Genomic DNA, 115,343 nt, shown 5'->3' with positions numbered 1-115,343 from the left:
GTTGACAGGCAGATGTTGTGAAAGCTGTTGAATAAGAAATTCTATGCGTAGCCAGGTACGCATTTTTTCGTTAAGCGGGTGCTCAAAAAGGATATGAGTCGACATTATGGTTTTTCCTGTGCAACGGCCTGCGCGGCGAAGGTCAGATACTGCGCGTGCAGACGAGCAACATCCGATGCAATGGCATCTGGTGCGCCGTTATTATCAATAACATCATCCGCAATGGCGAGGCGCGCTTCGCGCGTGGCCTGTGCGGCAAGAATTTGTTCAGCATGCTCGCGAGAAACATGGTCACGCGCCATGGTTCTCTGGATTTGCGTTTCGCGGGAAACGTCAATCACCAGCGTTCTGTCTGCTTTATTTTGAAGCTGATTTTCCACCAGTAACGGGACCACCCACAACACATAGGGCGAACTGGCTGCGGCAATCTGACGCTGAGTTTCCTGGTGGATAATGGGGTGGAGCAGGGCATTAAGCCAGGCTTTTTCCGCTGGATCGGAAAATATGCACTCACGCAGCTGCCGACGATTCAGGGTGCCGTCAGCCTGTATCACGGGGCGACCAAAATGCGCTTCGATGGCGTTTAAGGCGGGTGTATTGGGTTCTACCACCTGACGGGCAATGATATCGGCGTCTATAATCGTGATGCCGAGACGAGCAAACGCGTGCGCAACGGTGCTTTTACCACTACCGATGCCGCCGGTTAATGCGACGATATACCCCATTAAATCAGATCCTGGGAATTATTCAGTTTTAAAATCAGTTGCTTAAAATTCAAACTTACAACAGCCAATGTTTAGCTCTCTTTACCCGCTTTTTACCAGGTAAATTTATAGGATTGTAGCGTAAAAAAAGAGAATTTCGCAGTCTTGCGGAGCAGGTATTAGTGCGTATGATAGCGTCACTGGAGTTGTGCTTTTAATATATTTGCCTCTAACCCCAGGAATCCGCACATGCGTATCGAAGAAGATCTGAAGTTAGGTTTCAAAGACGTTCTTATCCGCCCTAAACGCTCTACACTGAAAAGTCGCTCAGACGTTGAACTCGAACGTCAATTCACCTTTAAGCATTCCGGTCAGACGTGGTCTGGCGTGCCGATTATCGCGGCCAACATGGATACCGTCGGGACCTTCGAGATGGCGACCGCACTGGCGCAATTCGACATCCTTACTGCGGTACACAAACACTACAGCGCTGAAGAGTGGGATGCGTTTGTCGCCTCCGCCTCGGCTGACGTGGTGAAGCATGTGATGGTCTCGACCGGTACCTCTGATGCAGATTTCGAGAAAACCAAACAGATCCTGAACGCCAATCCAGCGCTGAATTTTGTCTGCATTGACGTGGCAAATGGTTATTCCGAGCATTTCGTTCAGTTCGTCAGCAAGGCACGTGAGGCCTGGCCAACCAAAACCATCATCGCGGGCAACGTGGTGACCGGTGAAATGTGTGAAGAGCTGATCCTCTCCGGGGCCGACATTGTAAAAGTTGGCATTGGCCCGGGGTCCGTTTGCACCACGCGCGTGAAAACCGGTGTGGGTTATCCGCAGCTGTCTGCGGTAATTGAATGCGCTGACGCTGCACACGGTCTGGGCGGCCAAATCATCAGCGACGGTGGCTGCACTATGCCAGGTGATGTCGCGAAAGCCTTCGGCGGCGGCGCGGACTTCGTGATGCTCGGCGGCATGCTGGCAGGCCACGAAGAGAGCGGCGGTACCGTGGTGGAAGAGAACGGCGAGAAATTCATGCTGTTCTACGGAATGAGCTCTGAATCCGCGATGACCCGTCACGTGGGTGGTGTCGCAAAATACCGTGCGGCGGAAGGCAAAACCGTTAAGCTGCCACTGCGTGGTCCGGTCGAAAACACGGCGCGCGATATCCTCGGCGGTCTGCGTTCTGCCTGCACCTACGTTGGTGCTTCCCGCCTGAAAGAGCTGACGAAACGCACGACGTTTATCCGCGTTCAGGAGCAGGAAAACCGCGTATTCAATAGCCTCTGACGGCTACGGCTGGCGCGCCCGTGCGCCAGCATTACCTCGCGCTCATTGCATCCCCCAGATGGAAAATCGGCAGATACATTGCCACCACCAGCGTGCCGATAATCAGTCCCGTCACGACCAGTAGCAAAGGCTCAAGAAGCGCCGCCAGATTGTCTGCCTGCTGAAATGTCTGTTCCGTATGGTGGCGGGCCAGATTCATCAGCATGACATCCAGTGAACCCGACACTTCTCCGGTGCGAATGAGCTGAATACACAGTGGCGTAAAAACAGAGGCCTTCTGGAAGGAGGACCACACGGGCGTCCCCTGTTCGATATCGCTGCGTATCTCACGGATTTTCTCCTGCCAGTAGCCCCTCTCAACGGTCTCTTCCACACTCTCCAGTCCTTGTAAAAAGGCAATTCCGGCCTGCTGGGTTAATGACAGCACGGTAAAAATCTGCCCCAGTTTTTGCCCGCGCGTCAGCGTGCCCATCACCGGTACGTGTAACAAGACATACTGCCAGCGTGGATGCCGCCGCAGCTTACAGGCGATGACAACCATTGCCACGAGCAGGGTCAAAAGGGTGAGGATATGCGCCTGAACCAGGGCCGCCAGCCCCATGACTGCCTGCGTGAGCAAAGGGAGCGGGGTGTTGAACGTTTTGTAGATTGCAGCAAACTCAGGCAAAACCAGCGTGACCATCGCCAGCACCACGAAAACGGCCAGCGTCAGGATGATCAGCGGATAGCGCAGCGCTTTCTTCACCTTCGCACTGAGCTGCTGCTGGGATTTTTGTTGCTGCGCAAGCTGACGGCAGCAGGCTTCGAGCTTACCCGTCAGCTCACCCGTCTTCACCATTGAGACATAAAGAGGGCTAAACACCTCTGGCCATTTCTTCATGGCCTCTGACAGGGCGCAACCTTCGCTCAGGTCATCCGCAAGACTGTGCAGCAGCGCCTGCCAGTGCTGCAAAGGATGCTGTTCCGCCAGCATGTGCAGGCTTTGGGACAGCGTGAGTCCGGCCTGTAGCAGCGTGGCGAGCTGGCGAAAAATATCGTAGCAGTGCTGCACCTGCCATCGGTGGCGCTGCTGGCAGCGTTTCAGCGCCAGCGGGTGCAGCTGTTTAAGCACCAGAGCCGTGTAAGCTGCGTTACGGTCGATGGCCCAGAGGGTGCCGGTTTGCACCTCCCCCTCGGTGGTCAGGGCACGCCAGCGCCAGAGTGAATTAGCAGCCATCGGGCATTCCCAGAACGCGCAACAGCTCTTCGAGCGTGGTCAGCCCTTGCTCTACGGCCATGCAGCCATGCTCAAACAAAGAGGTCATTCCCGCCTGACGAGCGCTGGACCCAATCACCTCCGTGCTTGCTCCGCTGGCGATGGCCTGCCGCAGCGTGTCGTCGATGACGAGCACTTCAAAAATGGCTACGCGACCATAAAAACCGTGGTAGCAGCGATCGCAGCCGGTGGGTTGCCAGCGAGGAAGCGGCCGGGGCCACAGCGTGCGGGGTAATTCGGTGTGGCGGCTGGCTTCCTGTCGGCAGTACGGGCATAAACGGCGCACCAGCCGCTGGGCAATGACCATCGAGAGCGCCGATGAGATCATCCAGCGCGCGACGCCCATCTGTTGCAACCGCACCAGCGTTTCAGTCGTCGAGTTAGTATGGAGGGTGGACAGCACCAGATGCCCGGTTTGCGCCGCCTTAATGGCAATTTCTGCCGTTTCGCCGTCACGAATTTCACCCACCATAATGATGTCAGGATCCTGCCTGAGCAGGGCACGCAGCACGCTCTGGAAGGTCAGCCCCGCGCGCGGATTAATCTGCGTCTGGTTTAAGCCAGCAAGCGGGATTTCAACGGGATCTTCCACGCTGCAAATATTGACGTCAGGGGTATTTCGCGCCTGTAACGCGCTGTACAGCGTCACCGTTTTCCCGCTACCGGTCGGGCCGGTGACAAGAATCAACCCCTGAGGGCTGTTAAGCGCCCCGGCAAAACGGGCCTGCTGGTCTGCGCTCATCCCCAGCTGTTCAAGCTCCAGTGCCTGCTGTACCTGGTGAAGCAGACGAAGCACGATTTTTTCTCCACCGCTACAGGGAAGGGTTGCGATACGAAAAGAGACGGGGACGCTTGCCAGCTCCACCGTAAACTGGCCGTCCTGCGGCAGCCGGCGCTCCGCAATATCCAGTTGACCCAGCACCTTCAGGCGTGCGGCAAGCGTCGTCCCGAGGGTGGCAGAGATCGGCAGTTGCGGGTAGAGAACACCGTCGATTCGCAAACGGATTTGGTAGCCGTGCTCCGTCGGTTCAATATGGATGTCAGAAGCCCGCTGGTTTACTGCCTGCTGCAAGGTTGTACTGAGCACGTCAGCGGCTGAGTTTGGCGCTATGCCCGGCAGGTGTGATGATGAGAGGGACTGAAGCCGTTTTTCCATCCGTTCGGCCGTCCAGCACTCAATATCAATACGTTTCTGCGTGGCGAAGCGTAACGCTTCCATCAGCTCAGAGGCAGGATTACCCACTACCGCAATGCTGATCATGTCGGTGTCGCTTGCGAGTAGCAGTGCGTGATGGCGCTGACAGAGCGTCATAAGCTGTTCAGTATTCATTGTCCACTCCTGTCAGTTGTTATCGAAGCGGAAAACATCTTCACAGGCTTGTCTGAGCGCCGTGTCGGACGCAATTTTGCAGTCACGCGTCCAGCCCGTCATTCCGTTACCGTCGCTCCAGATCGGTGTCATGAGCACTTCAAGTCCGTTAAGGCTTTCCTGCCCTGTTAACGATACGACCCCCTTCGCCACGCTCATCGCTGAAACGTAACGTGTGGTTGTCGGGGAGGGGATGCCATTGGTGCCTGCGTCGCAGCGATCCACACCACCACGATCCAGGGCGCAAAGCTCAATGGCGGTGCGGTAGGGGATGAACGTTTGCAGCATATCGGTGAGCGCCGCTTTTCGCAGGTAGTTCTGATAGGCCGGAACGCCAATGGCGCTCAGGATGGCAATAATGCCAATGACCACCATTAGCTCAATCAGGGTAAATCCTTGTTGTCTGTTCATGTCTGCTCCTTACGTTAAGTGGCGCTACTGTGGCAGTGCCAGCATGCAGAAACGAGGGACAAAAGCGTAAACGTGAAGGGGCTTTCAGGGAAATGATTCAGTGTTGCAGAGAAGGACAGCGTAATTGCGAGCGGTTTCGTATTTCCCCTCTCCGGGCGGAGAGGGGAGGCTAATTTATTTGAAGCGCATCGAGAGGTCGAGGGCGCGGACGTGCTTGGTCAGGGCGCCAACGGAGATGTAATCGACGCCGGTTTCAGCAAATTCGCGGATGGTGTCGAACGTCACGTTGCCGGACACCTCAAGCTGCGCCTGGCCGTTTGTGCGTTTGACCGCTTCACGCATCTGCTCCGTGTCGAAGTTATCGAGCATGATGATGTCAGCCCCCGCTTTAATGGCCTCGTCCAGCTCCTCCAGCGTTTCCACTTCCACTTCGACCGGCACATCCGGATGTAGCCAGAAGGCTTTTTCCACGGCCTGACGCACCGAGCCAGAGGCAATAATGTGGTTCTCTTTGATCAGGAAGGCATCGGATAGCCCCAGACGATGGTTGGCGCCGCCACCGCAGAGTACCGCGTATTTCAGCGCGGTCCGCAGGCCCGGCAGGGTTTTACGGGTATCCAGCAGCTGCGTGCGGGTGCCTGCCAGCAGGTCAACGTAGCGGCGTACTTCACTGGCAACGCCAGAGAGCGTTTGCACAAAATTGAGCGCGGTGCGTTCACCGGTCAGCAAGACGCGGGACGGGCCGTCCAGCTCGAACAGTGGCTGATTCGCCGTGACCGCATCACCGTCTTCAACGTGCCATGTTACCTGCACCTCGTCGCCTGCCAGCTGGGTAAAGACCTCTTCAACCCAGCGTTTGCCGCAGAAAACCCCCGCTTCGCGGGTGATGATCACCGCATGCGAGCGTGTCTCTTTTGGCAACAATTGGGCGGTAATATCGTTATCGGCGCTGACGTCGCCGCCGAGATCTTCTTTCAGGGCATGGGCAACGCTTGCCGGGATATCACTATTAATACGTTCCAGAAGCGCGTCACGTCGGTGGTCGGGGTTATAGCGGCGAGGCGGCATGATAAAACTCCAAATTGGTAACGAATCATAATATTGAAACATGCTACTCTGAACCGAGTAACAGCACCATAGATAAGGAGTTCCAGCATGTTGTTAGAAAACGGATGGCTGGTGGACGCGCGGCATGTACCGTCGCCGCACCACGACTGCCGCCCGGAGGATGAAAAGCCCACACTGCTGGTGGTTCACAATATTAGTCTCCCGCCGGGTGAGTTTGGCGGTCCGTGGATCGATGCGTTATTCACTGGAACGATAGATCCCGATGTCCATCCCTTCTTTGCTGAGATTGCGCATCTGCGCGTATCGGCGCACTGTCTGATCCGTCGTGATGGCGAAGTGGTTCAGTATGTTCCTTTTGATAAGCGAGCCTGGCATGCCGGCGTGTCGATGTATCAGGGGCGCGAGCGGTGCAATGATTTCTCCATTGGAATTGAACTGGAAGGAACGGACACCACGCCTTACACCGATGCGCAATATGAGAAACTGGTTGCTGTAACGCAAACGTTAATCGGGCGCTATCCCGCCATTGCAGACAATATTACAGGGCACAGCGACATCGCCCCCGAAAGAAAAACCGACCCCGGCCCGGCGTTTGACTGGTCCCGGTTTCACGCCATGCTTACCACGTCGTCAGATAAGGAGATAACATGACGTTGTTTACCATGCTGCTGGTTATGATCGCTGAACGCCTGTTTAAGCTCGGCGAGCACTGGCATCTGGATCATCGGCTGGAGGTGTTATTCCGCCGCATCAGGCATTTTTCCATGCTGCGCACGCTGCTAATGGCGGCAGGCGTGATGGCGATTACGTTCCTGTTGCTGCGCTCGCTTTACGGCCTCTTTTTCAACGTGCCGCTGCTGGTGGTGTGGATCCTGCTCGGCGTGCTGTGTATTGGCGCGGGCAAGGTGCGTTTGCACTATCACGCGTATCTGAAAGCCGCTTCCCGGGATGATGCCCACGCGCGCGGCGCGATGGCGAGCGAGTTGACGATGATCCACGGCGTACCGCCGGATTGCGATGAACGCGAGTTTCTGCGGGAGCTGCAAAACGCGCTGCTGTGGATTAACTTCCGTTACTACCTGGCGCCGCTGTTCTGGTTCGTGGTGGGCGGACCCTGGGGGCCGGTACTGCTGATGGGTTATGCGTTCCTGCGCGCCTGGCAGACCTGGCTTGCCCGCTATCTTACGCCGCATGAACGTCTACAGTCCGGCATTGATGCCATCCTGCACGTGCTCGACTGGCTTCCGGTGCGTCTGGTAGGCGTGGTCTATGCCCTCATCGGTCACGGTGAAAAGGCGCTGCCCGCGTGGTTTGTCTCCCTTGCAGACCGCCATACCTCGCAGTATCAGGTTTTAACCCGACTGGCACAGTTCTCGCTGGCGCGTGAGCCGCACACGGACAAAGTCGCAACGCCAAAAGCTGCCGTCTCGATGGCGAAGAAAACATCCTTTGTGGTGGTGGTGATTGTGGCGCTGCTGACGATTTACGGCACGCTGGTCTGACCCAGCGCGCCGAAGCCGTTACGGCGTATCCGCGGGCGGGATGCCGAAGTCAGGCATCCCGTTTTCGTTCCAGCGGAGGAGTTTCAGGCGAGTATGGCGATTGGGATCGTAAAGCGGATCGCCTTCAATTTCAGTGTAGTTTCGCGCGTGGTAGACCAGCACATCTTCGCCTTCCGGCGTCTGCGTAAAGCTGTTATGGCCTGGCCCATACTGACGGTTTTCGTAGCTGGTGACAAACACCGGGCGCGGGGATTTATGCCAGTTAGCCGGGTTTTGCGGATCGGCATTCAGGTCTGCCCACAGTAATCCCATGCAGTAGTTCTCGTCGGTGGCGCTGGCGGAATAGCTGATAAACAGCTTATCGCCATGGAACAGCACCGCCGGGCCTTCGTTGACCCAGAACCCGCGGCACTCCCAGTCATATTCCGGTTTACTGAGCATCACCGGCTCGCCTTTCAGCGTCCACGGATTTTCCATTTCACACAGGTAAAGATTGGAATTACCGGAAATATCCGGGGCTTTTTGCGCCCACAGATACCAGCGTTTACCCTGATGAACAAAGGTGGTGGCATCCAGCGCGAAGGTGTCAAACGGGGTTTTGATTTGCCCTTTTTCCACCCACGTACCGGTAAGCGGATCGCGATCTGCGCATTCAATGGCAAACATGCGATGCTGGAACATCCCGAGCTGATCGAGCGCCTGGGTATGCGTGGCGGCAAAATAGATGTACCACCTGCCGTCGATATGATGCAGTTCCGGCGCCCAGATCAGCTGGCTCATCGGGCCGGTGTCGGGCTTGCGCCAGACAACCACCTCTTCGGCATCGCGTAAACCTTCCAGCGAGTCCGCGCGGCGGATCGCCAGCCGATCGTACTCCGGTACGGAGGCGATAAAGTAATATTGCCCATCGTGACGCAGGATATACGGGTCGGCGCGTTGTTCAATAAACGGGTTTTGCCAGGTTTGCATTCGGCTTTCCTTATTTAGTCTCAGCGGCTTTGAGTTCCTGATAATCGTTCAGCTCGCGATAGTTGGTGCGACGCTTTTCCAGATCGGACTGGATCTGCTTCATGGTCTCACGGTCCACTTTCAGCAGACGTACTACGCCCGCGGTAATTAAGTATCCAATGCCGGGAATGACGGTAAACAGCAGCACGATGCCGTTAATGGCGTCCGCGCTCTGCGCTTTTGCGCCCGCGTCGTAGCCGTACCAGGAGAGCAGGAAGCCGACCATTGCCCCGGCAATCGCCAGACCCAGTTTCAGGAAGAAGATGTTGCCGGAGAAGCTGATCCCGGTGATGCGTTTCCCGGTTTTCCATTCACCGTAGTCGTCCACGTCGGCCATCAGGGACCAGTGCAGCGGGGATGGGATCTGGTGCAGGATGTTCAGCAGGACGTAGAGCACGACAATGGTTGTCGTCGCTTTCGGGTCGAAGAAGTAGAAGGCGCAGGAGAAAATCGCCAGCACGATGTTGGTCCAGAAGAAGACCTTCAGCTTACACCAGCGGTCGGTCAGCACTTTCGCCAGCATACTGCCGAACATCATGCCGACCACGCCCAGGCTGATAAACAGCGTGGCGAAATGGGTGCTTTGCCCCATGACCCAGGTAACGTAATACATGGTGGCCGCCATGCGGATAAAGCCAGGGCAGACGTTGCACAGCGTTAACAGCAGGATCCGCACCCACTGGTCATTCTTCCACACGTCTTTCAGGTCGTTTTTCAGTTCGTCATGAGTTTGCACCGCCGGACGCACGCGCTCGCGCACGGTGGCGAAGCAGAACAGGAACATACAGGTTCCAATCAGCGCCAGCACGGTCATTGCCATCTGGTAGCCTTTGGCTTTGTTATCCCCACCGAACCAGTCGGCCATCGGCAGGAGCGTTAGCGACAGCAGCAGCGTGGCGATACCAACCATAACAAAACGGTAGGACTGGCAGGCAACGCGCTCCTTCGGGTCGTTGGTGATCACGCCGCCGAGCGAACAGTACGGAATGTTGATGGCGGTATAGGTCAGCGACAGCAGGAAGTAGGTGACAAAGGCATAGATAACTTTGCTGTTATAGCTCCAGTCAGGCGTGGTAAACATCAGGATGCTGAACAGCGCGTAGGGGAAGGCAATCCACAGCAGCCATGGACGAAACCGGCCATATTTGCTGCGGGTACGGTCGGCAATCGCGCCCATAATTGGGTCCGTGACGGCATCAATGACGCGTACGGACAGGAGTAAAACGCCAACCAGTGCAGGAGCCAGACCAAAAATATCCGTATAAAAGTAGTTAACAAATAACATGATGGCGCCAAAGATAATGTTGCATCCGGCGTCACCCATGCCATAGCCGATCTTTTCTTTTACTGACAGTTTGTTGTTATTCATCGACAGCTCTCCGGGTTTCGGTATGGAGAGAATTATTCGCTGGCAAACGAATATATGCGTTGCAATATAAAGGCGGTGATATGGAGGATTTTGCTGTGGGCGCGAATTTGTGAGGAAGGTAACAAGACGCTGTACCCGCAACCGCGAGTACAGCGAGAAAACACTTAGTGCGCTTTCACCGTTTTGGCATTTTTCTGTTTCACCATATAACCCACGCCGAGGATCGCAATCCAGACCGGGATCAGGTAGACGGAAATCGCCATGCCTGGGGTGATGAGCATGATGACCAGCACAGCTGCCATGAACAGCAGGCAAACCCAGTTCCCCAGCGGATAGAGCAGGGCAGGGAAGCGCGTGGTTACGCCCTGCTGGTGCTTGGCGCGGCGGAACTTGATGTGCGCGAGGCTAATCATCGCCCAGTTAATCACCAGCGCGGAAACCACCAGCGCCATCAGCAGACCGAAGGCAGATTCCGGTGCCAGGTAGTTAATCAGAACGCACAGCGCCGTCACGACCGCCGACACGATGATGGTATTAACCGGTACGCCACGCTTATCAACGGTAAGCAGCGCTTTCGGTGCGTTGCCCTGTTGCGCCAGGCCGAACAGCATACGGCTGTTGCAGTAAACGCAGCTGTTATAAACGGAGAGCGCGGCGGTCAGCACCACGACGTTGAGCGCGTTCGCCACGAAGGTGTCGCCCAGCTCGTGGAAGATGAGCACAAACGGGCTGGTATCCGCCGTCACGCGCGTCCATGGCAGCAGGGAGAGCAGGACCGCCAGGGAGCCCACATAGAAGATCAGAATACGGTAGATAACCTGGTTTGTGGCTTTCGGGATGCTCTGCTCCGGGTTGTCGGCTTCCGCGGCGGTGATGCCCACCAGCTCCAGACCGCCGAAGGAGAACATGATTATTGCCATCATCATCACCAGACCGGTCATGCCGTGCGGCAGGAACCCGCCTTGCTCCCAAAGGTTGCGCACGGTGGCCTGCGGACCGCCGTTGCCGCTGAACAGCAGCCAGCCGCCGAAGATGATCATCGCTACAACGGCAATCACTTTGATGATGGCAAACCAGAACTCCATCTCACCAAACACTTTTACGTTGGTCAGGTTAATGGCATTGATAATGACGAAGAAGGCCGCCGCAGACGCCCAGGTGGGGATCTCCGGGTACCAGAACTGAATGTATTTCCCAACGGCGGTCAGCTCGGCCATGGCAACCAGAACGTACAGAACCCAGTAGTTCCACCCCGAGGCGAAACCTGCGAAGCTGCCCCAGTATTTATAGGCGAAGTGGCTGAATGAGCCTGCGACCGGCTCCTCAACAACCATTTCACCTAACTGGCGCATAATCAGAAATGCAATAAAACCCGCAATCGCGTACCCCAGAATAATGCCCGGACCGGCCGACTGGATAACCGATGCACTGCCCAGAAACAGGCCAGTACCAATAGCACCGCCCAGGGCGATGAGCTGTATATGGCGGTTTTTAAGGCCGCGCTTTAGCTGATCGCCATGCTGTTGAGCTTCCATTTGAAACCTCGTGTGTGGTTGTTATGTTCACGCTGTGCGTGTGTAATTATGAAAGTCCATATTCTGTATTTATTTCTTTACGGTTAACGATACCGAAAAAAGCGGAGATGGCTTCCGTTAGCGCAAGAATAGTGGTAAGTGCCAGCGAATGCACCTGCTTTATGAAGGGATGAAGACGACTTGAATAAAAAGAAACCAATTGTAAATCGGTACGTTAACCCCTCATACCCCAACCTATAGAATAGAAATGCGTCAGAAGAGGGCGAATTTTCATTTTTTGCTTTGTTGAATCGCTTCAGATTGCAAAAACCCTCGTTTCATTATGGTTAAAACTGCCTCTTTGGTAGTAACCATTTCATTTGTGCAAAGTTACATTCCTGAAACGTTAGTTCTGTAAGGTTGTTAAAATGTGCCGGGTTTACTGATTTCAATCAAAACCAATATGGACAGAAGGTGAATACTTTGTTACTTTAGCGATACGAACATGAAATTGGTAAGACCAATTGACTCCGGGCAAAAAGGCGTAAGACAGGGAATATGGCCTACAGCAAAATTCGCCAACCAAAACTTTCCGATGTGATTGAGCAGCAGCTGGAGTTTTTGATTCTCGAAGGGACACTGCGCCCGGGCGAGAAACTCCCGCCAGAACGCGAGCTGGCAAAACAGTTCGACGTTTCACGCCCCTCTCTGCGTGAGGCGATTCAACGTCTCGAAGCAAAGGGCCTGTTGCTCCGTCGCCAGGGTGGCGGAACCTTTGTGCAAAACAGCCTGTGGCAGAGCTTCAGCGACCCGCTGGTAGAACTTCTCTCTGACCACCCAGAATCCCAGTTTGATCTGCTTGAGACCCGTCACGCGCTGGAAGGTATCGCGGCTTATTACGCCGCCCTTCGCAGCACTGATGAAGACCGCGTACGTATTCGCGAGCTGCATCAGGCCATTGAACGGGCACAGCAGTCCGGCGATTTAGACGCCGAGTCCAATGCCGTCGTCCAGTATCAAATTGCCGTCACCGAAGCGGCGCACAACGTGGTGCTCCTCCATCTGCTACGCTGCATGGAGCCGATGCTGGCCCAGAACGTTCGTCAGAATTTTGAATTGTTGTATGCCCGTCGGGAGATGCTCCCGCTGGTAAGCAACCATCGCACCCGAGTATTCGAGGCGATAATGGCCGGGGAACCGGAGCAGGCGCGCGAAGCGTCGCACCGCCATCTGGCTTTCATTGAGGAAATCTTGCTGGACCGCAGCCGTGAACAATCGCGTCGCGAACGTTCATTACGCCGCATACAGCAACGAAAGGATTAAGCGCCAGGTACTTTTAGAGCGCGGCAACTAAACGCAGAACCTGTCTTATTGTGTTTTCTGGCGAAAATACAATGGGACAGGTTCCAGACAAATCAACGTATTAGATAGATAAGGAATACCCCCATGTCAGAACGTCTCCAAAATGACGTGGATCCGATCGAAACTCGCGACTGGCTACAGGCGATCGAATCGGTCATCCGTGAAGAAGGTGTTGAGCGCGCTCAGTATCTGATTGATCAGCTGCTTTCAGAAGCACGCAAAGGCGGCGTGAAAGTGGCTTCAGGTGCAGGGGCTAGCAACTACGTAAACACGATTGCCGTCGAAGACGAACCGGAATACCCGGGCAATCTGGATCTGGAACGCCGTATCCGTTCTGCTATCCGCTGGAACGCCATCATGACCGTTCTGCGCGCATCCAAGAAGGACCTGGAACTGGGTGGCCACATGGCGTCCTTCCAGTCTTCTGCGACCATTTACGAAGTGTGCTTCAACCACTTCTTCCGTGCAGCTAACGAGAAAGATGGCGGCGATCTGGTGTACTTCCAGGGCCACATCTCTCCGGGCATCTATGCACGTGCCTTCCTGGAAGGTCGTCTGACTGAAGAGCAGATGAACAACTTCCGTCAGGAAGTTCACGGTAAGGGTCTGTCTTCTTACCCGCACCCTAAACTGATGCCTGAGTTCTGGCAGTTCCCGACCGTATCTATGGGTCTGGGTCCAATCGGTGCGATCTATCAGGCTAAATTCCTGAAGTACCTGGAACACCGTGGTCTGAAAGACACCTCTGAGCAGACCGTTTACGCCTTCCTGGGCGACGGTGAAATGGATGAGCCAGAATCTAAAGGCGCGATCACCATCGCGACCCGTGAGAAGCTGGACAACCTGTGCTTCATCATCAACTGTAACCTGCAACGTCTGGATGGTCCGGTAACCGGTAACGGCAAGATCATCAACGAACTGGAAGGCATCTTCGCAGGTGCTGGCTGGAACGTGATCAAAGTGATGTGGGGCGGTCGTTGGGATGAGCTGCTGCGTAAAGACACCAGCGGTAAACTGATCCAGCTGATGAACGAAACCGTTGACGGCGACTACCAGACCTTCAAATCCAAAGACGGTGCCTACGTTCGTGAGCACTTCTTCGGCAAATATCCTGAAACCGCAGCCCTGGTTGCAGACTGGACTGACGAGCAGATCTGGGCGCTGAACCGCGGTGGTCACGATCCGAAGAAAGTTTACGCTGCACTGAAAAAAGCGCGTGAAACCAAAGGTAAAGCGACTGTGATCCTGGCCCACACCATTAAAGGTTACGGCATGGGTGATACCGCAGAAGGTAAAAACATCGCTCACCAGGTTAAGAAAATGAACATGGACGGCGTGCGTTATATCCGCGATCGTTTCAACGTTCCAGTGACCGATGAGCAGGTAGAAAAACTGTCTTACATCACCTTCCCGGAAGGTTCTGAAGAGCACAAGTACCTGCACGAACGTCGTCAGGCGCTGAAAGGCTACCTGCCTGCTCGTCAGCCTAACTTCACCGAGAAGCTGGAACTGCCAGCGCTGGAAGATTTCTCTCAGCTGCTGGAAGAGCAGAACAAAGAGATCTCTACCACTATCGCTTTCGTTCGTGCCCTGAACGTGATGCTGAAGAACAAGTCGATCAAAGATCGTCTGGTTCCAATCATCGCCGACGAAGCGCGTACTTTCGGTATGGAAGGTCTGTTCCGTCAGATCGGTATCTACAGCCCGAACGGTCAGCAGTACACCCCGCAGGACCGTGAGCAGGTTGCATACTACAAAGAAGACGAGAAAGGTCAGATCCTTCAGGAAGGTATCAACGAACTGGGTGCAGGCGCATCCTGGCTGGCTGCTGCGACTTCTTACAGCACCAACAACCTGCCGATGATCCCGTTCTACATCTACTACTCCATGTTCGGGTTCCAGCGTATCGGTGACCTGTGCTGGCAGGCAGGCGACCAGCAGGCTCGCGGCTTCCTGATCGGTGGTACTTCTGGTCGTACGACCCTGAACGGTGAAGGTCTACAGCACGAAGATGGTCACAGCCACATTCAGTCTCTGACTATCCCTAACTGTATCTCTTACGACCCGTCTTACGCGTACGAAGTGGCAGTCATCATGCATGACGGCTTGCAGCGCATGTACGGTGAAGCGCAAGAGAATATTTACTACTACATCACCACCCTGAACGAAAACTACCACATGCCGGCAATGCCAGCAGGTGCCGAGGAAGGTATCCGTAAAGGTATCTACAAACTCGAAACCATCGAAGGTAGCAAAGGTAAAGTTCAGCTGCTGGGCTCCGGTTCTATCCTGCGTCACGTTCGTGAAGCAGCGCAGATCCTGGCGAAAGACTACGGTGTGGGTTCCGATGTGTACTCTGTTACCTCCTTCACTGAACTGGCGCGTGATGGCCAGGATTGTGAGCGCTGGAACATGCTGCACCCAATGGAAACCCCACGCGTTCCGTACATCGCTCAGGTGATGAACGACGCGCCAGCGGTGGCGTCTACTGACTATATGAAACTGTTCGCTGAGCAGGTTCGTACTTACGTTCCAGCTGATGATTATCGCGTACTGGGTACTGACGGCTTCGGTCGTTCTGACAGCCGCGAAAACCTGCGTCACCACTTCGAAGTTGATGCTTCCTACGTGGTAGTAGCAGCACTGGGCGAACTGGCTAAACGTGGCGAAATCGATAAGAAAGTGGTTGCAGACGCAATCACCAAATTCAACATCGATGCAGATAAAGTTAACCCGCGTCTGGCGTAAGAGGTAAAAGAATAATGGCTATCGAAATCAATGTACCGGACATCGGGGCTGATGAAGTTGAAATCACCGAGATCCTGGTCAAAGTGGGCGACAAAGTTGAAGCTGAACAGTCGCTGATCACCGTAGAAGGCGACAAAGCTTCTATGGAAGTCCCGTCTCCTCAGGCTGGCATCGTTAAAGAGATCAAAGTCTCTGTTGGCGATAAAACCGAGACCGGTAAACTGATCATGATTTTCGATTCCGCCGACGGTGCAGCAGCTGCTGCACCTGCGCAGGAAGAGAAGAAAGAAGCCGCTCCTGCTGCTGCTCCAGCAGCGGCCGCGGCAGCGAAAGAAGTGAACGTGCCTGACATCGGCGGTGACGAAGTTGAAGTCACTGAAATCCTGGTGAAAGTGGGCGATACCGTTGCGGCCGAGCAGTCACTGATCACCGTAGAAGGCGACAAAGCCTCTATGGAAGTGCCGGCACCGTTCGCGGGTACCGTTAAAGAGATCAAGATCAACACCGGCGACAAAGTGTCTACGGGTTCCCTGATCATGATTTTCGAAGTGGCGGGCGCTGAAGGCGCTGCGGCTCCAGCGAAAGCGGAAGCTGCTCCGGCTCCGGCTGCTGCACCAGCGGCTGCTGGCGGCGTGAAAGACGTTAACGTACCGGACATCGGCGGTGACGAAGTTGAAGTGACCGAAGTGATGGTAAAAGTGGGCGACAAAGTTGCCGCTGAACAGTCACTGATCACCGTTGAAGGCGACAAAGCTTCTATGGAAGTGCCTGCGCCGTTCGCCGGTACCGTTAAAGAGATCAAAATCAACACCGGCGACAAAGTATCTACCGGCTCTCTGATCATGGTCTTCGAAGTGGAAGGCGCAGCACCTGCCGCCGCTCCAGCTGCCGCGGCTGCGCCGGCACCGGCTGCTGCACCGGCACCGGCTGCTGCACCGGCTCAGGCTGCTAAACCGGCTGCTGCCCCTGCTGCTAAAGCAGAAAAATCTGAGTTCGCTGAAAACGACGCTTACGTCCACGCGACTCCGCTGATTCGTCGCCTGGCGCGCGAATTCGGTGTGAACCTGGCGAAAGTGAAGGGCACTGGTCGTAAAGGCCGTATCCTGCGCGAAGACGTTCAGGCTTACGTGAAAGATGCGGTGAAACGCGCCGAAGCTGCACCTGCTGCTGCCGGTGGCGGTATCCCGGGCATGCTGCCATGGCCGAAAGTAGACTTCAGCAAGTTCGGTGAAATCGAAGAAGTGGAACTGGGCCGTATCCAGAAAATCTCGGGTGCGAACCTGAGCCGTAACTGGGTAATGATCCCGCACGTTACCCACTTCGATAAGACCGATATCACCGATCTGGAAGCGTTCCGTAAACAGCAGAACGCCGAAGCTGAGAAGCGTAAGCTGGACGTGAAGTTCACTCCAGTGGTCTTCATCATGAAAGCGGTTGCCGCTGCCCTTGAGCAGATGCCTCGCTTCAACAGCTCCCTGTCCGAAGACGGCCAGAAGCTGACGCTGAAGAAATACATCAACATCGGTGTTGCGGTTGATACGCCAAATGGTCTGGTTGTTCCGGTCTTCAAAGACGTGAACAAGAAGAGCGTCACTGAGCTGTCCCGTGAACTGACCACCATCTCCAAAAAAGCGCGTGATGGTAAGCTGACTGCCGGCGAAATGCAGGGCGGCTGCTTCACTATCTCCAGCATCGGCGGCCTGGGTACCACCCACTTCGCGCCGATTGTGAACGCGCCGGAAGTGGCTATCCTCGGTGTGTCCAAGTCCGCGATGGAGCCGGTGTGGAATGGCAAAGAGTTCGTGCCGCGTCTGATGATGCCAATCTCTCTGTCCTTCGACCACCGCGTGATCGACGGGGCTGATGGTGCGCGTTTCATCACCATCATCAACAACATGCTGAGCGACATTCGCCGCCTGGTGATGTAATCGAAAAGCCGGCCAGTCGGCCGGCTTTTTTCTGATAATCTCATGGGGTTTTTGAGGTTATTGGTGAAAGCGATAATTCGTGAGCCGTTTGTTGTTTCAAAATTGTTAACAATTTTGTAAAATACGGGCGGATAGAACGACCCGGTGGACGACGGGTATACATTAAGAGGTCATGATGAGCACAGAAATCAAAACTCAGGTCGTAGTACTTGGGGCAGGCCCGGCAGGTTACTCCGCAGCATTTCGCGCCGCGGATTTAGGTCTGGAAACCGTCATCGTAGAACGTTACAGCACCCTCGGCGGTGTTTGTCTGAACGTCGGCTGTATCCCTTCTAAAGCGCTGCTGCACGTAGCGAAAGTTATCGAAGAAGCCAAAGCGCTGGCTGAACACGGTATCGTCTTCGGCGAGCCGAAAACCGACATCGACAAAATTCGTACCTGGAAAGAGAAAGTTATCACTCAGCTGACCGGCGGTCTGGCGGGTATGGCCAAAGGCCGTAAGGTGAAAGTGGTAAACGGTCTGGGTAAATTCACCGGTGCGAACACCCTGGAAGTGGAAGGCGAAAACGGCAAAACCGTGATTAACTTCGACAACGCGATCATCGCGGCAGGCTCTCGCCCAATCGAACTGCCATTCATTCCACATGAAGATCCACGCGTGTGGGATTCCACCGATGCGCTGGAGCTGAAAACCGTTCCTAAGCGCCTGCTGGTTATGGGCGGCGGTATCATCGGTCTGGAAATGGGTACCGTGTACCATGCGCTGGGTTCAGAGATCGACGTGGTTGAAATGTTCGACCAGGTTATCCCGGCTGCCGACAAAGACATCGTTAAAGTCTTTACCAAACGCATCAGCAAGAAATTCAACCTGATGCTGGAAACCAAAGTGACTGCCGTTGAAGCGAAAGAAGACGGTATTTACGTTTCCATGGAAGGCAAAAAAGCCCCATCTGAACCACAGCGTTACGACGCCGTGCTGGTGGCTATCGGCCGTGTGCCGAACGGTAAAAACCTCGACGCGGGCAAAGCTGGCGTGGAAGTGGACGACCGTGGCTTCATCCGCGTTGACAAACAGCTGCGCACCAACGTGCCGCACATCTTTGCTATCGGCGATATCGTCGGTCAGCCAATGCTGGCGCACAAAGGTGTTCACGAAGGTCACGTTGCCGCTGAAGTTATCGCTGGCATGAAGCACTACTTCGATCCGAAAGTGATCCCATCTATCGCCTACACCGAGCCAGAAGTTGCATGGGTCGGTCTGACTGAGAAAGAAGCGAAAGAGAAAGGCATCAGCTATGAAACCGCCACCTTCCCGTGGGCTGCTTCTGGCCGTGCTATCGCGTCCGACTGCGCAGACGGTATGACCAAACTGATCTTCGACAAAGAGACTCACCGCGTGATCGGTGGTGCGATTGTCGGTACCAACGGCGGCGAGCTGCTGGGTGAAATCGGTCTGGCTATCGAAATGGGCTGTGACGCGGAAGACATCGCGCTGACCATCCACGCTCACCCGACTCTGCACGAGTCCGTGGGCCTGGCGGCAGAAGTGTTTGAAGGTAGCATCACCGACCTGCCAAACGCGAAAGCGAAGAAGAAATAAGTTTCTTCAGATGAAAAAAGCGGCCTGAGGCCGCTTTTTTTATGCGCCGCGTTCAGGGGGTGACAGGCTGCCAGGTTTTATCCGGGTGGTATGCAGCGAGCGCCTGCGCTTTTTGTGCCGAATCGTTGCCGAGGTCTGCCTGATGCACCTTGTCATCCTGGTTAACGACAAAGCTCATTACCCCCGTCTGACCATAGCTCACGGGCCATGCAACCATCGCAAAGCCATTTTTATCCGGCAGAATGCGGAACCGATAACCGTGATAGCCCATACCAGGCTCCGGCGGGCTGAAGGCGGGACCCAGCGGGCTTGGCGCTTCGCCCGGCGAGATGGGCCAGTACAGGCCGTCTTTTAGCCCTGGTGTGCTGACAATCTTGTGCGCATAGCGATGGTTCATGGCGTAGTAGCTCTGCTGTGCGTCGACGTAGGCGTGCAGCGCTCCGATAGCCGCGAGTTCGTTGCGGCCGATTTCGCGGGTCAGGATCTCATTAGCCGCTTTCTGCATATCAAATTGCCAGCCCTCTTTTTTCTTCACTACCGGTATGGGGAGTTGCCAGCCGTTATCGCCAACTGACAGATGGGCGATATCGCCGCTGATTTCGGTACGATGGTTAATCTTCCAGTCACGCAGGAATCGAGCTACCGCCTCCGGATCAACCCCTTCAGGTGGCAGATAGTCGCGCCAGTTATCCCCCAGCAGGTCGGCCATCGCGCTCTCATTCTGCTCGCTGATGGCCTTCGTCAGGGCATTGGCCGCCTGCTCAGGCGTGGAGAAAGATTGCTGGGCGCAGGCGAAGGTGGATACCATCAACAACAGCATTCCACCGATCGGTTTCATGTTCATAGCGGCTTCCTTAACGACGATGGAATTCACGGTGTTCGGTATGATGTTCGGACAGCTGCTGGCGGCTTTCCAGCCCGCGCTGGTGCTGGGCCTGCCAGTTGGCCGAGCGGCTGTCGTTGCCGCTCAGGGCGTTTGCCCGCAGCGGCTGATGCTGAACCTGCGTCGGGCGTCTGGTTTGCGCAAGAGTATTATTCATCTGTTGTGCGTGGGGCCGCGCGCTGTCGTAGCCGCGATAGTTGCTGCGCTGAGAGAGCTGCTTTAGCTGCTGCGCGGACGCTGAATGTTGCGGGAAATGCGCGTCGCCATGCTGTAGCTGTGTGAGGGTTTTGCCCGTCGACTGCTGTACCTGCGCCATCGCGGCCTGCCGCTGGCTATCGCGGTTGACCGGCTGCTGCCGGGTAGCGCTCAGCCCGCCCGGCACTGAAGTCTGATGATAGCGGCTGGCAAGCTGGCTATTGGCGTAGGGCACGCCGTTGCGGTAGGTCGGATTATGCTGCCAGACCTGATGATTATCGGTACGGTGCTCGCCGGTGATCTTATTGAAGTTATTAACATTAATATTAATGTTATCGCCGTTATGCGAATAACCGCCGTGGTGATCGTCATCATGATCGTGATGATGATCGTCGTCATCGTCCCAGTCGATGTTACTGAACAGCGCATAGGTGGTGGCTACGCCGAGGCTATAGCCAAAGCCTCTGACAAAACTATTGGTAAACTGCTGGCCGGGAGACGGGGGCAGATACACAGGCGGATAGCTGGCGTTTGGCCACGTGCCGTAAACGGTGGAAGGGTTGTAGGTAGGGACATAAACCACCTGTGGATCGGCTGGCTCAATTTTAATCACCGTCGGACTAGCCGACGTTGACGTCGCGGCTGTACTGGTGGAGGCTGGCGCAGATTTTTTCACGGTGGTGACGGTCTGCTGCGGGGTGGATTGCAACGTGCCTGTCTGCTGCGCGAGCAGGCGCAGACGCTGCACGGAATCCATCACATCCTTTGGCTGGGCCAGAAAGGCGTCGCCGAGGCTCTGTACCCACGACGGGTTTTCTCCCATCAACGACATTAACTGCGGAAAGGCGACCAGCGATTTCACGCTGGCATCCCATGGCTGCCCGCTGACCGCCTGAATGGCGGTATCGCCCTGCATTTTAGGGTTGTCCTTTGACCACTGGGCGGCCTGAATCACGCTCGCCGGATAGGTTGAGGCCATCAGAATTTGCGACAGCAGCGCGTCGGGGTAGAGCGCAATGGGCGCTGTCCACTGATCGATCTGCGCGGCGCTATAGGCCGGAGTCGCCACCGGGGCAGGTTGTGCTGTCGGGGCGGGGAGCTGCGGGGCTACCGGCGCAAGTGCGGGAGCGGGTTCCGTTGCGCGGCTTTTAACGAACATGACGCCCGAGGCGGCAAACAGCCCCGCACTGCAAAGCAGAACAAGAAGATGTGGTTTAAAAGGCAACTTCATAGATTGACTCCAACGAGACGAGTGCAGTGCCGTGAGGCGTTGCTGTTGCCGCGAGTATCATTCACCCGTGTTTTACAGTTTTGACTTTTGTTGGGAAAACCTCCGAAGCATCCGGATAAAGAGTGTGAGTATTTATTACACAATTATATCGGATGGCTGAGCAGGCGACGGACATTCAGAAGGCCGCTCTTGCGAGCGGCCAGCAGCTAGCTGCTGGGGTGGCGACAAACTTACGGAACTGCTTTCGGGCCCGGTGACGGGGTGCTATACCATGCTTAACGATTCAGCAAATTTTTTAATGTTGCTTTTTTGTAAACAGATTAACACTGTGCAGAAATCCTGCTATGCTGCCCGACGCGGTATCGGGCATTTACCCTACAAACTGCTGTCTCACAGGAGCGTGAAGAGAACGCCCGCCGCATATGACAATGAGAGCGAGGAGAACCGTCGTGCTAGAAGAATACCGTAAGCACGTAGCAGAACGTGCCGCCGAGGGAATTGTACCCAAACCGTTAGATGCAACCCAAATGGCCGCGCTCGTCGAGCTGCTGAAGAACCCGCCTGAGGGCGAAGAAGAATTCCTGTTAGATCTGCTGATCAACCGTGTACCGCCTGGCGTAGATGAAGCTGCCTACGTAAAAGCCGGATTCCTTGCCGCCGTTGCCAAAGGCGAAGCCACCTCCCCACTGGTTACTCCTGAAAAAGCGATTGAACTGCTCGGCACCATGCAGGGCGGCTATAACATTCATCCGCTGATTGACGCGCTGGATAACGACAAGCTGGCGCCAATTGCTGCCAAAGCGCTCTCTTCAACGCTGCTGATGTTCGATAACTTCTACGATGTGGAAGAAAAAGCCAAAGCAGGCAACGTTTACGCGAAGCAGGTGATGCAGTCCTGGGCCGATGCCGAATGGTTCCTGAACCGCCCTCAGCTTGCTGAAAAAATTACCGTTACCGTCTTTAAAGTGACCGGTGAAACCAACACCGATGACCTTTCTCCGGCGCCGGATGCATGGTCTCGCCCGGATATCCCACTGCACGCCCTTGCGATGCTGAAAAACGCCCGTGAAGGCATTGAGCCGGATCAGCCAGGCGTGGTTGGCCCGATCAAACAGATCGAAGCCCTGCAACAAAAAGGTTTCCCGCTGGCTTACGTCGGTGACGTGGTTGGTACCGGTTCTTCCCGTAAATCCGCCACCAACTCCGTGCTGTGGTTCATGGGCGACGACATTCCGCACGTGCCGAACAAGCGCGGCGGCGGCCTGTGCCTCGGCGGCAAAATTGCGCCAATCTTCTTCAACACCATGGAAGATGCGGGCGCGCTGCCAATTGAAGTGGACGTGAGCAACCTGAACATGGGCGACGTGATTGACGTTTACCCGTATAAAGGCGAAGTGCGCAACCACGAAACCAACGAACTGCTGGCCAGCTTCGAACTGAAAACCGACGTGCTGATCGACGAAGTGCGTGCCGGTGGCCGTATTCCGCTGATCATCGGCCGTGGCCTGACCACCAAAGCGCGTGAAGCGCTGGGTCTGCCGCACAGTGACGTATTCCGTCAGGCGAAAGACGTGGCCGAGAGCAACCGCGGTTACTCTCTGGCGCAGAAAATGGTGGGTCGCGCCTGCGGCGTCACTGGTATCCGTCCTGGCGCGTACTGCGAACCGAAAATGACCTCCGTGGGGTCTCAGGACACCACTGGCCCAATGACCCGTGATGAACTGAAAGACCTGGCGTGCCTGGGCTTCTCTTCCGATCTGGTGATGCAATCCTTCTGCCACACCGCGGCGTATCCGAAGCCGGTTGACGTAACCACGCACCACACGCTGCCTGACTTCATTATGAACCGTGGCGGTGTCTCCCTGCGTCCGGGCGACGGCGTTATCCACTCCTGGCTGAACCGCATGCTGCTGCCGGATACCGTCGGTACCGGCGGTGACTCCCATACCCGTTTCCCAATCGGGATCTCCTTCCCGGCGGGTTCCGGTCTGGTGGCGTTTGCCGCAGCGACCGGCGTGATGCCGCTGGATATGCCGGAATCGGTGCTGGTGCGCTTCAAAGGTAAAATGCAGCCGGGCATTACCCTGCGCGATCTGGTGCACGCGATCCCGCTGTATGCCATTAAACAGGGTCTGCTGACCGTCGAGAAGAAAGGCAAGAAAAACATCTTCTCTGGCCGCATTCTGGAAATTGAAGGTCTGCCGGATCTGAAAGTGGAGCAGGCGTTCGAGCTGACCGATGCCTCTGCCGAGCGTTCTGCGGCGGGCTGTACCATCAAGCTGAACAAAGAGCCGATTATTGAGTATCTGACCTCCAACATCGTGCTGCTGAAGTGGATGATAGCGGAAGGCTACGGCGACCGTCGTACGCTGGAGCGTCGTATCCAGGGTATGGAAAAATGGCTGGCGGATCCGCAGCTGCTGGAAGCCGACGCTGACGCAGAGTACGCGGCGGTGATTGAGATCGATCTGGCGGATATCAAAGAGCCAATCCTGTGTGCGCCTAACGATCCGGACGATGCGCGTCTGCTCTCTGACGTGCAGGGCGATAAGATCGACGAAGTGTTCATCGGCTCCTGCATGACCAACATCGGCCACTTCCGTGCTGCCGGTAAGCTGCTGGATACCCACAAAGGCCAGCTGCCGACCCGTCTGTGGGTGGCGCCGCCAACCCGTATGGATGCGGCGCAGCTGACCGAAGAGGGTTACTACAGCGTGTTTGGTAAGAGCGGGGCGCGTATTGAAATCCCTGGCTGTTCCCTGTGTATGGGCAACCAGGCGCGCGTGGCCGACGGTGCGACGGTGGTTTCCACCTCAACCCGTAACTTCCCTAACCGTTTAGGAACCGGGGCGAACGTTTACCTGGCCTCTGCGGAGCTGGCGGCGGTTGCGGCGCTGATTGGCAAACTGCCAACGCCGGAAGAGTACCAGACCTTTGTGGCTCAGGTAGATAAGACGGCGGTGGATACTTATCGTTATCTGAACTTCGACCAGCTCTCTCAGTACACCGAGAAGGCTGACGGGGTGATCTTCCAGACCGCAGTATAAATGCTACCCTCTCCCGTGGGAGAGGGGCTGGGGGTGAGGGCACCAGACCGCTCCGCACCTGACCCATTGCCCGGTGGCGCTACGCTTACCGGGCCTACAAAACCCATCGCAAGGTCGGTGGGTTTTTTATTTTCATTCCTCCCGCCTCTCCCGCTTTTTTTCTTCCTCTCTGCTGCGATAATTACCCTAATGGCTTTGCAGAGGAAAACGCTATGGATTACGAATTTTTGCGCGACATCACCGGCGTGGTGAAAGTGCGAATGTCGATGGGGCACGAAGCCGTTGGACACTGGTTTAACGAAGAGGTGAAAGAGAACCTCGCGCTGCTGGATGAAGTCGAACAGGCGGCGGAAACGGTGAAAGGCAGTGAACGCTCCTGGCAACGCGCCGGGCACGAATACACGCTCTGGATGGATGGCGAAGAGGTGATGGTGCGCGCCAACCAACTTGAGTTCTCGGGTGATGAGATGGAAGAGGGAATGAGTTACTACGACGAAGAGAGCCTGTCGCTGTGCGGCGTGGAAGACTTCCTGAGCGTGTTGAACGCCTACCGCGATTTTATGAAACAGAAGTAACTCCCCGAAGCGTCCCTGCTCCGGATCACGTTTACACGGTCGGAATGTTACGGCCGTAGTAAATTTCGCGCATCTCTTTCCAGAGCAGGTCGGTAATGACCTTACGCTCTTCGTCACTTAAATCTTCCGGCCTGGTATGGAACATATAGTGCTTAAGATCGAACTCTTTAAGCATCATCTTGGTATGGAAGATATTCTCCTGATAGACGTTCACATCCATCATGTCGTACAGCGACTTCATGTCCTCGGACATGAAGTTCTGAATGGAGTTGATCTCATGATCAATGAAGTGCTTCATGCCGTTGATATCACGGGTAAAACCGCGCACGCGATAATCAATAGTGACGATATCGGATTCCAGCTGGTGGATTAAATAATTCAACGCATTCAGCGGTGAAATCACGCCGCAGGTCGACACTTCAATATCCGCGCGGAAGGTACACAGCCCGCCTTCCGGGTGGCTTTCCGGGTAGGTGTGCACGCAGATGTGGCTTTTATCCAGGTGGGCGACTACCACTTCCGGCAGCGGGCCGGGGTGCTCGGTTTTGTCGATAAGCTTCGGGTCAACCGGCTCTTCACTCACCAGAATGGTGACGCTCGCACCCTGAGGCTCATAATCCTGGCGCGCGATATTCAGGATGTTCGCGCCGATAATCGAGCAGGTCTCTGTCAGGATCTCGGTCAGACGGTTGGCGTTGTAGAGTTCATCGATATAGGCGATGTAACCATCGCGCTCTTCTGCTGTTTTGGCGTAGCAGATATCGTAAATACAAAAACTCAGGCTTTTGGTCAGATTGTTAAAGCCATGCAGTTTAAGCTTTTTCAATTAGTTCACCTCCTTTGAGGACAGCGCGTCTTGCAGATATTGAGGCAACGCAAAGGCTGCGGTGTGGATCGCCGGGTTGTAGTACCGGCACTGGAGTCCGGCCTGGTGGAAGCGGGCCTGCACGATCTCGGTAGAGAGATGGCGCAGAACGTCGTTATCCGTCGCCCAGGCAAAGGTCATGATCCCGCCGTAGTAAGTGGGGATCGCCGCCTGGTAGAAGCTGACGTCAGCAAAATAGGTGCTCAGCTTACGGTGGCTATCAAGTGCTTCATCCTGTTGCAGGAAGCAAACACCGTTTTGCGCCACAAAAATTCCGCCAGGCTTCAGGCAGCGCTTGCAGCCTTCGTAAAACGACGAGGTAAACAGCGACGCGCCCGGACCGATAGGGTCGGTACAGTCAGAGATAATGACATCAAACGTTTGCGTAGTCTGGTTAACAAAATTGACGCCATCATCGATAACCAGATTAAACCGCGGATCGTCATAGCTGCCGGCATTATGGTTGGGCAGATACTGGCGGCAGAACGACACCACACCGGCGTCGATTTCCACCATGGTGATGGTTTCGACATTCTGATGGCGAGAGACTTCACGCAGCATCGCGCCGTCGCCGCCGCCGATAATCAGCACGTCCTTCGCGTGGCCGTGGGCCAGCAGCGGGACGTGGGTCATCATTTCGTGATAGATAAACTCGTCGCGCTCGGTGGTTTGCACCACGCCGTCCAGCGCCATCACGCGGCCAAAGGCGGCGTTTTCGAAGATTATCAAATCCTGATGATCGGTTTTCTCATGATAGAGCACGTTATCCACGGCAAAATACTGACCAAACTGGTCATGCAGCGTTTCTTGCCATACCGTTTTTTCGGTCATGGGGAGCACCTCCTTCGTTAACATCCATTACATCCGGCAGATGGGCGCAACACAACACCGCCGTGAGGCGGTTAACGGGTCAACAAGGGGCGTCGGGAAGGTTACTTCACGTAGGCGAGCAGGCTGAGTGAATCGCGAGCCAGCGCTTTGCATTTTTTAGCAGTGGGAATGCCAATACCGCTTAAATCACGGTAGCTGTCTTCACCGAGCGCCTTCATGTCGAAGCTGTCGTAGTTGCTGAGGTCCCATTGGTTCTGCTGGGCAAAAAAGACCAGTGCGCGACGAATTTGCCCATTGGGTAAATTCTGGTAACCACAATCGTTTTTCAGAAAAACAAAAACTGCCGTCAGATCGGCCATATCTTCCGCTTCGTTTTCACTTAGCGCGTAACTGTTCGCACACATCGCCATCAGGCTGGCGAACAAAATTGTTCTGAAAAACGTCTTCATTGCCTTTACCACTGCATCACGGAAAATTAACGTTAGCATACTTGATGCCAGGCCGACGATCTTTATTATTGCCGCCGTGCTTGACCTTCCGGTAAGGGGAGGGTTTATGCTCAAAAGATCGCCTGCTGGAAATAAGGAAATGCACATGCAACGTCGTGATTTTTTAAAATTTTCTGCCGCACTGGGGGTTGCCAGCGCGTTACCTCTCTGGAGCCGCGCCGTTTTTGCCGCCGACAGACCGGCTTTACCCATTCCTGAATTACTCGCCGCAGATGCCCGCAGCCGCATTCAGCTTGTGGTGCAGGCCGGTAAAACCACGTTCGGTCAGCACGCCGCCACGACGTGGGGCTATAACGGCAATCTGCTCGGCCCGGCGTTGCAGTTACGCAAAGGGAAGGCGGTGACGGTAGACATTCATAACACGCTTGCGGAAGAGACCACGCTGCACTGGCACGGGCTGGAAGTCCCGGGCGAAGTGGATGGAGGGCCTCAGGGCATTATCAGGCCTGGTGGTAAACGCAGCGTAACCTTTACTCCGGAACAACGCGCGGCGACCTGCTGGTTCCACCCGCATCAGCATGGCAAAACGGGCCATCAGGTGGCGATGGGGCTGGCCGGCCTGGTGCTGATTGAAGACGATGAAAGCCGCCTGCTGCGCCTGCCGAAACAGTGGGGAATCGACGATGTCCCGGTGATTGTGCAGGACAAAAAATTCAACGCTGACGGGCAAATTGACTATCAGCTGGACGTAATGAGCGCGGCGGTAGGCTGGTTTGGCGATACACTCCTGACCAACGGCGCGATCTACCCGCAGCATGCCGCGCCAAAAGGCTGGCTGCGCTTACGTCTGCTTAACGGCTGTAACGCCCGCTCGCTGAACTTCGCCACCAGCGATAAACGCCCGCTTTACGTGGTGGCAAGCGACGGCGGCCTGCTGCCGGAGCCGGTGAAGGTGAGCGAGCTGCCGATGCTGATGGGGGAGCGCTTCGAGGTGCTGGTGGATATCAGCGATGGCAAAGCGTTTGACCTGGTGACCCTGCCGGTCAGCCAGATGGGGATGGCCGTTGCGCCGTTTGATAAGCCGCATCCGGTCCTGCGCATTCAGCCGCTACAGATCACCGCCTCCGGTACGCTGCCGGAGACCCTCACCACGCTGCCAGCACTCCCGTCGCTGGACGGGCTTACGCAGCGTAAACTTCAGCTTTCTATGGATCCGATGCTAGACATGATGGGCATGCAGGCGCTGATGAAGAAGTACGGCAATCAGGCCATGGCGGGAATGCATCATGGCCAGATGATGGGCCATATGAATATGGACCACGGTAAAATGGGCGGCATGGATCACGGCGGCCATGGTTTCGATTTCCACAACGCCAACCGCATCAACGGCAAAGCGTTCGATATGAACACGCCCATGTTCGCCGCCACGAAAGGGCAGTTTGAACGCTGGGTGATTTCAGGCGAAGGCGACATGATGCTGCACCCGTTCCATATCCACGGCACGCAGTTCCGTATTCTGTCTGAAAATGGTAAAGCGCCGGAGGCGCATCGTGCGGGCTGGAAAGATACGGTGAGGGTGGAAGGCGGCGTCAGCGAGGTGCTGGTGAAGTTTGACCACGAGGCGCCGAAAGAGTTTGCCTATATGGCCCACTGTCATCTGCTGGAGCATGAAGATACGGGGATGATGCTCGGTTTTACCGTATAAAAAAAGCCGGGTGGCGGCTTCGCCTTACCCGGCCTACATAGGGCACCCGTAGGCCCGGTATGCGTTAGCGCCACCGGGCTTTTTCGTTACTTAGCGTCGTCAGGCAGTGCATACGCGACAATATAGTCGCCCATCTTCGTGCCAAACGAACCGTGACCACCCGCAGAGATGACAACGTACTGCTTGCCATTCACTTCATAGGTCATCGGCGTTGCCTGTCCACCGGCTGGCAGACGGCCTTGCCACAGTTTCTCACCGTTGGTCATGTTGTACGCGCGCAGGTAGTTATCTGCGGTTGCCGCGATGAACAGCACGTTACCGGCGGTGGAGATTGGGCCACCCAGCATTGGCATACCCATATTGAAAGGCACTGGAACAGGCATCGGGAACGGCATGCTGTCCTGTGGCGTACCAATACGTTTCTTCCAGACGATCTTGTTGGTCTTCAGATCCAGACCGGAGATATAACCCCAGGCAGGCTGTTTACACGGCAGACCAAACGGAGACAGGAACGGATTCAGGGTCACACCATAAGGAACGCCATACTGTGGCTGGATACCGGCTTCGGTACCGCTGCCTTTCGCATCTTTCGGCTGCTCCATTGGGTTACCCGGACCACGAGGGATCAGGCGGGAAACGAACGGCAGCGCCATTGGGTTAGCGATGGCGACCTGACGGTTAGGGTCAACGGAGATCCCACCCCATTCGAACATCCCCAGGTTACCCGGGAAGACCAGCGTACCCTGCTCTGACGGCGGGGTGAAAATCCCTTCGTAGCGCAGTTGGTGGAACATCACGCGGCATACCAGCTGGTCAAACATGGTGGCACCCCACATGTCTGCACCGCTGAGATCTTTCTTCGGACGGAAGCTCAGGTCAGAGAACGGCTGCGTTTTGGTGACGTAGTCGCCTTTGGCCGCACCCTGCGGAACCGGTTTTTCCGGCGCAGGAACAACCAGCTTACCGTTGCTACGATCAAGCACGAAGATGTTACCGGTTTTCGCCGGGGCGTAAATCACCGGTACGGTTTTACCGTTAACGGTAATGTCCGCCAGCGTCGGCTGGGACGGCATATCCATATCCCACAGATCGTGGTGAACGGTCTGGTAGCTCCATGCCAGTTTACCGGTTGTTGCGTTCAGCGCCACGATGGAGCTGGCGTAACGTTCCTGCTCCGGCGTACGGTTACCGCCCCAGATATCCGGCGTGGTCACGCCCATCGGCAGGTAGACCAGGTCCAGCCTCGCGTCATACGCTGCCGGTGCCCAGGAGTTCGGTGAGTTAAAGGTAAAGGTGTGTTCATCCGATGGGATCGCGTTAGGATCTTTCGCGCCCGGGTCGAAGGCCCACAGCAGTTTACCGGTGTTCACGTCGAAACCACGGATAACGCCGGAGGTTTCACGGGTAGAGAAGTTATCCGTTACCGAACCGGCAATCACGATGGTTTTATCGGTGATGATTGGCGGGGAGGTCGGCTCATACAGGCCCGGCGTGGTGTCCGGCATGTTGGTCTGAAGATTCAGAATGCCTTTATTGGCGAAGGTTTCGCACAGCTTGCCGGTCTCAGCGTTAATGGCAAACAGGCGGCCATCGTTCACCGGCAGCATAATGCGGCGAGGACAGTCGGCAATGACTTCCGGGCTGGCATTATCGGCGCGCGCTTCGTGGTAAGAGACGCCGCGGCAGGTAATGTGCTGGAACGACGGGTTGGAGTTCAGCTGTGGATCAAAGTGCCATTTCTCTTTACCGGTAGCCGCGTCGAGCGCGAACAGACGCTGGTGCGCCGTACACAGGTAGAGCATGTTGCCCACTTTAATCGGGGTCACTTCGTTGGTCAGCTCACCCGGATCGTTTGGCATCTTCAGGTCGCCGGTACGGAATACCCAGGCTTCCTTCAGGTTTTTCACGTTGTCCGCGTTGATCTGCTTCAGCGGGGAGTAGCGTTGACCTTCCTGGTTACGACCATAAGCAGGCCAGTCACCGTCCGCCACCTGCGAAATAGCCGCAGCCGGCGTGGATTCCGCGTTCAGCGTACCGTTGATCTCCTGCGGGTCGTTAAAACCGGCCCAGGTCAGGATGCCGCCACTAATCAGCAGGGCAACGACCAGACCGGCCACGGCCCCACTGGAAGGGACGATCAGACGACGCCAGACAAACGGCAGGATCAGCCAGATACCGAAGAAGACCAGAATGTCGCTGCGCGGCGTCAACGCCCAGAAGTCGAACCCGACTTCCCAGACGCCCCAGATCATGGTTGCGAGCAGTAACGCTGCGTACAGCCACAGAGCAGATTGTTTTCTGCGTAAAAGCAGGACGGTTACGCCAACCATAACCAGACCCGCAATCGGGTAGTACCAGGAGCCGCCAATCGCGACCAGCCATACGCCACCGATTAACAAATACAGCGCGCAGAATGCGGCAAACGCGGCTGTTAATGTCACCAGTAGACGCGGCTGTTTAGTTTTTGTTTCAGCCATAGAAAAGTACTCGTCAGTTTTGTTAATTATTTGCTAGCAATTAATTATAGGTATTAACAACTGTGATCGGAATCACAAATATTGCTTTTTATAACTCATACGCCAGGCTTATCCATTTACTGGTATAATGGCTGGCTTGCGTATCGATGCCGGAGCGAGAGTCATCCGCATTGAGAGATTTTCACTAAAATCATTTGGTTAGTAATATGAAACATACTGTTGAAGTGATGATCCCGGAAGCCGAGATCAAAGCGCGTATCGCCGAACTGGGTCGTCAAATCACCGAACATTACAAGGACAGCGGCAGCGAAATGGTGCTGGTCGGTCTGTTGCGTGGTTCTTTCATGTTCATGGCAGACCTGTGCCGTGAAGTGCAGGTGCCGCACGAGGTCGATTTTATGACCGCCTCCAGCTACGGCAGCGGCATGTCCACAACCCGTGATGTGAAAATCCTGAAAGATCTGGATGAAGATATTCGTGGCAAAGATGTGTTGATTGTTGAGGACATCATCGACTCCGGCAACACGCTCTCTAAGGTGCGCGAGATCCTGAGCCTGCGTGAACCAAAATCACTGGCGATTTGTACTCTGCTGGATAAGCCTGAGCGCCGTGAAGTGCAGGTGCCGGTGGAGTTCGTTGGTTTCTCCATCCCGGACGAATTCGTGGTGGGTTACGGCATTGATTACGCGCAGCGTTATCGCCATCTGCCGTATGTTGGGAAAGTGGTGATTCTGGACGAATAATTGCGGGCTGATGCCCTCACCCCAGCCCTCTCCCACAGGGAGAGGGTGAAAACCCCCGGCTTTGTTATTTATGGTTAACGTGCTTAAGCTTGAGGTTGGCAATTCCCGAGCGGTAACGCTGTTCCAGCGTTTCGCGGTTGGTGGCGGTCACTTCCAGATTGCGTAGCAGGCCGTCGTGAATACCGTACGCCCAGCCGTGGATGGAGACCTTCTGTCCGCGTTTCCAGGCAGACTGCATAATCGTCGAGTGGCCCAGGTTATAGACCTGCTCCATCACGTTCAGCTCACACAGCGTGTCGAGACGGCGCTCCTGCGGCATTTCGCCCAGCAGTGAGCTATGTTTGAACCAGATATCACGGATGTGCAGCAGCCAGTTATCGATTAACCCCAGCTCTGTATTTTCGACCGCCGCCTGTACGCCGCCGCAGCCGTAGTGGCCACAAATAATGATGTGCTCAACCTCCAGAACGTCAACGGCATACTGAACAACCGAAAGACAGTTGAGATCGGTATGAATAACGAGATTAGCAACATTGCGGTGAACAAACAGTTCGCCCGGTTCAAGACCGGTCAGACGTTCGGCGGGGACGCGGCTGTCGGAACATCCAATCCAGAGAAAGCGCGGGTTCTGCGCCTGCGCGAGTTTTCCAAAAAATCCGGGGTCTTCCTCCACCAGCATTTTTGACCATAGTGCATTGTTGCTGATGAGTGTATCTATGTCGTTCATGGAGGTTAGCGACCTGTAACCAAGTGATTGCGTTGCGCTACTATAGGGTAACCCGACTTTTAATGAAACCACACAACGTGTGTCAGAACTTAAGGTAAGTTGAATTCATGGCGATTGCACTGGAGCTTGAACAGCTCAAAAAAACCTACCCGGGGGGCGTCCAGGCGCTGCGCGGGATAGATCTTAAAGTCGAAGCGGGAGATTTCTACGCGCTTTTGGGGCCGAACGGGGCGGGAAAATCGACCACCATCGGGATTATCAGCTCGCTGGTCAATAAAACCTCGGGCCGCGTCAGCGTGTTTGGCTACGACCTGCAAAAAGACGTGGTCAACGCCAAGCGCCAGCTGGGGCTGGTGCCGCAGGAGTTCAACTTCAACCCGTTTGAGACGGTACAGCAGATTGTTGTTAACCAGGCGGGTTACTATGGCGTTGAGCGCAAAGAAGCGCTGGAGCGCAGCGAAAAGTATCTCAAACAGCTTGACCTGTGGGAGAAGCGTAACGAGCGCGCGCGGATGTTGTCCGGGGGGATGAAGCGCCGCCTGATGATTGCTCGCGCGCTGATGCACGAGCCAAAGCTGCTCATTCTTGATGAACCGACCGCTGGCGTGGATATTGAACTGCGTCGTTCCATGTGGGGCTTCCTGAAGGATCTGAACGACAAAGGCACCACCATCATCCTGACTACGCACTACCTGGAAGAGGCGGAGATGCTGTGCCGCAATATCGGCATCATTCAGCACGGCGAGCTGGTGGAAAACACCTCGATGAAGAACCTGCTCTCCAAGCTGAAATCCGAAACCTTCATTCTCGATCTGGCGGCGAAAAGCGCCCTGCCGAAGCTGGAGGGGTATAACTATCGCCTGGTCGATACCTCGACGCTGGAAGTGGAAGTGCTGCGCGAGCAGGGGATTAACAGCGTGTTCTCCCAACTGAGCGCGCAGGGGATTCAGGTCTTAAGTATGCGTAACAAAGCGAACCGACTGGAAGAGCTGTTTGTCTCTCTGGTGCACGATAAACAAGGAGACAAGGCATGACGCATCTTTACTGGGTCGCGCTGAAAAGCATCTGGGCGAAAGAGATTAACCGCTTTATGCGCATCTGGGTGCAAACCCTGGTGCCGCCGGTGATCACCATGACGCTCTACTTCATCATTTTCGGCAACCTGATTGGCTCCCGCATTGGTGAGATGCACGGCTTTACCTATATGCAGTTTATCGTGCCGGGCCTGATCATGATGGCAGTGATCACCAACGCTTACGCGAACGTGGCATCCTCATTCTTCAGCGCCAAGTTCCAGCGCAACATTGAAGAGCTGCTGGTGGCGCCAGTGCCGACGCACGTCATTATCGCCGGTTACGTGGGCGGCGGCGTGGCGCGCGGGCTGTGCGTGGGTATTCTGGTGACGGCGATTTCGCTGTTCTTCGTGCCGTTCCAGGTGCACTCGTGGCTATTCGTCGCGCTCACGTTATTGCTTACTGCGATCCTGTTCTCACTGGCTGGCTTGCTGAATGCCGTGTTCGCCAAAACGTTTGATGACATCAGCCTGATCCCGACCTTCGTGCTGACGCCGCTGACCTATCTGGGCGGGGTGTTCTACTCCCTGACGCTGCTGCCGCCGTTCTGGCAGGCGCTGTCGCACCTGAACCCGATTGTCTATATGATCAGCGGCTTCCGCTTTGGTTTCCTCGGCATTACCGATGTCCCGCTGTTCACCACCGTTGTGGTGCTGGCGGTATTTATCGTGGCGTTCTATCTGCTGTGCTGGTATTTGATCCAGCGTGGACGTGGGCTGCGTAGCTAATCTTCTGCCCGGCGACGTTCTGTTTGCCGGGCACTTTCTTTGACAGTTATCACCGTAAACTAACCTTCACCTGGATAAACTACTCGCCTGCTAAGGAGAGACGATATGCTGGGATGGGTTATCACCTGCCACGATGAAGAGGCACAGGAAATGCTCCTGAAGCTGGAGGCCCGATTTGGCCCTCTGGCGCAATGTCGTGCGGTAAATTACTGGCGAGGGCTGAGCACCAATATGCTAAGCCGGATGATGTGCGACGCGCTGCATGAAACCGACACCGGTGATGGCGTGATTTTTCTCACCGACAGATCGGGCGCGGCGCCTTACCGTTCAGCGGCGTTAATGAGCCATAAGCATGATAACTGTGAAGTGATCTCCGGTATCAGCCTGCCTTTACTCGAAGCGATGTATCCGCTGCGCGCAACGTTGAGCAGCGCTGAGTTTCGTCACGCCATTGTGGCGCAGGGCTCGCCGGACGTGAGCAGCCTGTGGCACCAGCAGCAGAAGAATCCGCCTTTCGTTCTGCTTCACGATCTGTATAAGCATTAAACATTGGTATTGATGTCGCTTTTGCTACAATGGCGACTGATTTTCCGTATCGATTTATATCCCATGCTCATGCGCGTTATCTTTATCCTTCTGCTACTGGTCTCCGGTGGTGCGTCTGCCAGCCTGACCATTCAGCAAGGCCTTCCTGCCCAATATATGCAAACCACCGAAGATGCGGCCATCTGGGCTCAGGTGGGAAATGCCGTCGTGAACGTGGGCAATGTCCGCGCCGGGCAGATCCTCGCCGTCTTTCCGGCCGCGGCGGATTACTATGAATTTCGTTTCGGATTCGGTACGGGGTTTATTGATAAAGAGCACCTGGAAAAAGTGCAGGGTAAGCAACGCGTCGAGGATAGCCTGGGCGATCTGAACAAGCCGCTCAGCAATCAAAACCTCATCACCTGGAAAGACACGCCAGTGTATAATGCCCCCAGCAGCGGAAGCGCGCCCTTTGGCACCTTAAGCGCCAATCTTCGCTATCCGATTCTGAATAAGCTGAAAGATCGCCTGAACCAGACCTGGTTTCAGATCCGCATCGGCAATCGTCTGGCGTGGATCAGCAGCCTGGATGCACAGGAAGATAACGGACTGCCGGTTCTGACCTACCACCATATCCTGCGTGATGAAGAGAACACCCGTTTTCGACATACCTCCACGACAACCAGCGTACGTGCGTTTAATAATCAGATGGCCTGGTTACGCGATCAAGGCTATACCACGCTGACAATGTACCAGCTTGAAGGGTACGTGCGTAACAAGATGAACCTCCCCGCGAAAGCGGTGGTGATCACTTTTGATGATGGCCTGAAATCGGTGAGCCGCTACGCGTATCCGGTGCTGAAAGAGTATGGCTTCAACGCGACGGCGTTTATTATTTCATCCCGAATCAAAGGTCACCCTCAGAAGTGGGATCCCCGATCGCTACAGTTTATGAGCGTTCAGGAAATTAAGGCCATTCAGGATGTGTTCGACATTCAGTCTCACACCCACTTCCTGCATCGCGTGGATGGGTATAAGCACCCCATCTTATTGAGCCGCAGCTATCACGTGATCCTGTTCGATTTTGAACGCTCACGGCGTGCACTGGCGCAGTTCAACCCGCGCGTGCTGTATGTTTCGTACCCGTTTGGCGGGTATGACAATAAAGCGATTAAAGCCGCGAATGATGCCGGTTTTCATCTGGCAGTGACAACGGTGAAGGGGAAGGTGAAGCCGGGGGATAATCCGTTCTTACTGAAGCGACTGTATATTCTGAGAACGGATTCGCTGGAGACAATGTCGCGGCTGATCAGCAATCAGCCGCAGGGGTAGGTTATTCGTACGTGGTCTGAATGGTCACGGTGGTACCGAAAACACCGACGGTTACCGGATCGCTACCGGTTTTGACCAACCTGGCCCAAAGTGATCTGTCAATAATACTAACAGGATCCCCAACAACCTCTCCTATAGCAATGACACGTTGGTAACTGTCTGCCGGCACGGGGTAATGATCATTTTCAGAATCCGTAATCATGACGCCGACGCCTCCTGCCGCAGTAACACCACCAATATTCTCGACGGTATTGGTAAAATATTTTTTATCTGCGGTGGTATGTGTGGAGGATAACGTATAGTAAACAGCGGTTGTATTTACACATGTACCCGTAACATGGAACTCGACTTTGCTGGTATTCCCGTTTTCGACTTCTGCGGGATACCAGTCACCAAGATTTACCGTTGTGGGCGCACGTAAGACACAGGTCGGGCGATTTAATGGCATGCTAAATGACATCTCGCTCATGTTCACATGGGGACGAGGGTGATCGGATGTCTTCGGATCGCTTGGATCGCCCAGAATGATCTGACCAATCGGGCCTGCACCGGCCGTTAAAAAATTAACATCCGAAGGAACACCCTGAAATCCATTGGTTTGATAGATTTCCATGCGCACATGCCAGGTTTTTTCGTCAAGCAGCTCTTCGTGATCGTCATTAGGTGCGGTCATATACCAGGACCCTGCGTTGGGCGGGAACCACGCGGTGACGCCGTTACCATCGGGATACATCGCCAGGGTATAGACAATACCCGGAATATTCGTCCGGAAGGTGGCTTTGTTATCTATGTAGCCTGCCAGCATTGAGTTGTCGGTAATCTGATAGGTGTTTTCACCGTCATTTCCCCCAGCACAGTGAGATTTTAACGCAGGCGTTGTTTCCATAATGATCGTATTACTGATCTGTATGGGAGTTGTTACTGTGCCCACAGGCAGAGGAGTGATAACTGGTTGTGCACCTGGAGACATAATCTGCAAGTCATCATTACCGTAAAATTTGCACTCCTCGAAATTAGCCCGTGCTGCGCCAGACAGCCCGAACGCTGCGAACGCTAATATAGTGAGGTATTTTTTCATCCTAAATCCCTTTATTCGTAGCTGACATTAACCAGAACATTACTTATCACAGCGCCGCTGGTGATCGTTCCAATATTCTGATAACGTGCGTAAAAGCCATAATCCTTTATATAGTTCTCACTACTTCCACCGACATCGTAAATAACGTTTGATGTCCCGTCGCTGTTCAGGACGTTAGTTTTGAACGTATCTGAAAAAATAACGATACCCACATTTTCAGCCGCACCGGCTGTGGCATCGTTTTTAAACACCTGGTTGTGATTACTCCAGAAACCATTTTGCGGAGCAAAACTAAATTTTAGTTTGTTAATCGTTGCGCCTTCTGTACTACTCGCATAGCAGTCATCTACGTGGATGGTAAAAGGCGTTCCAGCTTCATCATCGTTTGGCGATAAACGATCGCTCTTGTCGCTGTTATAAAACCAGTCTCGTGACACGGTCGGCAAAGTGATCTCTCCGCCGTTTTCGACGCTTAGCCGACAGGTATTATTAACGATGTTTGCTGTCAGGTTTACATCCATACCTGAACCTGCCTGGCTTACGCCAGGCAGAGTGCTACCAGCCAGACCGATAAGCAACACAAGACCGGGCTGGTGTAAATTAAACGGTGATTGTTGCATAATGGTTCCTGGAATTATTGATAGGTGACTGTGAAGGTTACTGGCGCAGTAACGGCACCTGTGCCAACATCGGCAATATTTCTGTCTTTCGCAATCACAATGCGTGAGTTCATCGGGAATTCCCCTACACCGTCAGCAATGGTGACCTCCTGTGCCGCCGGAGGCCTTTTGCAACTCAACATTACGCCAGTATCTACAACTCCTGACCAGATTTCGAAGCCTGTTGCTAACCCAGCAGAATAAGAATCTCCGTCCGTTTTCGGACCCGAGCATCCCCCACCTGCACCACTCGCTGCGGCTACCGTTGCCTTAGTTACACCAGAGCAGTTTGTAAAGGCAATTTTTAACGGCTCGACACGAGTCTTATTTACCAGATCGGTTTTATATACGTCGCCAAACGCAATTTCAGTGGACGCAGTTCCTGCACCGTTAAGCACTTTTGCTGTACACGTGCCCGAGACTATTTTTGATTTTATCGTTAATTTAACACTGTCAGTACCTGTAATTGCTGCGTTTGCCATTCCCGAATACAGAAGTGCAGAAACGGACAGGGCGATAAAAGTAGATTTAAATTTCATAATGTTGCTCCGTTTTCCTGCACCAATTACTCGTAGCTAAATTCAAAAGTCGCAGTAGCCTCAAAATCACCAACTGTCATGCTATTAACTTTGGTTTCACGTATTGTGGCTACTAAAGGAACTTCTTTATTCTGGATTTCTGTTGCACTCCAGACCAGTCGCTTAGCATCATCGTCAGAGTTGATGATAAAAGGGGCCTCCGGTGCGCTGGCTCTGGCAATTTCAACAGCAGAGAAATCTGCGCCTCCATCGGCTTTTGGTTTTTGATTAACAAGGCCGCTAAGCAAATAACCCGATTGGCTTCCTTTTACCGTGGCTTTCAGTGAGGTCAGAGAGGCCGGGCATTCAACAATCACAATTTTGAAATTGGCATTTGCGGTGCCAGCTTTGACATCGTCGAGACGCACCTGGCCGCCGTTACCAATGAGCAGTGTTTGATCCGTATCGGAACCCGTACCGCCCATCAGTTTCATATCACAAGTGGTTTCACGGATATTGGCCGTAAAGTTAACATCGAGATTCGTGCCCTCGGCGAGCGCCGAACCTGATAACGCCAGCATCGTTACGGCAACGACTGACAGGCTATAAAGATTTTTTTTCATACAAACTCTCGTCTATTTTCCCGAATAATTACATCTGGCACACTTGATTGCTGAGCACCGTTGTAAGTCCTACTTTTTGAGCATGTGATGAGACGTTATAATGCACGTCACATTTACTGTCTTTATCGCTTCCCCAGACAACATGAAGCGTGCCTTCATCCTCAACGCCGCGGACATAGGCTTGCCCCGCCTGTCCCACGGTGCCAATAGATTCATTTTTTTCATTTAAAACATCAGCGCCTAAAGGAATAAATCCGTTATCGGTGCGCTTAAGTTCTAAAATTAATGAACGACCTTCATCGGTTGCAAAATCAACCAGCACAACGGAACCACTGCGGGGAACCGTAATTTCACTGGTGTTTTTAATTTCAACGTCGTTTTCCAGCGTGCTGATATCAAGGTATACGCGGTTTTCACGGTAGGCAGACATATAAGGCAGAATGCCATAGCCGGAACTGCCTATTTCGCTGTTACCAAAGCCGATACCGGCGCCTTTCGCACCACTCGCTTTGACCAGTGCCAGCGCATCGTTGTCACCAATACTCCCTGGCGCAAATGCAATACCTCCTGAATGGATGACCATGCCACCGTTATAGGAGGCAGAATATTGTTTACTGTTGTCATCACCAAAAGAGGCAGATAAACCCAGCGGGCCATATTCACTGTTATAGGACCCGTAGCCGCTTATCTGATTCAGGTCACCATAATTACCACTGTTTGACGAGGCGCTAACGGAATAACTCACCTTATTATCTTGCGTATTTCCACCCGCGGACGTGTTAAAACTTGTGCCGCCTTTAAGGTCGGAACGTAATCCCATGTTGATGTTCGAGAATCCACCGGCATTCCCTCTATCTTTTGAGAATACACTTAATGGAATGCTTAGGCTTAAATAAACGCTGTCGTCTTTCTTGCCGTTCTGATCATAGGTTCGCTGTATTGACAAGCTGTAGCTGCCGTAGGTGAAGCTATTGTTATACCCAATATTGTAATTGGAAGTAGAGCCCGTCGCGTTCCAGTAATCCTGCCAGGTGCCGCTTACATACAGGGAGCCAAAATTGTCTTCTCCGGAGGTCAGCGGTTGGTTAAGACTAATTTGCACCTGGTTTTTGGTGCGCTGATAGTCTGCATATAGCGCTTCGTTTGAGTCATAGCTACGGTTTGAGTACTTCTGGTGCCTAATACTGTCCTGAAGTTGCGCCGCATCGTTAAGCGTCAGGTAGTCTTCCGTCGAGAAACGATAAGCCGCAACGTTAAAGGAAGTATTCGTCGACTCAATCATTTTGCTGTAGGTTAAACGATAACTTTGCCCGCTTAATTTATCCAGCCCCTCAATATCTGCATAAGATTGCGTAACGTCGAATGCAAACGCACCAACAGGGGTGTTCATTGCCACGCCGAGAATACCGGCATAAAAATCCATGTCGGTATATTGCGCGCCAATATAACCCGTGAACGTATTATTCAGGCCATAGTAAAGCGTACCGTAACCCACTTTAGGCGCATCAATCAGTGAATCGTCATTTAATTCACCTAAACCGACGTCCCAGCGAGAGGCTCCCGGACGGAGCATCTGCGTGACGGATGAAAAGGGTACGGTAAAGGAGCGTTTGCTGCCATCCGCTTCTTCAATCGTTACCAGTAAATCATTTCCGTAACCTGTGGTACTCAGGTCGTTTATTTCAAACGCGCCTGGTGGCACCGAGGTTTCATAAATCTTATTGCCGCTCTGCGTGACGCTGACCTTCGCGTTACTGTTCGCGACACCCCGAATGACAGGCGCGTAGCCTGTGGACCCCATTGGCAACATGCGATCGTCACTGTACATGCGTGCGCCGCGAAGGCTCATAGAGTTAAATGCCTCGCCACGCGTGTAAGAGTCGCCGATGACAAACTGGGCACTCAATGGTGTAATATCGCGCTGCAAATAGACATCCTGACTGGAGTATTTTGTGCCGCTATCTTTGTCCCAGTTAAAATTGCCACGCGAGCGCAGGCGCCATGGCCCCATATTCAGACCATAGCGTAACCCTACATATGCACTTTCTGATGTACTGCCGTTGTTCTCGCTACGCCAGCCGTTCATGTCATAAGAGAGCAGAGCGGCAGGAATCCCGTTATCCCACAACGATGGATCGACATAGCCCGCCGGGCGTTTCAGCACATAAATCTGGGGAAAATTAAAATCCATAGCCTGCTTGCCACTGTCATAGCTAACCGTAGCGCCAGCGAAAGATTTTTTAATATCGACGCAGGTTTCATCGTCTTCCGGTCCGTCAGGCAATGTGCTGGTGTCGACACCCGATTGTGACAGCAGCAGTTTTGTTATGCACGGGGTCGCACGAGGTGTTCCGTTATCTTTAAACGTGACCTCCACGGTGGACTTCAGTTTACCGTTCAGGTTGATCTTAGTGCGATAGGTCCCCGGTAAAACCGGGTTGCCATGTGAAAAACGATTAATATCAATATTAGCGCTGCCATTTAAAAGAAATTGATCGTTAAACTCGACCTCTTCTTCATTATCAGGCAGATCTTTTGCTGGCGTGATATTTTCTGCACAGGCATAAAAAGGCAATGCTGCACTTATCGTAAGACATAAAAGAGAACGTTTAAATAACATGGCACATCCACTTAATCAGTGCAGAGAGGTCCTCTCCACAGAGTTAATGCTATTAATTATTATATGTATTAAAGGGTGCTCTATTTTAGTCCCGCTTCGTGATGGTCTGTGCCGCCATAGTCATTAATAGAATCAAACTCTACTTTACCATTTACGGCAGAAGCTAAACCTTTAACCGTCATTGTGGTATCACTGAACGGTGGAACGGCCTTATGATCAACGTCGTATGTTTTTTGACTGGCTTTAATGGTTACCGCCGAAACGGAGACGTTATACGGTGAATTATTATGGGCAACAAGCTTAACCGCGTTTCCTTCTTTTTTCTGCGTCCATGTCAAATGCTCAGCTGCTTCACCTGCCGAGCCTTTTAACCCGTCAGGACGGTAAAAGAATTTAATACGTGTTCTGAATGCCAGTTGAAGCTGGTTAAGATTCTCTTTATCCGCAGCTTTTGATTTTGGTGGAATCTCCAGGACATTGAACCAGAAAAGCGATTCACGATCCTGTGGTAAAGGTGTACCTGTGTAGGTAATACGTACGGATTGGCCTTTTTTCGGGTCAATACGGGATACTGGAGGGGTAATGATAAAAGGAAGCTTTAACTCTTCCGGATTTACGCCATCACGCCCATCATCAAGCCAGGTTTGAACCAAAAGCGGTTTGGTTCCATGGTTATCGAGATTAACAACAACATCCTTCGATGACTGTGGATAGATAATACGGGTGCCGGAAATAACAATATCCGCACTTGCATTCGATGTGGCCAAAACGGCAGTTGCGAGCAATACGGCTTGAAAACTTTTAATGAAGACTGAATGAGACATTTTTTCCACTTCCTTTTGGAATTACACAAGCAATCCCTCATTCATCATGAAGGATTGCTTAATTTAAAGTTTACGAATCTCTTATTCGTAAATCATGGTGAAGGCAACCTGTGCCTGCACGGTACCAGCAGAAACTGGATTACTTGTTGCATCCCAACCCTGACCCTGGGTGTACGCTACGCGGTAGTACAGGTTTCCTGCGCCAGAAGTTTCATCGATGGTTGCTTTCTGGGAGTTGTTAGTCTGGTCAATTTTGATCTGATCGACAGCTGAGTTACCGTCGTTTGACAGCACCAGGTTAACGTTCTTAGCTGAACCCTGAGCATTGCTTGGTGGAACCAGCAGACCGCCTTCGGTAGAAGAGGAGCCAGCCCAGGAAGAGAACTGTGCAGATGCTTTCTTCACAGTTGCGGTATCACAACCGGTCAGTGAAAGGCTGAATTTCTTTTCACCCAGGGTGCTGGTGCTACCCAGTGCGTTTGCGAAATCACGCACAAATACAGTGTCCAGAGTCACGTCAAAATCGTTACCGTTCTGATCGATTTTCTGGTCAAGGGAGACCTGGCAAGTATTGTTAGAAACCATGCCGTGGAAAGTAATAGTGCCGGTGTCAGGATCTGCTGCTACCGCTGAACCCGCAGCCAATACGCTTGCCATAGCAATTGCCAAACCATATTTTTTAGAAATCATTTAAATATCCATATTCGTTGAGTGAATAATAAGTGCCCGTAAATCTTTTATTTGAAATTAAATTTCGTGGCGAATTATATTGTTAATCTCAATGAAATATAGATGTTGTGCGTGATTTAAACTAAATGAATAGTTTAGTAAATTTAAAATTATTTGTTATCAATGTGATGGGATTGTCTGGTTGTGCGGGGAGAGTTTGAATATTAATTCTATAAATGCTTTTTAAAGACCCATTCATTTAATAAATGCGCAGGAATGGGTCGTGGGATAAATATTATCAGGCAACCTGTACCGGAATCGCCTTCGCGGTACGTTTCATCTCATTGTCGCCTTCAAAGTAGGCTACTTTTGGCTGCCAGCGACGCGCTTCTTCGTCAGACATCATGACAAAGCTGGCGATAATCACGATATCGCCTACGTCCGCGCAGTGCGCCGCCGCCCCGTTGACGGAGATGATTTTGGACCCGCGCTCAGCGGCAATGGCGTAGGTAGAGAAGCGTTTGCCGTTATTTACGTTCCAGATATCAATGGCTTCGTTTTCGAGAATACCCGCCGCGTCGAGAAAATCCTGGTCGATCGCGCAGGAGCCTTCATAATGCAGGTCGGCCTGAGTGACTTTCACACGGTGAAGCTTACCTTGCAGCATTTTGCGAATCATTACGTTTACCTTTCATCTTCCGGGTAGAAAAACTACGCCAGCTCAACCACTTTGTTATCGATAAGGCGGGCCTGGCCGAGCCATGCCGCCACCAGAATTACCGCACGTTTGCTGGTCTCTGTAAGTGCCAGAAGCGTATCGGCATCCCGAATTTGAACGTCGTCAGCACGAAGACCTTTCTCGTTCAGCGCCTGTTCAGCCAGGGCGATAATCTCTTCTGCTGTTAACTCTTTTGCCAGCAGTTGCTCTGCCATCGTATTCATGACTTTGCTTAAGCCCGGCGCAATTTTACGCTGTTCGGCGGTCAGATAGCCGTTACGGGAACTGAGCGCCAGGCCATCTTTCGCGCGTACAATCGGCACGCCGACGATCTCGATGTCGTAGCCCATGTCGGCAACCATCTTGCGGATCAGCGCCAGCTGCTGGAAATCTTTCTCGCCAAAGCAGGCGATGTCCGGCTGCACAAGGTTAAACAGCTTGCTGACGATGGTGGAGACGCCACGGAAATGGCCCGGGCGGCTGGCGCCCTCCAGCATGGTCGAAATACCCGGCACGTCGACGTAGGTCGATTCAGTGGTACCCTGGGGATACACATCTGCGGGTGCCGGTGCGAAGACGATATCCGCATGACGTTTTTTGAGCTTCTCGCAATCTTCCTGCAAGGTACGTGGGTAGCGCGCCAGATCGTCTTCGCGATCGAACTGCATCGGGTTAACGAAGATACTGACCACCACGATATCTGCCCGGGCTCTCGCTTCATCGACCAGCTTCATATGGCCGTCGTGCAGGTTGCCCATGGTTGGAACAAGGGCGATACGTTTACCTTCCTGACGCGCCCGACGAATATGCTGACGCAGCAGCGGCAGGGTTTCTATGATTAGCACACCTGGACTCCTTAATGGAAACTGTGTTCTTCGCCCGGATAAACGCCGGACTCAACCTCGGCAATATACTGCCGCACAGCAGCACGCATGTCGCCTGCTTCTGACAGGAAATTTTTAGCAAATTTTGGAATATGGCCGCCGGTGATCCCGAAGGCGTCGTGCATGACCAGAATCTGGCCATCGGTGACGTTACCCGCACCGATGCCGATCACCGGAATCGACAGCGCCTCAGTGATACGCTTAGCCAGCTCAACCGGCACACACTCCAGCACCAGCAGCTGCGCGCCCGCGGCTTCCAGCGCCACGGCATCATCAAACAGCGTCTGCGCCGCATCGCCTCGGCCCTGCACCTTATATCCGCCAAAGATGTTGACCGACTGCGGCGTCAGCCCCAAATGACCACAAACCGGCACGGCGCGGTCGGTGAGCATTTTCACCGTATCGACCAGCCAGGCGCCGCCTTCGATTTTGACCATATTGGCGCCGGCGCGCATCACTGTCGCCGCATTTTCGAAGGCCTGCTCCGGGGTGGCATACGCCATAAACGGCAGATCGGAAAGCAGCAGGCAGGCGGGGGCACCCCGGCGCACGGCGCGGGTATGGTAAGCAATATCCTCGACCGTGACCGGCAGAGTGGAATCATGTCCTTGTACCGTCATCCCTAACGAGTCTCCGACCAGCATGACGTTGATCCCTTCTTCGGCAAACAGTTTTGCGAAGCTGTAGTCATACGCGGTGATAGTGGCGAAGCGTTTTTTTTCCTGTTTGCATTTCTGCAATAAGGAGATGGTGGTTGGTTTCATACTGTTTCCTGATGGCCCAAAAGCGAATCTTTGCGCATTCTAACAGTAACATTTGAGGGAACAATGATTTTAGGCAATCGATTAACCGCAAATAAGGAATGGTTAATCGATGCGGAGGCGGGATTACCAGCGGGCCGGTTTATCCGCGTTGAGATTTTGCAGAACGGCTTGCAGCGAGGAGCCGTCAGGGAAGGTGAGATCGGGCGCGACTTCAAACAGTGGCCAGAGCATAAACCCGCGGTTTTTCATGTCGTAATGCGGAACGGTGAGGCGTTCGGTGTTAATCACCTCATGACCGAAAAGCATAATATCGAGATCGAGCGTGCGCGGTCCCCAGCGTTCGGCTTTGCGGACGCGACCCTGCTGTAGCTCAATACGCTGGGTATTATCCAGCAGCGTTTCTGCGTCAAGGGTCGTTTCCAGCACCACGGCGGCGTTCAGATAATCAGGTTGATCCTGCGGGCCGAGCGGCGGCGTACGGTAAAATGAGGACAGCGCGACAATGCGGCTTTGGGGGATCTCTCCCAGGGCCTGCACGGCAGCGTTAACCTGCTCCAGCGGAGAGGCCAGATTGCTGCCGATGGCGATATACGCAAGGGTCATGCCGTACCTTCACGACGCGGTGCGCGTTTGCGCGGGCGACGGTGACGACGGCGCGGTGCCGGTTCATCATCCAGATCCGTAAGCATATCTTTTTGCTCCGGTGGCGCAGAAACCTGAAACTCGCCCCACCACTGCGCCAGGCGCTGTAGTTCCGGGTTCCTTTCAACTTCAGCACGCAGAGAGAGCAGATCGAACGCGGCGCGGAACTTAGGATGCTCCATCAGCTTCCAGGCGCGTTTACCCTGACGGCGGGACATACGCAGCTGAAGCTGCCAGATATCACGCACCAGCGTGGTAATACGTTTCGGGATCGCCAGCGTGCGACAGCCTTCGTCCAGCACGTCGTTTGCCGCCAGCGCGAACGCATCATAATAGGCGAGACCGCTCTCCTGGGTAATGCGCTGCGCCGTTTCCAGCAGCGGATACCAGAACATGGCCGCGAACAGGAACGCCGGATTCACGCGCATATCGTTATGAATACGGGTATCGGTGTTCTTCAGCACCTGCGCAATTATCCGCTCCATTGCGCTGTCACCGTTTTCGGTGAAGTAGCGGGTAATGGTCGGGAACAGCGGCTGGAACAGGTTGTACTCACGCAGCAGGTTGTAGGTTTCAAACCCGTAGCCTGCCTGGAGCAGCTTTAACGACTCCTCAAACAGACGGGCAGGGGGCACGTCGTTGATCAGCGTCGCCAGGCGCGGGATCGGCTCTGCGGTTTCCGGGCTGATACGCATGTTCAGCTTGGCGGCGAAACGCACGGCGCGAAGCATTCGGACCGGATCTTCGCGATAGCGTGTTTCCGGCGTGCCGATCAGGCGAATCAGACCGTCTTTCAGATCCTGCATACCGCCGACGTAATCGCGCACGGTAAAATCCGCCACGCTGTAGTAAAGGCTGTTGATGGTGAAATCGCGACGCTGAGCATCTTCTTCAATAGAGCCGAAGATGTTGTCACGAAGCAGCATGCCGTTTTGGCCGCGCTGGGAAGTCGTGCGATCGTTAACGCCCGCTTCGTGGTGACCGCGGAAGGTTGCCACTTCAATAATTTCCGGTCCAAACATCACGTGCGCCAGACGGAAACGGCGGCCAACCAGACGGCAGTTGCGGAATAATTTACGCACCTGCTCAGGCGTGGCGCTGGTCGTCACGTCGAAATCTTTTGGTTTTTTGCCCAGCAGTAAATCGCGCACCCCGCCGCCGACGAGATAGGCCTCGTAGCCTGCTTTATTCAGACGATAGAGCACCTTGAGGGCATTTTCACTGATATCTTTGCGGGAAATATTGTGCTGCTCACGCGGAATGACCGACATGTGTGGCTGTGCAATAGCGTCGTTCGCCATGCTCTCTTCGCGGCTCAGCACTTTACGGCAAAAATTAGCGACTCGGGTAAAAATAGTACACCTCGTAGTGTGTTTTGTTATCAAAAAAGCGGCTAATCATAGCTCAGCGCAACGCATTTGAGAATGCTGGATTTTTGGCACGGCCATAAGCGCCCAGTCAGCAATGGCCGTTTTCAGCAATTCATCCAGACTCAGATCCTGCCATTCCTGCGTTACATTCTGGTTGAGAAATCGCAGCGCGTCGATCAAAACCGGGCGCGGATCGCCGTCAGGCAGCGCCGGGGCATGATTCTGTTTCGATAGCTTATTTCCCTGTTCATTGACTGCCAGCGGCAGATGGATGTAATCCGGCACCGCCCAGCCAAACTGCTGGTAAAGCGATATTTGCCGCACGGTAGGCTCAACCAGATCCGCCCCGCGCACGATTTCCGTAACACCCTGGAAATGGTCATCGACAACCACCGCCAGGTTATAGGCAAACAAACCATCACGACGGTGAATAATAAAATCTTCACGCGCCAGGCGTTCATCCGCCTGAATTGTTCCTGAGAGTACGTCGGTAAACTGCGTCACCGGAGAACGCTGTATCAGCCGCACGGCGGCATTCTCAGGACCGTTGTGCCGCGTACGGCAGTGGCCGTCGTAAACGCCACCCACGCTCTGAATTCGCGCCCGCGTGCAGGTGCAATTATAGGAAAGGCCCTGTTCAGCAAGCCACGCCAGACGTTCACGGTAGGCATCATGGCGTTGAGACTGCCAGAGTACGTCGCCATCCCAGTGAAGACCGTAATGTTCCAGCTGACGCAGAATAGTTTCTGCTGCACCGGGAACTTCACGTGGAGGATCGATATCTTCAATGCGGACCAGCCATTGACCCTGACGGGCGCGAGCCTGTAGGTAGCTGCCGAGCGCGGCAATTAATGAGCCGAAGTGTAATTCACCGGAGGGAGATGGCGCAAAGCGCCCAATATAGTGAGATTCAGACATATCAACGGTAACAAGGCGGGAGAGACTCCCGCCTTAGCTGAGTAGTGAGAGGGCAGGCGTTAGCCGGCCATCTGTTTTTCGCGGATTTCTGCCAGCGTTTTACAGTCGATGCACAGATCGGCTGTTGGACGCGCTTCCAGGCGACGAATACCGATTTCAACACCGCAGGATTCGCAGTAGCCAAAATCTTCGTCCTCGACCTTCTTCAGCGTTTTTTCGATCTTTTTGATCAGTTTGCGCTCGCGGTCACGGTTACGCAGTTCGAGGCTGAACTCTTCTTCCTGAGCGGCACGGTCGACCGGGTCCGGGAAGTTAGCAGCTTCATCCTGCATATGTGTAACGGTGCGATCGACTTCATCCCTGAGTTGATTACGCCATGCTTCAAGAATACGCTTGAAGTGCGACAGCTGGGCTTCGTTCATATACTCTTCGCCCGGCTTCTCTTGATACGGCTCCACCCCAGCGATGGCGAGAATACTCAGGGACGATGTTTTACGGTTTTGCCCTTCTTGCATGTTGCTTCTCCTTAACACGCACTATCGATCCCCGTGTTGGGGGAAAAATCAGGTCGCTATAAATAGCAGATGCTTTTCCGTATGGCAATTATCTAAACGTAACACTTGACAACCCTGTGAGGAAAAGCGTATTTGCGCACGCGGCCAGAACACTTATTAGTCAATCGTCTAATCCCTTATAAGACAATGGGAAGAGAGGATCTCAGAGTCATATTATCGGCAGAAAGTTCCGCTTTATAGGCGAAAATCTCTACCCCCTGCTTTTGTGCCTCATTCAACAATTGCGCGTATTTAGGATCAATATGACGGGCCGGGGAAAACCGTTCAATGGCTGAATGCAGAACCGCAAACAGCAACACGGCGCGCTTGCCCGCCGCCGCTACACTCATTAGCTCTCGCAGATGCTTCTGGCCACGTAGCGTTACCGCATCCGGAAAGAAGCCGTTTTCCTGTTCCGCTAACGTCACTGATTTCACTTCAATATAGCACTCAGGGCGGTCTTCCGCCTGTAACATAAAATCAATTCTGCTGCCTTCATCGCCATATTTCACTTCGCTTTTTTGCGTGCCGTAACCCACCAGTTCAGGAAGCATTCCATTTGTCAGGGCTTCCTTAACCAGCTGATTTGCGCGCAGGGTATTCACGCAAATAAATGCCCCGCTTTGCGTCTCGGTCATTTCCCAGGTATGAGGATATTTGCGTTTAGTATTTTCTGATGTGGAATACCAGACCGTGTCACCCGGCGTGGCGCAACCGGTCATGGCGCCGGTGTTAGGGCAGTGCAGCGTGAGCGTTTCGCCCTCAGGGGTGATCACGTCAGCGAGAAAGCGTTTGTAACGCTGGATCAGCGTGGCGGGCTGGAGTGCAGGGCTAAACTTCATCAGGATTCCTTAACGTGTCGCCCAGCGTCCAGCGCTGGAGCGGAGTATAGCGGGTGCGTCCTTGTACAAAGGCAGATTCGTACAGCGCAAATTCATTCACCTGAAAGGACCAGTGAAAGCCCGGTGGCGGGATGGCAACGGCCTGACCCGCGTCGCGCAGCAGGGTAATGTGGGGATGAAACGGCTGCGGGCTCTGATAACAGCCGCTGCGCGCGGCCTGCGCCCGCAGCATGTTGGCGAGCTGTAGCAGTCCGCGAGGGGGCTGCCGCGTCCCCAGCCAGACCACCCGAGAGCGCAGCCATTGCCCGGCATCGTCAAGATGCAGCGTAAACCCCGGCTGCGAAATGCGTCCGGCCATTGCGCTTAACGCGCGCTGCTTTTCAGCGCTTACTTCACCAAGAAAGGCTAACGTCAGGTGCATATTGGCGGCGACGACGGGGCGGCCCGCTTCCGCGGGGAAGTGGCTGGCGCGCCAGCGAACAATCTGCCGTTGAAGCGTGGTGGGTAATTCAATGGCGAAGAATAGCCGTTTTGACTCAGACATGCGCAAGACTCGGTAATGATATGCGCCGATGCTACAATGTACGCCGATTAATGTTAACCCTCTGGAGCCGTAAGTGTCCTCTTTGCCCGTCGCCGTCGTCCTTCCTGAGCTTCTCGCAGCCTTAGAACATGCGCCACAGGTTTTGCTCAGCGCGCCCACCGGAGCGGGTAAATCCACCTGGCTGCCCCTGCAAATTCTGCGCGAGGGGCGCATCAGCGGGAAAATTATCCTGCTGGAGCCACGCAGGCTGGCGGCGCGCAATGTGGCGCAGCGCCTGGCTGAACTGCTGAATGAAAAACCGGGCGAGACGGTAGGGTACCGGATGCGCGCCGAAACCTGCGTTGGACCGTCCACGCGGCTGGAGGTGGTCACCGAGGGTATTCTCACCCGTATGCTGCAAAACGATCCGGAGCTGACCGGCGTCGGGCTGGTGATCCTTGATGAATTTCACGAGCGCAGCCTCCAGGCCGATCTGGCCCTTGCGCTGCTGCTCGACGTTCAGCAGGGGCTGCGCGACGACCTTCGGCTGCTGATTATGTCGGCGACGCTGGATAACGAGCGGCTCCGGCAGACGCTCCCTGACGCGCCGATGATCTCCTCTGAAGGGCGTGCGTTCCCGGTCGAGCGCCGCTATCAGCCGCTGCCTGCCCATCAGCGTTTTGACGAAGCGGTTGCCATCGCCACCGCCGAATTGCTCCGCCAGGAGCCCGGCTCGCTGCTGCTGTTTTTACCCGGCGTAGGCGAAATCCAGCGCGTACAGGAGCAGTTGGCATCCCGGGTGAACAGTGACGTTATGCTGTGCCCGCTCTACGGCGCGCTGCCGTTGGCTGACCAGCGCAAGGCGATCCTTCCCGCACCGGCGGGGCAGCGCAAAGTGGTGCTGGCAACCAATATCGCGGAAACCAGTTTGACCATCGAAGGCATTCGCCTGGTGGTGGACAGTACGCAGGAGAGGGTGGCCAGTTTTGATCCGCGTACCGGGCTGACCAGGCTACTGACGCAGCGCATCAGCCAGGCCTCGATGGTGCAGCGCGCAGGGCGAGCAGGGCGTCTTGAGCCGGGTATTTGCCTGCATTTAACCAGCGCCGAGCAGGCGGAGCGTGCGGCATTGCAGAGCACGCCTGAGATTTTACAAAGCGATCTCTCCGGGCTGGTGATGGATCTGATGCAGTGGGGCTGCCCGGACCCTGACCAGCTCACCTGGCTTAATCCTCCGCCTGTCGTGAACCTTTCCGCCGCGCGCAGCCTGCTGACCCAGCTTGGCGCGCTGGAAGACGAGCGACTGACGGCGCGCGGTCAGAAAATGGCGGCGCTGGGCAACGATCCGCGTCTGGCGGCAATGCTGGTGGCAGCACAGGGCGACGATGAAATTGCCACGGCGGCAAAACTGGCGGCTATTCTTGAGGAGCCGCCGCGCGGTGGCAGCAGCGATCTGGGACAGGCCTTTTCTCGCCATCAGGGAAACTGGCAACAACGCGCGCAGCAGCTGTGTAAACGCCTGAATTGCCGGGGCGGTTCGCCTGACAGCGATAAAGTTATCCCTCTGCTGGCCCAGGCCTTCCCGGACAGGATCGCTCGCCGTCGCGGGCTGGATGGTCGCTATCAGCTGGCAAATGGGATGGGCGCGATGCTGGACAGCGATGACGCCCTGACGCGTCACGAATGGCTGATCGCGCCGCTCTTGCTCCAGGGCAGCCACTCCCCGGACGCGCGTATTTTACAGGCGGTTGCCGTGGATATTGACGCCCTGACGCGTGCCTGCCCGCAGCTGCTTCAGCAATCTGACATCGTGGAATGGGATGATGCCCAGGGCACGCTGAAGGCGTTCCGTCGTAGCCAGATTGGCAAACTGACGCTCGGGACGAAACCGCTGGCGAAGCCGTCGGAGGAAGAGTTACACCAGGCGATGCTGAACGGCATTCGGGAAAAAGGGCTGAGCGTACTGAACTGGACGCCGGAGGCCGAACAGTATCGCATTCGCCTGCATTGCGCCGCGAAGTGGCTGCCGGAACAGGGGTGGCCAGCGGTGGATGATGAGACGCTGCTCGCGACGCTTGAACAGTGGCTGTTGCCGCAGATGAACGGCGTACACTCGCTGCGCGCCCTGAAGGCGCTTGATGTTAAGGCAGCGTTACAGAATTTACTGGACTGGTCGTTACGTCAACGTCTGGATAGTGAACTGCCTGGGCATTACACTGTGCCAACCGGGAGCCGGATTGCCATTCGTTATCATGAGGATAATCCGCCGGCGCTGGCGGTTCGGATGCAGGAGATGTTTGGTGAGGCCACCACGCCGTCCATCGCTGAAGGGCGCGTGCCGTTAGTGCTTGAGCTGCTTTCGCCTGCGCATCGTCCCTTGCAGATCACCCGCGATCTGGGGGCGTTCTGGGCGGGGAGCTATCGTGAAGTGCAGAAAGAGATGAAAGGGCGATATCCCAAACACGTCTGGCCGGACGATCCGGCGAATACCGCGCCGACACGGCGCACGAAGAAATATTCGTAATGGATCGAAAAGGGGAGTGCGGCCTGATGCCCTCACCCCGGCCCTCTCCCACGGGGAAAGGGAGAAACAAACTTTGAGAGATTTCTTCTTTCACTGACCTGTGCAAGATAAGAAAATCTGGCCTTTGCGCCTGAATGTTGCGGAGAAAAAGCATGGCGGGGAATGACCGCGAGCCAATAGGACGTAAGGGAAAGCCGACGCGTCCGGCGAAAGAAAAGGTAAGCCGTCGTCGCCTCAGAGATGAGGAGTATGACGATGACTATGAAGACGATTATGAGGATGAAGAACCGATGCCACGTAAAGGGAAAGGCAAAGGGCGTAAGCCTCGTGGTAAGCGCGGCTGGTTCTGGTTGCTGCTGAAGCTGTTCATTGTTTTTGTTGTCCTGATCGCGATTTACGGCGTTTATCTGGATCAGAAGATCCGCAGCCGTATCGACGGGAAAGTCTGGCAATTGCCTGCGGCAGTGTACGGTCGCATGGTGAACCTTGAGCCGGACATGTCCATCAGCAAGAACGAGATGGTGAAGCTGCTGCAAGCCACGCAGTATCGTCAGGTCACGAAAATGACCCGTCCGGGTGAATTTACCGTCCAGGCGAAAAGCATTGAGATGATCCGCCGTCCGTTCGACTTCCCGGACAGTAAAGAAGGGCAGGTGCGCGCGCGTCTGACCTTTGACGGCGATCGTCTGGAAACCATTGAGAACATGGATAACGATCGCCAGTTCGGTTTCTTCCGTCTCGATCCGCGTCTCATCACCATGCTGTCGTCCGCAAACGGCGAACAGCGCCTGTTCGTGGCGCGTAATGGCTTCCCGGATCTGCTGGTAGATACCCTGCTGGCAACCGAAGACCGCCACTTCTACGAGCACGACGGTATTAGCCTTTACTCCATTGGTCGTGCGGTACTGGCGAACCTGACTGCCGGGCGTACGGTGCAGGGGGCAAGTACCCTGACCCAGCAGCTGGTGAAAAACCTGTTCCTCTCCAGCGAGCGCTCTTACTGGCGTAAAGCCAACGAAGCGTACATGGCCGTGCTGATGGATGCGCGCTACAGCAAGGATCGTATTCTTGAGCTGTACATGAACGAGGTGTACCTCGGTCAGAGCGGTGACAACGAGATCCGCGGCTTCCCGCTGGCGAGCCTGTACTACTTTGGTCGTCCGGTAGAAGAGCTGAGCCTTGACCAGCAGGCGCTGCTGGTGGGCATGGTGAAAGGCGCGTCGATCTACAACCCGTGGCGTAACCCGAAACTGGCGCTGGAGCGACGTAACCTGGTGCTGCGTCTGCTGCAACAACAGCAGGTGATTGACCAGGAGCTGTACGACATGCTGAGCGCGCGTCCGCTGGGCGTTCAGCCGCGCGGTGGGGTGATCTCTCCGCAGCCTGCCTTTATGCAGATGGTGCGTCAGGAGTTGCAGTCTAAGCTCGGGGATAAAGTGAAAGATCTCTCCGGCGTGAAGATCTTTACCACCTTTGACTCCGTGGCACAGGACGCCGCAGAAAAAGCGGCGGTAGAAGGTATTCCGGCGCTGAAAAAGCAGCGTAAGCTGAGCGATCTGGAAACCGCGATGGTAGTGGTTGACCGTAACACCGGCGAAGTTCGTGCCATGGTGGGCGGTGCTGAGCCGCAGTTTGCGGGCTATAACCGTGCCATGCAGGCGCGTCGTTCAATTGGTTCACTGGCAAAACCGGCGACCTATCTGACCGCGCTGAGCCAGCCGAATCTTTATCGCCTGAATACCTGGATTGCCGATGCGCCAATTTCCCTGCGCCAGCCTAACGGCCAGGTTTGGTCACCGCAGAACGATGACAGACAGTTCAGCGGCCAGGTCATGCTGGTGGATGCGTTAACCCGCTCGATGAACGTGCCAACGGTTAACCTCGGAATGGCGCTGGGCCTGCCGGCCATTACCGACACCTGGCAGAAGCTGGGGGTACCGAAAGATCAGCTGCACCCGGTGCCAGCGATGATTCTGGGGGCGCTTAACCTGACGCCAATCGAAGTGGCGCAGGCGTTCCAGACCATCGCCAGCGGCGGTAACCGTGCTCCGCTTTCCGCTCTGCGTTCGGTGATTGCCGAAGATGGCTCCGTGCTGTATCAGAGCTTCCCGCAGGCAGAACGTGCAGTTCCGGCGCAGGCGGCCTATATGACGCTGTGGACCATGCAGCAGGTTGTCCAGCGCGGTACAGGCCGTCAGCTGGGAGCGAAGTATCCGGGCCTGCATCTGGCGGGTAAAACCGGGACCACCAACAACAACGTCGATACCTGGTTCGCCGGTATTGATGGTCGTGAAGTGGTCATCACCTGGGTGGGGCGCGATAACAACCAGCCGACCAAACTGTATGGCGCGAGCGGTGCGATGTCGATTTACCAGCGCTACCTGGCCAACCAGTCTCCGGTGCCGCTGAACCTGGTTGCCCCGGAAGATATCGTTGATATGGGCGTGGACGCATCGGGCAACTTTATTTGCGGTGGCGGGATGCGTACGCTGCCGGTCTGGACGACTAACCCGGATGCGCTGTGTCAGCAAAGTCAGCCAGAAGAACCGACAGGTAACCCGTTCGATCAGTCTTCTCAACCCCAGCAGCCGCAGCAGCAACAGCCGCAGCAGCAGAATGAGAAGAAAGACAGCGACGGTGTCGCCGGCTGGATCAAGGACATGTTTGGCGGAAACTAATTAGTTTCCTGAATAAAAGGCCGCTTAATGGTTAAGCGGCCTTTTTTTATGTTTACATTCATTTATATTTAAAATTATTAAATTTAAAATGTAGAATTATTAATTTTTGCTTTTTTTCATCTAAAACAGAAAGTTGTGTCCGATTATTCGGGCATTATCATTTTGCGATCTAGACGTGATGAAGAATAATCTGATTAAATCCTCCCCAGAAATTTACTGACCTCACAGGATATTCCTTAGAGGACTTCCCAACATTTTTGTATATATCAAGAATGGATATCTTCATCATCACATATAAGGATATTGTTATGAGTAAATATGTTGTTTCAACGGTGCTGGCCAGCACGTTTATGGCTGCACTTTCTCTGCCGGTATTTGCAGCGAATGATTCTGGTACGGTAAATTTCGCCGGAAAAATTGTGGCGGATACCTGTGAAATTGATGTTGATGGCTCGGGGTCCAATACTTCCACCGTCACATTTGCAGATACTTATCCTTCTGATTTTGGTACTGACGGTCAGGTCGGGACGTCGAAGGCCTTTAAGATTGAAGTGAAAAAATGTGATCCGCTGGTTGCCAAACTGAACCTCAAGTTCAGCGGCACCACAACGGATGCGGAATACAAGCGCCTGAAGAACGATCTTTCCGGCGCTGGCAATGCGACCAACGTTGGCATCATTGTCAGTAATGAAAATGGGACTAAGGGGGACGTGGTTTTCAACGGATCAGAACCGGAAGCCGGTACCGATGTTGCGAACGATGCCACTGGCGCCACAGCATCTGTCTTTAATTACACCGCGAAAGTTATTCAGGTTGGTGATAACAAACCAACAGCAGGTCACTACTCCTCATCTGCAACGTTCGAGGTTGTTTATCGCTAAATCTATTTTGGCAGCCTGAAAGGGCTGCCTTCTGGAACGTAGTATGAATTATTTATTAAAATTGTTAGGTGGATGTTTGATTATCTCTTGCTGTTCAGTACAGGCAAGTGTGGTTCTCGGTGGCACGCGAATTATTTATCCATCGAATAAATCCGAAGTACAAATAGCACTCAAAAATAAAGACCCTCATACTCGATATCTGGTGCAAAGCTGGGTGAGTTACCCCAACGATGCAAAAGCACCTTTCATCATTACGCCGCCTGTCTATAAATTACAGGAAAATCGTCAGACCCTTTTGCACATCATTTTTACCGGCGATAAAAAAAATCTGCCCGCAGATCGCGAATCTTTATTTCTGGCGAATGTGAAATCCGTCTCGGCGTTATCACCTGACTTAAAAGACAAGAATACGCTGCAATTCGCGATGAAAACGCGTCTGAAGCTGTTCTGGCGCCCTGCTGATTTGAAAGAAGCCGATGCCCTTCAGGCCTATGAAAAAATCACCTTCCGCCGCCAGGGTAACAGGCTCATTGCGAAAAACCCAACGCCGTTTTACGTCTCCTTTGGCGAGCTGGCCGTGGGCGGGAAAAGTGTCCCTGTGACTGACACAAAAACCACGCCGGGGGCAATTTCAATGATGGTCGCACCTTTCAGCGAGCAATATTTTTCTGTGCCTCAATCTGCAAACGGGCCCGTGACGTGGACTGCTATTAGCGATTTCGGCGCGCAAACCTCCCAGCGCAAGCAGGCTCTTTAAACACACAATGCTGGTACCCTATGTCGTCATCTCCACTCTACAAACAGGTTCTGAAGGGAATCGCGTTAGCGCTGCTCGCGATGATCCAGCCTGTGAGTGCAGATGACGAATTTAACCTGCGGATCCTCGAGATGGACACTCCGCTGGAAAACACCTCAACGCTAAAAAATTTCATCAATGATAATGGCTTACTGCCCGGAAACTTTCTGACGACCATTATGTGGGATCGGGATGTTCTGGATAAACGCACGGTGAGTTGGATCTTGTCTGACGATAAGCAGCGCCTGTTACCGGAGCTGACCAAAGCGGATCTGCGTGCATTAGGGGTAAAAGTCGACACGATCCCGGACATGAAAGATCTGGATGATGCGGTGATAATCGATGACATCTCCCATTTTATTGATAATGCCCGCTACGATTACGACCAGGATAATCAGACCCTCAAGCTGGTGATCCCGCAAAAATACCGCGATCAGGCTGCGGCCGGGGCTATCGAGCCTAAATTTTGGGATGACGGTGCTCCCGCCGCCTGGACAAGCTACCAGTTTAGCGGCTCTCAGCAGCACTACCGTACTGGTGAAACGTCATCTGCATGGCTTGGCCTGGAGTCGGGGATCAACCTCGGGGCGTGGCGGTTGCGTAACAACAGCACCTGGAGTGACAACGCCGGTTGGGATGCAATCGCCAGTACGCTGCAACGTGATATCAAAACCCTGCAAAGCCAGCTTGAGATAGGCCAGACGTACACTAACGGCGAGCTTTTCGACAGCGTCCAAATGACCGGCGTGAAGCTGGAAACGGATACTTCCATGCTGCCCACCAGCCAGCAGGGGTTTGCCCCCGTGGTGCGTGGTATCGCAAATAGCGATGCAAAGGTCACCATCAGGCAAAACGGCTACACCATTTATCAAAGCAACGTCTCTCCGGGGCCATTTGAGATCCGCGATTTAAGCCAGGTCACATCCGGCGCGGATCTGGAGGTGACGGTGGAAGAGGCCGACGGCAGCGAACACAGCTTCATCCAGGCCAGCGCATCGGTACCGGTGCTACAGCGGGAAGGGGCATTTAAATATTCGCTGGCAGCAGGGCGTTATCGCGGTAATGAAGGTGAGGACGAGCCCCCTTTTCTGCAAGGGACGGTCATTTACGGCCTGCCTTATGGCGTAACAACATACGCCGGCGCGCTCGTTGCATCGTCGTATCAGGCTATGCTGGCGGGAACAGGGGCCGATCTTGGCCGTTTCGGATCGGCATCCGTGGATGTGACCGCCGCCCGTACGGCTTTTGATGATGGACGAGATGATGCCCGCGGGATGTCATGGCGTGCGCAGTATTCCAGGGATATTCCGGATACAGATACCACCGTGACGCTTGCCAGCTACCGTTATTCCACCTCAGGGTTTTATACCTTTCAGGAAGCTGTCGACCAGCGTGACAGCGAGATTGACGATGGGATTTATACCTATCGGCGAACCAATAATCGGCGCAGCCGCATGCAGGTTAATCTTTCCCAACGCGTTTCGGACTGGGGATCGGCTTACCTTAATGGCTATCAGCAGGATTACTGGAACATGGCGGGACACGAGCGCAGCGTCAGTGCGGGGCTAAGCTCCGGCTGGCGCGGTATAACCTGGTCGGTAAGCTACAGCCTGACGCGTACGCCGGACGCCAATACCGATCGGCAAATGGCGTTGATGGTCAACGTACCTCTTTCACGCTGGCTAGCGAACGCATGGTCAACTTACAGCGCCAACACTGCCAGCGGTGGATTCGTTTCGCATCAGGTAGGGATCGGCGGCACGGCACTTGAGAACAATAACCTCAGCTATAACCTCCAGCAGACCTATGCCAGTCACGATACTGGCTATGGTGGCAGTGTATCCGGGCGCTACCGGGGATCTGCCGGTGATGTCGGGCTGGGGTATAACTACGGGGGCGATAACCGACAGTGGAACTACAGCGCGCAGGGTTCAATTGTTGCGCATGAACATGGAGTAACCCTGGGGCAATCCGTCCGCGACGCCTTTGCCATTGTCCATATCAAAGATGGCGATAACGTCAAAGTACAGAACGGGCGAGGGATCTACACCGATCGCTTTGGTAACGCGATTGTCCCTTCCCTGACGGCCTACCGGAAAAACGGTATTACGGTCAACACCCAGGATCGTGAAGATATTGAAATTGCCGCCGCTACCCAGGATGTTGTCCCAACAAAAGGCGCGGCCATCTCAGCGAATTTTGATGCACGAGTGGGGAAGCGTGCGCTTATCACGCTGCTTTTCCACGGCAAGCCGGTACCTTTCGGCGCCATTGTCACGCAGGAAAGTGCAACGGCTATCGTCGGTGATGAAGGAGAAGTCTGGCTTACCGGTCTGCATGAAGCGGTTTCCCTGAATGTGCAGTGGGGTGACGGGCGCGATCAACGGTGTGCGTGGGCGGGGGATCTCCCTCCCGGGCGCTCAGCAACTATTTTGAAAATGACGGTAAATTGCCAATGAGGCGTAGCAAAGAACTATTCATCAGCGCAATGGCTGGCCTAATCATGCTGTTTTCAGCTCCGGCATTCGCAACTTGTACATTTACGGGAGGCGGAAGTAGCGGGGGAATTGTTACCTTCAACATTCCCGCTGTCATCCAGCTTGAGCCAGACGTTCAGGTCGGTACCATTATTTATGACGCCAGCGTGGAATCAGGTGAAATTGCGCAAAGATGTGATGGTGATTCCGTTCGGGTACGTAGAGGCTATCTCTCATTGAGTGATGCTGATGCACGTGAAGATGTTTTACCCGGAGTGTATAAAACCAACGTGGCCGGGATTGGCATTCGCGTTGCAGCGTCTACAACCCAGTTCCCTAGCTATACCGAAGAAGACATTATCAGGCCGGAAACTTATCTTGGCACGATCAGAAGCTTTTCAACGAATTACAATTTCCGGGCTACCGCTCAGTTGATCGTTATTGGTGAAGTCGAAGAGGGCGATCTTAATACGTCCCTGTTAACCTCACATGAAACTTACGATAACGACGTGATAGGCGAAATTCGCTTTTCACCAACCAGTGTGCACATTACGACAAACACCTGTAACCTGGCGGATAAAAACATCTACGTGCCGCTGGAAACGGTCAATGCGCACGATTTTAACGGTCAGTATTCTGACATCCTGACCGACAGTCGTTTCAGGATTGATATTACGGACTGCGCCGCCGGGACAAAAATTGATTATCAGTTCACCAGTGCAGGGTCGACTGGCGTAACGGATGGCAATATCCTCAACATTGCTACCGGAGACAACGCTGCAAGCGGCGTAGGCATTCAAATCCTCGACAAGAACGATGCGGTGTTACAGTTCGACCAGAGCTACACGGCAATAACCCGTAGCCAGGACAACGTCCCGGTTGAGATCCCACTCAAAGCCCGTTACATCAAAACGGGAGAGGTTAAAGCCGGGAAAGTCGACGCCGTCGCGACTTTCGAACTCTTTTATCGTTAAGCCCTCCGGCCCGTTTCGGCGGGCTTTAGCGATCATTCCGCTAACTTCATTAACCCTCTATTTTCATCTGGTTAATTCTTAAACCCTTAAATCTTGTAGGGCCGCATACTGCTTGCTATGCAGCCAACGTTTCGCATATTATTCTGCGGTCATAATAATAATTCTCGTTTACGTTATCATTCACTTTTCCATCAGAGATCCATCATGGCGCTTTCCAATACTGCTCAGCCAATTAACACGTCGCTGCGTAAAATCGCGGTCGTCGTAGCCACAGCGGTTGCCGGCATGTCTGCATATGCTCATGCCGCCGAAACCCCGAAAAAAGAAGAAACCATTACTGTTACTGCCGCACCGGCTGCGCAGGAGAGTGCCTGGGGGCCTGCGGCGACGATTGCTGCAAGGCAATCCGCAACCGGGACAAAAACTGACACCCCTATACAGAAAGTGCCACAGTCAATTTCTGTGGTAACGGCCGAAGAGATGGCGCTGCATCAGCCTCGCTCGGTGAAAGAAGCTCTGAGCTACACCCCGGGCGTTGCGGTAGGCACGCGCGGAGCGTCCAACACCTATGACTATCTGGTGATTCGTGGTTTTGCTGCCGATGGTCAGAGCCAGAATAACTACCTCGACGGTATGAAGATGCAGGGCAACTTCTATAACGACGCGGTGATTGATCCTTATATGCTGGAGCGCGCTGAAATCATGCGTGGTCCGGTTTCCGTTCTGTACGGAAAAAGCAGCCCTGGCGGCCTGCTGAACATGGTGAGTAAGCGCCCAACAACCGAGCCGCTGAAAGAGATCCAGTTCAAAGTGGGTACCGATAGCCTGTTCCAGACCGGCTTTGATTTTAGCGATGCAATCGACGATGATGGCGTTTACTCGTACCGTCTGACGGGCGTTGCGCGTTCGAACAATTCGCAGCAGGAGGATAAAGGCGAGCAGCGTTATGCCATCGCACCATCGTTCTCATGGCGTCCGGATGATAAAACCACTTTCACGTTCCTCTCTTACTTCCAGAACGAGCCTGAAACGGGCTACTACGGCTGGCTGCCAAAAGAGGGAACGGTTGATCCGCTGCCGAACGGCGATCGTCTGCCAACTAACTTCAACGAAGGCGCGAAGAATAATACTTATTCCCGTAACCAGAAAATGGTGGGATACAGCTTCGACCACGAATTTAACGATACCTTTACCGTGCGCCAGAACCTGCGTTATGCGCAGAACAAAACCTCGCAAAACAGCGTTTACGGCTACGGTATGTGTTCCGATCCGCTCTATTCGAGTAATCCTGCATCCAGCCCTTGCGCGAGCGTTCCTCAGTCGCAGTGGGGGCATACGCTGACTCGCCAGTATGTAATTGATAACGAGAAGCTGGAAAACTTCACTGTTGACACGCAGTTGCAGAGCAAGTTCGCGACGGGTTCTGTCGAGCATACTCTGCTAACTGGCGTTGATTTCATGCGCATGCGTAATGACATTGACTCGTGGTTCGGCTATGCCGGCTCCGTTGCACCATCTGATATCTATAACCTCGATCGTAGTGACTTCGATTTCGGTTCTCATCCTGGACCGTCAGGCGCTTATCAGGTACTGAACAAACAAAAGCAGACCGGTATTTATGCCCAGGATCAGATCGAGTGGGATAAAGTCCTGGTGACGCTGGGCGGTCGTTATGACTGGGCCGATCAGGAATCATACAACCGAGTGTTGAACACCACCTCCGAGCGTGATGACACTCAGTTCACCTGGCGTGGCGGTGTTAACTACCTGTTTGATAACGGTATTACACCGTACTTTAGCTATAGCGAGTCGTTTGAACCGGCTTCTCAGACCGGAGCGAACGGCAACGTCTTTGCACCGTCTAAAGGCAAGCAGTACGAAGCGGGCGTGAAATATGTGCCGAACGATCGTCCTATCGTCATTACTGGTGCGGTGTATCAGCTAACCAAAACCAACAACCTGATGGCTGACCCTGCGGGTTCATTCTTCTCGGTTGAAGGCGGCGAAATCCGTGCGCGTGGTGTTGAACTGGAAGCGAAAGCGGCACTGTCTGCGAGCGTGAACGTTGTGGGTTCCTATACCTACACTGATGCGGAATACACCACTGATACCAACTACAAAGGCAACACGCCAGCCCAGGTGCCTAAGCACATGGCATCCGTCTGGGGTGATTACACCATGTTTGATGGCCCGCTGTCTGGCCTGACGCTGGGTACAGGTGTCCGATATACCGGCTCCAGTAAAGGTGACCCGGCGAACTCCTTCACCGTGGGGAGCTACACCCTGGTCGATGCCCTGGTCAGATACGACCTGGCGCGCGTGGGCATGGCAGGTTCCAACATTGCGCTTCACGTGAACAACTTGTTCGACCGTGAGTATGTTGCCAGCTGCTTTAACACCTATGGCTGCTTCTGGGGTGCTGAACGCCAGGTTGTTGCCACCGCGACCTTCCGCTTCTAACCTCTTTATGGGCACGGTTCGCCGTGCCCTTTTTATTTAAGTTGGCTGACATGCAGGATAATAAAACGCAATCCGACTCCACCTTCACGCTTAACAATCTCTCCTTTCGCGTACCCGGGCGCACCTTGCTGCATCCGCTCTCTTTGACGTTTCCCGCAGGTAAAGTGACCGGTTTAATCGGGCACAATGGTTCCGGTAAATCGACGCTGCTGAAGATGCTGGGCCGTCATCAGCCGCCGTCCGGGGGCGACATTTTGCTGGATGACCAGCCGCTGGCGAGCTGGAGCAGTAAGGCCTTTGCCCGCAAAGTGGCCTATCTGCCGCAGCAGTTGCCGCAGGCGGAGGGGATGACGGTGCGCGAGCTGGTGGCGATTGGACGTTATCCGTGGCACGGTGCGCTCGGGCGTTTTGGCGTCGCTGACAGAGAGAAAGTGGAAGAGGCGATCGCGCTGGTTGGGTTAAAACCGCTGGCGCACCGTCTGGTGGATAGCCTGTCCGGTGGCGAGCGTCAGCGCGCATGGATCGCGATGCTGGTGGCGCAGGACAGCCGCTGCCTGCTGCTCGACGAACCCACGTCGGCGCTGGACATTGCGCATCAGGTTGACGTCCTGGCGCTGGTGCATCGCTTAAGTCAGCAGCGCGGCCTGACGGTGATTGCCGTTCTGCATGATATCAACATGGCGGCACGCTATTGCGACTACCTGGTAGCGCTGCGCGGCGGTGAAATGATCGCTCAGGGTACGCCTGCCGAACTGATGCGCAGCGAAACGCTGGAACATATCTACGGTATTCCTATGGGCATCCTGCCTCACCCGGCCGGTGCTGCACCCGTGAGCTTTGTCTACTGATGCTGGATCCAACATTCATTAGCCGCCGTCGCCTGCTGACGGCCATGGCGCTCTCACCGCTGCTGTTAAAGATGGGTCCGGCCCGCGCTGCCTCTATCGATCCGCACCGCATCGTGGCGCTGGAGTGGTTGCCCGTCGAACTGATGATGGCGCTTGGCGTGACGCCTTACGGCGTGGCCGATATTCCCAACTACACCCTGTGGGTGAATGAGCCAAAACTGCCGGACTCCGTCATCGACATTGGCCTGCGTACGGAGCCGAACCTTGAGCTTCTCACCCAGATGAAACCGTCTTATTTATTCTGGTCTGCGGGGTATGGCCCGTCGGAAGAGACCATGGCGAAGATTGCGCCCGGACGGGGCTTTTCCTTTAGCGACGGCAAAAAGCCGCTGACCATGGCAAAAAATTCCATCCACGAGATGGCGCAGTTCCTCAACCGTGAGGCTCAGGCGAAAAAACATCTCGATGAATTTGATGCGCTGATTGATTCCCTCAAGCCGCGCTTTGCCCACCGTGGCGATCGGCCTTTGCTGATGGTAACCCTGCTGGATGCCCGCCATATGCTGGTCTTTGGAAATAACTGTCTGTTCCAGGAAGTGCTCGACAGCTTTGGCATTCGCAATGCCTGGGAAGGCGAGATGACATTCTGGGGCAGTACCGCCGTGGGTATTGACCGTCTGGCGGCGTTTCGTGATGTGGACGTGCTGTGCTTCGATCACGGGAACGAGCGCGAGATGCAAACCCTGATGGCGACCCCGCTCTGGCAGGCAATGCCGTTCGTCCGCGAGCAGCGCTTCATGCGCGCGCCAGCGGTATGGTTCTACGGCGCGACGCTGTCGGCAATGCATTTTGCCCGCGTGCTGGACAATGCACTGGGAGGCAAGGCATGAGCACGCGTATGGCCCGTTTCCCGATGTTACTGTTAGCGCTCATTTTTCTGGCTGCCCTGATGTTAACCGGCTTTAACCTGAGCACGGCGTTACCGCGCGATCAATGGGCAGCCGCGTTTGCCGCACCGGATATCGATAATATTCAGCAAATGCTGTTCCACTACAGCCTGCTGCCGCGTCTGGCTATCTCCCTGCTGGTCGGGGCGGGACTGGGACTGGTGGGCGTACTGTTTCAGCAGGTGCTGCGTAACCCGCTGGCAGAGCCGACCACGCTGGGCGTGGCGACGGGGGCTCAGCTGGGGATCACCATCACCACTCTCTGGACCCTGCCGGGAGCGTTAACCTCGCAGTTTGCCGCGCTGGCAGGCGCATGTGTGGTCGGTGCGCTGGTCTTTGGCGTGGCCTGGGGAAAACGTCTCTCGCCGGTCACGCTGATCCTCGCTGGGCTGGTCGTCAGCCTCTACTGTGGGGCGATCAACCAGCTGCTGGTGCTGTTTCACCACGACCAGCTGCAAAGCATGTTTATGTGGAGTACCGGCACGCTCACCCAGACCGACTGGAGTATCGTCCAGCGCCTGTGGCCGCAGCTGTTCGGCGGCGTGGTGCTGACGCTGCTGCTGCTGCGTCCGCTGACGTTGATGGGCCTCGATGACGGCGTGGCGCGCAATCTGGGGCTGGCGCTGTCGCTGGCGCGTCTGGCGGCCCTGACCCTGGCGATTGTGCTGAGCGCGTTACTGGTTAACGCCGTCGGCATCATCGGGTTTATCGGCCTGTTTGCGCCATTGCTGGCAAAAATGCTCGGCGCGCGCCGTCTGCTGGCGCGTCTGATGCTGGCTCCGCTGATTGGCGCGCTGATCCTCTGGCTTTCCGATCAACTCATTCTCTGGCTGACGCGCGTCTGGATGGAAGTTTCCACGGGCTCGGTGACGGCCCTGATCGGCGCGCCGCTGCTGCTGTGGCTGTTGCCGCGCCTGCGCAGCATTAGCGCCCCGGCAATGGATGCCGGCGATAAAGTACATGCCGAACGTCAGTCGGTGGTGTGGTTCAGCCTTGCCGGGCTAGCGGTGCTGGTTATCGCCTCGTTTGCCGCACTCTCGCTGGGACGCGACGCCACGGGCTGGCACTGGGCGACGGGGGATTTGCTGCATGAACTCATGCAGTGGCGCTGGCCGCGGATCTTCTCCGCGCTGATTGCGGGCGTCATGCTGGCGGTGGCGGGCTGTATTATCCAGCGTCTCACCGGCAACCCGATGGCAAGCCCGGAAGTATTAGGGATCAGCTCCGGGGCCGCGTTTGGCGTAGTGTTAATGTTGTTCCTCGTGCCGGGAAATGCGTTCGGCTGGCTGATGCCTGCCGGGAGTATCGGCGCGGCAGTCACGCTGATGATTATCCTGATCGCCTCCGGGCGAGGGGGGTTCTCACCTCACCGCATGCTGCTGGCCGGGATGGCGCTCAGCACCGCGTTTACTATGCTGCTGATGATGTTGCAGGCGAGCGGCGATCCGCGCATGGCGCAGATCCTGACCTGGATTTCCGGTTCAACGTACAACGCTACCGGCAGTCAGGTGGTGCATACCGGGATTGTGATGATCGTACTGCTGGCGATTGTGCCGCTGTGCCGTCGCTGGATGACCATTCTGCCGCTGGGTGGGGATACCGCCCGCGCGGTCGGGGTGGCGCTGACGCCAACGCGTATCGCCCTGTTGCTGCTGGCCGCGTGCCTGACGGCGACGGCCACCATGACTATCGGCCCGCTCAGTTTTGTCGGATTAATGGCGCCGCATATCGCCCGTATGATGGGCTTCCGCAGGACTTTGCCGCATATCGTGATCTCTGCGCTGACGGGCGGAGCGATCCTGGTCTTTGCTGACTGGTGCGGAAGGATGGTGCTGTTCCCGTATCAGATCCCGGCGGGCCTGCTGTCGACCTTTATCGGCGCGCCGTACTTTATATATCTGTTGAGAAAGCAAAGTCGGTAATAAAAGTAAACGGCAATCCTTAGATTGCCGTTTTCGTGTTTGCTCCCTCTCCCAAGGGAAGATGGAGAACATCGTAGGCCGGGTAAGCGTTAGCGCCACCCGGCAATGCCCTTAGAGCTTCGCAAACACCTTACGCGCTGCGTCGATGGTGTTATTGATATCTTCTTCGCTGTGCGCCACGGACATAAAGCCCGCTTCAAACGCTGACGGCGCAAGATACACGCCTTCTTCCAGCATCAGATGGAAGAAGCGTTTGAAGCGTTCCACGTCGCATTTCACCACGTCCTGATAGCAGGTCACGGTTTTCGCATCGGTGAAGAAAATCCCGAACATCCCCCCGACGTGGTTTACCACCAGCGGAATACCCGCGTCTTCTGCGGCTTCCAGCAGGCCGTTTGCCAGCTGCGTCGTCCGGTCCGTCAGGGTTTCGTGGATACCCGGCTGCGCCACTTCGGTCAGACAGGCAAAGCCCGCAGCCATCGCAATCGGGTTACCGGAGAGCGTACCTGCCTGGTAAACAGGACCGGTTGGCGCCAGTGAGTCCATCACGTCCTTACGGCCGCCAAACGCGCCGACAGGCATGCCGCCGCCAATGATTTTGCCGAGGCAGGTCAGATCCGGCTCTACGCCGTAGTATGACTGCGCCCCCGCCAGCGCGACGCGGAAACCGGTCATCACTTCGTCGATGATCAGCAACGCGCCGAACTCATCGCACAGTGCGCGCAGGCCCGGCAGGAAATCCGGCTGCGGTGGAATACAGTTCATGTTGCCCGCCACCGGTTCAACGATGATGCAGGCGATCTCCTGCGGATACTGCTCGAACGCGGCGCGAACGGTGTTCAGATCGTTATAGGTGCAGGTCAGCGTGTGTTTCGCGAAATCAGCCGGCACCCCCGGGGAGTTCGGTTGACCGAGCGTCAGCGCGCCGGAACCGGCTTTTACCAGCAGGCAGTCGGCGTGGCCGTGATAACAACCTTCGAACTTGATGATCTTGTCACGACCGGTAAAACCGCGCGCCAGACGAATAGCGCTCATGGTCGCTTCGGTACCGGAGTTCACCATACGCACCATGTCCATCGTTGGCACCAGCTCGGTGACCAACTCCGCCATTTTGACTTCCATCTCGGTTGGCGCGCCGAAGCTCAGGCCGCGCTGAGCGGCTTCAATCACCGCGTTGCGGATCGCCGGGTGGTTGTGCCCCAGTACCATCGGGCCCCAGGAGCCGACGTAATCGACATAGGCTTTACCATCCACATCATACAGATATGCCCCATCCGCACGTTCGATAAACAGCGGGGTGCCACCCACGCCGGTAAAGGCGCGCACGGGTGAATTCACGCCGCCTGGGATAAGCTCGCGGGCTGCGCTGTAGAGGTTTTCAGACTTGCTCATGGCGTCGTTCCTGGTTCGTAGAAATAAGTTAAGGCAACTATTCTAAGTGATTCGGAAGAGGTTATAAAATTTTTGCCCCTCAGAAGGCTTAACAATTGTTAAGTATTTTTCAGGGGACGAGGGGATTGTCTCTGGTAGAATCCCTGCGGCCTTTTGTATGACGAAACAGAACAGGTAATGAACGAGAACACACCTTCTTTTGAACAACAACAGTTTACGCGCGCGAAGCACCGGGTCAGTATCCGGCGGCTGCTCAACCGTGACAAAACCCCGTTAGCCATTCTGCTGGCAGCCGCCGTGGTCGGTACGCTGGCCGGGCTGGTGGGGGTCGCATTCGAGAAAGCGGTCAACGCGGTGCTCAACTGGCGCATAGGTACCGTCGCCAGCTTTGCCGATCGGGAATGGCTGGTCTGGGTGTGGGCATTTGGCCTTTCGGCGCTGTTTGCCATGGTGGGGTATTTTCTGGTGCGTAAATTCGCACCTGAAGCAGGTGGCTCGGGGATCCCTGAAATTGAGGGGGCGCTGGAGGAGCTACGCCCGGTTCGCTGGTGGCGGGTGCTTCCTGTGAAATTTATCGGCGGGATGGGAACCCTCGGGGCGGGCATGGTGCTCGGTCGGGAAGGGCCAACGGTACAGCTGGGCGGTAACGTCGGGCGCATGGTCGGCGATCTGTTCCGTATGCGCAGCGCCGAAGCACGGCATACGCTGCTGGCGACGGGGGCCGCAGCGGGGCTGTCTGCGGCGTTTAACGCGCCGCTGGCGGGTATCCTGTTTATCATTGAAGAGATGCGCGCCCAGTTCCGCTACAACCTGATCTCCATTAAAGCGGTGTTTACCGGCGTGATTATGTCGAGCATTGTCTTTCGCGTCTTTAACGGCGAAGGAGCGGTGATTGAAGTTGGCAAGCTGACCAATGCGCCGGTCAATACTTTATGGCTGTATCTGGTTCTTGGGATGATTTTTGGCGTCGTCGGCCCGCTTTTTAACACCCTGATTTTACGGGCGCAGGATATGTTTCAGCGCATCCATGGCGGAAATACCACGAAATGGGTGCTGGTGGGAGGCCTGCTTGGCGGCGTGTGCGGGATCCTCGGTTTCATCGAACCGAATGCGGCGGGCGGCGGTTTCGGCCTGATTCCCATTGCCGCGGCGGGGAATTTCAGCGTAGGCCTGCTGCTGTTTATGTTTATTTCACGCGTCATCACCACGGTATTGTGCTTCTCCTCTGGCGCCCCGGGCGGCATTTTTGCTCCGATGCTGGCACTGGGGACGCTGCTGGGTACGGCGTTCGGGATGGCGGCGGCGGCAGGTTTCCCGGCCTACCATCTGGATGCGGGGACGTTTGCGGTTGCGGGAATGGGGGCGCTGCTGGCGGCCTCCCTGCGCGCGCCGCTGACCGGGATCGTACTGGTGCTGGAAATGACCGACAATTACCAGCTCATTTTGCCAATGATCATTACCTGTCTCGGCGCGACACTATTAGCCCAATTCCTGGGTGGAAAACCGCTATACTCCACCATTCTTGCCCGTACCCTGGCGAAACAGGAAGCTGAACAGGCCCTGAAGCAGAATACTTGAATGAATTACCAGGGTATTAGATAATGACAAAAAGAATTGGGTGATTTTTGCCCAATAGCAGTCGCAGTATTCATGGGAGCATAAGATGAGTGATGACGTAGCGTTGCCGCTGGAATTTACCGAAGCAGCAGCGAAAAAAGTGAAAACCCTGATTGCCGACGAGGACAATCCGGATCTGAAACTGCGTGTTTATATTACCGGCGGCGGCTGTAGTGGCTTCCAGTATGGTTTTACCTTTGACGATCAGGTTAACGATGGTGATATGACTATCGAGAAACAGGGCGTCGCGCTGGTGGTTGACCCGATGAGCCTGCAATATCTGGTGGGCGGTTCAGTGGACTACACTGAAGGTCTGGAAGGTTCGCGCTTTGTGGTGACTAACCCGAATGCGACCAGCACCTGCGGGTGTGGTTCTTCGTTCAGTATTTAAGCCTGAACGCAGATTGTAGGCCCGGTAAGCGAAGCGCTACCGGGCTTATAAACGACGCCTATCTTGAATTTTCATCCAGCGCAAACGTCGGCAGCTTCAGGTGCCAGCGTATCGCCGCTAAACGGATCACCAGCGTGACCACCATCCCCAGCATCGCCGCATTCTCCAGCGGGACAGCAAAGGTGTAATACGCCGTGGCGTGAACAATCCCCCCGATGATACAGGCCGTCGCGTAGATTTCCGTTCGCAGGATCATCGGGACTTCTCGCGCCAGTATGTCGCGAATAATCCCTCCACCCACGCCGGTTAACACGCCCATACAGATCGCCACCAGCGGGCCAGTCCCGGCAATAAAGGCTTTATTCACGCCTATTCCCACAAAGACCGCCAGACCGACGGCATCCAGTACCGGCAATATCCATTTTGGCAGTCTGCGAGGCTGACGAACCAGCACGATGGTTAACAGGCAGGTGACCATCGCCACCACCAGATCCGTGGGATCTTTTACCCAAAATACCGGGCCATTTGCCAGCGCCATATCGCGGATCGTTCCGCCTCCCACCGCCGTAACAACGCCGAGTACCAGTACGCCAAAAGGGTCCATGCGCAGTTTTCCGGCAAGCAAAACGCCGGAGATAGCAAAAACGGCTGTGCCAAGAATATCCAGCCAATACACGAGCATCGTTAAATCCTCGAAGGGGGTATATTTATCTGTTTGAGTGACTCTCTGCCAGTTCGGCGCAGAGTTGTTTTGCGGCGAGGATAATACGCGGGCTGGCGCGTTCAAACCAGTCGCTGTTGAGTGCGATAACCGGAATTTTAAGCTGCCGATGCCAGAATTGTTCTATTTTAGGAATCTCGCTCGCATTTCCGACCACCACAATGGCCTGCGGTTGTCGCGCAAGAACCTGCTCACGACTGACCTGGGGCCAGGGAACCCGGCTTTCGGCAAAGATATTTTCACCTCCACAGGTTTCAAGCACCTGGTTCTGGATCGAGCCTTTCCCGGTAGTGAACAGCGGCTGGCTGCCAACTTGCAGAAAAACGCGTTGTTTCGGTTGCGTGCCGTATCGGGCTTTTAGCGCGGCATAGTCGTTGAGCATCTGCTGTGCAGCCTGCCCGGCGCGTTGGGGGGTAGGGCTGAAGGGCGCGAGGTCACGGAGGGTTTGCGCCACCTGTTCGATGCTCACCGCGTCCACCCATTTTACCGTTATTCCCAGCGAAGAGAGCTGGTTCACCTGCCGTTCGGCATTACCGCCGCGCCAGGCGAGGACCAGATCGGGCTTTAGCGCCACGATGCGTTCCAGGTTCATTCCCTGCCAGGTGGCAACCTGTTCGATATGGGCGGCCTGCGGTGGATAATCGGAAAAGCTGCTCACCGCAACGGGCGTGATCCCGGCGGCAAACGCCAGTTCCGTATTGGCAGGGGAGAGAGTGATCACCCGCGGCGCGGCGATGAGCCAGGCCGGAGCGAGCAGAAGCAGGGCGACCAGCGCCCTGAATGACACCTTACCCACGCGCCAGTTTCTGCACCAGGGTTTCCACCATCACGGTGGACTGTTTGGCCGCAACGGCCAGGAATTCGTCGAAGCTGATGTGGGACTGCTGGTCCGCCACGTCAGAGATCGCGCGAACGACCACGAACGGCACGCTGAAGTTATGGCATACGTGCGCGATGGCCGTGGCTTCCATCTCCACGGCCACAGCCTGCGGGAAGTTATGACGGATTTTCGCCAGACCGACAGAGCCGTTGATAAAGGCATCGCCGCTGACGATCAGGCCACGCACCGCATTGAGGTTCAGCTCGTTAATGCAGCTTTCAGCGGCGGCAATCAGCTGATCATCCGCTTTAAACCCGGCCGGGCAGCCCGGAAGCTGACCATATTCGTAGCCGAATGCGGTGACATCTGCATCGTGATAACGCGCTTCGTCGGAAACCACGATATCGCCCACTTTCAGCGTCGGCGCCAGACCGCCCGCAGAACCCGTATTAATGATAACGTCAGGCTTGCAGCGCTCAAGCAGCAGGGTCGCGCCCAGTGCCGCTGCAACTTTACCGATGCCTGATTTCAGCAGAGCCACGTCAACACCGTTCAACTGGCCGGTGTAGATCTCACAGCCACCGAGGGAGAGAGTCTGACGGTTCTCAATTTTGTCACGCAGCAGCGTAACTTCTTCTTCCATTGCACCAATAATGCCGATTTTCATAGATTTACTCGCGATGTGCCTTGTTAAGATGCATAGTCTATCATGCGGTTAAGGGGAAACGCATTCTCACGCGGGGGAGCACATGGCACCAATCGATTTTCGCACCAAAATTAACTGGCACCGACGTTTCCGTTCGCCACAGGGCGATAAGAGCGAACATGAGATCCTGCGCATTTTCGAAAGCGATCGCGGACGCATCATCAACTCGCCCGCCATCCGTCGGTTACAGCAAAAAACCCAGGTGTTCCCGCTGGAGCGTAACGCCGCGGTGCGTACGCGGTTAACGCACTCCATGGAAGTGCAGCAGGTGGGGCGCTACATTGCGAAAGAGATCCTCAGTCGCCTTAAAGAGCAACGTCTGCTGGAAACCTACGGACTGGATGAACTGACCGGGCCGTTCGAAAGCATCGTTGAGATGGCCTGCCTGATGCACGATATCGGCAATCCTCCCTTTGGTCATTTCGGCGAGGCCGCCATCAATGACTGGTTTAAACAGCGGCTTTTTCCCTCTGACGCCATAAGCCAGCCGCTCAGCGATGACCGCTGTGTGGTACGCGATTTATGCCTGCGTGAAGGCGAAGATAGCCTGAACGATCTGCGCCGTAAGGTGCGCCAGGATCTGTGTCATTTCGAAGGTAACGCGCAGGGGATCCGTCTGGTGCACTCCCTGATGCGGATGAATCTGACCTGGGCCCAGGTGGGCTGTATTCTTAAATACACGCGTCCCGCATGGTGGACCGGAGAAACGCCCGCCACGCATAGCTACCTGATGAAAAAACCGGGCTATTACTTATCGGAAGAAGCATACATCGCGCGGTTGCGTAAAGAACTGTCTCTGACCCCTAATGGCCGTTTTCCATTGACATGGATTATGGAAGCGGCTGATGACATTTCTTATTGCGTGGCCGATCTGGAAGACGCGGTGGAAAAAAGAATATTCAGCGTCGAGGAGCTGTATCAGCATCTTCATGATGCCTGGGGAGAGCATGAAAAAGGTTCTCTGTTTGCGCAGGTCGTCGAGAATGCCTGGGATAAATCGCGTTCAAATTCGCTGAGCCGCAGTACCGAAGATCAGTTCTTTATGTATTTGCGGGTGAACACGCTGAATAAACTGGTGCCGTATGCGGCCGCCCGTTTCATTGATAATTTGCCGATGATATTTAGCGGGGAATTTAATCACGCCCTGCTGGAAGATGAGAGCAGTTTTAGTCAGCTTCTTGAATTATATAAAAACGTGGCTGTTCGCCATGTTTTCAGCCACCCGGATGTCGAACAGCTGGAGCTGCAAGGATACCGGGTTATCAGCGGGTTGCTGGAGATTTATGGCCCGCTGCTCCAGCTGACGGTCGATGAGTTCAGTGAGCTGGTCGAAAATGAACGTGTTCGCCGCCTGCCGATTGAATCTCGTCTCTATCAGAAGCTTTCAACCCGCCACCGGCTGGCATACATTGAAGCCGTCAGTAAAATAGATCGCCATTCTTCCCAATGGCCAGTCATGGAATATTATTATCGCTGTCGTCTTATCCAGGACTATATCAGCGGGATGACAGATTTGTATGCCTGGGATGAATACCGCAAGCTTATGGCCGTTGAATAAGCCATGAGTTTTGTAAAGACGACCAATAAATTTTTACTTTTTCCATAAACTTAATCCCGGAACTAAGCGGTATAAAACGAATCTGAGTTACACAGCAATTTTGCGTTATCTGGTAAATCGAGATTGAGAAACATGAAAAAAACCACATTAGCAATGAGTGCACTGGCTCTGAGTTTAGGTTTAGCGCTGTCCCCTCTGGCGATGGCGGCCGAGACAGCTTCCTCGGCAGCGACTGCGCAGCAGATGCCAAGCCTGGCCCCGATGCTCGAAAAAGTGATGCCATCGGTGGTGAGTATTAACGTTGAGGGCAGCACAACCGTCAATACGCCGCGTATGCCGCGTAATTTCCAGCAGTTCTTCGGCGACAATTCGCCATTCTGCCAGGACGGTTCGCCATTCCAGAGTTCTCCGTTCTGTCAGGGCGGCGGCGCAGGGGATGACGGTCAGGGCGGCGGCCAGCAGCAGAAATTCATGGCACTTGGCTCGGGCGTCATTATTGATGCAGCCAAAGGCTACGTGGTGACCAATAACCACGTGGTAGATAATGCTAACACCATTAAAGTGCAGATGAGCGATGGCCGTAAGTTCGATGCCAAAGTGGTTGGTAAAGACCCGCGCTCCGATATCGCGCTGATTCAAATCCAGGATCCGAAGAACCTGACGGCGATTAAGCTTGCCGACTCTGACGCGCTGCGCGTGGGTGACTACACCGTCGCCATCGGTAACCCATTTGGTCTGGGCGAAACCGTGACCTCGGGTATCGTCTCTGCGCTGGGACGTAGCGGCCTGAATGCGGAAAACTATGAAAACTTCATTCAGACGGATGCGGCCATTAACCGTGGTAACTCCGGCGGTGCGCTGGTTAACCTGAACGGTGAGCTGATCGGTATCAACACCGCTATCCTGGCACCGGACGGTGGCAACATCGGTATCGGCTTTGCTATCCCGAGCAACATGGTGAAAAACCTGACTGCGCAGATGGTGCAATATGGACAGGTGAAACGCGGTGAGCTGGGGATCATGGGTACCGAACTGAACTCCGAGCTGGCGAAAGCGATGAAAGTGGACGCTCAGCGCGGCGCATTCGTAAGCCAGGTCATGCCGAACTCTTCGGCGGCGAAAGCCGGCATTAAAGCGGGTGACGTGATCACCTCTCTGAACGGTAAGCCGATCAGCAGCTTTGCCGCCCTGCGTGCGGAAGTGGGTTCTATGCCAATCGGCAGTAAAGTGACCCTCGGCCTGCTGCGTGAAGGTAAGCCGGTTAACGTGAGCCTGGAACTGCAACAGAGCAGTCAGAATCAGGTGGATTCCAGCACCATCTTCAGCGGTATTGAAGGTGCCGAGATGAGCAACAAAGGGGCAGATAAAGGCGTGGTGGTGAACAACGTGAAAGCGAACTCACCTGCTGCCCGTATCGGCCTGAAAAAAGGTGATGTGATCATGGGCGCTAACCAGCAGCCGGTGAAAAACATCGCTGAACTGCGCAAAATTCTCGACAGCAAGCCTTCTGTGCTGGCACTGAATATTCAGCGTGGTGATACCTCTATTTATCTCCTGATGCAGTAATCTTCTTAAGCCCCTGTTCGCAGGGGCTTTCTCTTTTCTGTGACCTTTCCCACAACTCCATACATCTCTCTCTGCCTTTGGGCATCTGCACAATGCAGCCTTAGCTGAACTTCCCTATGCTTGAGCTCTGCTCACGGGAGGGTTATATGGCTGGCTGGCATCTTGATACCAAAATGGCGCAGGATATCGTGGCGCGAACCATGCGCATCATTGATACCAATATCAACGTAATGGATGCCCGCGGGCGCATTATCGGCAGCGGCGATCGTGAGCGTATTGGGGAATTGCACGAAGGGGCGTTGCTGGTGCTTTCTCAGGGGCGCGTGGTCGATATCGATGACGCCGTGGCGAAACATCTGCACGGGGTCCGTCAGGGGATCAACCTGCCGCTGCGTCTGGAAGGAGAGATTGTTGGCGTTATCGGTCTGACCGGCGATCCTGAATCGCTGCGTAAATACGGCGAGCTGGTCTGCATGACGGCGGAGATGATGCTGGAGCAGTCGCGTCTGATGCATCTGCTTGCCCAGGACAGCCGCCTGCGTGAAGAGCTGGTGATGAATTTGATTCAGGCTGAGGAGCACACGCCTGCCCTGAGCGAATGGGCGCAGCGTCTGGGTATCGACCTGAATCAGCCGCGCGTAGTCGCCGTTATTGAGGTGGATAGCGGCCAGCTTGGTGTGGACAGCGCCATGGTGGAGCTACAGCAGCTGCAAAACATGCTGGCGACGCCGGAGCGTAACAACCTGGTGGCGATTGTCTCTTTGACGGAAATGGTGGTGCTCAAGCCTGCGCTTAATCAGTTTGGTCGCTGGGACGCGGAAGATCATCGTCGCCGCGTTGAGCTGCTCATTGAGCGTATGAAGGAGAACGGACAGCTCCGTTTTCGCGTCGCGCTGGGAAATTACTTTACCGGGCCGGGAAGTATTGCCCGTTCATGGCGAACGGCGCGCACCACCATGATGGTAGGGAAACAGCGCATGCCGGACAGCCGCAGTTATTTCTATCAGGATCTGATGCTGCCGGTCCTGCTCGACAGCCTGCGCGGCGGCTGGCAGGCCAACGAGCTGGCGCGTCCGCTGGTGCGTCTGAAAGCAATGGACAACAACGGGCTGCTGCGCCGCACGTTGCAGGCGTGGTTCCGGCATAACGTGCAGCCGCTGGCAACGTCAAAAGCGCTGTTTATTCACCGTAATACGCTGGAGTATAGGCTAAACCGGATCTCGGAACTGACGGGGCTGGATTTAGGGAATTTTGACGACCGGCTACTGCTGTATGTGGCGTTGCAGCTGGATGAACAGAGATGATGCTGTTTGCCGGGCGGCGGCTTCGCCTTACCCGGCCTACATGTGTTCGTAGGCCCGGTAAGCGAAGCGCCACCGGGCAATAAAACGGCTCATTTGTTACGCGTCAATTTCTCAAGATCCGCTTCAATCTCGCTGATCTTATTGGTGACTACGCTTTCCAGGTGACGCAGGTCGTCAAGGATCTTACGTTTCAGATCGACTTCGCTGCGATCGCGCTGGCAGATTTGATCGAGTTCGTCGATCACGTAGCGCAGGTTAGGGCTGATTTCCTGTACTTCTTTATATCCCTGACCGATACCATCAGCGACAACGGTCTTACGCTGGCGAGGGTATTTAAACTTCACGCTTTTGGCGAAGAACTCTCCTTTGTCCTTGTGAAAATAGATTTTCAAAATATCGTTATTGGCTTCCTGGCGGAGACTATAACGATCAATTTCATCAGGATTGGTAATGCCCAGACTTTTCAGATTATCGTACATAGCGGTACCCTTGATCTCAACATAACCTATGAATAATTAACGAAAAAATCTATTTTCGCCACCTTCGGATATAAAAAAAGCGGGGTTGCCCCCGCTTTTTGTTATACCCGATTAATCGATGGTGCGCAGCAGTTCATTGATGCCCACTTTACCGCGCGTTTTCGCGTCCACTTTTTTCACGATGACCGCGCAATACAGGCTGTATTTGCCATCTTTAGACGGCAGGTTGCCGGAAACCACAACGGAACCAGCTGGAACGCGGCCGTAGTGAATTTCACCGGTTTCGCGATCGTAAATACGGGTGCTCTGGCCAATATAAACGCCCATGGAGATCACAGAACCTTCTTCGACGATCACGCCTTCAACCACTTCGGAACGTGCGCCGATGAAGCAGTTGTCTTCGATGATGGTTGGGTTAGCCTGAAGTGGCTCAAGAACGCCACCGATGCCCACACCGCCGGACAGGTGAACGTTTTTACCAATCTGCGCGCAGGAGCCGACGGTAGCCCAGGTGTCCACCATGGTGCCTTCGTCAACGTAGGCGCCGATGTTCACGTAGGATGGCATCAGCACGGTGTTGCGTGCGATGAAGGCACCCTGACGAACGGCCGCCGGTGGTACTACGCGGAAGCCCTCTTTCTGGAAGCGCGCTTCGTCGTAATCCGCAAATTTCATTGGTACTTTATCGAAGTAGCGGCTTTCTGCTCCGTCGATAACCTGGTTATCGTTGATACGGAAAGAGAGCAGCACAGCTTTCTTCAGCCATTGATGAGTAACCCACTGACCGTCGATTTTTTCTGCCACGCGCAGCGCGCCGGAATCCAGCAGGGAAATAACCTGGTTTACCGCTTCACGGGTCACGGTATCCACATTTGCCGGAGTGATGTCGGCGCGACGCTCAAAAGCGGACTCAATAACGTTCTGTAACTGCTGCATTGTTTACTCTTTCCATTTCACTAAAAAACACGTCACCCTTTATCGTTTGGATTGAGGGCTGCTGTCAACCGTTGTTGCACTTCAAGTTGCAGGTCATTATTAAGGGCACGCCGGTCGGCCGTCGCGATTATAAATAAATCTTCTACTCGTTCGCCAATGGTTGTAATTCGGGCGCCGTGAAGCGAAATTCCCAGATCGGCAAAAACCTGACCGACGCGGGCGAGCAGCCCTGGCTGGTCGAGCGCAATCAGCTCAAGGAACGATTTACGGTCGGTATGGGTCGGCAGGAAATTGACCTCGGTATCGACGGTAAAGTGGCGCAGTTTTGCCGCCTGACGACGCGGCTGCGGAGGTTGCCAGCTGCGCTGCGTAATCGCCTGCTCGAGGCCAAAGCGTATCCCCTCATGCCTGTCCGACGACAGCGGGCTGCCGTCCGGCTCCAGCACAATAAAGGTGTCCATCGCCATGCCGTCGCGGGTGGTAAAAATCTGCGCGTCGTGCACGCTCAGGTTACGCCTGTCCAGCTCGGCACAGACCGCTGCAAACAAATAAGGCCGGTCCGGACTCCAGATGAAAATTTCCGTCCCGCCGCGCGTGGCCTGCGGGCTGAGCAGAATCATCGGTTTTGTCAGGTCGTGCTTCAGCAGATGCCGGGCGTGCCAGGCAAGCTGGTTTGGGCTGTGGCGCACAAAGTAGTTGGCGCGACAGCGCGCCCAAATCTGATGCAGCGCCTCTTCGTTGATGTTATCCATGCGCAGCAGGGCCAGCGCCTGCAACTGATGGTGGCGCACACGCTCGCGCATGTCGGGGGTGTTCTGCATCCCGCGACGCAGCTGTTTTTCGGTGGCGAAGTAGAGTTCGCGCAGCAGGCTCTGCTTCCAGCTGTTCCACAGGGTTTCGTTGGTGGCGCAGATATCGGCTACCGTCAGGCAGACCAGGTAGCGCAGGCGGTTCTCCGTTTGCACTTCCTCGGCGAACTGCTTGATCACTTCCGGATCCTGAATATCACGACGCTGAGCGGTAACTGACATCAGCAGATGATGGCGAACCAGCCAGGCGATAAGCTGCGTTTCACGCGAGTTCAGGCCGTGCAGCTCGGCAAATTTCAGCACGTCCTGGGCACCGAGCACGGAGTGGTCGCCGCCGCGACCTTTGGCGATATCATGGAACAGGGCGGCGATCAGGATCAGCTCCGGGTGCGCCAGACGTGGCCACAGATCAACGCACAGCGGATGGCGGGAGCGCGTCTCTTCTTTAGCGAAGCTTTCCAGCTTCAGCATGACGCGGATCGTGTGCTCATCTACCGTATAGGCGTGAAACAGGTCGAACTGCATCTGCCCGACAATATGCGACCACTGGGGCATATAGGCCCACAATACGCTGTGACGGTGCATCGGCAGCAGACCGCGGCTGACGGCGCCCGGATGACGAAGCATGCTCAGGAACAGCGAGCGCGCCTCCGGGATGTAACACAGCGGCTGCTTCAGATGGCGTCGTGCATGGCGCAGATGACGCAGGGTGGTGGAGTAGATCCCGGTGATCGTGCTGTTGCGCACCATGGTGTAGAACATTCGCAGGATCGCTTCCGGTTCGCGGATGAACAGCGTTTCGTCGCGCAGATCGATAAGCGTGCCGCGCAGCTGAAATTCGTCATCAATCGGACGCGGTTTTTCGTCTGCCGTCAGCGCGAGGATCGCCTCATCGAACAGCTGTAACAGCATCTGGTTTAGCTCAGAGACGCGGCGGGTGACGCGGAAGAAATCCTTCATCATTTGCTCGACCGGCTCGTTGCCCTCGCCCTGGTAATTCAGGCGCTGCGCCACGCTGAGCTGTCGGTCAAACAGCAGGCGGTTATCGTAGCGGGTGACTTCCAGGTGCAGGGCAAAACGGATGCGCCACAGCAGATGCAGACACTCATTGAGTTCGTTACGTTCGGCTTCGGTCAGAAAACCAAACCCGACCATTTCGTCCAGTGATGTTGCTCCAAAATGTCGACGGGCGACCCATTGCAGCGTGTGGATATCGCGCAGGCCACCGGGGCTGCTTTTAATATCCGGTTCGAGATTATAGCTGGTACCGTGATAGCGCTGGTGGCGCTGGTTTTGTTCTTCGACTTTCGCGGCGAAGAATTTTTCCGAAGGCCAGAAGCCGTCGCTAAAGATGTGCTTTTGCAGTTCGAGGAACAGCGCAACGTCGCCAATCAGCAGGCGGGTTTCAATCAGGTTGGTGGCGACGGTCAGGTCAGATAACCCTTCCAGCAGACACTCTTCCAGCGTGCGTACGCTGTGGCCCACTTCCAGCTTTACGTCCCAGAGCAGGGTCAACAGTTCACCGATTTTCTGCGCCCGATCGTCCGGCAGTTTTTTACGGCTTAAGATCAGCAGGTCGATATCAGAGAGTGGATGCAGTTCACCCCGGCCATAGCCGCCGACCGCAACCAGCGCGACGTCGCTCACCTGTCCGAAACCGTAGTCGATCCACAGACGTTGCAGGAGCTGGTCGATAAATTCGGTGCGCGCTTCAATGAGCTGCTCGGCCGAAACGCCTGCGTCAAATGCGCTACCCAGCCAGCGATGGAAAACCTCCATGTGGGCTTTGATATGCGCGCAGGTCAGCTCATGCGGTGGCCAGACGCCCGGGTTATCAGGCTGGTCGGGGAGGGTGGGAAGTGCTGTATTAGCATACTGTTCGGGTAAGAGATTACTCATCGTGCGCCACCCATAAGAAAAAGCTATCGCCATTAAAAAAGCCGGCATTCGCCGGCTTCTTATCACTCAATGTTCGTCAGTATCGCCGGGATGGTGTCATCCTTGCGCAACGTCATAATTTCGCAGCCGTTGTCTGTAACCACAATAGTATGCTCGTACTGGGCAGACAAGCTTCTGTCTTTGGTTTTTACCGTCCAGCCATCTTTCATGGTACGGATGCGGTAATCACCCGCGTTGACCATTGGTTCGATAGTGAAGGTCATGCCCTTTTGCAGCACTACGCCGCCGTCGTCTGCATCGTAGTGCAGAACCTGCGGTTCTTCATGGAACACACGACCAATACCGTGACCGCAATATTCGCGCACCACGGAGAAACCTTCCGCTTCCACAAATTTCTGGATTGCGGCGCCGATGGTGCGCAGGCGGATGCCCGGCTTCACCATTTTCAGCGCCAGGTAGAGGCTTTCTTGCGTCACTTTGCACAGACGCTCGCCCAGAATCGTTGGCTTGCCAACGATGAACATCTTAGAGGTGTCGCCGTGGTAGTCGTCTTTGATGACGGTCACGTCGATGTTGACGATGTCGCCATCTTTCAGCAGCTTCTCGTCATCCGGAATGCCGTGGCAAACCACTTCATTAATAGAGATGCAGACGGATTTCGGGAAACCGTGATAGCCAAGGCAGGCGGAGACCGCGTGCTGCTCGTTGACGATATAGTCGTTACAGATGCGATCCAGTTCGCCAGTGCTGACGCCCGGCTTCACAAACGGCTCGATCATTTCCAGCACGTCCGCGGCCAGACGACCGGCGACGCGCATCTTTTCAATTTCTTCAGGTGTCTTAATAGAGATAGCCATGTAATCTGTCCATCGGTGTCGATTTTTTCGACAATACTAGTGTAAGTGTTGTCAATGGTATCAGTCAGGCGCACCCCGTGCCAAATTGAGAATCATTAACAGCACACTCCGCCAACAATTATTGGTTTCTGGCCGTGTTTTGTGATATAAAGCGCGCCGGACTTCCGATCCATCTCAGATACACAGGCTGGACGGGAGCGACAAATCTCACTTTGTGTAACAACACACACGTATCGGCACATATTCCGGGGTGCCCTTCGGGGTCGGTAATATGGGATACGTGGAGGCATAACCCCAACTTTCAATATAGAGGTTTTAAACATGGCAACTGTTTCCATGCGCGACATGCTCAAGGCTGGTGTTCACTTCGGTCACCAGACCCGTTACTGGAACCCGAAAATGAAGCCTTTCATCTTCGGCGCACGTAACAAAGTTCACATCATCAACCTTGAGAAGACTGTACCAATGTTCAACGAAGCCCTGGCTGAGCTGAACAAGATCTCTTCCCGTAAAGGTAAGATTCTGTTCGTTGGTACTAAGCGCGCTGCAAGCGAAGCTGTGAAAGATGCTGCTAACAGCTGCGACCAGTTCTTCGTGAACCATCGCTGGTTGGGCGGCATGCTGACCAACTGGAAAACTGTTCGTCAGTCCATCAAGCGCCTGAAAGATCTGGAAACCCAGTCTCAGGACGGTACTTTCGATAAGCTGACTAAGAAAGAAGCGCTGATGCGCACTCGTGAACTGGACAAGCTGGAAAACAGCCTGGGCGGTATCAAAGATATGGGCGGCCTGCCAGACGCGCTGTTCGTAATCGATGCAGACCACGAGCACATCGCAATCAAAGAAGCTAACAACCTGGGTATCCCGGTATTCGCTATCGTTGATACCAACTCCGATCCGGACGGTGTTGACTTCGTTATCCCGGGTAACGACGACGCAATCCGTGCTGTTAGCCTGTACCTGAGCGCTGTAGCTGCTACCGTTCGTGAAGGCCGTTCCCAGGATCTGGCTTCTCAGGCGGAAGAAAGCTTCGTAGAAGCTGAATAATAAGGTTTTACCCCTTATTAGTACCGTGTATGAATAGGGGCCCATTATCGGCCCCTTTTTTCAATTTATACTGTTTGGCTCCCGGCCGGGCAGTTCACATCTCCCGAGGATTTAAGAATGGCTGAAATTACCGCATCCCTGGTAAAAGAGCTGCGTGAGCGTACTGGCGCAGGCATGATGGATTGCAAAAAAGCGCTGACCGAAGCGAACGGCGACATCGAGCTGGCAATCGAAAACATGCGTAAATCCGGTGCGATCAAAGCAGCTAAGAAAGCAGGCAACGTTGCTGCTGACGGCGTGATCATCACCAAAATCGACGGCAACTACGGCATCATTCTGGAAGTTAACTGCCAGACTGACTTCGTTGCTAAAGATGCTGGTTTCCAGGCATTTGCTAACAAAGTTCTGGACGCAGCGGTTGCAGGCAAAATCACTGACGTTGAAGTTCTGAAAGCACAGTTCGAAGAAGAGCGTGTAGCGCTGGTTGCTAAAATCGGTGAGAACATCAACATCCGTCGCGTTTCTTCCCTGGAAGGCGATGTTCTGGGCTCTTACCAGCACGGCGCGCGTATCGGTGTTCTGGTTGCGGCTAAAGGCGCTGACGAAGAGCTGGTTAAACAGCTGGCAATGCACATCGCTGCAAGCAAACCAGAATTCGTTAAGCCAGAAGACGTGTCTGCTGAAGTGGTAGAGAAAGAGTACCAGGTTCAGCTGGACATCGCGATGCAGTCTGGTAAGCCAAAAGAAATCGCAGAGAAAATGGTTGAAGGCCGCATGAAGAAATTCACCGGCGAAGTTTCTCTGACTGGCCAGCCTTTCGTAATGGATCCAAGCAAGTCTGTTGCTCAGCTGCTGAAAGAGCACAACGCTGATGTAACTGGCTTCATCCGCTTCGAAGTGGGCGAAGGCATCGAGAAAGTTGAGACTGACTTCGCAGCAGAAGTTGCTGCAATGTCCAAGCAGTCTTAATGATTGAAAAGGAGCCGCCTGAGGGCGGCTTCTTTTTGTCACCCGTCTCACGAAATCAGACAGGCTCCAGTATCGCTGTGCTGATTTGCGACATATCATGTCGCCAGAATTAACCCCATCTTAATCGTTGACAGTCTCAGGAAAGAAACATGGCTACCAATGCAAAACCCGTGTACAAACGCATTCTGCTTAAGCTGAGTGGCGAAGCGCTGCAAGGATCGGAAGGCTTCGGTATTGACGCAAGCATCCTTGATCGCATGGCACAGGAAATCAAAGAACTGGTCGAACTGGGTATTCAGGTTGGCGTGGTCATTGGCGGTGGCAACCTTTTCCGTGGTGCTGGTCTGGCGAAAGCGGGGATGAACCGCGTAGTGGGCGACCACATGGGTATGCTGGCAACCGTGATGAATGGCCTGGCGATGCGTGATGCGCTTCATCGCGCCTATGTGAACGCTCGCCTGATGTCCGCTATTCCTTTGAATGGCGTATGCGATAACTACAGCTGGGCAGAGGCCATCAGCCTGCTGCGCAACAACCGCGTGGTGATCCTCTCCGCCGGTACGGGTAACCCGTTCTTTACCACCGATTCCGCAGCCTGTCTGCGCGGTATCGAAATCGAAGCCGATGTGGTGCTGAAAGCGACCAAAGTAGATGGCGTGTTTACTGCCGACCCGGCAAAAGATCCTTCAGCGACCATGTACGATCAGCTGACCTACAGCGAAGTGCTGGAAAAAGAGCTGAAAGTGATGGATCTTGCCGCCTTTACGCTGGCTCGTGACCACAAACTACCGATCCGTGTCTTCAACATGAACAAGCCTGGCGCGCTGCGTCGCGTTGTTATGGGCGAAAAAGAAGGCACTTTGATCACGGAATAATTTCCGTCGGCGATAAATACAGGTAAGATTCCGCTTTATTTCGACGTGGTATCTTACCCGGGCGCGCCTTTGGCGTTGTCATGAATTAAACGCGACTATACTTAGCACACCTGTAGCGCTGTGCTGGCGGATAGTCTGCCTGAGACAAGTTTTCAAGGATCCGTAACGTGATTAACGACATCAGAAAAGATGCTGAAGTACGCATGGAAAAATGCGTAGAAGCGTTCAAAAACCAAATCAGCAAAATCCGTACTGGCCGTGCTTCCCCAAGCCTGCTGGATGGCATTATCGTAGAATATTACGGTACGCCAACGCCTCTGCGTCAGCTGGCGAGCGTGACGGTAGAAGATACCCGTACCCTGAAAATCAACGTGTTCGACCGCTCAATGAGCCCGGCCGTTGAAAAAGCGATCATGGCATCCGACCTGGGTCTGAACCCAAGCTCAGCCGGCGCGGATATTCGCGTTCCACTGCCTCCGCTGACGGAAGAGCGTCGTAAAGACCTGATCAAAGTAGTTCGTGGTGAAGCTGAGCAGGGTCGTGTTTCCGTACGTAACGTGCGTCGCGATGCGAACGATAAAGTGAAAGCCCTGCTGAAAGAAAAAGAGATCAGCGAAGACGACGATCGTCGTTCTCAGGACGACATTCAGAAAATGACCGACGCGGCCATCAAGAAAATTGATGCGGCGCTGGCAGAAAAAGAAGCGGAACTGATGCAGTTCTGATTTTCGCTGTACACTGATAAACGCCGTTCAGAAGGACATTGAGTCTTGCTGGCGGCGTTTTGCTTTTATCTGGTCTAACTTTTGGGCATCTCATGAAGCATCTCACTCTCCTCGGCTCGACCGGCTCTATCGGTTGCAGCACTCTCGACGTTGTACGTCATAATCCTGACAGCTACACCGTGGCCGCGCTTGTGGCCGGAAAAAACGTGCAGCGAATGGTCGAACAGTGCCTGGAGTTTACCCCCCGTTTTGCGGTGATGGATGACGAAGAGAGCGCCCGCCAGGTGAAAGCGCTGTTGCAGGAGAAGGGCTGCCGTACCGAGGTACTCAGCGGGCAACAGGCGGCGTGCGATATGGCCGCGCTTGATGAAGTTGATCAGGTCATGGCGGCAATCGTCGGGGCGGCGGGTCTTCTGCCGACGCTTGCCGCTATTGATGCGGGTAAAGATGTCCTGCTTGCGAACAAAGAGTCGCTGGTCACCTGCGGACGCCTCTTTATGGAAGCGGTAAAACAGCGTGGGGCGCGTCTTTTGCCGGTCGATAGCGAACACAACGCGATTTTTCAGAGTTTACCTCAACCTTTTCAACAAAACCTGGGGTACGCTGACCTGGAGCAGAATGGCGTTGTGTCGATTTTGCTTACCGGGTCTGGTGGCCCGTTCCGTGAAACGCCACTGTCTGAATTGAGCGCAATGACGCCGGATCAGGCGTGTCGTCATCCGAACTGGTCAATGGGGCGTAAGATCTCCGTCGATTCGGCCACCATGATGAACAAAGGTCTGGAATACATTGAAGCTCGCTGGCTGTTCAATGCGTCGGCGAAACAGATGGAAGTGCTGATCCACCCGCAGTCGGTGATTCACTCGATGGTGCGCTATCAGGACGGCAGCGTGCTGGCCCAGCTGGGCGAACCGGATATGCGTACGCCTATTGCTCATACGATGGCGTGGCCAAACCGCGTAAAATCGGGCGTTAAGCCTCTCGATTTTTGTAAGCTGAGTTCACTGACGTTTAGCGAGCCTGATTACGACCGTTATCCCTGTCTGAAACTGGCGATGACGGCCTTCGATCAGGGGCAGGCGGCGACAACGGCGCTTAATGCAGCCAATGAAGTGACCGTTGAAGCATTCCTGAATCAGCAGATCCGCTTTACTGACATCGCCGCGTTGAATTTATCCGTGCTGGAGATAATGGATTTGCGTGAGCCGCAGAGCGTGGAAGAGGTGCTGGCCGTGGATGAACAGGCACGCATTGTTGCGCGTAAACAGGTGACACGTCTCGCAGGCTGGTGATAAAGCAAGCACTAGTCGTCGTGCTATTTGTTAGCGTTGGGCTTCAGTGATATAGTCTGCGCCACCTGATCGCAGGTATTTGGCTTTAAGTGGTCAGGTAAGCCGTGGTTTGACACGGCTTTTTTATGTATAGGCTTCAGTATTCCTGTGTACCGTTAAATCCTTTCAGGGACTAAAAACGCGTTATGTTGTCTGCGAATCAACCAATAAGCGAAAACTTGCCAGCACATGGCTGTCGCCATGTTGCAATCATCATGGATGGCAATGGCCGCTGGGCGAAAAGACAAGGGAAGATACGAGCCTTTGGGCATAAAGCTGGGGCGAAATCTGTTCGCCGCGCCGTCTCTTTTGCCGCCAATAACGGCATTGATGCGTTAACGCTCTATGCTTTTAGCAGTGAGAACTGGAATCGACCTGCGCAGGAAGTGACTGCGTTGATGGAACTGTTCGTGTGGGCGCTCGATAGTGAAGTAAAAAGCCTGCACCGCCACAACGTCCGCTTGCGTATTATTGGCGAAACCAGTCGCTTTAACTCACGTTTGCAGGAACGGATTCGCAAAGCAGAAGCGCTGACGGAAAATAATACCGGCCTGACGCTCAATATCGCGGCGAATTACGGCGGACGCTGGGATATTATCCAGGGGGTTCGGCATTTGGCTGAGCAGGTTCAGGAAGGGCTGTTAAGACCCGACCAGATTGATGAAGAGGCGCTGAGTCAGCAAATCTGCATGAATGAACTGGCACCCGTGGATTTGGTTATAAGGACAGGGGGGGAACATCGCATAAGTAACTTTTTGCTGTGGCAAATTGCCTACGCCGAACTTTACTTTACGGATGTTCTTTGGCCAGATTTTGATGAACAAGACTTTGAAGGTGCGCTGCATGCCTTTGCCAATCGAGAGCGTCGTTTCGGCGGCACCGAGCCTGGTGGCGATAACGCCTGATGGGGGTAGCTTTTGCTGAAGTATCGCCTGATTTCCGCTTTTGTATTAATACCCGTCGTCATCGCAGCGCTGTTTTTACTGCCTCCGGTGGGATTCGCTATTGTTACGCTGGTGGTGTGTATGCTCGCCGCGTGGGAATGGGGGCAGCTTAGCGGCTTTACCTCGCGCACTCAGCGGGTATGGCTGGCGGTACTCTGTGGTTTTTTACTGGCCCTGATGCTGTATACCTTGCCTGAATATCATCATGATGTTCACCAGCCGCTGGTTGCCGGATCCTTATGGATATCGCTGGCCTGGTGGATTGCTGCGCTTGTTTTAGTGCTTTTCTATCCGGGCTCTGCGGCGATCTGGCGCAACTCTAAAGTGTTGCGCCTTATTTTTGGTCTGCTCACGATTGTTCCGTTTTTCTGGGGGATGGTTGCGTTGCGCGCCTGGCACTATGACGAAAACCACTACAGCGGCGCGATATGGCTGCTTTATGTGATGATTCTCGTCTGGGGGGCTGACTCCGGGGCCTATATGTTTGGTAAACTGTTCGGCAAACATAAACTGGCGCCAAAGGTTTCTCCGGGCAAAACCTGGCAAGGCTTCATCGGCGGCCTGTTTACGGCAGCGATTATCTCCTGGGGCTATGGCGTCTGGGCGAATCTTGAGGTTGCCCCCTCCACGCTGCTGGTATGTTCGATTTTCGCGGCGCTGGCATCGGTGCTGGGTGATTTAACCGAGAGTATGTTTAAGCGTGAAGCAGGGATTAAGGACAGTGGTCACCTGATTCCAGGACATGGCGGAATACTGGATCGCATTGACAGCCTTACCGCGGCTGTTCCCGTATTTGCTTGCCTGCTTTTACTGGTGTTTGGGACGATATAACGGAAGGTTTTATGCTGAGCATTCTCTGGAATCTGGCGGCGTTCATTGTTGCACTGGGTGTACTGATTACCGTGCATGAATTTGGCCATTTCTGGGTTGCCCAGCGCTGTGGTGTGCGGGTGGAGCGATTCTCGATTGGCTTTGGCAAATCGCTCTGGAAGCGCACCGATAAGCATGGCACCGAGTTTGTCATTGCTCTGATTCCCCTGGGCGGCTATGTCAAAATGCTCGACGAACGCGTTGAGCCTGTCGCCCCGGAACTTCGCCATAGCGCGTTTAACAATAAAACTGTTGGACAACGTGCTGCCATCATCGCTGCCGGCCCGGTAGCCAATTTCATCTTCGCTATCTTCGCTTACTGGCTGGTGTTTATCATCGGCGTGCCTGGCGTGCGCCCGGTCGTGGGCGAAATCACTACGGGTTCTATTGCGGCAACGGCGCAAATTACACCGGGAATGGAACTTAAAGCGATTGATGGTATCGAAACCCCTGATTGGGATGCCGTGAGGTTACAACTGGTTGCCAAAATTGGTGATGAGCAGACAACCGTCAGCGTATCGCCATTTGGTTCCGACCAGCGGCAGGAAAAAGTGCTGGATTTACGCCACTGGCGCTTTGAGCCAGACAAAGAGGACCCTGTCGCCGCACTCGGGATTCGACCGCGCGGCGCGCAGATCGAGCCGGTATTAGCCGAAGTACAGGCCAAATCGGCAGCGAGTAAAGCAGGTTTACAAGCGGGTGACAGGATCGTTAAAGTCGATGGTCAGCCATTAACACAATGGATGACCTTTGTTACTCTGGTGCGCGATAATCCAGGCAAGCCGCTCGCGCTGGAAGTGGAAAGGCAGGGGAGTTCGCTCTCACTGACTCTCACCCCGGATACCAAATCGGGCGGCGGTAAGGCGGAAGGGTTTGCAGGCGTTGTGCCGAAAGTGATCCCACTGCCAGATGAGTACAAGACAATACGCCAGTATGGGCCGTTTAGCGCCATCGTTGAGGCCACGGATAAAACATGGCAGCTGATGAAGCTTACGGTCAACATGTTGGGGAAATTGATAACCGGTGATGTGAAACTGAACAACCTCAGTGGGCCAATTTCGATTGCTCAGGGGGCTGGGATGTCAGCGGAGTTCGGGGTGATTTACTATCTCATGTTCCTTGCGCTGATTAGCGTGAACCTGGGGATAATCAACCTGTTCCCGCTTCCCGTATTAGATGGGGGCCATCTGCTGTTTTTAGCGATTGAAAAGCTAAAAGGCGGACCGGTATCCGAGCGAGTTCAAGACTTTAGTTATCGCATTGGCTCGATTTTGCTGGTGCTGTTAATGGGGCTTGCACTTTTCAATGATTTCTCTCGGTTGTAAGAGAGTTAGTTAGGAAGAACGCATAATAACGATGGCGATGAAAAAGTTGCTCATAGCGTCGCTGCTGTTTAGCAGCGCGACCGTATACGGTGCTGACGGGTTCGTAGTGAAAGATATTCATTTCGAAGGCCTTCAGCGTGTCGCCGTTGGTGCGGCCCTCCTCAGTATGCCTGTGCGCCCCGGCGATACGGTTAATGATGAAGATATCAGTAACACCATCCGTGCTCTGTTTGCCACTGGCAACTTTGAGGACGTCCGCGTCCTGCGCGATGGTGATACGCTGGTGGTTCAGGTAAAAGAACGTCCAACGATTGCCAGCATCACTTTCTCCGGTAACAAATCGGTGAAAGACGACATGCTCAAGCAGAACCTTGAGGCATCGGGTGTTCGTGTGGGGGAATCTCTGGACCGCACAACCCTTGCAGACATTGAAAAAGGTCTGGAAGATTTCTACTACAGCGTCGGTAAATACAGCGCGAGCGTTAAAGCGGTTGTTACACCGCTGCCACGTAACCGTGTTGACCTGAAACTGGTCTTCCAGGAAGGTGTTTCTGCGAAGATCCAGCAGATCAACATCGTGGGTAACCACGCGTTCAGCACCGACGAACTGATCTCCAACTTCCAGCTGCGTGACGAAGTGCCGTGGTGGAACGTGGTAGGCGATCGTAAATACCAGAAACAGAAACTGGCGGGTGACCTTGAAACCCTGCGCAGCTACTATCTGGATCGCGGTTACGCCCGTTTCAACATCGATTCAACTCAGGTGAGTCTGACTCCGGACAAGAAAGGTATCTACATTACCGTTAACATCACAGAAGGCGATAAGTACACGCTTTCGGGTGTTGAAGTCAGCGGCAATCTGGCAGGACATTCAGCTGAAATTGAATCTCTGACCAAAATTCAGCCGGGCGATCTGTACAGCGGATCTAAAGTCACCAAAATGGAAGACAGCATTAAGAAGCTGCTCGGCCGTTATGGTTATGCGTATCCGCGTGTGCAAACGCAGCCGGAAATTAACGACACGGATAAAACCGTTAAGCTGCACGTTAACGTTGATGCGGGCAACCGCTTCTACGTGCGTAAGATCCGCTTCGAAGGTAACGATACCTCTAAAGACTCCGTTCTGCGCCGTGAAATGCGCCAGATGGAAGGGGCATGGCTGGGAAGCGATCTGGTAGATCAGGGTAAAGAGCGTCTGAACCGTCTGGGCTACTTCGAAACGGTCGATACCGATACTCAGCGTGTACCAGGTCGTCCGGATCAGGTTGATGTTGTTTATAAAGTTAAAGAACGTAATACCGGTAGCTTCAACTTCGGTATTGGTTACGGTACTGAAAGTGGCGTGAGCTTCCAGGTCGGTGTTCAGCAGGATAACTGGCTGGGTACGGGCTACTCTGTCGGTATCAACGGGACGAAAAACGACTACCAGACCTACTCTGAGTTTTCCGTTACCAACCCATACTTCACCGTTGACGGTGTAAGCCTGGGCGGTCGTATCTTCTATAACGACTTTAAAGCGGACGACGCGGACCTCTCCTCGTATACCAACAAGAGTTACGGTCTGGATGGTACGCTTGGCTTCCCGGTTAACGAATACAACACCTTGCGCGCAGGTTTAGGGTACGTGCATAACGACCTGTCCAACATGCAACCGCAGGTGGCGATGTGGCGTTACCTGGACTCCATCGGTCAGTCGGCGAGTACGTCCAGCGATGACAACGGTTTCGCCGCGGATGACTTCACCTTCAACTACGGTTGGACCTACAACCGTCTTGACCGTGGCTACTTCCCGACGGAAGGTTCACGCGTCAACCTGAACGGTAAAGTGACTATCCCGGGCTCGGATAACGAGTTCTACAAGGTCACGCTGGATACGGCGTCCTACTTCCCAATTGATGAAGATCACAAGTGGGTTGTTCTGGGTCGTACCCGTTGGGGTTATGGTGACGGTATTGGAAGCAAAGAACTGCCGTTCTATGAAAACTTCTACGCCGGTGGTTCAAGCACCGTGCGTGGCTTCCAGTCCAATAACATTGGTCCGAAAGCGGTTTATTACGGCGGTAATGACGAAGATAACTGCGCAAGCCGTGATCCTAAGCAAGTATGTAGCTCTGATGACGCAGTAGGTGGTAACGCTATGGCCGTGGCGAGCCTCGAGTTCATCACGCCTACGCCGTTTATCAGTGATAAGTATGCGAACTCCGTGCGTACCTCCTTCTTTATGGATGCAGGTACGGTGTGGGACACCAACTGGGAGAACACCGCCCAGATGCGTGCGGCGGGGGTTCCGGACTACAGCGATCCGAGCAACATTCGCATGTCCGCAGGTATCGCATTACAATGGATGTCACCGCTGGGGCCGTTGGTCTTCTCTTACGCCCAGCCGTTTAAGAAATACGATGGAGACAAAGCGGAGCAGTTCCAGTTTAACATTGGTAAAACCTGGTAATAATCCGCTGCAATGGAATGCGTTGGCAGTGTAGCGCTGACAACCGGCGATCGGTAACACGGTCGCCTTGCCACGCAAAGAACGGTACCCCTCGGGTGCCAATGGGATGGTAAGGAGTTAATTGTGAAAAAGTGGTTATTAGCTGCAGGTCTCGGTTTAGCGATGGCAACTTCTGCTCAGGCAGCGGATAAAATTGCAATCGTCAACATGGGTAATTTGTTCCAGCAGGTTGCACAGAAAACCGGTGTTTCTGCAACGCTGGAAAACGAATTCAAAGGCCGTGCGAGCGAACTGCAACGTATGGAAGGTGATCTTCAGTCCAAGATGCAGCGTCTTCAGCGTGATGGTTCCACCATGAAAGCGAGCGAGCGCAGCAAACTGGAAAAAGACGTCATGTCTCAGCGCCAGACCTTCTCTCAGAAAGCACAGGCTTTCGAGCAGGATCGTCAGCGTCGTTCTAACGAAGAGCGTGGCAAACTGGTGACGCGTATTCAGTCTGCCGTTAAAGCAGTAGCAGCCGATCAGAGCATCGATCTGGTTGTTGATGCGAACGCCGTTGCATTCAACAGCAGCGATGTTAAAGACATCACCGCTGATGTTCTGAAACAGGTTAAATAAGTAATGCCTTCAATTCGACTGGCTGATTTAGCTCAGCAGTTGGATGCAGAATTACACGGTGATGGCGATATCGTCATCACCGCTGTTGCGTCCATGCAATCTGCTAAAGCAGGCACTATTACCTTCATGGTAAGCCCTAAGTACCGTGAACACCTGGCCCAGTGCCAGGCGTCTGCCGTTGTGCTGACGCAGGACGATCTTCCGTTTGCCACTAGCGCTGCACTGGTAGTGAAAAATCCCTACCTGACCTATGCGCGCATGGCCCAAATTCTTGATACCACGCCGCAGCCGGCACAGAACATTGCAGCCAGTGCTGCGATTGATCCGACGGCTCAGCTGGGTAACAACGTATCAGTCGGCGCAAACGCCGTTATCGAATCCGGCGTTGTTTTGGGTGATAACGTGGTGATTGGCCCTGGCTGCTTTGTTGGAAAAAATACGAAAATTGGCGCAGGGTCTCGTCTGTGGGCCAATGTCTCTGTCTACCATGAGGTTGAGATTGGCGAGAATTGTCTCGTTCAGTCCAGCACGGTGATTGGTTCTGACGGATTTGGTTACGCCAACGATCGGGGTAACTGGGTTAAGATCCCTCAGCTGGGTCGCGTGATTATCGGCGATCGTGTGGAGATCGGCGCTTGTACAACTATCGACCGCGGTGCGCTTGACGACACCATTATTGGTAACGGTGTTATCATAGACAACCAGTGCCAGATTGCACATAACGTTGTGATTGGCGACAATACCGCAGTTGCGGGTGGTGTTATCATGGCAGGCAGCCTGAAAATTGGCCGTTACTGCATGATTGGCGGTGCCAGCGTGATCAATGGCCATATGGAAATATGCGACAAAGTCACGGTGACGGGGATGGGTATGGTGATGCGTCCAATCACTGAGCCTGGCGTTTATTCCTCAGGTATTCCGCTGCAACCGAACAAGGTCTGGCGTAAAACAGCTGCACTGGTGATGAATATTGATGATATGAGCAAGCGACTCAAAGCGATTGAGCGCAAAATCGATCAACAAGACTAAGCGTTCATCCGTTTAACGCTAAATTTCCCGGCCTGTCGGCTTTGTTTATAAACCGGCAGGCCGTGTTATTATTGCTACTTAGTACATTTGACAGGAAGAGTATTTTGACTACTGACACTCATACTCTGCATATTGAAGAGATTTTAGAACTTCTGCCGCACCGCTATCCGTTTTTACTGGTAGACCGTGTGCTGGATTTTGAAGAAGGTCGTTTTCTGCGCGCAGTGAAAAATGTCTCCGTTAACGAGCCGTTCTTCCAGGGGCACTTCCCTGGTAAGCCTATCTTCCCGGGTGTATTGATCCTGGAAGCGATGGCACAGGCTACCGGTATTCTGGCGTTTAAAAGCGTAGGTAAACTGGAACCGGGTGAACTCTATTACTTCGCGGGTATCGATGAAGCGCGCTTCAAGCGTCCGGTCGTGCCTGGTGATCAAATGATCATGGAAGTCACTTTTGAAAAAACGCGTCGCGGCCTGACTCGCTTCAAAGGCGTAGCTATGGTTGACGGCAAAGTTGTTTGCGAAGCGACAATGATGTGTGCGCGTAGCCGGGAGGCCTGATACGTGATTGATAAATCCGCCTTTATTCATCCTACCGCCATTGTGGAAACGGGTGCCATCATTGGTGCCAACGTCCACATTGGCCCGTTTTGTATTGTTGGACCCCATGTCGAAATTGGTGAGGGTACAGTACTGAAATCTCACGTTGTCGTGAATGGTCATACCACCATTGGCTGCAACAATGAGATCTATCAGTTCGCCTCCATCGGCGAAGTTAACCAGGATCTCAAGTATGCTGGCGAACCGACCCGCGTGGAAATCGGCGATCGTAACCGCATTCGCGAAAGCGTCACCATTCATCGTGGTACAACGCAAGGCGGTGGATTGACGAAGGTGGGCAGCGACAACCTGTTTATGGTTAATGCGCATATTGCGCACGACTGTACCGTGGGTAGCCGCTGTATTCTCGCCAACAACGCAACGCTGGCGGGACACGTATCGGTTGATGATTTCGCCATTATTGGCGGCATGACCGCAGTCCATCAGTTCTGCATCATTGGTGCACACGTGATGGTCGGCGGATGCTCCGGTGTGGCGCAGGACGTCCCACCGTTTGTGATTGCGCAGGGCAACCATGCCACGCCGTTTGGCGTGAACATCGAAGGTCTCAAGCGTCGTGGTTTTAGTCGCGAAGCGATTACTGCCATCCGCAACGCGTACAAACTGCTGTACCGTAGCGGTAAAACGCTGGAAGAGGCTAAGCCGGAAATTGCCGAGCTGGCGAATAAGCACCCTGAAGTGAAAACGTTCATGGAATTCTTTGAACGTTCAACCCGTGGTCTGATTCGTTAATGGTCGACAGTCGTCCGCTTACCATCGCCCTGGTCGCCGGAGAAACCTCCGGCGATATTCTTGGTGCAGGTCTTATCCGCGCGCTTAAAGCCCGTGTACCCAATGCTCGCTTTGTGGGCGTGGCTGGGCCGCTGATGCAGGCCGAAGGCTGTGAAGCCTGGTATGAAATGGAAGAGCTGGCTGTGATGGGCATCGTCGAGGTGCTGGGGCGCTTGCGTCGCCTGCTGCATATTCGCGCCGACCTTACCCGCCGCTTTACCGACCTCAAGCCCGATGTTTTTGTCGGCATTGATGCGCCTGATTTCAATATTACCCTTGAAGGGAACCTGAAAAAGCAGGGGATCAAAACTATCCATTACGTCAGTCCGTCCGTGTGGGCGTGGCGACAGAAACGCGTTTTCAAAATCGGACGATCCACTAATCTGGTGCTGGCTTTTCTGCCTTTCGAAAAAGCGTTTTACGACAGATTTAATGTCCCGTGCCGTTTTATCGGTCATACCATGGCGGATGCCATGCCGCTGGATCCGGATAAAAACGCGGCGCGTGACGAACTGGGCATCCCGCATGATGTGCACTGTCTGGCGCTGCTGCCAGGGAGCCGGGGTGCGGAAGTTGAAATGCTCAGTGCCGATTTCCTGAAAACGGCGCAAATTCTTCGCAAGACTTACCCCGATCTTGAAGTGGTCGTGCCGCTGGTGAATGCCAAACGCCGCGAGCAGTTTGAGCGTATCAAAGCTGACGTCGCCCCGGATCTTCACGTCCGCCTGCTGGACGGGAAAGGGCGGCAAGCCATGTTTGCGAGCGATGCCGCACTACTGGCTTCCGGCACGGCTGCGCTGGAGTGTATGCTGGCAAAATGCCCAATGGTGGTCGGTTATCGCATGAAGCCGTTTACCTTCTGGCTGGCAAAACGTCTGGTAAAAACAGATTACGTATCCCTGCCAAACCTGCTTGCGGGTCGCGAGCTGGTGAAAGAGCTCTTGCAGGATGAATGCCAGCCGCAGGCGCTGGCTGATGCATTACTGCCGCTGCTGGCCAACGGTAAAACCAGCCACCAGATGCATGATACCTTCCGTGAACTGCATCAACTGATCCGCTGTAATGCTGATGAGCAGGCGGCCGATGCGGTGCTGGAGTTAGCACAATGATGGAATTTATTTATCCCCATACCCACCTCGTTGCCGGTGTGGATGAAGTCGGTCGTGGCCCGTTAGTGGGTGCCGTTGTGACCGCGGCGGTGATCCTCGATCCAGCCCGCCCGATCGTTGGCCTGAACGACTCGAAAAAACTGAGTGAAAAGCGTCGCCTGGCGCTGTTCGATGAAATTAAAGAAAAGGCGCTGGCCTGGAGTCTCGGGCGCGCAGAGCCGGATGAGATCGACGATCTGAACATTCTGCACGCCACCATGCTGGCGATGCAGCGTGCCGTTGCTGGCCTGAAGATTGTGCCTGAGTATGTGCTGATCGACGGTAACCGTTGCCCGGCGCTGCCGATGCCTTCCATGGCTGTTGTTAAAGGCGATAGCCGCGTCGCAGAAATCAGTGCGGCGTCAATCATTGCCAAAGTGACGCGCGATGCCGAAATGGCCGCGATGGACCTCACTTATCCCGCGTATGGTTTCGCCCAGCACAAGGGATATCCAACGGCTTTCCATCTGGAAAAGCTGGCTGAACATGGCGCAACTGAACATCATCGGCGCAGCTTTGGCCCGGTGAAACGCGCGCTGGGACTGGTGTCCTGAATCAAGACGCAAGCAATTAAGTAACGCGGGATTTGAAGATGGCTGAACCACGTTTCGTACACCTGCGGGTGCATAGCGACTACTCCATGATCGATGGGCTGGCAAAGACCGGGCCGCTGGTAAAAAAGGCGGCCTCGCTTGGCATGCCTGCGCTGGCGATCACCGATTTTACCAACCTGTGTGGCCTGGTGAAGTTCTACGGAACGGCGCATGGCGCAGGATTAAAGCCCATCGTCGGCGCGGATTTTCATGTGCAGAGCGACCTGCTCGGCGATGAGATGACGCAAATTTCCGTGTTAGCCATGAATAACACGGGTTATCAGAACCTCACTCTGCTGATCTCAAAAGCCTACCAACGCGGTTACGGCGCACTGGGTCCATGGATTGACCGCGACTGGCTGGCGGAGCTGAACGAAGGTTTGCTGCTGATCTCCGGTGGCCGTATGGGGGATGTCGGCAAATGTCTGCTACGCGGTAATAACGCGCTGGTGGATCAGTGCGTCTCGTTCTACGAAGAGTATTTCCCGGATCGTTATTACCTGGAGCTGATCCGTACCGGGCGTGCGGATGAAGAGAGCTACCTGCATGCGGCCGTCGCCCTCGCGGAAGTGCGTGGCCTGCCTGTAGTGGCCACCAACGATGTGCGCTTCCTTGAGGCGGGTGATTTTGACGCGCATGAAATTCGCGTCGCCATCCACGACGGCTTCACCCTCGACGATCCGAAACGTCCGCGCAACTACTCATCGCAGCAGTACATGCGCAGCGAAGAGGAGATGTGTGAGCTCTTCTCGGACATCCCGGAAGCGCTGGAAAACAGCGTAGAGATTGCCAAGCGCTGTAACGTCACCGTGCGTCTCGGCGAATACTTCCTGCCGCAGTTCCCGACGGGAGACATGACCACCGAAGATTTCCTGGTCATGAAATCGAAAGAGGGTCTGGAAGAGCGTCTGGAATTCCTCTTCCCGGATGAAGCGGTCCGTAAAGAGAAACGTCCTGAATATGACGAGCGCCTGGATATTGAACTCCAGGTGATCAACCAGATGGGGTTCCCAGGCTACTTCCTAATCGTGATGGAGTTCATCCAGTGGTCGAAGGATAACGGCGTGCCGGTAGGTCCGGGCCGTGGTTCTGGTGCCGGCTCGCTGGTGGCGTATGCCCTGAAAATTACCGATCTCGATCCGCTGGAATTTGACCTGCTGTTCGAACGTTTCCTCAACCCGGAACGTGTCTCCATGCCCGACTTTGACGTCGACTTCTGCATGGAAAAACGCGACCAGGTGATTGAGCACGTGGCCGATATGTATGGTCGTGATGCGGTTTCGCAGATCATCACCTTCGGTACGATGGCCGCGAAAGCGGTTATCCGCGATGTGGGCCGCGTTCTGGGCCACCCGTACGGTTTTGTCGATCGTATCTCTAAGCTGGTGCCGCCCGATCCGGGCATGACTCTGGCGAAAGCCTTTGAAGCTGAACCTCAGCTGCCGGAAATCTACGAAGCCGACGAAGAGGTCAAAGCGCTGATCGACATGGCGCGCAAGCTGGAAGGCGTCACGCGTAACGCCGGTAAGCATGCGGGGGGTGTGGTTATCGCCCCGACCAAAATCACCGACTTTGCGCCGCTGTACTGCGATGAAGCGGGCCAGCATCCGGTCACCCAGTTCGACAAGAACGACGTAGAATACGCCGGGCTGGTGAAGTTCGACTTCCTCGGCCTGCGTACGCTGACCATCATCAACTGGGCGCTGGAGATGATCAACGCCCGTCGCGAGAAGAACGGCGAACCGCCGCTGGATATCGCGGCTATCCCGCTTGATGACAAGAAAAGTTTCGACATGCTGCAACGCTCGGAGACGACAGCCGTCTTCCAGCTTGAATCCCGCGGCATGAAAGATTTGATTAAGCGTCTGCAACCAGACTGCTTCGAAGATATGATCGCGCTGGTGGCCCTGTTCCGTCCGGGGCCGTTGCAGTCGGGGATGGTAGATAACTTTATCGACCGTAAACACGGGCGCGAAGAGATTTCCTACCCGGACGTGCAGTGGCAGCATGAAAGCCTGAAACCGGTACTGGAGCCAACCTATGGCATCATTCTGTATCAGGAACAGGTCATGCAGATCGCCCAGGTGCTTTCTGATTATACCCTTGGCGGCGCAGACATGCTGCGTCGTGCGATGGGTAAGAAAAAGCCGGAAGAGATGGCCAAGCAACGTTCCATCTTTGAGGATGGGGCGAAGAAAAACGGCGTCGATGGCGAACTGGCGATGAAAATCTTCGACCTGGTGGAGAAATTCGCCGGGTACGGATTTAACAAATCCCACTCCGCCGCCTATGCTTTGGTTTCGTATCAAACGCTGTGGCTGAAGGCTCACTATCCCGCTGAGTTTATGGCGGCGGTAATGACCGCCGATATGGACAACACCGAGAAGGTGGTTGGCCTGGTGGACGAGTGCTGGCGCATGGGGCTGAAGATCCTGCCGCCGGATATTAACTCTGGCCTGTACCATTTCCACGTTAACGATGACGGGGAAATCGTCTATGGGATCGGCGCGATCAAGGGCGTAGGTGAGGGGCCGATCGAGGCGATCATCGAAGCGCGTAACAACGGCGGCTATTTCCGCGAGCTGTTCGATCTGTGCGCCCGCACCGATACCAAAAAACTGAACCGCCGGGTGCTGGAAAAACTGATCATGTCCGGCGCGTTTGATCGGCTGGGGCCACACCGCGCCGCGCTGATGAACTCGCTCGGCGATGCGCTGAAAGCAGCCGATCAGCACGCGAAAGCGGAAGCCATTGGCCAGGCAGATATGTTCGGCGTGCTGGCGGAAGAGCCAGAGCAGATTGAGCAGTCTTATTCCAACTGCCAGCCCTGGCCAGAACAGGTGGTGCTGGATGGGGAGCGTGAGACGTTAGGCCTGTACCTGACGGGGCACCCGATCAACCAGTATCTGAAAGAAATTGAGCGCTATGTCGGCGGCCACAGGCTTAAAGACATGCATCCGACAGAACGTGGTAAAATCACCACGGCTGCGGGGCTCGTGATTGCTGCAAGGGTAATGGTCACCAAGCGCGGCAATCGTATCGGCATCTGTACCCTGGATGACCGTTCCGGGCGTCTGGAGGTGATGTTGTTCACCGACGCGCTGGATAAATACCAGCAATTGCTGGAAAAAGACCGCATACTTATCGTCAGCGGACAGGTCAGCTTTGATGACTTCAGCGGGGGGCTTAAAATGACCGCCCGCGAAGTGATGGACATTGACGAAGCCCGGGAAAAATATGCTCGCGGGCTTGCTATCTCGCTGACGGACAGGCAAATTGATGACCAGCTTTTAAACCGACTCCGTCAGTCTCTGGAACCCCACCGCTCGGGGACCATTCCAGTACATCTCTACTATCAGAGGGCGGATGCACGTGCGCGGTTGCGCTTTGGTGCAACGTGGCGTGTCTCTCCGAGCGATCGTTTACTGAACGATCTCCGTGGCCTCATTGGTTCGGAGCAGGTGGAACTGGAGTTTGACTAATACAGGAATACTATGAGTCTGAATTTCCTTGATTTCGAACAGCCGATTGCAGAGCTGGAAGCGAAAATCGATTCTCTGACAGCCGTGAGCCGTCAGGATGAAAAACTGGATATTAACATCGACGAAGAAGTGCATCGTCTGCGCGAAAAAAGCGTAGAACTGACGCGCAAAATCTTTGCCGATCTCGGCGCATGGCAGATCGCCCAGCTGGCGCGTCATCCACAGCGTCCGTACACCCTGGATTATGTCCGCCTGGCGTTTGACGAATTTGACGAACTGGCAGGCGACCGCGCATACGCTGACGATAAAGCTATCGTCGGCGGTATCGCGCGTCTGGACGGACGTCCGGTGATGATCATTGGTCATCAGAAAGGCCGTGAAACCAAAGAGAAAATCCGTCGTAACTTCGGTATGCCAGCACCAGAAGGCTACCGTAAGGCCCTGCGTCTGATGGAGATGGCTGAGCGTTTCAATATGCCGATCATCACCTTCATCGACACGCCAGGGGCTTACCCGGGTGTTGGCGCTGAAGAGCGCGGTCAGTCTGAAGCTATCGCACGCAACCTGCGCGAGATGTCTCGCCTGAAAGTGCCGGTCATCTGTACCGTTATCGGTGAAGGTGGGTCCGGCGGTGCGCTGGCAATTGGCGTGGGCGATAAAGTGAATATGCTACAATACAGTACCTATTCCGTTATCTCTCCGGAAGGCTGTGCCTCCATTCTGTGGAAAAGTGCCGATAAAGCGCCGCTGGCTGCTGAAGCGATGGGCATCATTGCCCCACGTCTGAAAGAGCTGAAGCTGATCGACACCGTTATCCCTGAACCGCTGGGCGGCGCGCATCGTAAGCCGGAAGTGATGGCTGCTTCCCTGAAAGCGCAGCTGCTGGCAGATCTGGCGGACCTGGACGTGCTGAGCACAGAAGATCTGCTCAACCGTCGTTATCAGCGTCTGATGACCTACGGTTACGCGTAAGCCTCACAATTATCCTAAAAGCCGCACATTGTTGCGGCTTTTTTTATACCTGCCGTTTACCTTAACTATGCTTATCTGATGTTTTTCAAGGAGGTAAACCATGAACATCATTGCCATCATGGGGCCACACGGCGTCTTTTATAAAGACGAACCCATCAAGGAGCTGGAGCAAGCCCTTAAAGCACGTGGATACCAGCTGATCTGGCCGCAAAACAGCGCCGACCTGCTGAAATTTATCGAACACAATCCGCGCATCTGTGGCGTGATATTCGACTGGGACGAATACGACATGGAGTTGTGCAGCGATATCAATAAGCTCAACGAATATCTTCCGCTGTACGCGTTTATCAACACTCACTCGACCATGGACGTGAGCGCGCATGATATGCGTATGGCACTGTGGTTCTTCGAATACTCACTCGGCGTTGCCGAGGACATTGCGACCCGCATTCAGCAGTACACCGGTGAATACCTCGATAACATCACACCGCCGTTCACGCGCGCGCTGTTCACCTATGTGAATGAAGGGAAGTACACCTTCTGTACGCCAGGCCACATGGCGGGAACAGCCTATCAAAAAAGCCCGGTGGGATGTCTGTTCTACGATTTCTTTGGCGGTAACACGCTGAAGGCGGATGTGTCGATTTCGGTCACCGAGTTAGGCTCTCTGCTGGATCATACCGGCCCGCATCTGGAAGCCGAAGAGTACATCGCCCGGACCTTTGGCGCCGAGCAAAGCTACATGGTGACCAACGGTACCTCAACCTCGAACAAAATCGTCGGGATGTACGCCGCGCCTGCCGGCAGTACGCTGCTGATTGACCGCAACTGCCATAAATCACTGGCGCATTTGCTGATGATGAGCGACGTGGTGCCGCTCTGGCTGTCGCCTACGCGTAATGCGCTGGGTATTCTCGGCGGCATTCCTCGCCGTGAATTCGCGCATGAAGCCATTGAAAATAAGATCGCGGCGATCCCCGAGGCAAGCTGGCCTGTGCACGCGGTGATCACCAACTCCACCTATGACGGGCTGCTTTACAACACGAACTGGATCAAGCAGACGCTCGACGTGCCGTCGATCCACTTTGACTCCGCGTGGGTGCCTTACACCAATTTCCACCCGATTTACTCGGGTAAAAGTGGGATGAGCGGCGAGCGGGTGCCGGGCAAGGTGTTCTTCGAAACGCAGTCGACGCACAAAATGCTGGCCGCGTTTTCCCAGGCGTCTCTTATTCACATCAAGGGCGAGTACGACGAGGACACCTTCAACGAAGCCTTTATGATGCACACGACCACGTCGCCGAGCTACCCGCTGGTGGCGTCCATCGAAACGGCGGCGGCGATGCTGCGCGGTAATCCGGGTAAACGCCTGATCAATCGTTCGGTGGAACGGGCGCTGCATTTCCGAAAAGAGGTTCAGCGACTTAAAGATGAAGCGGACGGCTGGTTCTTTGATATCTGGCAGCCGGAAGAGATTGATGAGGCAGAATGCTGGCCCGTCGCGCCGGGGGAGAGCTGGCACGGTTTTCGGGATGCCGATGCGGACCACATGTTCCTCGATCCGGTTAAGGTGACGATCCTGACGCCGGGCATGGATGAGCAGGGCGTGATGGGTGAGGAAGGGATCCCGGCTGCGCTGGTGGCGAAGTTCCTTGATGAGCGCGGCGTGGTGGTGGAGAAAACCGGCCCCTATAATTTGCTGTTCCTGTTCAGCATCGGGATCGATAAAACCCGCGCGATGGGGCTGTTGCGCGGACTGATGGAGTTTAAGCGTGCATATGATCTGAACCTGCGGGTGAAGAATATGCTGCCGGATCTCTACGCGGAAGATCCTGACTTCTATCGCAATATGCGTATTCAGGATCTGGCCCAGGGGATCCACAGGCTGATCCGCCAGCACGATCTGCCGCGCCTGATGTTGCAGGCATTTGATGTTCTGCCTGAAATGAAGCTGACGCCGCACAGGGCGTGGCAGCGCCAGGTGAAAGGGGAGGTTGAAACCGTTGAGCTGGAGAACCTGGTCGGGCGGGTATCGGCCAACATGATCCTGCCTTATCCGCCGGGCGTGCCGCTGCTGATGCCGGGTGAAATGATCACCGAGGAGAGCCGGGCGGTGCTCGATTTCCTGCTGATGCTCTGTTCGGTAGGGCGCCACTATCCGGGCTTTGAAACGGACATTCATGGCGCGAAACGCGATGATAACGGCGTGTACTGGGTGAGAGTCCTAAAATAAAAGGGTCTGCTTGCCAGGGGCGGGTTGTCGGTTGTAACGTTCAGAGCATCATAAAAAGGAGAAACTATGCTGGGTTTAAAAGCGGTTCATCATATTGCGATCATTGCCACCGATTACGCGAAAAGTAAGGCATTCTACTGCGACGTTCTCGGCTTTACGCTGTTGAGCGAGGCTTACCGTGAGGAGCGCGACTCCTGGAAAGGCGATCTGGCGTTAAACGGACAATATGTGATTGAACTGTTCTCTTTTCCTTTCCCGCCAGCGCGTCCTTCACGCCCGGAAGCCTGCGGCCTGCGCCACCTGGCCTTCAGCGTCGATGACCTGGACAGCGCGGTAAAACATCTGGAAGCCCACGGCGTGGCCTGCGAAGCGATTCGTGTCGATCCCTTTACCGATAAACGTTTCACTTTTTTCAACGATCCGGACGGGCTGCCGCTGGAGCTTTACCAGCAGTAATCGCCGTCATGTGTGATAATGCCCGTTCAGTTCGGGCATTTTTTATGTGTAATTTCCTATGACCTTACCCGCTATCGCGCACGCCGTTTCACCCTATCGCCAGCTGCTGGTGGGGTTCAGCGGTGGCCTGGATTCCACCGTTTTGCTGCACCGCCTTAAGCTCTGGCGCGACCGTGAGCCTGACGTCCAGCTGCGGGCGATGCATATCCATCACGGCTTAAGCCCCCATGCCGACGACTGGGTGGCGCACTGCGAAGCGGTGTGCTCAGGGTGGGCAATCCCGCTGATCGTTGAACGCGTCACGCTTGAGGATGAGGGGCTGGGTATTGAGGCGCAGGCGCGGAAAGCCCGCTACGCCGCGTTTTCCGGCGCATTACAGCAAGGGGAAGCGTTGGTCACCGCGCAGCATCTGGACGACCAGTGCGAGACGTTTTTACTGGCGCTCAAGAGGGGCAGCGGGCCTGCGGGGTTATCTGCCATGCCTGAGCGCGCTGATTTTGCTGAAACAGAGCTCATCCGCCCACTACTGGGTGAGACGCGCGCATCACTGGAAGCCTGGGCGCAGCAGCATCATCTGTGCTGGATTGAAGACGAGAGCAATCAGGACGACAGCTACGACCGTAACTTCCTGCGCCTGCGCGTCTTACCGCTGCTGAGTGAGCGCTGGGCCCATTTTTCCGAAGCGGTGGCCAGAAGCGCCATGCTGTGTGCTGAACAGGAAAGCTTGCTGGATGAGTTGCTGAGCGAGGAGCTGGATACGCTGATTACCGCTGACGGTGCCCTGAACATTGCGCCATTGAAAGTGATGAGCCCTCTGCGTCGGGCTGCTCTGATTCGTCGCTGGCTGGCTTACCACCGTGCGGTTATGCCGTCCCGGGCGATGCTCAACCGTATCTGGGAGGAAGTTGCACAGGCGAGGGAAGATGCCGCCCCGTGTATACACCTGAATGGTTATGACGTCAGGCGCTATAAAGGGCAACTCTGGTGGGTGAAATCTGTGCCGTCGCTGGCTGACGTTGTGCTCGACTGGCCGTCGCCGGAAAAAGCATTAACGCTACCGATGAATGCCGGTGTCGTTGCGTTAAGCCATTCGGGCAATGTGCGTCTACCTGAGCCGGACGAGAACGTTACCATACGCTTCAGGACCAGCGGCATGCTGCATATCGTCGGTCGTAACGGCGGGCGTAAGCTGAAGAAAATCTGGCAGGAACAGAACGTTCCGCCCTGGCGACGTGATACCACGCCGCTTCTGTTTTACGGCGACACGCTCATCGCGGCGGCAGAGGTGTTCATCACTGAAGAGGGGTGGGCTGAAGCGGGTGTTAATTTTGAATGGAAAGCGTAACGGGCAGCCTGGCTGCCCGTTGGTTATCAGGATTCGCTCACCACAACGGTGCCGATTTCCGGATGGCTGAAACTGGCAATTTTGTCGAGGCGTAGCTCACGCGTTGCACCTGCATCTTCCACAACCAGGTATTCCACATTTTTACGGGAAACCAGATCGCTGGCCTTTGCCTTTAGCACTTCGCCATCTTTTAACTCCAGCGTCAGTATTAAATGATGCTGGCAGGCGAGTTCGAGGTTGTCATAGTCATCACAATTGATGGGTTGATAGGTATCATTCATCGACATAATCGCTCACCAGTAAATTCGCCGCAGCATACGCTGCTTTTTCCCTAACCGATTCAGAAAGGCTCTCATCAGAGGCCACTTCATTTAGCACGTTCAATACACAGCCCAACGCATCCGGAATGTACCCCAGATCTCCGCTGGCGATCTCCGCATACCGTCTGCGAATCAACTCACAATAATTATTCACATCACCTCCTGCCAGCGTACTGACTTACTGTGAGATATCATTAAGCCTACGAAGTTAAACTCGGTTTAGCAAGGTGACTATACCATACTCATTTAAGCATTATCAGCGCCTTGATAAGAGGGAGACACCACCTCGTAACAGCCTTTTGCCGCGGTTTTCGCTACAATGTACGCCTGATTCGAAAGGAGTTCTCTCATGGCGCTGAAAGCGACAATTTATAAAGCTGTGGTCAATGTGGCGGATCTTGACCGTAACCAGTTTCTGGATGCGTCATTGACGCTGGCGCGTCACCCTTCTGAAACCCAGGAGCGCATGATGCTGCGCCTGCTGGCGTGGATTAAGTATGCCGACGAGCGTCTGCAATTTACCCGTGGTTTAAGCGCGGAAGATGAACCGGAAGCCTGGCTGCGCAACGATCATCTGGGTATCGATTTATGGATTGAGCTTGGCCTGCCGGATGAACGCCGGATCAAAAAGGCCTGCACCCAGTCTGCTGAAGTGGCGTTGTTTGCCTACAACCAGCGAGCGGCGGAGATCTGGTGGCAACAAAATAAAAATAAATGTGCGCAGTTCAAAAATCTTACCGTCTGGTATCTGGATGATGAACAGCTGGCGCAGCTGAGTGCGTTCGCCAGCCGGACGATGGCGCTACAGGCGACGATTCAGGACGGCGCCATCTGGCTTTCCGATTCTCAGAATAATCTGGAAATTCATCTCACAGCCTGGCAGCCCGCATCATGATTGTATTGTCCCGAAACGTCAGCATCCCTGATAACGAGCTGGAGATCACCGCCATCCGGGCCCAGGGAGCAGGGGGACAGCACGTTAACAAGGCCTCAACGGCTATCCATTTGCGCTTTGACATTCGGGCCTCCAGCCTGCCAGAGTATTATAAAGAAAGCCTGCTTGCCGCCAGCCATCACCTGATCACCAGCGAGGGTGTGATGGTGATTAAAGCGCAGGAGTATCGCAGCCAGGAGCTTAACCGGGAAGCGGCAATAGCCCGGCTGGTCGCGGTCATTAAAGAGCTGACGGCTGTACAGAAAAGTCGCCGGGCAACACGTCCAACGCGGGCATCGAAAGAACGTCGGTTGTCATCGAAGGCGCAGAAATCCACCGTAAAATCACTGCGTGGCAAAGTCAGTCACCCATAATGTGACGAAAGGGATACCCTTTTTCATAAGGAAAGTATTGTGAAAAAAGCATTATTATCAGCGCTGGCCGTGACAAGCCTGTTCGCGCTTTTTGGCTGTAATAACCGTTCAGAAACGCAGGTACTACAGCCAACGCAAAATGAAGAATTAAAGCCGATGCAGCAAAGCTGGCGCGGCGTATTACCGTGTGCAGATTGCGAGGGCATCGAAACCTCTCTGTTCCTGCAAAAAGATGGCACCTGGGTCATGAACCAGCGTTACCAGGGGGCGAAAGAACCGTCTTCTTTTGCATCTTACGGAACATGGGCGCGTACGGCTGAGAAGCTGGTATTGACGGATACCACGGGCGATAAAACCTTCTTCCGCGCCAAAGGCGAGGGGATGGAGATGCTCGATCGCGAAGGCAATCCGATTGAATCCCAGTTCAACTACACGTTGGCCCCGGTGAAAGCGACCCTGCCAGCCACCCCAATGGCGATGCGAGGGATGTATTTCTACATGGCGGATGCGGCGATCTTCACTGACTGTGCAACCGGGAAGAAAGTCAGCGTGGCGAACAATGCCCAGCTGGAGCGAGACTATGCCGTCGCGCGCGGCAACGACAGTAAGCCAGTGTTGCTGACGGTTGAAGGGCATTTTACGCTGGAGCCAAACCCGGATAGCGGCGAGCTGGTGAAAACGCTGGTGGCAGATAAAGATGCGAAGTTTGCTGCGGGGAAAGACTGCGAAAGCAAATAAGATATAGCCATTAAAAAACCCCGCACTGGCGGGGTTTTTTGTTTCTTAACCTTTGATGGCTTTCACCAGGTAATCAAGAATATCTCCCGTCTTGATCATCTGTTTTTCGCCGTTGCGACGGTATTTGTATTCAATCTCGTCGCTGTCGAGGTTACGGTCGCCAATGACGATGGTGTGTGGAATACCGATCAGTTCCATGTCAGCAAACATCACGCCAGGACGCTCTTTACGGTCATCCATCAGCACGTCGATACCTTTCGCGCTCAGCTCAGCGTAGAGTTTCTCAGCCAGCTCCTGCACGCGGTAAGACTTGTGCATGTTCATTGGCAGGATCGCCACCTGGAACGGCGCGATGTTATCCGGCCAGACGATTCCGCGTTCGTCATAGTTCTGCTCGATAGCGGCAGCAACAACGCGCGTTACGCCAATGCCGTAGCAGCCCATGGTCAGAACCTGGTTACGGCCATCTTCGCCCTGAACGGCAGCGTTCATTGCGCGCGAGTACTTATCGCCCAGCTGGAAGATGTGGCCTACTTCGATACCGCGTTTGATCATCAGGGTACCCTTGCCGTCCGGGCTTGGATCGCCTGCGACCACGTTACGGATGTCAGCCACTTCCGGCGTCGCCACGTCACGATCCCAGTTGATGCCGAAGTAGTGTTTACCGTCGATGTTTGCGCCCGCAGCGAAGTCGCTCATCGCCGCAACGGTGCGGTCAATGACCACCGGAACAGGCATGTTCACCGGACCCAGAGAACCAGGACCTGCATTCACCACGGCGCGGATCTCCGCTTCCGTTGCGAAGGTCAGCGGGCTGGCAACCTGCGGCAGCTTCTCGGCTTTCACTTCGTTCAGCTCGTGATCGCCTCGTACCAGCAGGGCAACCAGTGGATAAGCGCTACCTTCAGCCGATTTCACCAGCAGGGTTTTCACGGTTTTTTCGATCGGCAGAGTAAACTGCTCAACCAGCTCGGCGATAGTTTTCGCGTTTGGCGTATCAACCAGCGTCATCTCTTGCGTTGCCGCGCCGCGTGGTTCTTTCGGTGCCAGCGCTTCTGCAAATTCGATGTTCGCGGCGTAATCAGAGGAGTCAGAGAAGATCACATCGTCTTCGCCGCTCTGCGCCAGAACCTGGAATTCATGGGAGGCGCTACCGCCGATTGAACCGGTATCAGCCTGTACAGCACGGAAATCCAGCCCCATGCGGGAGAAGATTTTGCTGTAGGCCGCGTACATTTTGTCGTAGGTCTCTTGCAGCGATTCCTGAGAAGTATGGAAAGAGTAAGCATCTTTCATCAGGAACTCGCGAGAACGCATGACGCCAAAGCGTGGACGCACTTCGTCACGGAACTTAGTCTGGATCTGGAAGAAGTTCAGCGGCAGCTGTTTGTAAGAGCTCAGCTCGTTACGGATCAGGTCGGTGATCACTTCTTCATGCGTTGGGCCGAGAACGAATGGACGATCGCCACGATCGGCAATACGCAGCAGTTCAGGACCGTACTGCTCCCAGCGACCGCTCTCCTGCCACAGTTCAGAGGGCTGAACGACCGGCATTAACACCTCGATAGCACCGGCGTTGTTCATCTCTTCACGCACGATGTTTTCGACTTTTTTCAGGACGCGCACGCCGGTCGGCAGCCAGGTGTATAACCCGGAGGCCAGCTTGCGGATCATCCCGGCGCGCAGCATCAGCTGGTGGCTGATCACCTCGGCGTCGGCAGGTGTCTCCTTCAGAGTGGAGAGCAGATATTGGCTAGTACGCATGTTGTTACGGTTCCATTTCGACGATTGGAACAGGCTGAAACACCAGCCTGACACAAAAAAAGTGGTTTAGTTTACCAGTGTGGCAAAGATGCCAAAAGAGAGGAGAACAAAATTACCTGGGTTCCAGGGCAAACACTTCAAAACCCGCCGCAGTCACGCGCCAGCGCACGTTAAAGTCCAGCAGCCAGACGGCGTACGTATTCCCGGCTTCCTCTTCTTTGCGGTAGGCGGGACGGGGGTCCTGGGCCAGCACTTCAACGATAAAGTCACGCAGGCGAGGATAACGCTTTTCCAGCTCGCTGATTTGCGTTGTAATTTCAGACGTGAAGTGAACCGCCATATCTGCCTGCGGTGCGTCCTGAGCATAGCTTGCCCGGGCATCCGGCAGCGCTTCGGCGAAGGGCAGGTAAGGCTTAATATCTATGACCGGCGTGCCATCAACCAGGTCAAGGCTACCTAACTCCAGGATCACCTGATCTTTCTGACAACGTATGCCTTTCAGCTCGACCAGCGACATCCCGATGGGGTTGGGACGAAAGGTTGAGCGGGTGGCAAAGACACCCATTCTGGCATTTCCGCCCAGACGAGGCGGACGCACGGTGGGACGCCAGCCGCCTTCCATGGTCTGGTGAAATACAAAGACCACCCATAAATGGCTGAACGCCTCAAGCCCGCGCACTGCATCGGCCTGATTATACGGCGCGACAAGATGAAGCTCGCCGCCGCCGTTAATGACCAGACCCGGCTGACGCGGCACGGCGAACTTTTCTTTATAAGGGGAGCGAATAACGCCTATCTGCTCGAACTGAAATGAACTCATTTCGCCGTAATATTAAGCGCAGAACCGATACATACCGCCTGGCGATAGCAACCTGGTGTGCCGCTGGTGACTTCGCAGCTGTGCAGCAGCACCGCGTTGGCTTTCATTTTCGACGCGTTGATTTGCATACGCTTGCGGGCTGTCGGAATATTAGGTGGGGAGTCCTGATTCGTTGCCTGGCAGGATTCGCCGCTCACTTCGCCCAGTTCACGGAATGGCTTACCGACCAGCTCGTCGGCTTTGGTAATAATACGTACCGGCGCAGCGCGAGGCGCTTTCGGTTTTGCTGGCTCCGCTTTTGGCGGGGTTGCAGTGCTTTGAACAGGTTCAACAGGAGATCTGCTTAGCATAGAACAGCCGCTCAGCATCAGTGCTAAAAGACAGATCGGTAAAGCACGCATAATAATTCCTCAGTGGATAATCAAAACGTCAGATATTGAAGCAGTTGACCGCACAAATGACAAGACGGGCAAACGCCCGTCTTGATGATATTACACTGCCGGGAGATTACCAGCCTTTAACCGCGCCGCCGTTAAACACCTTATTGGCTTCCTGGTACACTTCTTCAGACTGATATGCCTGTATGAATTTCTTCACATTCTCCGCGTCTTTGTTGTCTTCGCGAGTCACGATCAGGTTGACGTACGGGGAATCTTTATCTTCAACGAAGATACCATCTTTCGCTGGGGTCAGGCCGATCTGGCTGGCGTAAGTGGTGTTGATCACGGCCAGGGCGATCTGCGCATCGTCCAGAGAACGTGGCAGCTGTGGTGCTTCCAGCTCAACAATTTTCAGATTTTTCGGGTTTTCGGTTACGTCCAGAACGGTCGGTAACAAGCCAACGCCTTCTTTCAGTTTAATCAGGCCCACTTTCTGTAGCAGAAGCAGGGAACGGCCAAGGTTGGTTGGGTCGTTAGGGACGGCAACCTGTGAACCCGGCTGGAGTTCATCCAGAGATTTAATTTTCTTGGAGTAACCGGCAATCGGGTAAACGAAGGTGTTACCGACAGCAACCAGTTTGTAGCCGCGATCTTTGATCTGCTGATCCAGGTACGGTTTATGCTGGAAGGCGTTAGCGTCAATGTCGCCTTTGCTCAGCGCTTCGTTCGGCAGAACGTAATCGTTGAAAGTCACCAGTTCAACGTCCAGGCCATATTTCTCTTTAGCGATTTTCTGCGCGGCCTCAGCAACCTGCTGTTCTGCACCGACGATAACGCCTACTTTGATGTGGTTTGGATCTTTTTCGTCCTGACCGCAACCCACCAGTGCCAGCGAGCCAATCAGTGCGCCTACTGCTGCGAAGGTCTTAAATTTAAACGCCATGTTATATCCTTAACTCGTCGAGTTTGTGTTGTTTGTAACGTTATTTATGCGTAACAGCCCGGACGATACGATCGCCAGAGAATTGAATTAAGTAAACCAGCACAACCAGCAATACCAGAACGGTATTCATTACGGTAGCGTTATAGCCAATATAGCCGTACTGATATCCAATCTGGCCTAAACCGCCAGCACCTACGGCGCCGCCCATTGCGGAATAACCGACCAGGGTGATAAGCGTGATGGTTGCTGCGTTCACCAGCCCAGGCAGCGCCTCTGGCAGCAGAACTTTGCGAACGATCTGCATTGGCGTCGCACCCATAGCGCGGGAAGCTTCGATCAGGCCGGTTGGGATTTCCAGCAGGGCGTTTTCCACCATACGGGCGATAAACGGTGCCGCGCCTACGGTCAGCGGGACAATAGCTGCCTGCAAACCAATCGACGTCCCGACGATCACGCGCGTAAACGGAATCATCCACACCAGCAGAATAATGAACGGAATAGACCGGAAAATGTTCACCAGCGCAGAGAGCGTACGATACAGCTTCGCGTTTTCAATAATTTGACCCGGGCGCGTAACGTACAGCAGCACGCCGACCGGCAGCCCAATCACAAAACCAAAGAAGCCCGATACGAAGGTCATTGCCAGCGTTTCCCAAACGCCGCGAACCAGTAGCCACATCATCGGCTCAGACATAACCCAGTACCTCTACTTTTACGTGATGTTCTTGCAGCCAGGCAATTGCCGCCTGGGTTTCTTCCTGTGTGCCGTGCATTTCCGTCAGCATAATGCCGAACTTCACGCCACCGGCGTAGTCCATCTGCGCGCTAATAATGTTGTTATTCACGTTAAAGCGACGCGCGGTTTCGGACAGCAGCGGTGCGTCAACGGACTGGCCCGTGAACTCCATGCGCAGCATCGGGACGCTGTCAGGCGTTGCGTCTGTTTTTAAACGTTCCAGATAATCTTCCGGAATATCCAGATGCAGTGTGGACTGAATGAACTGCTGAGCCAGCGGCGTTTTCGGGTGCGAGAAGACTTCACTCACCGTGTCCTGCTCAATCAGCTCACCGTTGCTGATGACCGCCACGCAGTCGCAGATGCGTTTCACTACATCCATTTCATGCGTAATAAGGAGAATCGTCAGGCCCAGGCGACGGTTAATGTCTTTTAACAGTTCCAGAATAGAGCGCGTGGTGGCCGGGTCTAACGCGCTGGTGGCTTCATCGCACAGCAGCACCTTAGGATTGCTTGCCAGCGCGCGGGCAATGGCCACACGCTGTTTTTGCCCACCGGACAGATTTGCCGGGTAGCTATCATGCTTGTCGCCCAGACCAACAAGGTCGAGCAGTTCGGTGACGCGACGCGTAACTTCTTCTTTCGGCGTGTTATCCAGCTCAAGCGGCAGGGCAACGTTGCCGAACACGGTGCGGGATGCCAGCAGGTTAAAGTGCTGGAAAATCATGCCAATCTGGCGACGCGCTTTGGTGAGTTCTTTTTCTGAGAGAGCGGTAAGCTCCTGGCCGCCAACTTCTACGCTGCCCTGGGTTGGGCGCTCAAGCAGGTTAACACAACGGATCAGCGTACTTTTACCCGCACCCGATGCGCCAATGACGCCATAAATCTGACCAGCAGGCACATGCAGGCTGACGTTGTTCAGTGCCTGAATGGTTCGGTTCCCCTGCTGGAACACTTTGGTGATATTGGAAAGTTTAATCATTAGATTATTTTTATCGTAAGTAAGTTAGCCGTGGCATTTTCTTCTGCCAGATACGGGGAATGACCGTAAACAAAATGGATGTTAAGGCATCCAGACGTCTAAATCAATCCACCTCTGTGCGATGAGCACTTTATTGCGCTGCGATTCATGAGATACTAGCTGAACAAGACTTTTTCAGGAGCAAACCGGTGGCAAAATCTGTACCCGCAATTTTTCTCGATCGTGACGGCACTATTAATGTGGATCACGGTTACGTCCATGAGATTGATGAGTTCGAGTTTATCGAGGGCGTAATAGATGCCATGCGCCAGTTGAAAGAGATGGGCTATGCGCTGGTGGTGGTGACTAACCAGTCCGGTATCGCCCGGGGTAAATTCACCGAAGCGCAATTCGAGACGCTGACGGAATGGATGGACTGGTCTCTGGCCGATCGTGGCGTCGATCTTGATGGCATCTATTATTGTCCGCATCACCCGCAGGGAAGTGTAGAGGCGTATCGTCAGACCTGTGATTGCCGTAAGCCACACCCGGGCATGTTTATCTCTGCACAGGAATTCCTGCACATTGATATGGCCGCATCTTATATGGTGGGCGATAAACTGGAAGATATGCAGGCAGCAGCGGCGGCAGGTGTAGGTACCAAGGTATTAGTGCGTACCGGTAAACCGGTCACCACAGAAGCAGAAAATGCAGCCGACTGGGTGATAACTAGTCTGGCAGAACTGCCAAAAGAGATTAAAAAGCACCAAAAATAAGGCGTTTTGGCGAAAAGGTGAGCGGTTGAAATAAAAATGCATTTTTCCGCTTGTCATTCCTCGGCGGCTCCCTATAATGCGCCTCCATCGACACGGCGGATGTGAATCACTTCACAGATAACCCGGTCGGTTGAAGAGAAAAAATCCTGAAAATCAGGGTTGACTCTGAAAGAGGAAAGCGTAATATACGCCACCTCGCAACGGTGAGCGAAAGCCGCGTTGCACTGCTCTTTAACAATTTATCAGACAATCTGTGTGGGCACTCAAAGTGACATGGATTCTTAATGTCCTCGGACACTAAATGAATACCAAGTCTCAACGAGTGAACACGTAATTCATTACGAAGTTTAATTCATTGAGCATCAAACTTTTAAATTGAAGAGTTTGATCATGGCTCAGATTGAACGCTGGCGGCAGGCCTAACACATGCAAGTCGAACGGTAACAGGAAGCAGCTTGCTGCTTCGCTGACGAGTGGCGGACGGGTGAGTAATGTCTGGGAAACTGCCTG

103 protein-coding genes (1 of these 103 only partly in view) are annotated in these 115,343 nt (G+C 54.5%); 54 read left to right on the top strand and 49 right to left on the bottom strand.

The window, feature by feature from the left end; translation table 11 throughout:
• Together zapD and coaE are read right to left on the bottom strand one after the other, a co-directional pair.
• A protein-coding gene (gene zapD, locus SK54_RS19670; protein WP_032103180.1) for a cell division protein ZapD crosses the window boundary here: on the bottom strand, positions 1-105 show its start. 639 nt of this gene lie to the left of the window's left edge; only the first 105 of its 744 coding nucleotides appear in the window; it begins with the start codon at positions 103-105; its stop codon lies off the left edge, out of view.
• Positions 105-725, bottom strand: a complete 621-nt coding sequence (gene coaE, locus SK54_RS19665; RefSeq protein ID WP_032103181.1) for a dephospho-CoA kinase — start codon at positions 723-725, stop codon at positions 105-107. The genes zapD and coaE overlap by 1 nt, the downstream gene beginning before the upstream one ends.
• Positions 726-953: 228 nt before the next feature.
• Here coaE and SK54_RS19660 point away from each other — a divergent pair, with 228 nt between their 5' ends.
• Positions 954-1,997: a GMP reductase gene (locus tag SK54_RS19660; protein WP_017383777.1), complete on the top strand. Its 1,044-nt coding sequence runs from the start codon at positions 954-956 to the stop codon at positions 1,995-1,997.
• Positions 1,998-2,028: 31 nt separating this feature from the next.
• Here the strand turns inward: SK54_RS19660 and hofC are convergent, their stop codons facing one another.
• The 4 genes from hofC to nadC form a co-directional block, all read right to left on the bottom strand.
• Entirely contained in the window at positions 2,029-3,213 is a 1,185-nt protein-coding gene (gene hofC / locus SK54_RS19655) for a protein transport protein HofC (RefSeq protein ID WP_048247820.1), read from the bottom strand.
• Complete coding sequence (gspE, locus tag SK54_RS19650) at positions 3,203-4,582, bottom strand: type II secretion system protein GspE (protein WP_048247818.1); 1,380 nt, start codon at positions 4,580-4,582, stop codon at positions 3,203-3,205. Before gspE ends, hofC begins: the two co-directional genes overlap by 11 nt.
• 12 nt (positions 4,583-4,594) lie before the next feature.
• Complete coding sequence (gene ppdD / locus SK54_RS19645; RefSeq protein WP_017383774.1) at positions 4,595-5,032, bottom strand: prepilin peptidase-dependent pilin; 438 nt, start codon at positions 5,030-5,032, stop codon at positions 4,595-4,597.
• Positions 5,033-5,206: 174 nt separating this feature from the next.
• Complete coding sequence (nadC, locus tag SK54_RS19640) at positions 5,207-6,100, bottom strand: carboxylating nicotinate-nucleotide diphosphorylase (protein WP_015572681.1); 894 nt, start codon at positions 6,098-6,100, stop codon at positions 5,207-5,209.
• Positions 6,101-6,187: 87 nt separating this feature from the next.
• Between nadC and ampD the strand changes: the two genes are divergently transcribed.
• Positions 6,188-6,751, top strand: a complete 564-nt coding sequence (gene ampD, locus SK54_RS19635; RefSeq protein ID WP_023295921.1) for a 1,6-anhydro-N-acetylmuramyl-L-alanine amidase AmpD — start codon at positions 6,188-6,190, stop codon at positions 6,749-6,751.
• Positions 6,748-7,602, top strand: coding sequence for a beta-lactamase regulator AmpE (gene ampE, locus SK54_RS19630; protein ID WP_003856320.1), 855 nt, complete (start codon positions 6,748-6,750; stop codon positions 7,600-7,602). The genes ampD and ampE overlap by 4 nt, the downstream gene beginning before the upstream one ends.
• Positions 7,603-7,620: 18 nt before the next feature.
• Here the strand turns inward: ampE and SK54_RS19625 are convergent, their stop codons facing one another.
• The 3 genes from SK54_RS19625 to aroP all read right to left on the bottom strand — a co-directional run bounded on the left by SK54_RS19625 (position 7,621) and on the right by aroP (position 11,514).
• The gene (locus SK54_RS19625) at positions 7,621-8,571 is read right to left on the bottom strand and encodes a glycoside hydrolase family 43 protein (RefSeq protein WP_048247816.1); all 951 of its coding nucleotides are present in this window, start codon (positions 8,569-8,571) and stop codon (positions 7,621-7,623) included.
• A gap of 10 nt (positions 8,572-8,581) precedes the next feature.
• A complete protein-coding gene (locus SK54_RS19620; RefSeq protein WP_017383771.1) occupies positions 8,582-9,979 on the bottom strand; it encodes a glycoside-pentoside-hexuronide (GPH):cation symporter in 1,398 nt (465 codons plus the stop codon).
• Positions 9,980-10,143: 164 nt separating this feature from the next.
• A complete protein-coding gene (aroP, locus tag SK54_RS19615; RefSeq protein ID WP_015572685.1) occupies positions 10,144-11,514 on the bottom strand; it encodes an aromatic amino acid transporter AroP in 1,371 nt (456 codons plus the stop codon).
• Positions 11,515-12,051: 537 nt separating this feature from the next.
• Between aroP and pdhR the strand changes: the two genes are divergently transcribed.
• From pdhR to lpdA, 4 genes are all read left to right on the top strand, one after another.
• Positions 12,052-12,816: a pyruvate dehydrogenase complex transcriptional repressor PdhR gene (gene pdhR, locus SK54_RS19605; protein ID WP_015572686.1), complete on the top strand. Its 765-nt coding sequence runs from the start codon at positions 12,052-12,054 to the stop codon at positions 12,814-12,816.
• A gap of 123 nt (positions 12,817-12,939) precedes the next feature.
• Positions 12,940-15,603, top strand: a complete 2,664-nt coding sequence (gene aceE, locus SK54_RS19600) for a pyruvate dehydrogenase (acetyl-transferring), homodimeric type (protein WP_003856315.1) — start codon at positions 12,940-12,942, stop codon at positions 15,601-15,603.
• A gap of 14 nt (positions 15,604-15,617) precedes the next feature.
• Positions 15,618-17,531 (top strand): pyruvate dehydrogenase complex dihydrolipoyllysine-residue acetyltransferase, encoded by a 1,914-nt coding sequence (aceF, locus tag SK54_RS19595; protein ID WP_048247814.1) that lies wholly within the window; start codon positions 15,618-15,620, stop codon positions 17,529-17,531.
• Between the two features lie 175 nt (positions 17,532-17,706).
• Positions 17,707-19,131 carry a dihydrolipoyl dehydrogenase gene (gene lpdA, locus SK54_RS19590; RefSeq protein WP_003856313.1) on the top strand — a complete coding sequence of 475 codons (1,425 nt, stop codon included), beginning with the start codon at positions 17,707-17,709 and terminating at the stop codon, positions 19,129-19,131.
• A gap of 52 nt (positions 19,132-19,183) precedes the next feature.
• Here lpdA and SK54_RS19585 read toward each other — a convergent pair whose 3' ends face one another.
• The gene (locus SK54_RS19585; RefSeq protein WP_047717362.1) at positions 19,184-19,975 is read right to left on the bottom strand and encodes a DUF2950 family protein; all 792 of its coding nucleotides are present in this window, start codon (positions 19,973-19,975) and stop codon (positions 19,184-19,186) included.
• A 10-nt stretch (positions 19,976-19,985) separates the two neighbouring features.
• The gene (locus SK54_RS19580; RefSeq protein ID WP_048247813.1) at positions 19,986-21,440 is read right to left on the bottom strand and encodes a DUF3300 domain-containing protein; all 1,455 of its coding nucleotides are present in this window, start codon (positions 21,438-21,440) and stop codon (positions 19,986-19,988) included.
• 449 nt (positions 21,441-21,889) lie between these two features.
• Between SK54_RS19580 and acnB the strand changes: the two genes are divergently transcribed.
• Positions 21,890-24,487 (top strand): bifunctional aconitate hydratase 2/2-methylisocitrate dehydratase, encoded by a 2,598-nt coding sequence (acnB, locus tag SK54_RS19575; protein WP_017383766.1) that lies wholly within the window; start codon positions 21,890-21,892, stop codon positions 24,485-24,487.
• Positions 24,488-24,699: 212 nt separating this feature from the next.
• Positions 24,700-25,062, top strand: coding sequence for a protein YacL (gene yacL / locus SK54_RS19570; RefSeq protein ID WP_017694501.1), 363 nt, complete (start codon positions 24,700-24,702; stop codon positions 25,060-25,062).
• Between the two features lie 31 nt (positions 25,063-25,093).
• On the opposite strand, the gene speD is transcribed toward yacL, so the two are convergent.
• The 3 genes from speD to SK54_RS19555 all read right to left on the bottom strand — a co-directional run bounded on the left by speD (position 25,094) and on the right by SK54_RS19555 (position 27,207).
• Positions 25,094-25,888 (bottom strand): adenosylmethionine decarboxylase, encoded by a 795-nt coding sequence (gene speD, locus SK54_RS19565; RefSeq protein WP_017694500.1) that lies wholly within the window; start codon positions 25,886-25,888, stop codon positions 25,094-25,096.
• Positions 25,889-26,758 carry a polyamine aminopropyltransferase gene (gene speE, locus SK54_RS19560; RefSeq protein ID WP_015572694.1) on the bottom strand — a complete coding sequence of 290 codons (870 nt, stop codon included), beginning with the start codon at positions 26,756-26,758 and terminating at the stop codon, positions 25,889-25,891.
• A 101-nt stretch (positions 26,759-26,859) separates the two neighbouring features.
• Positions 26,860-27,207, bottom strand: a complete 348-nt coding sequence (locus SK54_RS19555) for a YacC family pilotin-like protein (RefSeq protein ID WP_003856306.1) — start codon at positions 27,205-27,207, stop codon at positions 26,860-26,862.
• 145 nt (positions 27,208-27,352) lie between these two features.
• Here SK54_RS19555 and cueO point away from each other — a divergent pair, with 145 nt between their 5' ends.
• Positions 27,353-28,912 carry a multicopper oxidase CueO gene (gene cueO / locus SK54_RS19550; protein WP_032652587.1) on the top strand — a complete coding sequence of 520 codons (1,560 nt, stop codon included), beginning with the start codon at positions 27,353-27,355 and terminating at the stop codon, positions 28,910-28,912.
• An 86-nt stretch (positions 28,913-28,998) separates the two neighbouring features.
• Here the strand turns inward: cueO and SK54_RS19545 are convergent, their stop codons facing one another.
• Positions 28,999-31,389 carry a glucose/quinate/shikimate family membrane-bound PQQ-dependent dehydrogenase gene (locus SK54_RS19545; protein ID WP_048247811.1) on the bottom strand — a complete coding sequence of 797 codons (2,391 nt, stop codon included), beginning with the start codon at positions 31,387-31,389 and terminating at the stop codon, positions 28,999-29,001.
• A 206-nt stretch (positions 31,390-31,595) separates the two neighbouring features.
• Between SK54_RS19545 and hpt the strand changes: the two genes are divergently transcribed.
• On the top strand, positions 31,596-32,132 hold the full coding sequence (gene hpt, locus SK54_RS19540) for a hypoxanthine phosphoribosyltransferase (RefSeq protein ID WP_003856303.1): 537 nt from the start codon (positions 31,596-31,598) through the stop codon (positions 32,130-32,132).
• A gap of 64 nt (positions 32,133-32,196) precedes the next feature.
• On the opposite strand, the gene can is transcribed toward hpt, so the two are convergent.
• The gene (gene can, locus SK54_RS19535; protein WP_003856301.1) at positions 32,197-32,859 is read right to left on the bottom strand and encodes a carbonate dehydratase; all 663 of its coding nucleotides are present in this window, start codon (positions 32,857-32,859) and stop codon (positions 32,197-32,199) included.
• Between the two features lie 107 nt (positions 32,860-32,966).
• Between can and SK54_RS19530 the strand changes: the two genes are divergently transcribed.
• The 4 genes from SK54_RS19530 (at position 32,967) to SK54_RS19515 (ending at position 36,517) form a co-directional block, all read left to right on the top strand.
• Entirely contained in the window at positions 32,967-33,893 is a 927-nt protein-coding gene (locus SK54_RS19530; RefSeq protein ID WP_003856300.1) for an ABC transporter ATP-binding protein, read from the top strand.
• Positions 33,890-34,660, top strand: a complete 771-nt coding sequence (locus SK54_RS19525) for an ABC transporter permease (protein ID WP_006810078.1) — start codon at positions 33,890-33,892, stop codon at positions 34,658-34,660. The genes SK54_RS19530 and SK54_RS19525 overlap by 4 nt, the downstream gene beginning before the upstream one ends.
• Positions 34,661-34,765: 105 nt before the next feature.
• On the top strand, positions 34,766-35,206 hold the full coding sequence (locus tag SK54_RS19520) for a PTS sugar transporter subunit IIA (RefSeq protein ID WP_047364722.1): 441 nt from the start codon (positions 34,766-34,768) through the stop codon (positions 35,204-35,206).
• A 63-nt stretch (positions 35,207-35,269) separates the two neighbouring features.
• On the top strand, positions 35,270-36,517 hold the full coding sequence (locus SK54_RS19515) for a polysaccharide deacetylase family protein (RefSeq protein ID WP_047364724.1): 1,248 nt from the start codon (positions 35,270-35,272) through the stop codon (positions 36,515-36,517).
• A 1-nt stretch (position 36,518) separates the two neighbouring features.
• On the opposite strand, the gene SK54_RS19510 is transcribed toward SK54_RS19515, so the two are convergent.
• The 16 genes from SK54_RS19510 to thpR all read right to left on the bottom strand — a co-directional run bounded on the left by SK54_RS19510 (position 36,519) and on the right by thpR (position 50,744).
• The gene (locus SK54_RS19510; RefSeq protein ID WP_048247809.1) at positions 36,519-37,595 is read right to left on the bottom strand and encodes a fimbrial protein StkG; all 1,077 of its coding nucleotides are present in this window, start codon (positions 37,593-37,595) and stop codon (positions 36,519-36,521) included.
• Between the two features lie 11 nt (positions 37,596-37,606).
• Positions 37,607-38,215, bottom strand: coding sequence for a fimbrial-like protein (locus SK54_RS19505; protein WP_045337993.1), 609 nt, complete (start codon positions 38,213-38,215; stop codon positions 37,607-37,609).
• 14 nt (positions 38,216-38,229) lie between these two features.
• On the bottom strand, positions 38,230-38,793 hold the full coding sequence (locus tag SK54_RS19500) for a fimbrial protein (RefSeq protein ID WP_015572702.1): 564 nt from the start codon (positions 38,791-38,793) through the stop codon (positions 38,230-38,232).
• Between the two features lie 26 nt (positions 38,794-38,819).
• On the bottom strand, positions 38,820-39,395 hold the full coding sequence (locus SK54_RS19495; protein WP_015572703.1) for a fimbrial protein: 576 nt from the start codon (positions 39,393-39,395) through the stop codon (positions 38,820-38,822).
• A 28-nt stretch (positions 39,396-39,423) separates the two neighbouring features.
• The gene (locus SK54_RS19490; RefSeq protein WP_047728715.1) at positions 39,424-42,015 is read right to left on the bottom strand and encodes an outer membrane usher protein; all 2,592 of its coding nucleotides are present in this window, start codon (positions 42,013-42,015) and stop codon (positions 39,424-39,426) included.
• 80 nt (positions 42,016-42,095) lie between these two features.
• Positions 42,096-42,839, bottom strand: coding sequence for a fimbrial chaperone (locus SK54_RS19485; protein WP_015572704.1), 744 nt, complete (start codon positions 42,837-42,839; stop codon positions 42,096-42,098).
• A gap of 81 nt (positions 42,840-42,920) precedes the next feature.
• Positions 42,921-43,529, bottom strand: coding sequence for a fimbrial protein (locus tag SK54_RS19480; RefSeq protein ID WP_017383757.1), 609 nt, complete (start codon positions 43,527-43,529; stop codon positions 42,921-42,923).
• A 277-nt stretch (positions 43,530-43,806) separates the two neighbouring features.
• Positions 43,807-44,187 carry an aspartate 1-decarboxylase gene (gene panD / locus SK54_RS19475; RefSeq protein ID WP_003856284.1) on the bottom strand — a complete coding sequence of 127 codons (381 nt, stop codon included), beginning with the start codon at positions 44,185-44,187 and terminating at the stop codon, positions 43,807-43,809.
• A gap of 32 nt (positions 44,188-44,219) precedes the next feature.
• On the bottom strand, positions 44,220-45,071 hold the full coding sequence (gene panC / locus SK54_RS19470) for a pantoate--beta-alanine ligase (protein ID WP_003856282.1): 852 nt from the start codon (positions 45,069-45,071) through the stop codon (positions 44,220-44,222).
• 11 nt (positions 45,072-45,082) lie between these two features.
• On the bottom strand, positions 45,083-45,874 hold the full coding sequence (gene panB, locus SK54_RS19465) for a 3-methyl-2-oxobutanoate hydroxymethyltransferase (RefSeq protein ID WP_015572705.1): 792 nt from the start codon (positions 45,872-45,874) through the stop codon (positions 45,083-45,085).
• A 123-nt stretch (positions 45,875-45,997) separates the two neighbouring features.
• Positions 45,998-46,477, bottom strand: a complete 480-nt coding sequence (folK, locus tag SK54_RS19460; protein WP_015572706.1) for a 2-amino-4-hydroxy-6-hydroxymethyldihydropteridine diphosphokinase — start codon at positions 46,475-46,477, stop codon at positions 45,998-46,000.
• A complete protein-coding gene (gene pcnB, locus SK54_RS19455; protein ID WP_026080645.1) occupies positions 46,474-47,871 on the bottom strand; it encodes a polynucleotide adenylyltransferase PcnB in 1,398 nt (465 codons plus the stop codon). Before pcnB ends, folK begins: the two co-directional genes overlap by 4 nt.
• 42 nt (positions 47,872-47,913) lie before the next feature.
• Complete coding sequence (gluQRS, locus tag SK54_RS19450) at positions 47,914-48,804, bottom strand: tRNA glutamyl-Q(34) synthetase GluQRS (protein ID WP_039271683.1); 891 nt, start codon at positions 48,802-48,804, stop codon at positions 47,914-47,916.
• 59 nt (positions 48,805-48,863) lie between these two features.
• Positions 48,864-49,319, bottom strand: a complete 456-nt coding sequence (gene dksA, locus SK54_RS19445) for an RNA polymerase-binding protein DksA (protein ID WP_001155232.1) — start codon at positions 49,317-49,319, stop codon at positions 48,864-48,866.
• Between the two features lie 176 nt (positions 49,320-49,495).
• A complete protein-coding gene (sfsA, locus tag SK54_RS19440) occupies positions 49,496-50,200 on the bottom strand; it encodes a DNA/RNA nuclease SfsA (RefSeq protein ID WP_017694492.1) in 705 nt (234 codons plus the stop codon).
• Positions 50,190-50,744 carry an RNA 2',3'-cyclic phosphodiesterase gene (gene thpR, locus SK54_RS19435; protein ID WP_003856249.1) on the bottom strand — a complete coding sequence of 185 codons (555 nt, stop codon included), beginning with the start codon at positions 50,742-50,744 and terminating at the stop codon, positions 50,190-50,192. The genes sfsA and thpR overlap by 11 nt, the downstream gene beginning before the upstream one ends.
• A 73-nt stretch (positions 50,745-50,817) precedes the next feature.
• On the opposite strand from thpR, the gene hrpB reads away from it, so the two are divergent.
• From hrpB to fhuB, 10 genes are all read left to right on the top strand, one after another.
• Positions 50,818-53,247 (top strand): ATP-dependent helicase HrpB, encoded by a 2,430-nt coding sequence (gene hrpB / locus SK54_RS19430; RefSeq protein WP_048247807.1) that lies wholly within the window; start codon positions 50,818-50,820, stop codon positions 53,245-53,247.
• Between the two features lie 152 nt (positions 53,248-53,399).
• Positions 53,400-55,925 carry a bifunctional glycosyl transferase/transpeptidase gene (gene mrcB, locus SK54_RS19425; protein WP_015572709.1) on the top strand — a complete coding sequence of 842 codons (2,526 nt, stop codon included), beginning with the start codon at positions 53,400-53,402 and terminating at the stop codon, positions 55,923-55,925.
• A 272-nt stretch (positions 55,926-56,197) separates the two neighbouring features.
• A complete protein-coding gene (locus SK54_RS19420) occupies positions 56,198-56,806 on the top strand; it encodes a fimbrial protein (protein ID WP_017383750.1) in 609 nt (202 codons plus the stop codon).
• A 43-nt stretch (positions 56,807-56,849) separates the two neighbouring features.
• The gene (locus SK54_RS19415) at positions 56,850-57,563 is read left to right on the top strand and encodes a fimbrial biogenesis chaperone (protein ID WP_032682231.1); all 714 of its coding nucleotides are present in this window, start codon (positions 56,850-56,852) and stop codon (positions 57,561-57,563) included.
• Positions 57,564-57,583: 20 nt separating this feature from the next.
• On the top strand, positions 57,584-60,061 hold the full coding sequence (locus tag SK54_RS19410) for a fimbria/pilus outer membrane usher protein (protein ID WP_048247804.1): 2,478 nt from the start codon (positions 57,584-57,586) through the stop codon (positions 60,059-60,061).
• 44 nt (positions 60,062-60,105) lie between these two features.
• Positions 60,106-61,053 carry a fimbrial protein gene (locus tag SK54_RS19405; protein ID WP_223826492.1) on the top strand — a complete coding sequence of 316 codons (948 nt, stop codon included), beginning with the start codon at positions 60,106-60,108 and terminating at the stop codon, positions 61,051-61,053.
• 204 nt (positions 61,054-61,257) lie between these two features.
• Complete coding sequence (fhuA, locus tag SK54_RS19400; RefSeq protein WP_033486478.1) at positions 61,258-63,513, top strand: ferrichrome porin FhuA; 2,256 nt, start codon at positions 61,258-61,260, stop codon at positions 63,511-63,513.
• A 50-nt stretch (positions 63,514-63,563) separates the two neighbouring features.
• Positions 63,564-64,361 carry a Fe3+-hydroxamate ABC transporter ATP-binding protein FhuC gene (fhuC, locus tag SK54_RS19395; RefSeq protein WP_032652619.1) on the top strand — a complete coding sequence of 266 codons (798 nt, stop codon included), beginning with the start codon at positions 63,564-63,566 and terminating at the stop codon, positions 64,359-64,361.
• Entirely contained in the window at positions 64,361-65,251 is an 891-nt protein-coding gene (gene fhuD, locus SK54_RS19390) for a Fe(3+)-hydroxamate ABC transporter substrate-binding protein FhuD (RefSeq protein ID WP_048247802.1), read from the top strand. Before fhuC ends, fhuD begins: the two co-directional genes overlap by 1 nt.
• Positions 65,248-67,230 (top strand): Fe(3+)-hydroxamate ABC transporter permease FhuB, encoded by a 1,983-nt coding sequence (gene fhuB, locus SK54_RS19385; protein WP_048247800.1) that lies wholly within the window; start codon positions 65,248-65,250, stop codon positions 67,228-67,230. Before fhuD ends, fhuB begins: the two co-directional genes overlap by 4 nt.
• Before the next feature lie 111 nt (positions 67,231-67,341).
• Here fhuB and hemL read toward each other — a convergent pair whose 3' ends face one another.
• Positions 67,342-68,622 carry a glutamate-1-semialdehyde 2,1-aminomutase gene (gene hemL / locus SK54_RS19380; RefSeq protein WP_032647302.1) on the bottom strand — a complete coding sequence of 427 codons (1,281 nt, stop codon included), beginning with the start codon at positions 68,620-68,622 and terminating at the stop codon, positions 67,342-67,344.
• Between the two features lie 177 nt (positions 68,623-68,799).
• Here hemL and clcA point away from each other — a divergent pair, with 177 nt between their 5' ends.
• Both clcA and erpA read left to right on the top strand, forming a co-directional pair.
• Entirely contained in the window at positions 68,800-70,200 is a 1,401-nt protein-coding gene (gene clcA / locus SK54_RS19375; RefSeq protein ID WP_017383743.1) for a H(+)/Cl(-) exchange transporter ClcA, read from the top strand.
• 85 nt (positions 70,201-70,285) lie between these two features.
• Positions 70,286-70,630: an iron-sulfur cluster insertion protein ErpA gene (gene erpA, locus SK54_RS19370; protein ID WP_003856230.1), complete on the top strand. Its 345-nt coding sequence runs from the start codon at positions 70,286-70,288 to the stop codon at positions 70,628-70,630.
• 58 nt (positions 70,631-70,688) lie between these two features.
• On the opposite strand, the gene SK54_RS19365 is transcribed toward erpA, so the two are convergent.
• The 3 genes from SK54_RS19365 to mtnN are packed head-to-tail and all read right to left on the bottom strand — an operon-like array spanning position 70,689 to position 72,838.
• Positions 70,689-71,312: a TRIC cation channel family protein gene (locus SK54_RS19365; RefSeq protein WP_003856227.1), complete on the bottom strand. Its 624-nt coding sequence runs from the start codon at positions 71,310-71,312 to the stop codon at positions 70,689-70,691.
• Positions 71,313-71,337: 25 nt separating this feature from the next.
• Positions 71,338-72,147, bottom strand: coding sequence for a vitamin B12 ABC transporter substrate-binding protein BtuF (gene btuF, locus SK54_RS19360; RefSeq protein WP_040117233.1), 810 nt, complete (start codon positions 72,145-72,147; stop codon positions 71,338-71,340).
• The gene (gene mtnN / locus SK54_RS19355; RefSeq protein WP_033486484.1) at positions 72,140-72,838 is read right to left on the bottom strand and encodes a 5'-methylthioadenosine/S-adenosylhomocysteine nucleosidase; all 699 of its coding nucleotides are present in this window, start codon (positions 72,836-72,838) and stop codon (positions 72,140-72,142) included. Before mtnN ends, btuF begins: the two co-directional genes overlap by 8 nt.
• An 82-nt stretch (positions 72,839-72,920) precedes the next feature.
• On the opposite strand from mtnN, the gene dgt reads away from it, so the two are divergent.
• From dgt to SK54_RS19340, 3 genes are all read left to right on the top strand, one after another.
• Positions 72,921-74,435: a dGTPase gene (gene dgt, locus SK54_RS19350; RefSeq protein WP_040117234.1), complete on the top strand. Its 1,515-nt coding sequence runs from the start codon at positions 72,921-72,923 to the stop codon at positions 74,433-74,435.
• A 132-nt stretch (positions 74,436-74,567) separates the two neighbouring features.
• Entirely contained in the window at positions 74,568-76,001 is a 1,434-nt protein-coding gene (gene degP, locus SK54_RS19345) for a serine endoprotease DegP (RefSeq protein ID WP_015572718.1), read from the top strand.
• A gap of 146 nt (positions 76,002-76,147) precedes the next feature.
• On the top strand, positions 76,148-77,305 hold the full coding sequence (locus SK54_RS19340; protein ID WP_017694484.1) for a CdaR family transcriptional regulator: 1,158 nt from the start codon (positions 76,148-76,150) through the stop codon (positions 77,303-77,305).
• An 89-nt stretch (positions 77,306-77,394) separates the two neighbouring features.
• On the opposite strand, the gene SK54_RS19335 is transcribed toward SK54_RS19340, so the two are convergent.
• The 4 genes from SK54_RS19335 to map form a co-directional block, all read right to left on the bottom strand.
• The gene (locus SK54_RS19335; RefSeq protein ID WP_015572719.1) at positions 77,395-77,784 is read right to left on the bottom strand and encodes a DUF3461 family protein; all 390 of its coding nucleotides are present in this window, start codon (positions 77,782-77,784) and stop codon (positions 77,395-77,397) included.
• A 111-nt stretch (positions 77,785-77,895) separates the two neighbouring features.
• Positions 77,896-78,720, bottom strand: a complete 825-nt coding sequence (gene dapD, locus SK54_RS19330) for a 2,3,4,5-tetrahydropyridine-2,6-dicarboxylate N-succinyltransferase (RefSeq protein WP_003856214.1) — start codon at positions 78,718-78,720, stop codon at positions 77,896-77,898.
• Positions 78,721-78,752: 32 nt separating this feature from the next.
• Positions 78,753-81,428, bottom strand: coding sequence for a bifunctional uridylyltransferase/uridylyl-removing protein GlnD (gene glnD / locus SK54_RS19325; RefSeq protein ID WP_003856210.1), 2,676 nt, complete (start codon positions 81,426-81,428; stop codon positions 78,753-78,755).
• Positions 81,429-81,490: 62 nt separating this feature from the next.
• The gene (gene map, locus SK54_RS19320) at positions 81,491-82,285 is read right to left on the bottom strand and encodes a type I methionyl aminopeptidase (RefSeq protein WP_003856208.1); all 795 of its coding nucleotides are present in this window, start codon (positions 82,283-82,285) and stop codon (positions 81,491-81,493) included.
• A 321-nt stretch (positions 82,286-82,606) separates the two neighbouring features.
• Here map and rpsB point away from each other — a divergent pair, with 321 nt between their 5' ends.
• From rpsB to tilS, 20 genes are all read left to right on the top strand, one after another.
• Positions 82,607-83,332, top strand: a complete 726-nt coding sequence (gene rpsB / locus SK54_RS19315; protein ID WP_003856207.1) for a 30S ribosomal protein S2 — start codon at positions 82,607-82,609, stop codon at positions 83,330-83,332.
• A gap of 117 nt (positions 83,333-83,449) precedes the next feature.
• Entirely contained in the window at positions 83,450-84,301 is an 852-nt protein-coding gene (tsf, locus tag SK54_RS19310) for a translation elongation factor Ts (RefSeq protein WP_015572722.1), read from the top strand.
• A gap of 149 nt (positions 84,302-84,450) precedes the next feature.
• Positions 84,451-85,176 (top strand): UMP kinase, encoded by a 726-nt coding sequence (gene pyrH / locus SK54_RS19305; protein WP_002889306.1) that lies wholly within the window; start codon positions 84,451-84,453, stop codon positions 85,174-85,176.
• 167 nt (positions 85,177-85,343) lie between these two features.
• The gene (frr, locus tag SK54_RS19300; RefSeq protein WP_017383739.1) at positions 85,344-85,901 is read left to right on the top strand and encodes a ribosome recycling factor; all 558 of its coding nucleotides are present in this window, start codon (positions 85,344-85,346) and stop codon (positions 85,899-85,901) included.
• A gap of 92 nt (positions 85,902-85,993) precedes the next feature.
• The gene (gene ispC, locus SK54_RS19295) at positions 85,994-87,193 is read left to right on the top strand and encodes a 1-deoxy-D-xylulose-5-phosphate reductoisomerase (protein ID WP_039271659.1); all 1,200 of its coding nucleotides are present in this window, start codon (positions 85,994-85,996) and stop codon (positions 87,191-87,193) included.
• A gap of 185 nt (positions 87,194-87,378) precedes the next feature.
• Entirely contained in the window at positions 87,379-88,137 is a 759-nt protein-coding gene (ispU, locus tag SK54_RS19290; protein WP_003856176.1) for a (2E,6E)-farnesyl-diphosphate-specific ditrans,polycis-undecaprenyl-diphosphate synthase, read from the top strand.
• Positions 88,138-88,149: 12 nt separating this feature from the next.
• Positions 88,150-89,007, top strand: a complete 858-nt coding sequence (gene cdsA / locus SK54_RS19285) for a phosphatidate cytidylyltransferase (RefSeq protein ID WP_003856175.1) — start codon at positions 88,150-88,152, stop codon at positions 89,005-89,007.
• An 11-nt stretch (positions 89,008-89,018) separates the two neighbouring features.
• On the top strand, positions 89,019-90,371 hold the full coding sequence (gene rseP / locus SK54_RS19280) for a sigma E protease regulator RseP (protein WP_048247797.1): 1,353 nt from the start codon (positions 89,019-89,021) through the stop codon (positions 90,369-90,371).
• Positions 90,372-90,402: 31 nt separating this feature from the next.
• Positions 90,403-92,820, top strand: coding sequence for an outer membrane protein assembly factor BamA (gene bamA / locus SK54_RS19275; RefSeq protein WP_003856172.1), 2,418 nt, complete (start codon positions 90,403-90,405; stop codon positions 92,818-92,820).
• Between the two features lie 123 nt (positions 92,821-92,943).
• Positions 92,944-93,438, top strand: a complete 495-nt coding sequence (gene skp, locus SK54_RS19270; protein ID WP_006810039.1) for a molecular chaperone Skp — start codon at positions 92,944-92,946, stop codon at positions 93,436-93,438.
• Positions 93,439-93,441: 3 nt separating this feature from the next.
• On the top strand, positions 93,442-94,467 hold the full coding sequence (gene lpxD, locus SK54_RS19265) for a UDP-3-O-(3-hydroxymyristoyl)glucosamine N-acyltransferase (protein ID WP_015572726.1): 1,026 nt from the start codon (positions 93,442-93,444) through the stop codon (positions 94,465-94,467).
• A 104-nt stretch (positions 94,468-94,571) separates the two neighbouring features.
• Positions 94,572-95,027, top strand: a complete 456-nt coding sequence (gene fabZ, locus SK54_RS19260; protein WP_003856165.1) for a 3-hydroxyacyl-ACP dehydratase FabZ — start codon at positions 94,572-94,574, stop codon at positions 95,025-95,027.
• Positions 95,028-95,030: 3 nt separating this feature from the next.
• Positions 95,031-95,819: an acyl-ACP--UDP-N-acetylglucosamine O-acyltransferase gene (gene lpxA, locus SK54_RS19255; RefSeq protein ID WP_003856164.1), complete on the top strand. Its 789-nt coding sequence runs from the start codon at positions 95,031-95,033 to the stop codon at positions 95,817-95,819.
• The gene (gene lpxB / locus SK54_RS19250) at positions 95,819-96,967 is read left to right on the top strand and encodes a lipid-A-disaccharide synthase (RefSeq protein WP_003856161.1); all 1,149 of its coding nucleotides are present in this window, start codon (positions 95,819-95,821) and stop codon (positions 96,965-96,967) included. Before lpxA ends, lpxB begins: the two co-directional genes overlap by 1 nt.
• A complete protein-coding gene (rnhB, locus tag SK54_RS19245; protein ID WP_048247795.1) occupies positions 96,964-97,560 on the top strand; it encodes a ribonuclease HII in 597 nt (198 codons plus the stop codon). The genes lpxB and rnhB overlap by 4 nt, the downstream gene beginning before the upstream one ends.
• A 38-nt stretch (positions 97,561-97,598) precedes the next feature.
• Positions 97,599-101,081, top strand: a complete 3,483-nt coding sequence (gene dnaE, locus SK54_RS19240) for a DNA polymerase III subunit alpha (protein ID WP_048247793.1) — start codon at positions 97,599-97,601, stop codon at positions 101,079-101,081.
• Positions 101,082-101,093: 12 nt separating this feature from the next.
• Complete coding sequence (gene accA, locus SK54_RS19235) at positions 101,094-102,053, top strand: acetyl-CoA carboxylase carboxyl transferase subunit alpha (protein WP_003856154.1); 960 nt, start codon at positions 101,094-101,096, stop codon at positions 102,051-102,053.
• 100 nt (positions 102,054-102,153) lie between these two features.
• Positions 102,154-104,286 (top strand): lysine decarboxylase LdcC, encoded by a 2,133-nt coding sequence (locus SK54_RS19230; RefSeq protein WP_015572729.1) that lies wholly within the window; start codon positions 102,154-102,156, stop codon positions 104,284-104,286.
• 66 nt (positions 104,287-104,352) lie between these two features.
• Positions 104,353-104,742 (top strand): VOC family protein, encoded by a 390-nt coding sequence (locus SK54_RS19225; RefSeq protein WP_003856151.1) that lies wholly within the window; start codon positions 104,353-104,355, stop codon positions 104,740-104,742.
• Between the two features lie 58 nt (positions 104,743-104,800).
• The gene (gene tilS, locus SK54_RS19220) at positions 104,801-106,087 is read left to right on the top strand and encodes a tRNA lysidine(34) synthetase TilS (RefSeq protein WP_017383736.1); all 1,287 of its coding nucleotides are present in this window, start codon (positions 104,801-104,803) and stop codon (positions 106,085-106,087) included.
• Positions 106,088-106,113: 26 nt separating this feature from the next.
• Here tilS and rof read toward each other — a convergent pair whose 3' ends face one another.
• A complete protein-coding gene (gene rof, locus SK54_RS19215; protein WP_003856148.1) occupies positions 106,114-106,374 on the bottom strand; it encodes a Rho-binding antiterminator in 261 nt (86 codons plus the stop codon).
• Entirely contained in the window at positions 106,361-106,561 is a 201-nt protein-coding gene (locus SK54_RS19210) for a YaeP family protein (protein WP_003856146.1), read from the bottom strand. Before SK54_RS19210 ends, rof begins: the two co-directional genes overlap by 14 nt.
• A 195-nt stretch (positions 106,562-106,756) precedes the next feature.
• Here SK54_RS19210 and SK54_RS19205 point away from each other — a divergent pair, with 195 nt between their 5' ends.
• Genes SK54_RS19205 through nlpE form a run of 3 tightly spaced genes read left to right on the top strand, consistent with a single transcriptional unit; the run spans position 106,757 to position 108,453 of the window.
• Entirely contained in the window at positions 106,757-107,302 is a 546-nt protein-coding gene (locus tag SK54_RS19205) for a YaeQ family protein (protein ID WP_003856144.1), read from the top strand.
• Positions 107,299-107,715 (top strand): alternative ribosome rescue aminoacyl-tRNA hydrolase ArfB, encoded by a 417-nt coding sequence (gene arfB / locus SK54_RS19200; RefSeq protein WP_017383735.1) that lies wholly within the window; start codon positions 107,299-107,301, stop codon positions 107,713-107,715. The genes SK54_RS19205 and arfB overlap by 4 nt, the downstream gene beginning before the upstream one ends.
• Before the next feature lie 39 nt (positions 107,716-107,754).
• On the top strand, positions 107,755-108,453 hold the full coding sequence (nlpE, locus tag SK54_RS19195) for an envelope stress response activation lipoprotein NlpE (protein ID WP_017383734.1): 699 nt from the start codon (positions 107,755-107,757) through the stop codon (positions 108,451-108,453).
• 45 nt (positions 108,454-108,498) lie between these two features.
• Here nlpE and proS read toward each other — a convergent pair whose 3' ends face one another.
• From proS to metN, 6 genes are all read right to left on the bottom strand, one after another.
• Positions 108,499-110,217 carry a proline--tRNA ligase gene (gene proS / locus SK54_RS19190; RefSeq protein ID WP_003856138.1) on the bottom strand — a complete coding sequence of 573 codons (1,719 nt, stop codon included), beginning with the start codon at positions 110,215-110,217 and terminating at the stop codon, positions 108,499-108,501.
• Positions 110,218-110,329: 112 nt separating this feature from the next.
• Positions 110,330-111,037: a tRNA (N6-threonylcarbamoyladenosine(37)-N6)-methyltransferase TrmO gene (gene tsaA / locus SK54_RS19185; RefSeq protein ID WP_017694476.1), complete on the bottom strand. Its 708-nt coding sequence runs from the start codon at positions 111,035-111,037 to the stop codon at positions 110,330-110,332.
• A complete protein-coding gene (gene rcsF, locus SK54_RS19180) occupies positions 111,034-111,438 on the bottom strand; it encodes an Rcs stress response system protein RcsF (RefSeq protein ID WP_003856133.1) in 405 nt (134 codons plus the stop codon). The genes tsaA and rcsF overlap by 4 nt, the downstream gene beginning before the upstream one ends.
• Positions 111,439-111,544: 106 nt before the next feature.
• Positions 111,545-112,360, bottom strand: a complete 816-nt coding sequence (gene metQ, locus SK54_RS19175) for a methionine ABC transporter substrate-binding lipoprotein MetQ (RefSeq protein ID WP_003856132.1) — start codon at positions 112,358-112,360, stop codon at positions 111,545-111,547.
• A 40-nt stretch (positions 112,361-112,400) separates the two neighbouring features.
• Positions 112,401-113,054 (bottom strand): methionine ABC transporter permease MetI, encoded by a 654-nt coding sequence (locus tag SK54_RS19170; RefSeq protein WP_003856130.1) that lies wholly within the window; start codon positions 113,052-113,054, stop codon positions 112,401-112,403.
• Positions 113,047-114,078, bottom strand: coding sequence for a methionine ABC transporter ATP-binding protein MetN (metN, locus tag SK54_RS19165; protein ID WP_006810022.1), 1,032 nt, complete (start codon positions 114,076-114,078; stop codon positions 113,047-113,049). Before metN ends, SK54_RS19170 begins: the two co-directional genes overlap by 8 nt.
• A 188-nt stretch (positions 114,079-114,266) precedes the next feature.
• On the opposite strand from metN, the gene gmhB reads away from it, so the two are divergent.
• Complete coding sequence (gene gmhB, locus SK54_RS19160; RefSeq protein WP_017694475.1) at positions 114,267-114,833, top strand: D-glycero-beta-D-manno-heptose 1,7-bisphosphate 7-phosphatase; 567 nt, start codon at positions 114,267-114,269, stop codon at positions 114,831-114,833.
• Positions 114,834-115,148: 315 nt separating this feature from the next.
• Here gmhB and SK54_RS22705 read toward each other — a convergent pair.
• A partial coding sequence (locus SK54_RS22705; protein WP_219810707.1) for a hypothetical protein occupies positions 115,149-115,343 on the bottom strand: 195 nt, incomplete at its 5' end.

Origin of the sequence: Enterobacter sp. MGH120 (assembly GCF_001037725.1) — a bacterium.
In the GTDB taxonomy this organism is placed as follows: domain Bacteria; phylum Pseudomonadota; class Gammaproteobacteria; order Enterobacterales; family Enterobacteriaceae; genus Enterobacter; species Enterobacter hormaechei_C.
The sequence above is the reverse complement of the archived record's forward strand: the minus strand, read 5'-3'. Positions and strand labels throughout refer to the sequence as shown.

Coding starts and splice junctions, on each gene's coding strand:
- ispC (WP_039271659.1), top strand. CDS start 85,994: ATGAAGCATCTCACTCTCCTCGGCTCGACCGGCTCTATCGGTTGCAGC.
- dksA (WP_001155232.1), bottom strand. CDS start 49,319: ATGCAAGAAGGGCAAAACCGTAAAACATCGTCCCTGAGTATTCTCGCC.
- glnD (WP_003856210.1), bottom strand. CDS start 81,428: ATGAGTAATCTCTTACCCGAACAGTATGCTAATACAGCACTTCCCACC.
- nadC (WP_015572681.1), bottom strand. CDS start 6,100: ATGCCGCCTCGCCGCTATAACCCCGACCACCGACGTGACGCGCTTCTG.
- panB (WP_015572705.1), bottom strand. CDS start 45,874: ATGAAACCAACCACCATCTCCTTATTGCAGAAATGCAAACAGGAAAAA.
- hofC (WP_048247820.1), bottom strand. CDS start 3,213: ATGGCTGCTAATTCACTCTGGCGCTGGCGTGCCCTGACCACCGAGGGG.
- SK54_RS19205 (WP_003856144.1), top strand. CDS start 106,757: ATGGCGCTGAAAGCGACAATTTATAAAGCTGTGGTCAATGTGGCGGAT.
- lpdA (WP_003856313.1), top strand. CDS start 17,707: ATGAGCACAGAAATCAAAACTCAGGTCGTAGTACTTGGGGCAGGCCCG.
- mtnN (WP_033486484.1), bottom strand. CDS start 72,838: ATGAAAATCGGCATTATTGGTGCAATGGAAGAAGAAGTTACGCTGCTG.
- SK54_RS19660 (WP_017383777.1), top strand. CDS start 954: ATGCGTATCGAAGAAGATCTGAAGTTAGGTTTCAAAGACGTTCTTATC.
- clcA (WP_017383743.1), top strand. CDS start 68,800: ATGAACGAGAACACACCTTCTTTTGAACAACAACAGTTTACGCGCGCG.
- SK54_RS19335 (WP_015572719.1), bottom strand. CDS start 77,784: ATGTACGATAATCTGAAAAGTCTGGGCATTACCAATCCTGATGAAATT.
- dapD (WP_003856214.1), bottom strand. CDS start 78,720: ATGCAGCAGTTACAGAACGTTATTGAGTCCGCTTTTGAGCGTCGCGCC.
- fhuD (WP_048247802.1), top strand. CDS start 64,361: ATGCTGGATCCAACATTCATTAGCCGCCGTCGCCTGCTGACGGCCATG.
- SK54_RS19225 (WP_003856151.1), top strand. CDS start 104,353: ATGCTGGGTTTAAAAGCGGTTCATCATATTGCGATCATTGCCACCGAT.
- rnhB (WP_048247795.1), top strand. CDS start 96,964: ATGATGGAATTTATTTATCCCCATACCCACCTCGTTGCCGGTGTGGAT.
- pyrH (WP_002889306.1), top strand. CDS start 84,451: ATGGCTACCAATGCAAAACCCGTGTACAAACGCATTCTGCTTAAGCTG.
- fhuC (WP_032652619.1), top strand. CDS start 63,564: ATGCAGGATAATAAAACGCAATCCGACTCCACCTTCACGCTTAACAAT.
- SK54_RS19405 (WP_223826492.1), top strand. CDS start 60,106: ATGCTGTTTTCAGCTCCGGCATTCGCAACTTGTACATTTACGGGAGGC.
- SK54_RS19520 (WP_047364722.1), top strand. CDS start 34,766: ATGCTGGGATGGGTTATCACCTGCCACGATGAAGAGGCACAGGAAATG.
- map (WP_003856208.1), bottom strand. CDS start 82,285: ATGGCTATCTCTATTAAGACACCTGAAGAAATTGAAAAGATGCGCGTC.
- rpsB (WP_003856207.1), top strand. CDS start 82,607: ATGGCAACTGTTTCCATGCGCGACATGCTCAAGGCTGGTGTTCACTTC.
- SK54_RS19420 (WP_017383750.1), top strand. CDS start 56,198: ATGGATATCTTCATCATCACATATAAGGATATTGTTATGAGTAAATAT.
- SK54_RS19365 (WP_003856227.1), bottom strand. CDS start 71,312: ATGCTCGTGTATTGGCTGGATATTCTTGGCACAGCCGTTTTTGCTATC.
- can (WP_003856301.1), bottom strand. CDS start 32,859: ATGAACGACATAGATACACTCATCAGCAACAATGCACTATGGTCAAAA.
- hemL (WP_032647302.1), bottom strand. CDS start 68,622: ATGAGCAAGTCTGAAAACCTCTACAGCGCAGCCCGCGAGCTTATCCCA.
- SK54_RS19490 (WP_047728715.1), bottom strand. CDS start 42,015: ATGTTATTTAAACGTTCTCTTTTATGTCTTACGATAAGTGCAGCATTG.
- gspE (WP_048247818.1), bottom strand. CDS start 4,582: ATGAATACTGAACAGCTTATGACGCTCTGTCAGCGCCATCACGCACTG.
- hpt (WP_003856303.1), top strand. CDS start 31,596: ATGAAACATACTGTTGAAGTGATGATCCCGGAAGCCGAGATCAAAGCG.
- rseP (WP_048247797.1), top strand. CDS start 89,019: ATGCTGAGCATTCTCTGGAATCTGGCGGCGTTCATTGTTGCACTGGGT.
- gluQRS (WP_039271683.1), bottom strand. CDS start 48,804: ATGTCTGAATCTCACTATATTGGGCGCTTTGCGCCATCTCCCTCCGGT.
- SK54_RS19500 (WP_015572702.1), bottom strand. CDS start 38,793: ATGAAATTTAAATCTACTTTTATCGCCCTGTCCGTTTCTGCACTTCTG.
- dnaE (WP_048247793.1), top strand. CDS start 97,599: ATGGCTGAACCACGTTTCGTACACCTGCGGGTGCATAGCGACTACTCC.
- yacL (WP_017694501.1), top strand. CDS start 24,700: ATGGATTACGAATTTTTGCGCGACATCACCGGCGTGGTGAAAGTGCGA.
- rcsF (WP_003856133.1), bottom strand. CDS start 111,438: ATGCGTGCTTTACCGATCTGTCTTTTAGCACTGATGCTGAGCGGCTGT.
- SK54_RS19545 (WP_048247811.1), bottom strand. CDS start 31,389: ATGGCTGAAACAAAAACTAAACAGCCGCGTCTACTGGTGACATTAACA.
- SK54_RS19485 (WP_015572704.1), bottom strand. CDS start 42,839: ATGTCTCATTCAGTCTTCATTAAAAGTTTTCAAGCCGTATTGCTCGCA.
- erpA (WP_003856230.1), top strand. CDS start 70,286: ATGAGTGATGACGTAGCGTTGCCGCTGGAATTTACCGAAGCAGCAGCG.
- SK54_RS19555 (WP_003856306.1), bottom strand. CDS start 27,207: ATGAAGACGTTTTTCAGAACAATTTTGTTCGCCAGCCTGATGGCGATG.
- SK54_RS19410 (WP_048247804.1), top strand. CDS start 57,584: ATGTCGTCATCTCCACTCTACAAACAGGTTCTGAAGGGAATCGCGTTA.
- rof (WP_003856148.1), bottom strand. CDS start 106,374: ATGTCGATGAATGATACCTATCAACCCATCAATTGTGATGACTATGAC.
- panD (WP_003856284.1), bottom strand. CDS start 44,187: ATGATTCGCAAAATGCTGCAAGGTAAGCTTCACCGTGTGAAAGTCACT.
- SK54_RS19530 (WP_003856300.1), top strand. CDS start 32,967: ATGGCGATTGCACTGGAGCTTGAACAGCTCAAAAAAACCTACCCGGGG.
- mrcB (WP_015572709.1), top strand. CDS start 53,400: ATGGCGGGGAATGACCGCGAGCCAATAGGACGTAAGGGAAAGCCGACG.
- sfsA (WP_017694492.1), bottom strand. CDS start 50,200: ATGAAGTTTAGCCCTGCACTCCAGCCCGCCACGCTGATCCAGCGTTAC.
- degP (WP_015572718.1), top strand. CDS start 74,568: ATGAAAAAAACCACATTAGCAATGAGTGCACTGGCTCTGAGTTTAGGT.
- accA (WP_003856154.1), top strand. CDS start 101,094: ATGAGTCTGAATTTCCTTGATTTCGAACAGCCGATTGCAGAGCTGGAA.
- metQ (WP_003856132.1), bottom strand. CDS start 112,360: ATGGCGTTTAAATTTAAGACCTTCGCAGCAGTAGGCGCACTGATTGGC.
- aroP (WP_015572685.1), bottom strand. CDS start 11,514: ATGGAAGCTCAACAGCATGGCGATCAGCTAAAGCGCGGCCTTAAAAAC.
- SK54_RS19340 (WP_017694484.1), top strand. CDS start 76,148: ATGGCTGGCTGGCATCTTGATACCAAAATGGCGCAGGATATCGTGGCG.
- arfB (WP_017383735.1), top strand. CDS start 107,299: ATGATTGTATTGTCCCGAAACGTCAGCATCCCTGATAACGAGCTGGAG.
- aceF (WP_048247814.1), top strand. CDS start 15,618: ATGGCTATCGAAATCAATGTACCGGACATCGGGGCTGATGAAGTTGAA.
- lpxD (WP_015572726.1), top strand. CDS start 93,442: ATGCCTTCAATTCGACTGGCTGATTTAGCTCAGCAGTTGGATGCAGAA.
- ampE (WP_003856320.1), top strand. CDS start 6,748: ATGACGTTGTTTACCATGCTGCTGGTTATGATCGCTGAACGCCTGTTT.
- fhuB (WP_048247800.1), top strand. CDS start 65,248: ATGAGCACGCGTATGGCCCGTTTCCCGATGTTACTGTTAGCGCTCATT.
- SK54_RS19480 (WP_017383757.1), bottom strand. CDS start 43,529: ATGATTTCTAAAAAATATGGTTTGGCAATTGCTATGGCAAGCGTATTG.
- SK54_RS19505 (WP_045337993.1), bottom strand. CDS start 38,215: ATGCAACAATCACCGTTTAATTTACACCAGCCCGGTCTTGTGTTGCTT.
- SK54_RS19585 (WP_047717362.1), bottom strand. CDS start 19,975: ATGAACATGAAACCGATCGGTGGAATGCTGTTGTTGATGGTATCCACC.
- SK54_RS19620 (WP_017383771.1), bottom strand. CDS start 9,979: ATGAATAACAACAAACTGTCAGTAAAAGAAAAGATCGGCTATGGCATG.
- SK54_RS19625 (WP_048247816.1), bottom strand. CDS start 8,571: ATGCAAACCTGGCAAAACCCGTTTATTGAACAACGCGCCGACCCGTAT.
- ppdD (WP_017383774.1), bottom strand. CDS start 5,032: ATGAACAGACAACAAGGATTTACCCTGATTGAGCTAATGGTGGTCATT.
- proS (WP_003856138.1), bottom strand. CDS start 110,217: ATGCGTACTAGCCAATATCTGCTCTCCACTCTGAAGGAGACACCTGCC.
- aceE (WP_003856315.1), top strand. CDS start 12,940: ATGTCAGAACGTCTCCAAAATGACGTGGATCCGATCGAAACTCGCGAC.
- tsaA (WP_017694476.1), bottom strand. CDS start 111,037: ATGAGTTCATTTCAGTTCGAGCAGATAGGCGTTATTCGCTCCCCTTAT.
- lpxB (WP_003856161.1), top strand. CDS start 95,819: ATGGTCGACAGTCGTCCGCTTACCATCGCCCTGGTCGCCGGAGAAACC.
- cueO (WP_032652587.1), top strand. CDS start 27,353: ATGCAACGTCGTGATTTTTTAAAATTTTCTGCCGCACTGGGGGTTGCC.
- metN (WP_006810022.1), bottom strand. CDS start 114,078: ATGATTAAACTTTCCAATATCACCAAAGTGTTCCAGCAGGGGAACCGA.
- SK54_RS19170 (WP_003856130.1), bottom strand. CDS start 113,054: ATGTCTGAGCCGATGATGTGGCTACTGGTTCGCGGCGTTTGGGAAACG.
- tsf (WP_015572722.1), top strand. CDS start 83,450: ATGGCTGAAATTACCGCATCCCTGGTAAAAGAGCTGCGTGAGCGTACT.
- ampD (WP_023295921.1), top strand. CDS start 6,188: ATGTTGTTAGAAAACGGATGGCTGGTGGACGCGCGGCATGTACCGTCG.
- tilS (WP_017383736.1), top strand. CDS start 104,801: ATGACCTTACCCGCTATCGCGCACGCCGTTTCACCCTATCGCCAGCTG.
- folK (WP_015572706.1), bottom strand. CDS start 46,477: ATGACCCTTGCGTATATCGCCATCGGCAGCAATCTGGCCTCTCCGCTG.
- fhuA (WP_033486478.1), top strand. CDS start 61,258: ATGGCGCTTTCCAATACTGCTCAGCCAATTAACACGTCGCTGCGTAAA.
- SK54_RS19415 (WP_032682231.1), top strand. CDS start 56,850: ATGAATTATTTATTAAAATTGTTAGGTGGATGTTTGATTATCTCTTGC.
- coaE (WP_032103181.1), bottom strand. CDS start 725: ATGGGGTATATCGTCGCATTAACCGGCGGCATCGGTAGTGGTAAAAGC.
- speE (WP_015572694.1), bottom strand. CDS start 26,758: ATGACCGAAAAAACGGTATGGCAAGAAACGCTGCATGACCAGTTTGGT.
- pdhR (WP_015572686.1), top strand. CDS start 12,052: ATGGCCTACAGCAAAATTCGCCAACCAAAACTTTCCGATGTGATTGAG.
- SK54_RS19495 (WP_015572703.1), bottom strand. CDS start 39,395: ATGAAAAAAAATCTTTATAGCCTGTCAGTCGTTGCCGTAACGATGCTG.
- bamA (WP_003856172.1), top strand. CDS start 90,403: ATGGCGATGAAAAAGTTGCTCATAGCGTCGCTGCTGTTTAGCAGCGCG.
- SK54_RS19580 (WP_048247813.1), bottom strand. CDS start 21,440: ATGAAGTTGCCTTTTAAACCACATCTTCTTGTTCTGCTTTGCAGTGCG.
- SK54_RS19525 (WP_006810078.1), top strand. CDS start 33,890: ATGACGCATCTTTACTGGGTCGCGCTGAAAAGCATCTGGGCGAAAGAG.
- SK54_RS19510 (WP_048247809.1), bottom strand. CDS start 37,595: ATGAAAAAATACCTCACTATATTAGCGTTCGCAGCGTTCGGGCTGTCT.
- thpR (WP_003856249.1), bottom strand. CDS start 50,744: ATGTCTGAGTCAAAACGGCTATTCTTCGCCATTGAATTACCCACCACG.
- dgt (WP_040117234.1), top strand. CDS start 72,921: ATGGCACCAATCGATTTTCGCACCAAAATTAACTGGCACCGACGTTTC.
- SK54_RS19230 (WP_015572729.1), top strand. CDS start 102,154: ATGAACATCATTGCCATCATGGGGCCACACGGCGTCTTTTATAAAGAC.
- ispU (WP_003856176.1), top strand. CDS start 87,379: ATGTTGTCTGCGAATCAACCAATAAGCGAAAACTTGCCAGCACATGGC.
- SK54_RS19515 (WP_047364724.1), top strand. CDS start 35,270: ATGCTCATGCGCGTTATCTTTATCCTTCTGCTACTGGTCTCCGGTGGT.